General features: G+C 70.9%; 105 protein-coding genes, 12 tRNA genes and 1 other RNA gene (2 of these 118 cut by a window edge). 58 read left to right on the top strand and 60 right to left on the bottom strand.

The features are described 5' to 3' along the window. The 11 genes from OG302_RS22265 to OG302_RS22215 all read left to right on the top strand — a co-directional run. Positions 1–1,799, top strand: the 3' portion of a protein-coding gene (locus OG302_RS22265; RefSeq protein ID WP_371528371.1) for a carbohydrate binding domain-containing protein. 931 nt of this gene lie to the left of the window's left edge; 1,799 of the gene's 2,730 nt are visible here — the last part of the coding sequence; its start codon lies beyond the left edge, outside the window; its stop codon occupies positions 1,797–1,799. A gap of 8 nt (positions 1,800–1,807) precedes the next feature. Then, positions 1,808–2,242 carry a hypothetical protein gene (locus tag OG302_RS22260; protein WP_371528370.1) on the top strand — a complete coding sequence of 145 codons (435 nt, stop codon included), beginning with the start codon at positions 1,808–1,810 and terminating at the stop codon, positions 2,240–2,242. Beyond that, entirely contained in the window at positions 2,239–2,757 is a 519-nt protein-coding gene (locus OG302_RS22255; RefSeq protein ID WP_371528369.1) for a hypothetical protein, read from the top strand. The genes OG302_RS22260 and OG302_RS22255 overlap by 4 nt, the downstream gene beginning before the upstream one ends. Before the next feature lie 9 nt (positions 2,758–2,766). Beyond that, complete coding sequence (locus OG302_RS22250; RefSeq protein WP_371528368.1) at positions 2,767–3,240, top strand: hypothetical protein; 474 nt, start codon at positions 2,767–2,769, stop codon at positions 3,238–3,240. A gap of 85 nt (positions 3,241–3,325) precedes the next feature. Continuing rightward, on the top strand, positions 3,326–4,090 hold the full coding sequence (locus tag OG302_RS22245) for an N-acetylmuramoyl-L-alanine amidase (RefSeq protein ID WP_371528367.1): 765 nt from the start codon (positions 3,326–3,328) through the stop codon (positions 4,088–4,090). 7 nt (positions 4,091–4,097) lie between these two features. Further along, entirely contained in the window at positions 4,098–4,334 is a 237-nt protein-coding gene (locus OG302_RS22240) for a hypothetical protein (protein WP_371528366.1), read from the top strand. Beyond that, positions 4,331–4,537: a hypothetical protein gene (locus OG302_RS22235; protein WP_371528365.1), complete on the top strand. Its 207-nt coding sequence runs from the start codon at positions 4,331–4,333 to the stop codon at positions 4,535–4,537. The genes OG302_RS22240 and OG302_RS22235 overlap by 4 nt, the downstream gene beginning before the upstream one ends. 9 nt (positions 4,538–4,546) lie before the next feature. Further along, positions 4,547–4,813, top strand: a complete 267-nt coding sequence (locus tag OG302_RS22230) for a hypothetical protein (RefSeq protein ID WP_371528364.1) — start codon at positions 4,547–4,549, stop codon at positions 4,811–4,813. A gap of 752 nt (positions 4,814–5,565) precedes the next feature. Continuing rightward, complete coding sequence (locus tag OG302_RS22225; protein WP_371528363.1) at positions 5,566–6,771, top strand: helix-turn-helix domain-containing protein; 1,206 nt, start codon at positions 5,566–5,568, stop codon at positions 6,769–6,771. Between the two features lie 166 nt (positions 6,772–6,937). Next, positions 6,938–7,267 carry a hypothetical protein gene (locus tag OG302_RS22220; protein ID WP_371528362.1) on the top strand — a complete coding sequence of 110 codons (330 nt, stop codon included), beginning with the start codon at positions 6,938–6,940 and terminating at the stop codon, positions 7,265–7,267. Then, positions 7,264–7,425, top strand: coding sequence for a hypothetical protein (locus OG302_RS22215; protein ID WP_371528361.1), 162 nt, complete (start codon positions 7,264–7,266; stop codon positions 7,423–7,425). The genes OG302_RS22220 and OG302_RS22215 overlap by 4 nt, the downstream gene beginning before the upstream one ends. A gap of 366 nt (positions 7,426–7,791) precedes the next feature. On the opposite strand, the gene OG302_RS22210 is transcribed toward OG302_RS22215, so the two are convergent. The 6 genes from OG302_RS22210 to OG302_RS22185 all read right to left on the bottom strand — a co-directional run bounded on the left by OG302_RS22210 (position 7,792) and on the right by OG302_RS22185 (position 13,625). Continuing rightward, a tRNA-Lys gene (locus OG302_RS22210) sits at positions 7,792–7,864 on the bottom strand. A 110-nt stretch (positions 7,865–7,974) separates the two neighbouring features. Then, complete coding sequence (locus tag OG302_RS22205; protein ID WP_371528360.1) at positions 7,975–9,534, bottom strand: amino acid permease; 1,560 nt, start codon at positions 9,532–9,534, stop codon at positions 7,975–7,977. 58 nt (positions 9,535–9,592) lie between these two features. Beyond that, entirely contained in the window at positions 9,593–9,829 is a 237-nt protein-coding gene (locus OG302_RS22200) for a hypothetical protein (protein WP_371528359.1), read from the bottom strand. A gap of 142 nt (positions 9,830–9,971) precedes the next feature. Next, positions 9,972–12,308, bottom strand: a complete 2,337-nt coding sequence (locus tag OG302_RS22195; RefSeq protein WP_371528358.1) for a DEAD/DEAH box helicase — start codon at positions 12,306–12,308, stop codon at positions 9,972–9,974. A gap of 292 nt (positions 12,309–12,600) precedes the next feature. After that, positions 12,601–13,176 carry a hypothetical protein gene (locus OG302_RS22190; protein ID WP_371528357.1) on the bottom strand — a complete coding sequence of 192 codons (576 nt, stop codon included), beginning with the start codon at positions 13,174–13,176 and terminating at the stop codon, positions 12,601–12,603. Between the two features lie 98 nt (positions 13,177–13,274). Next, entirely contained in the window at positions 13,275–13,625 is a 351-nt protein-coding gene (locus tag OG302_RS22185) for a metallopeptidase family protein (protein WP_361828642.1), read from the bottom strand. A gap of 59 nt (positions 13,626–13,684) precedes the next feature. On the opposite strand from OG302_RS22185, the gene OG302_RS22180 reads away from it, so the two are divergent. From OG302_RS22180 to OG302_RS22165, 4 genes are all read left to right on the top strand, one after another. Then, entirely contained in the window at positions 13,685–15,235 is a 1,551-nt protein-coding gene (locus OG302_RS22180) for a metallophosphoesterase (RefSeq protein ID WP_371528356.1), read from the top strand. A gap of 79 nt (positions 15,236–15,314) precedes the next feature. After that, positions 15,315–15,387: transfer RNA gene (locus tag OG302_RS22175), tRNA-Glu, on the top strand. Between the two features lie 39 nt (positions 15,388–15,426). Next, a tRNA-Asp gene (locus OG302_RS22170) sits at positions 15,427–15,501 on the top strand. A 24-nt stretch (positions 15,502–15,525) separates the two neighbouring features. Further along, a tRNA-Phe gene (locus OG302_RS22165) sits at positions 15,526–15,599 on the top strand. Between the two features lie 68 nt (positions 15,600–15,667). Here the strand turns inward: OG302_RS22165 and OG302_RS22160 are convergent. The 4 genes from OG302_RS22160 to OG302_RS22145 form a co-directional block, all read right to left on the bottom strand. Next, a complete protein-coding gene (locus tag OG302_RS22160) occupies positions 15,668–16,762 on the bottom strand; it encodes an ABC transporter permease (RefSeq protein ID WP_371528355.1) in 1,095 nt (364 codons plus the stop codon). Positions 16,763–16,840: 78 nt separating this feature from the next. Continuing rightward, positions 16,841–17,689, bottom strand: coding sequence for a cytochrome c biogenesis CcdA family protein (locus OG302_RS22155; RefSeq protein ID WP_371528354.1), 849 nt, complete (start codon positions 17,687–17,689; stop codon positions 16,841–16,843). After that, a complete protein-coding gene (locus tag OG302_RS22150; protein ID WP_371528353.1) occupies positions 17,686–18,456 on the bottom strand; it encodes a DsbA family protein in 771 nt (256 codons plus the stop codon). Before OG302_RS22150 ends, OG302_RS22155 begins: the two co-directional genes overlap by 4 nt. Positions 18,457–18,512: 56 nt before the next feature. After that, positions 18,513–18,767: a hypothetical protein gene (locus OG302_RS22145; protein WP_371528352.1), complete on the bottom strand. Its 255-nt coding sequence runs from the start codon at positions 18,765–18,767 to the stop codon at positions 18,513–18,515. A 230-nt stretch (positions 18,768–18,997) separates the two neighbouring features. Between OG302_RS22145 and hrpA the strand changes: the two genes are divergently transcribed. From hrpA to OG302_RS22130, 3 genes are all read left to right on the top strand, one after another. Beyond that, the gene (hrpA, locus tag OG302_RS22140; RefSeq protein ID WP_371528351.1) at positions 18,998–22,975 is read left to right on the top strand and encodes an ATP-dependent RNA helicase HrpA; all 3,978 of its coding nucleotides are present in this window, start codon (positions 18,998–19,000) and stop codon (positions 22,973–22,975) included. 95 nt (positions 22,976–23,070) lie between these two features. After that, positions 23,071–23,145, top strand: a tRNA-Asp gene (locus OG302_RS22135). A 606-nt stretch (positions 23,146–23,751) separates the two neighbouring features. Beyond that, positions 23,752–23,973, top strand: coding sequence for a DUF6274 family protein (locus OG302_RS22130; RefSeq protein ID WP_371528350.1), 222 nt, complete (start codon positions 23,752–23,754; stop codon positions 23,971–23,973). 540 nt (positions 23,974–24,513) lie between these two features. On the opposite strand, the gene bldC is transcribed toward OG302_RS22130, so the two are convergent. Beyond that, positions 24,514–24,720 (bottom strand): developmental transcriptional regulator BldC, encoded by a 207-nt coding sequence (bldC, locus tag OG302_RS22125; RefSeq protein WP_003949541.1) that lies wholly within the window; start codon positions 24,718–24,720, stop codon positions 24,514–24,516. 534 nt (positions 24,721–25,254) lie between these two features. Then, the gene (locus OG302_RS22120; RefSeq protein WP_371528349.1) at positions 25,255–26,157 is read right to left on the bottom strand and encodes a hypothetical protein; all 903 of its coding nucleotides are present in this window, start codon (positions 26,155–26,157) and stop codon (positions 25,255–25,257) included. A gap of 209 nt (positions 26,158–26,366) precedes the next feature. On the opposite strand from OG302_RS22120, the gene OG302_RS22115 reads away from it, so the two are divergent. Beyond that, positions 26,367–27,449 carry a Glu/Leu/Phe/Val dehydrogenase dimerization domain-containing protein gene (locus OG302_RS22115; protein ID WP_361828655.1) on the top strand — a complete coding sequence of 361 codons (1,083 nt, stop codon included), beginning with the start codon at positions 26,367–26,369 and terminating at the stop codon, positions 27,447–27,449. Positions 27,450–27,739: 290 nt separating this feature from the next. Next, positions 27,740–27,997, top strand: coding sequence for a DUF3073 domain-containing protein (locus tag OG302_RS22110; protein ID WP_361828657.1), 258 nt, complete (start codon positions 27,740–27,742; stop codon positions 27,995–27,997). 134 nt (positions 27,998–28,131) lie between these two features. On the opposite strand, the gene purM is transcribed toward OG302_RS22110, so the two are convergent. Continuing rightward, positions 28,132–29,199, bottom strand: coding sequence for a phosphoribosylformylglycinamidine cyclo-ligase (purM, locus tag OG302_RS22105; RefSeq protein WP_371528348.1), 1,068 nt, complete (start codon positions 29,197–29,199; stop codon positions 28,132–28,134). A 37-nt stretch (positions 29,200–29,236) separates the two neighbouring features. After that, positions 29,237–30,763: an amidophosphoribosyltransferase gene (gene purF / locus OG302_RS22100; RefSeq protein ID WP_371528347.1), complete on the bottom strand. Its 1,527-nt coding sequence runs from the start codon at positions 30,761–30,763 to the stop codon at positions 29,237–29,239. A 174-nt stretch (positions 30,764–30,937) separates the two neighbouring features. Here purF and OG302_RS22095 point away from each other — a divergent pair, with 174 nt between their 5' ends. From OG302_RS22095 to OG302_RS22085, 3 genes are all read left to right on the top strand, one after another. Next, positions 30,938–31,039, top strand: a complete 102-nt coding sequence (locus OG302_RS22095; RefSeq protein WP_361193438.1) for a putative leader peptide — start codon at positions 30,938–30,940, stop codon at positions 31,037–31,039. A gap of 76 nt (positions 31,040–31,115) precedes the next feature. After that, positions 31,116–32,534: a sulfatase gene (locus tag OG302_RS22090; protein ID WP_371528346.1), complete on the top strand. Its 1,419-nt coding sequence runs from the start codon at positions 31,116–31,118 to the stop codon at positions 32,532–32,534. A gap of 159 nt (positions 32,535–32,693) precedes the next feature. Continuing rightward, on the top strand, positions 32,694–34,022 hold the full coding sequence (locus OG302_RS22085; protein ID WP_371528345.1) for a hypothetical protein: 1,329 nt from the start codon (positions 32,694–32,696) through the stop codon (positions 34,020–34,022). Here OG302_RS22085 and OG302_RS22080 read toward each other — a convergent pair. The 8 genes from OG302_RS22080 to purS all read right to left on the bottom strand — a co-directional run bounded on the left by OG302_RS22080 (position 33,988) and on the right by purS (position 41,013). Further along, on the bottom strand, positions 33,988–34,803 hold the full coding sequence (locus OG302_RS22080; RefSeq protein ID WP_371528344.1) for an META domain-containing protein: 816 nt from the start codon (positions 34,801–34,803) through the stop codon (positions 33,988–33,990). The genes OG302_RS22085 and OG302_RS22080 overlap by 35 nt on opposite strands. Positions 34,804–34,911: 108 nt before the next feature. After that, positions 34,912–35,706, bottom strand: coding sequence for a sterol carrier family protein (locus OG302_RS22075; protein WP_371528343.1), 795 nt, complete (start codon positions 35,704–35,706; stop codon positions 34,912–34,914). A 9-nt stretch (positions 35,707–35,715) separates the two neighbouring features. Then, on the bottom strand, positions 35,716–36,354 hold the full coding sequence (locus OG302_RS22070; RefSeq protein ID WP_371528342.1) for a TetR/AcrR family transcriptional regulator: 639 nt from the start codon (positions 36,352–36,354) through the stop codon (positions 35,716–35,718). Between the two features lie 5 nt (positions 36,355–36,359). After that, on the bottom strand, positions 36,360–37,199 hold the full coding sequence (locus tag OG302_RS22065; protein ID WP_371528341.1) for a M23 family metallopeptidase: 840 nt from the start codon (positions 37,197–37,199) through the stop codon (positions 36,360–36,362). Between the two features lie 24 nt (positions 37,200–37,223). Continuing rightward, a complete protein-coding gene (locus OG302_RS22060; protein WP_361828673.1) occupies positions 37,224–37,730 on the bottom strand; it encodes a helix-turn-helix domain-containing protein in 507 nt (168 codons plus the stop codon). A 105-nt stretch (positions 37,731–37,835) separates the two neighbouring features. Then, positions 37,836–40,085 (bottom strand): phosphoribosylformylglycinamidine synthase subunit PurL, encoded by a 2,250-nt coding sequence (gene purL, locus OG302_RS22055; protein ID WP_371528340.1) that lies wholly within the window; start codon positions 40,083–40,085, stop codon positions 37,836–37,838. Beyond that, complete coding sequence (purQ, locus tag OG302_RS22050) at positions 40,085–40,765, bottom strand: phosphoribosylformylglycinamidine synthase subunit PurQ (protein WP_371528339.1); 681 nt, start codon at positions 40,763–40,765, stop codon at positions 40,085–40,087. Before purQ ends, purL begins: the two co-directional genes overlap by 1 nt. Then, positions 40,762–41,013 (bottom strand): phosphoribosylformylglycinamidine synthase subunit PurS, encoded by a 252-nt coding sequence (gene purS / locus OG302_RS22045; RefSeq protein ID WP_135332092.1) that lies wholly within the window; start codon positions 41,011–41,013, stop codon positions 40,762–40,764. The genes purQ and purS overlap by 4 nt, the downstream gene beginning before the upstream one ends. A gap of 344 nt (positions 41,014–41,357) precedes the next feature. Between purS and OG302_RS22040 the strand changes: the two genes are divergently transcribed. The 8 genes from OG302_RS22040 (at position 41,358) to OG302_RS22005 (ending at position 45,968) form a co-directional block, all read left to right on the top strand. Continuing rightward, a complete protein-coding gene (locus OG302_RS22040; RefSeq protein ID WP_344522189.1) occupies positions 41,358–41,675 on the top strand; it encodes an Lsr2 family protein in 318 nt (105 codons plus the stop codon). 124 nt (positions 41,676–41,799) lie between these two features. Beyond that, positions 41,800–41,871, top strand: a tRNA-Gly gene (locus OG302_RS22035). 79 nt (positions 41,872–41,950) lie between these two features. Then, positions 41,951–42,026, top strand: a tRNA-Gly gene (locus OG302_RS22030). A 133-nt stretch (positions 42,027–42,159) separates the two neighbouring features. Further along, complete coding sequence (locus OG302_RS22025; protein ID WP_371528338.1) at positions 42,160–43,113, top strand: ABC transporter ATP-binding protein; 954 nt, start codon at positions 42,160–42,162, stop codon at positions 43,111–43,113. Continuing rightward, entirely contained in the window at positions 43,110–43,904 is a 795-nt protein-coding gene (locus OG302_RS22020; protein ID WP_371528337.1) for an ABC transporter permease, read from the top strand. Before OG302_RS22025 ends, OG302_RS22020 begins: the two co-directional genes overlap by 4 nt. A gap of 58 nt (positions 43,905–43,962) precedes the next feature. Beyond that, on the top strand, positions 43,963–45,264 hold the full coding sequence (locus OG302_RS22015; protein ID WP_371528336.1) for a sensor histidine kinase: 1,302 nt from the start codon (positions 43,963–43,965) through the stop codon (positions 45,262–45,264). Further along, a complete protein-coding gene (locus tag OG302_RS22010) occupies positions 45,261–45,869 on the top strand; it encodes a response regulator (protein ID WP_371528335.1) in 609 nt (202 codons plus the stop codon). Before OG302_RS22015 ends, OG302_RS22010 begins: the two co-directional genes overlap by 4 nt. A gap of 23 nt (positions 45,870–45,892) precedes the next feature. Beyond that, a tRNA-Gly gene (locus OG302_RS22005) sits at positions 45,893–45,968 on the top strand. Between the two features lie 50 nt (positions 45,969–46,018). Here OG302_RS22005 and OG302_RS22000 read toward each other — a convergent pair. The 6 genes from OG302_RS22000 to ffs form a co-directional block, all read right to left on the bottom strand. Continuing rightward, on the bottom strand, positions 46,019–46,915 hold the full coding sequence (locus tag OG302_RS22000; protein WP_371528334.1) for a phosphoribosylaminoimidazolesuccinocarboxamide synthase: 897 nt from the start codon (positions 46,913–46,915) through the stop codon (positions 46,019–46,021). An 85-nt stretch (positions 46,916–47,000) separates the two neighbouring features. Then, positions 47,001–48,494 (bottom strand): N,N-dimethylformamidase beta subunit family domain-containing protein, encoded by a 1,494-nt coding sequence (locus OG302_RS21995; protein WP_371528333.1) that lies wholly within the window; start codon positions 48,492–48,494, stop codon positions 47,001–47,003. A gap of 356 nt (positions 48,495–48,850) precedes the next feature. Beyond that, the gene (locus OG302_RS21990) at positions 48,851–50,722 is read right to left on the bottom strand and encodes a hypothetical protein (RefSeq protein ID WP_371528332.1); all 1,872 of its coding nucleotides are present in this window, start codon (positions 50,720–50,722) and stop codon (positions 48,851–48,853) included. A gap of 438 nt (positions 50,723–51,160) precedes the next feature. After that, complete coding sequence (purD, locus tag OG302_RS21985; RefSeq protein WP_371750194.1) at positions 51,161–52,414, bottom strand: phosphoribosylamine--glycine ligase; 1,254 nt, start codon at positions 52,412–52,414, stop codon at positions 51,161–51,163. A 1,251-nt stretch (positions 52,415–53,665) separates the two neighbouring features. Then, positions 53,666–55,987, bottom strand: a complete 2,322-nt coding sequence (locus OG302_RS21980; RefSeq protein ID WP_371528331.1) for a DNA polymerase III subunit gamma and tau — start codon at positions 55,985–55,987, stop codon at positions 53,666–53,668. Positions 55,988–56,029: 42 nt separating this feature from the next. Further along, positions 56,030–56,128, bottom strand: an RNA gene (ffs, locus tag OG302_RS21975) — signal recognition particle sRNA small type. 153 nt (positions 56,129–56,281) lie between these two features. Here ffs and OG302_RS21970 point away from each other — a divergent pair. Next, positions 56,282–56,369, top strand: a tRNA-Ser gene (locus OG302_RS21970). A gap of 101 nt (positions 56,370–56,470) precedes the next feature. Here OG302_RS21970 and OG302_RS21965 read toward each other — a convergent pair. The 4 genes from OG302_RS21965 to OG302_RS21950 form a co-directional block, all read right to left on the bottom strand. Continuing rightward, positions 56,471–56,758, bottom strand: a complete 288-nt coding sequence (locus OG302_RS21965) for a hypothetical protein (protein ID WP_371528330.1) — start codon at positions 56,756–56,758, stop codon at positions 56,471–56,473. Positions 56,759–56,822: 64 nt separating this feature from the next. After that, positions 56,823–57,641, bottom strand: a complete 819-nt coding sequence (locus OG302_RS21960) for an alpha/beta fold hydrolase (protein ID WP_371528329.1) — start codon at positions 57,639–57,641, stop codon at positions 56,823–56,825. 22 nt (positions 57,642–57,663) lie between these two features. After that, entirely contained in the window at positions 57,664–59,061 is a 1,398-nt protein-coding gene (locus OG302_RS21955) for an FAD-binding oxidoreductase (RefSeq protein WP_371528328.1), read from the bottom strand. Between the two features lie 235 nt (positions 59,062–59,296). Continuing rightward, a complete protein-coding gene (locus OG302_RS21950) occupies positions 59,297–59,782 on the bottom strand; it encodes a cupin domain-containing protein (RefSeq protein ID WP_371528327.1) in 486 nt (161 codons plus the stop codon). Positions 59,783–59,922: 140 nt separating this feature from the next. Between OG302_RS21950 and OG302_RS21945 the strand changes: the two genes are divergently transcribed. Continuing rightward, positions 59,923–60,852, top strand: coding sequence for a LysR family transcriptional regulator (locus OG302_RS21945; RefSeq protein ID WP_371528326.1), 930 nt, complete (start codon positions 59,923–59,925; stop codon positions 60,850–60,852). Here the strand turns inward: OG302_RS21945 and OG302_RS21940 are convergent. Beyond that, positions 60,810–61,385 carry a GNAT family N-acetyltransferase gene (locus OG302_RS21940; protein WP_371528325.1) on the bottom strand — a complete coding sequence of 192 codons (576 nt, stop codon included), beginning with the start codon at positions 61,383–61,385 and terminating at the stop codon, positions 60,810–60,812. The genes OG302_RS21945 and OG302_RS21940 overlap by 43 nt on opposite strands. A gap of 155 nt (positions 61,386–61,540) precedes the next feature. Between OG302_RS21940 and OG302_RS21935 the strand changes: the two genes are divergently transcribed. Continuing rightward, positions 61,541–61,795 (top strand): hypothetical protein, encoded by a 255-nt coding sequence (locus OG302_RS21935; RefSeq protein WP_361828701.1) that lies wholly within the window; start codon positions 61,541–61,543, stop codon positions 61,793–61,795. A gap of 11 nt (positions 61,796–61,806) precedes the next feature. Next, complete coding sequence (locus OG302_RS21930; RefSeq protein ID WP_371528324.1) at positions 61,807–63,027, top strand: flotillin family protein; 1,221 nt, start codon at positions 61,807–61,809, stop codon at positions 63,025–63,027. Positions 63,028–63,072: 45 nt separating this feature from the next. Here OG302_RS21930 and OG302_RS21925 read toward each other — a convergent pair whose 3' ends face one another. Beyond that, positions 63,073–64,095 carry a PrsW family intramembrane metalloprotease gene (locus OG302_RS21925; protein ID WP_371528323.1) on the bottom strand — a complete coding sequence of 341 codons (1,023 nt, stop codon included), beginning with the start codon at positions 64,093–64,095 and terminating at the stop codon, positions 63,073–63,075. Positions 64,096–64,204: 109 nt separating this feature from the next. Between OG302_RS21925 and OG302_RS21920 the strand changes: the two genes are divergently transcribed. Continuing rightward, entirely contained in the window at positions 64,205–65,407 is a 1,203-nt protein-coding gene (locus OG302_RS21920) for a cation:proton antiporter (RefSeq protein ID WP_371528322.1), read from the top strand. Positions 65,408–65,429: 22 nt separating this feature from the next. On the opposite strand, the gene OG302_RS21915 is transcribed toward OG302_RS21920, so the two are convergent. Continuing rightward, positions 65,430–67,031 (bottom strand): ABC-F family ATP-binding cassette domain-containing protein, encoded by a 1,602-nt coding sequence (locus OG302_RS21915; protein WP_371528321.1) that lies wholly within the window; start codon positions 67,029–67,031, stop codon positions 65,430–65,432. Between the two features lie 200 nt (positions 67,032–67,231). Between OG302_RS21915 and OG302_RS21910 the strand changes: the two genes are divergently transcribed. The 3 genes from OG302_RS21910 to OG302_RS21900 all read left to right on the top strand — a co-directional run bounded on the left by OG302_RS21910 (position 67,232) and on the right by OG302_RS21900 (position 68,546). Continuing rightward, positions 67,232–67,816, top strand: a complete 585-nt coding sequence (locus OG302_RS21910) for an HhH-GPD-type base excision DNA repair protein (RefSeq protein ID WP_371528320.1) — start codon at positions 67,232–67,234, stop codon at positions 67,814–67,816. A gap of 199 nt (positions 67,817–68,015) precedes the next feature. Then, positions 68,016–68,330 carry a hypothetical protein gene (locus tag OG302_RS21905; protein WP_371528319.1) on the top strand — a complete coding sequence of 105 codons (315 nt, stop codon included), beginning with the start codon at positions 68,016–68,018 and terminating at the stop codon, positions 68,328–68,330. Between the two features lie 57 nt (positions 68,331–68,387). Next, a complete protein-coding gene (locus OG302_RS21900; protein WP_371528318.1) occupies positions 68,388–68,546 on the top strand; it encodes a hypothetical protein in 159 nt (52 codons plus the stop codon). A 40-nt stretch (positions 68,547–68,586) separates the two neighbouring features. Here the strand turns inward: OG302_RS21900 and OG302_RS21895 are convergent, their stop codons facing one another. Next, a complete protein-coding gene (locus tag OG302_RS21895; protein WP_371528317.1) occupies positions 68,587–70,119 on the bottom strand; it encodes a helicase HerA-like domain-containing protein in 1,533 nt (510 codons plus the stop codon). A gap of 273 nt (positions 70,120–70,392) precedes the next feature. Here OG302_RS21895 and OG302_RS21890 point away from each other — a divergent pair, with 273 nt between their 5' ends. After that, positions 70,393–70,689: a type II toxin-antitoxin system VapB family antitoxin gene (locus tag OG302_RS21890; RefSeq protein ID WP_003955420.1), complete on the top strand. Its 297-nt coding sequence runs from the start codon at positions 70,393–70,395 to the stop codon at positions 70,687–70,689. 113 nt (positions 70,690–70,802) lie between these two features. Next, complete coding sequence (locus tag OG302_RS21885; RefSeq protein ID WP_371528316.1) at positions 70,803–71,450, top strand: LytR C-terminal domain-containing protein; 648 nt, start codon at positions 70,803–70,805, stop codon at positions 71,448–71,450. Positions 71,451–71,478: 28 nt separating this feature from the next. Here OG302_RS21885 and upp read toward each other — a convergent pair whose 3' ends face one another. Then, on the bottom strand, positions 71,479–72,114 hold the full coding sequence (gene upp, locus OG302_RS21880; RefSeq protein ID WP_135331553.1) for a uracil phosphoribosyltransferase: 636 nt from the start codon (positions 72,112–72,114) through the stop codon (positions 71,479–71,481). Between the two features lie 138 nt (positions 72,115–72,252). Between upp and OG302_RS21875 the strand changes: the two genes are divergently transcribed. The 9 genes from OG302_RS21875 (at position 72,253) to OG302_RS21835 (ending at position 78,085) form a co-directional block, all read left to right on the top strand. Next, positions 72,253–72,438 (top strand): hypothetical protein, encoded by a 186-nt coding sequence (locus OG302_RS21875; RefSeq protein ID WP_367043588.1) that lies wholly within the window; start codon positions 72,253–72,255, stop codon positions 72,436–72,438. Positions 72,439–72,643: 205 nt separating this feature from the next. Beyond that, positions 72,644–73,216 carry a hypothetical protein gene (locus OG302_RS21870; protein ID WP_371750193.1) on the top strand — a complete coding sequence of 191 codons (573 nt, stop codon included), beginning with the start codon at positions 72,644–72,646 and terminating at the stop codon, positions 73,214–73,216. Positions 73,217–73,324: 108 nt separating this feature from the next. Next, a complete protein-coding gene (gene tadA, locus OG302_RS21865) occupies positions 73,325–73,756 on the top strand; it encodes a tRNA adenosine(34) deaminase TadA (RefSeq protein WP_371750192.1) in 432 nt (143 codons plus the stop codon). A gap of 80 nt (positions 73,757–73,836) precedes the next feature. Beyond that, a tRNA-Ser gene (locus OG302_RS21860) sits at positions 73,837–73,921 on the top strand. 454 nt (positions 73,922–74,375) lie between these two features. Beyond that, a complete protein-coding gene (locus tag OG302_RS21855; protein WP_160505981.1) occupies positions 74,376–74,555 on the top strand; it encodes a hypothetical protein in 180 nt (59 codons plus the stop codon). Between the two features lie 52 nt (positions 74,556–74,607). Beyond that, positions 74,608–74,901: a Dabb family protein gene (locus OG302_RS21850; RefSeq protein WP_160505982.1), complete on the top strand. Its 294-nt coding sequence runs from the start codon at positions 74,608–74,610 to the stop codon at positions 74,899–74,901. A gap of 348 nt (positions 74,902–75,249) precedes the next feature. After that, a complete protein-coding gene (locus OG302_RS21845) occupies positions 75,250–76,059 on the top strand; it encodes an RNA polymerase sigma factor SigF (protein ID WP_371750191.1) in 810 nt (269 codons plus the stop codon). 244 nt (positions 76,060–76,303) lie between these two features. Then, on the top strand, positions 76,304–77,164 hold the full coding sequence (locus OG302_RS21840) for an RNA polymerase sigma factor SigF (protein WP_371528315.1): 861 nt from the start codon (positions 76,304–76,306) through the stop codon (positions 77,162–77,164). Between the two features lie 90 nt (positions 77,165–77,254). Beyond that, entirely contained in the window at positions 77,255–78,085 is an 831-nt protein-coding gene (locus OG302_RS21835) for a hypothetical protein (protein WP_371528314.1), read from the top strand. 81 nt (positions 78,086–78,166) lie between these two features. Here the strand turns inward: OG302_RS21835 and OG302_RS21830 are convergent, their stop codons facing one another. Continuing rightward, positions 78,167–78,367: a hypothetical protein gene (locus tag OG302_RS21830; protein ID WP_361828718.1), complete on the bottom strand. Its 201-nt coding sequence runs from the start codon at positions 78,365–78,367 to the stop codon at positions 78,167–78,169. A gap of 172 nt (positions 78,368–78,539) precedes the next feature. Between OG302_RS21830 and OG302_RS21825 the strand changes: the two genes are divergently transcribed. From OG302_RS21825 to OG302_RS21810, 4 genes are all read left to right on the top strand, one after another. After that, positions 78,540–79,019 carry a MarR family transcriptional regulator gene (locus OG302_RS21825; protein WP_361828720.1) on the top strand — a complete coding sequence of 160 codons (480 nt, stop codon included), beginning with the start codon at positions 78,540–78,542 and terminating at the stop codon, positions 79,017–79,019. Between the two features lie 14 nt (positions 79,020–79,033). Then, positions 79,034–81,553: an MFS transporter gene (locus tag OG302_RS21820; protein ID WP_371528313.1), complete on the top strand. Its 2,520-nt coding sequence runs from the start codon at positions 79,034–79,036 to the stop codon at positions 81,551–81,553. Positions 81,554–81,709: 156 nt separating this feature from the next. Continuing rightward, the gene (locus OG302_RS21815) at positions 81,710–82,528 is read left to right on the top strand and encodes a YceI family protein (RefSeq protein WP_371528312.1); all 819 of its coding nucleotides are present in this window, start codon (positions 81,710–81,712) and stop codon (positions 82,526–82,528) included. A gap of 315 nt (positions 82,529–82,843) precedes the next feature. Further along, the gene (locus OG302_RS21810) at positions 82,844–83,305 is read left to right on the top strand and encodes a PPOX class F420-dependent oxidoreductase (RefSeq protein WP_371528311.1); all 462 of its coding nucleotides are present in this window, start codon (positions 82,844–82,846) and stop codon (positions 83,303–83,305) included. Positions 83,306–83,312: 7 nt separating this feature from the next. Here the strand turns inward: OG302_RS21810 and OG302_RS21805 are convergent, their stop codons facing one another. The 13 genes from OG302_RS21805 to OG302_RS21745 all read right to left on the bottom strand — a co-directional run bounded on the left by OG302_RS21805 (position 83,313) and on the right by OG302_RS21745 (position 97,541). Beyond that, positions 83,313–84,083: a TetR/AcrR family transcriptional regulator gene (locus tag OG302_RS21805; protein WP_371528310.1), complete on the bottom strand. Its 771-nt coding sequence runs from the start codon at positions 84,081–84,083 to the stop codon at positions 83,313–83,315. 96 nt (positions 84,084–84,179) lie between these two features. Then, positions 84,180–85,697 (bottom strand): MFS transporter, encoded by a 1,518-nt coding sequence (locus OG302_RS21800; RefSeq protein ID WP_371528309.1) that lies wholly within the window; start codon positions 85,695–85,697, stop codon positions 84,180–84,182. 151 nt (positions 85,698–85,848) lie between these two features. Next, complete coding sequence (locus OG302_RS21795) at positions 85,849–88,044, bottom strand: ArnT family glycosyltransferase (protein WP_371528308.1); 2,196 nt, start codon at positions 88,042–88,044, stop codon at positions 85,849–85,851. After that, positions 88,041–89,363: a glycosyltransferase gene (locus OG302_RS21790; protein ID WP_371528307.1), complete on the bottom strand. Its 1,323-nt coding sequence runs from the start codon at positions 89,361–89,363 to the stop codon at positions 88,041–88,043. The genes OG302_RS21795 and OG302_RS21790 overlap by 4 nt, the downstream gene beginning before the upstream one ends. A 26-nt stretch (positions 89,364–89,389) precedes the next feature. Next, complete coding sequence (locus OG302_RS21785) at positions 89,390–90,982, bottom strand: sensor histidine kinase (protein WP_371528306.1); 1,593 nt, start codon at positions 90,980–90,982, stop codon at positions 89,390–89,392. Next, positions 90,979–91,740, bottom strand: a complete 762-nt coding sequence (locus OG302_RS21780) for a response regulator transcription factor (protein WP_371528305.1) — start codon at positions 91,738–91,740, stop codon at positions 90,979–90,981. The genes OG302_RS21785 and OG302_RS21780 overlap by 4 nt, the downstream gene beginning before the upstream one ends. A gap of 110 nt (positions 91,741–91,850) precedes the next feature. Further along, positions 91,851–92,780, bottom strand: a complete 930-nt coding sequence (locus tag OG302_RS21775) for an amidohydrolase family protein (protein WP_371528304.1) — start codon at positions 92,778–92,780, stop codon at positions 91,851–91,853. Next, positions 92,767–93,183 carry an antibiotic biosynthesis monooxygenase gene (locus tag OG302_RS21770; protein ID WP_371528303.1) on the bottom strand — a complete coding sequence of 139 codons (417 nt, stop codon included), beginning with the start codon at positions 93,181–93,183 and terminating at the stop codon, positions 92,767–92,769. The genes OG302_RS21775 and OG302_RS21770 overlap by 14 nt, the downstream gene beginning before the upstream one ends. A gap of 141 nt (positions 93,184–93,324) precedes the next feature. Then, complete coding sequence (locus OG302_RS21765; protein ID WP_371528302.1) at positions 93,325–94,236, bottom strand: DUF2797 domain-containing protein; 912 nt, start codon at positions 94,234–94,236, stop codon at positions 93,325–93,327. 44 nt (positions 94,237–94,280) lie between these two features. After that, a complete protein-coding gene (locus OG302_RS21760) occupies positions 94,281–94,895 on the bottom strand; it encodes a hypothetical protein (RefSeq protein ID WP_371528301.1) in 615 nt (204 codons plus the stop codon). Between the two features lie 62 nt (positions 94,896–94,957). After that, complete coding sequence (locus tag OG302_RS21755) at positions 94,958–96,259, bottom strand: hypothetical protein (RefSeq protein ID WP_371528300.1); 1,302 nt, start codon at positions 96,257–96,259, stop codon at positions 94,958–94,960. Further along, complete coding sequence (locus OG302_RS21750) at positions 96,259–97,086, bottom strand: ATP-binding cassette domain-containing protein (protein WP_371528299.1); 828 nt, start codon at positions 97,084–97,086, stop codon at positions 96,259–96,261. Before OG302_RS21750 ends, OG302_RS21755 begins: the two co-directional genes overlap by 1 nt. A gap of 32 nt (positions 97,087–97,118) precedes the next feature. Beyond that, a complete protein-coding gene (locus OG302_RS21745; protein ID WP_361828745.1) occupies positions 97,119–97,541 on the bottom strand; it encodes a hypothetical protein in 423 nt (140 codons plus the stop codon). A gap of 237 nt (positions 97,542–97,778) precedes the next feature. Here OG302_RS21745 and sigJ point away from each other — a divergent pair, with 237 nt between their 5' ends. Further along, positions 97,779–98,729, top strand: coding sequence for an RNA polymerase sigma factor SigJ (gene sigJ, locus OG302_RS21740; RefSeq protein ID WP_371528298.1), 951 nt, complete (start codon positions 97,779–97,781; stop codon positions 98,727–98,729). Positions 98,730–98,860: 131 nt separating this feature from the next. Further along, complete coding sequence (locus OG302_RS21735) at positions 98,861–100,084, top strand: NAD(P)/FAD-dependent oxidoreductase (protein WP_371528297.1); 1,224 nt, start codon at positions 98,861–98,863, stop codon at positions 100,082–100,084. Between the two features lie 49 nt (positions 100,085–100,133). Here OG302_RS21735 and OG302_RS21730 read toward each other — a convergent pair. Then, positions 100,134–100,206, bottom strand: a tRNA-Arg gene (locus tag OG302_RS21730). A 189-nt stretch (positions 100,207–100,395) separates the two neighbouring features. Further along, positions 100,396–100,486, bottom strand: a tRNA-Ser gene (locus tag OG302_RS21725). 172 nt (positions 100,487–100,658) lie between these two features. On the opposite strand from OG302_RS21725, the gene OG302_RS21720 reads away from it, so the two are divergent. Together OG302_RS21720 and OG302_RS21715 are read left to right on the top strand one after the other, a co-directional pair. Then, positions 100,659–101,144, top strand: coding sequence for an SSI family serine proteinase inhibitor (locus OG302_RS21720; protein WP_371528296.1), 486 nt, complete (start codon positions 100,659–100,661; stop codon positions 101,142–101,144). Between the two features lie 260 nt (positions 101,145–101,404). Next, on the top strand, positions 101,405–105,847 hold the full coding sequence (locus OG302_RS21715; RefSeq protein ID WP_371528295.1) for a PAS domain-containing protein: 4,443 nt from the start codon (positions 101,405–101,407) through the stop codon (positions 105,845–105,847). A 120-nt stretch (positions 105,848–105,967) separates the two neighbouring features. Here OG302_RS21715 and OG302_RS21710 read toward each other — a convergent pair whose 3' ends face one another. From OG302_RS21710 to OG302_RS21680, 7 genes are all read right to left on the bottom strand, one after another. Then, positions 105,968–107,617, bottom strand: a complete 1,650-nt coding sequence (locus OG302_RS21710; protein ID WP_371528294.1) for a long-chain fatty acid--CoA ligase — start codon at positions 107,615–107,617, stop codon at positions 105,968–105,970. A 155-nt stretch (positions 107,618–107,772) separates the two neighbouring features. Continuing rightward, entirely contained in the window at positions 107,773–108,336 is a 564-nt protein-coding gene (locus OG302_RS21705; protein ID WP_371528292.1) for a SigE family RNA polymerase sigma factor, read from the bottom strand. Between the two features lie 161 nt (positions 108,337–108,497). After that, complete coding sequence (locus OG302_RS21700; RefSeq protein ID WP_371528291.1) at positions 108,498–109,361, bottom strand: DUF1906 domain-containing protein; 864 nt, start codon at positions 109,359–109,361, stop codon at positions 108,498–108,500. A 52-nt stretch (positions 109,362–109,413) separates the two neighbouring features. After that, positions 109,414–110,580, bottom strand: coding sequence for a lipid-transfer protein (locus OG302_RS21695; RefSeq protein ID WP_371528290.1), 1,167 nt, complete (start codon positions 110,578–110,580; stop codon positions 109,414–109,416). Further along, on the bottom strand, positions 110,577–110,984 hold the full coding sequence (locus tag OG302_RS21690; protein ID WP_371750190.1) for a MaoC family dehydratase: 408 nt from the start codon (positions 110,982–110,984) through the stop codon (positions 110,577–110,579). The genes OG302_RS21695 and OG302_RS21690 overlap by 4 nt, the downstream gene beginning before the upstream one ends. A 38-nt stretch (positions 110,985–111,022) precedes the next feature. After that, positions 111,023–112,273 carry an acyl-CoA dehydrogenase family protein gene (locus tag OG302_RS21685; RefSeq protein WP_371528289.1) on the bottom strand — a complete coding sequence of 417 codons (1,251 nt, stop codon included), beginning with the start codon at positions 112,271–112,273 and terminating at the stop codon, positions 111,023–111,025. A gap of 1 nt (position 112,274) precedes the next feature. Continuing rightward, positions 112,275–112,880, bottom strand: partial view of a bifunctional MaoC family dehydratase N-terminal/OB-fold nucleic acid binding domain-containing protein gene (locus tag OG302_RS21680; protein ID WP_371528288.1) — the 3' portion only. Its footprint extends 303 nt past the window's final position; the window shows 606 of its 909 coding nt (coding positions 304–909); its start codon lies beyond the right edge, outside the window; it ends in the stop codon at positions 112,275–112,277.

Genomic DNA, 112,880 nt, shown 5'->3' with positions numbered 1-112,880 from the left:
CGGTCCGCCTCACGGTGGCCGGCGGAAACCTCGGCCCGCCCTCGACTCTGGTCGATCAGTGGGAGCGCATCTCCATCACGTGGACGGCGACCGCGACCAGCCACCAGGTCCGCATCCGCCACAGCACCATCCCGTCCGCTGGGCACATGTCCTGGATGGACGCCGCGCAGGTCGAGGAGGGATCCACGCCGACGACGTACAGTCCGCTCGAGGGCGCGCAGCTGCACGCGCGGTTCTTCGGGATGGTCAACGACTGGCCGACCAAGTGGAAGGGCCTCTACTCGACGGCCTCCATCGTGTGCACCGACACCTTCAAGACCCTCGCCCGCCAGGAGTCCTTGCAGCCGATGCTCGTCGAGGAGGTGCTCCTCGACCGGCCCGCCGTCTACTACCCGCTCGGCGAGGCCGCCGAGTCGACGACCGCGGGGGACCTGTCCGGCTCCCCCGAGGTGGGCACTCTGTCGATCGTGCAGGCGGGCAGCGGCGGCACCCTCACCTTCGGCGACGGCCAAGGCCCCGCCGGTGCGGGCGACATGCCCACGCCCACCTTCACGCCGTCCGGCATCTCGGCGGGCAAGTACCTGACGGCCAACCTGGGACAGGGATTCCAGGACGCCAACGTGCTCTTCCGCGCCCGCACCGAATGCTGGTTCTCCACCAGCCAGGACGGCCGGGTGCTTATGGCGCTGACCTCGCTGTCCCACGATGTGCGGCTGATCATCTCGCTGGAGTCGGGCACCGGCAAGGCCAAGATCGAGCACATGGCGGACGGCATCGCGTCGCCCGCCATCGTCATCGCCACCCCGAACCTCGCCGACGGCCAGCTGCACCACATCCACTACCACGAGCTGAATCAGCAGCTCTACGTCGACGGCGTCCTCTACAGCGCTGTCACATCCACCGCGGTAGACCTGCGCCTGCTGTACGTCGGCGGCTACGCGGGCACCCGCCTGTGGTCCGGGACGATCTCGCACCTCGCTGTGTACCTGCGGGCCATCACCTCGGCCGAGATCATCCCGCACTACACGACCGGCAGTACCCAGCACATCGGGGAGAGCGCGGCCGTGCGGCTGGCCCGCATCGCGTCCTACGTGCCGGTGCCCGTCACGACCCAGGGCAGCATCTTCGACGGGATGGCCGCGCAGTCCGCGCTCGGCAACTCGCCGCTCTCGCACCTGAAAGAGATCGAGACCACGGAGTCCGGCAAGCTGCTCGCCGACCGCGGTACGGCCGGGCTGATCTACCAGGCCCGCGACGTCCGCTACAACCAAGTCAGCGCCGTCAGCCTGGCGTTCGCGGACCTGGAGACCACCGACCTCGAGGTGGCGGACGACGACCAGAAGATGGTCAACACCATCACCGCGTCCCGGCCGGGCGGGGCTACGCAGCGCGTCGTCGACCAGGCGGCGCGCGACACCTACGGCCCCTACGAGAAGCCGCTGGACCTGCTCAAGTCCTCAGACCTGAAAGTCCTGGACGCGGCGAACTGGCTGATCTCCCGCTACGCGGATCCGCCCACCGAGATCCGGCAGGTGCCCGTCGACGGGTACACGCTGCCGCTGGCCACCTACAGGGCGCTGCTCGCCGCCGACGTGTCCACCGCGCTGACCCTGACCGGGCTGCCCGAGCAGGCGCCGGCACCGACCGCCTCACTCACCGCCGAGGGCTACACCGAGACGATCACCCGCGGCAGGCACCTGCTCGACTTCCACACCTCGCGCGCGCAGACCGACACCGTCTGGGTCCTCGACGACCCCGTCTATTCGGTGCTCGGTTCCACCACCCGCCTCGCTTACTAGGAGAGCCCGTGCCCATTCCCGTACAGCGGGCGGAAACGTTCTACCTTCCCCCGCCCCACCTCCCGGCCGACGCGTGGGCGGGCGTGCCCGCGGCTGAGCTGGTGTTCCGCTGGTACGAGGTACGCGTGCAGCGCCGCGTGCCCCCGCCCGAGGGGTTCGTGATCGGGCAGCAGGTGTACGCGCGGATCAACCACAACCGGTGGGTCGCCGACTGCCTGTGTGGCTCAGCTCAGGTCGTCAGCCCCACCGACCCGCGCACCGCCTGCACCGAATGCGGGCTCGGCTGGATCGTCGTCGTCTTCCCCGAGGACCCGGCCGCCATCGAGGAGAGCCTCGCCGAGCTGCTACCGGACCAGCGGAATTGGACCCACCCCGAAGACCCGGGCTCCGCCCCGCCCGCCGCGAGCCCTGACCCGACGCCGGCACCGGAGGCCACCGGATGACCACGACACCCCGGACGTGGGTGGTGGGCGAAGTCGTCTCCGCCGCCCTGCTCAACGCCGAGATCCGCGACCAGTTCAACTCGTTCTTCGGCGCCTGGACTTCATGGACTCCCGGTTGGCTCGCCGAGGGCGGCGCCGCCCCGACCATCGGAAACGGCACCCTCACGGGTCGGTACCTGAAGATCGGCCGCACGGTCGACTGGGTGCTGCAACTGAGCTGGGGCTCGACCACCGCGGCGGGTGGTGGTGGCGGATCCGAGAACTGGATGTTCGTCCTCCCCTCCGTGCCCGCCACCGGATTCAGCCAGCGCATCGCCAGCTTCGACGCCTTCGACAACTCCGCGTCCCTGCACTACTCCGGGCGCGGCGTCTACAACACGGGTTCGGGCGGCGTCGTCAAGACCATCGTTTCCGACCGCGGCGACAACACCGGCATCTGGGATTCCCAACTGCCGTTCGTGTACGCCGCCGGCGACATCCTCTACGGATCCGGCCGCTACGAAGCAGCAGCCTAGGAGGCACCGGTGACCGTTCAGATCTGCTCACTGAAGACGGAGACCCCGCAGGCCATCACCCCGGGCAGCTACCAGGTCGTGCGCTTCCCCTACGCGGATGAGTCCATCGACGTGCACGGCATGCACAACCAGGTCGACCCCCTCAACTACGAGACCCGCGACTGGCAGCGCTCCGACCGGTCCGGGCTGATCTGGCCGAGCATGGACGGCTGGGGCTGCCTCACCTCCCTCATCTACTGGGAGGCCGGCGACTACGACGAGCTGCGCGACCGCTACGTCCGTGACCCGCTCGACCTGTCCACCGGCGCGGACTCGACGGCGACCGAGCACAGGCCGCCCTCTCCTGGTCAGCAGTTCTTCCACAAGAGCCACGAAATGTTCGTGCGGGTGGGAACCCCGATCGCGCTGCTCGTCGCCCAGGACGCACCCCGCACGACGCGCCTCACCCTGGCGGAGTTCAAGCTCGCCATCCACCCCGCCTGACCCGAGAACTGTGGCCCACTGGGCCACACTTTCCCGCTCGCCCCGCGCCATCTGGCCGGGGCTTTCCTCATGTCTGGAGTTCACCATGGCCCCACCGCTGGCCCCCGCCACGTTCCTCGCCGTCCTCCGCGACGAGGGTGTGACCGTCGTCGAGGTCGGCGACTGGCGGGACCACAACCGCAACCACATGGGCAAGTGGGGTCCCGTCCACGGCGTGATGATCCACCACACCGTGACGAGCGGCAGCGCGAGAACCGTGGCCATCTGCCGCGACGGGCACCCCTCCCTGCCCGGCCCGCTGTGCCACGGCGTCATCACCAAGGACGGCCGCGTCCACCTCGTCGGCTACGGCCGCGCCAACCACGCGGGCCTCGGCGACGACGACGTGCTGCAGGCGGTCATCGCCGAGCGGAAGCTGCCGCCGGACAACGAGGCGAACACCGACGGCAACCGGCACTTCTACGGCTTCGAGTGCGAGAACCTCGGCGACGGCAAGGACCCGTGGCCCGAGAAGCAGCTGCTCGCCATCGAGCTGGTGGCCACCGCGCTGTGCCGCAAGCACGGGTGGACGGCCGCCTCTGTGATCCGCCACCTCGACTGGCAGCCCGGCAAGGTCGACCCGCGCGGCGTCGACTGGACGGCGATGCAGGCCCGCATCACCAAGCGCCTCAAGTCCAAGCCGGGCACCGGCACCAGCACGTACGAGGTGCGCAAGGGCGACACCCTCTCAACGATCGCCAAGGCCAAGCTCGGCGACGCCAAGCGCTGGTCCGAGATCGCCAAGCTCAACGGCATCCCTGCCCCCTATGTCATCCGCGTCGACCAGCGGCTCAAGCTACCCAAGAAGTGAGGCATCGATGACTGACTACAGCCAGCGTCATCCTGGCACCCAGCACCTGATGCGGTTCTTCGAGTACCAGCACCTGCCTCCCCATCTTCAGGCCGTCAGCTTCGACCTCTGCAATCTCGCGTACAAGCTGGTCGAGAAGCTGCCCGACGGGCCCGAGCTGACCGCCGGGCTGCGCAAGTTGCTGGAGGCCAAGGACTGTTTCGTCCGCGCCGCTCTCGATCTCCCGAAGGAGTCCGACCGATGAAGCTCGCCAAGTACTGGAAGGCCGTCGTCGCCGCGGTGGTTGCGGGCGCCGGCGCCCTGTCCACCGCGCTTGCTGACGACACCGTCACCGCGGCCGAAGGCTGGGCCGCTGGCCTGGCCGTCCTCGCCGCGCTCGGGTTTACGTGGGCAGTCCCCAATCGACAGCCCCCTGTCGTGCTGCCTGCCGTTCGGCACGACCTGTAGGGAGCTGCCTTGGACGCCACCACCATCGGCAGCCTGCTCGTAGGCGTGGGCGCGGTTGTCGGCGGCGTGGTGGCGTACCTCGGCAAGCGGGGCGAGAACGCGACCACCCGCTGGAACACGGAGCTTGACCAGATCCAGGAGGAGCGCAACGGTCTGCGCGAGCAGCTCACTGCCCGCGACCAGAAGATCGAGCAGCTGCTGGAGCAGCGCGTCACCGATCAGGTGGAGATTGCCCGCCTCCGCGTCAGAGTCGTAGAGATGGGAGGCGATCCGTGACCCGTGCAGAGCGCGCCCTCGCCGGGCATTGGCGCTGGCTCGCCGTCTTCTGCTGGCTGGTGGCCCTATCGGGCGCAGTGGTCATCGGCTGGTCCTGGTACGGGCAGTTGGCAGATGAGACCGACCGGCGAGGCAGTGCAGTCTCCACCCTCGCTGGGGACGTGCGGGTCCTGCGTGCACAGGTCCAAGCTGCGGGCGAGACACCCAAGGCACCCGACCCAAGCAAGGCCATCGAGGATCTCGACGACCGCGCCCGCGTACCCGTCCCGATCCCCGGACCGCGCGGGCTCACAGGCGAGCCTGGCGAGACGGGTACGGAGGGGCCGTCCGGTCCGGCAGGCGAGGACGGGCAGAGCGGGAGCGACGGCACCGATGGAACGGGGGAGACGGGCCCGCCCGGATCCTCGGGCGCCGACGGAGTAGCCGGGCCGCCAGGCCCCCAGGGCGAACCCGGACCGGCCGGCCCCGAAGGACCCTCAGGGAAGGACGGCGCCGACGGCCGCGACGGACAGACGTGCCCGGACGGGTACTCGCTGCAGGCGCCAGCCGACGACCCGGACGCCCTGATCTGTAGGCGCGACAGTGCGCCGGACCCCGAGCCCGAACCCAGCCCGCAAGCCGCAGCGTTGGATCCCACCCGCCGCGAGTACTGATAGAGCCCCCACCGCCTTCGGGCGGTGGGGGCCTTTCGTCATGCCCAGAACCCTCCGTCAGGAGTAGCGTGGACAGAACACCTTCTGGCGGGGGTCTACATGAACAAGAGCATTGGCGACCGCATCCGTGTCTTCCGGGAGTTCCGGGACGTCACTCAAGAACAGCTCGCGGCGCGCTCCGGCGTATCGGTGGACACGATCCGCAAACTGGAGCAGGGAATCAGGCAGTCCGCACGCATCACGACTCTGCGCGCCCTCGCGAGAGCTCTGGATGTCCAGCTTGAGCGCCTGCTAGGACAGCCAACTGTGACTCACCAACTCACCGAAGATGGCGGCCTGATCGCTCTACGGGACGCTATTCAGGACATCGACGCCCTGCCCGGCGTACCCCTCGACGGCGACCCCGAGGCGCCGCCGACCGCCGACGCGTGGGTGTCCAGCATCCGCCACGCTACCGGCCAGTACTGGTCAGGGGACTACTCCGAGCTGTCCAGCACCTTGCCCATGCTTCTGCGTGATGGCCGAGCCGTCGCCCGCGAGACACCCACTGAGCGCGTCTGGCAACAGCTCGCCCTCGCCTACCAGATCGCCGCGTCTCTGGCGACGCAGGCCGGGCATCCCGACTGGGCATTCGGCGCCGTCGAGAAGCAGCTCACCGCCGCGCAGCGGGCCTCCGACCCGCTCGCCGAGGGCATGGGCGTCTCCACGCTGTCGTGGGTCCTGCTACGGCAGGGCAGATGGGAGCAGGCGCAGGCCGTCGCCGAGAAGAAAGCCGACGATCTGGAACCGTCGTTCCGTCGCGGCTCTGCTGAGCATCTGGCGGTCTACGGCAACCTGTTGGTGGCCGCGGCCACGCCGGCCGCGCGACGCGACCAGCACGACGAGGCGCTGCACCTACTGACTACCGCCGAGTCTGCGGCCATCCGATCGGGGAGCGTCCGCGCCTACGGCAGCGCCTTCTCCGTCGCCGATGTCCGCACCCAGAAGGTCAACATTGCTTTGGCCGGGACGGAGAGCCATCCCGAGAAGGCCCTCCGCATGGCCCGAGAGGTCGACCTCGACAGCATCAGCCGCCCGGTCCACTCCGCCTCGCATCGCGTCGACGTTGCCCAGGCCAAGTATCAGACAGGCGACCATGAGGGCGCCCTCTCCACCCTGCTGGAGGTGGAGGAGGACCAGCCAGAGTGGATCAAGTTCCAGACGCTGGCCGCCGCCACCGTCGCCGAGATGCTGGAAGCAGAGCGGCGCCGCAACGCTCGCTTGCGCGGCCTCGCTTCACGGCTCGGCGTCGACCCGACGCTGTAGGACAGCACGTCCTAGTTACGGGATACTCGGCTCTCGGACTGGTGCTCTTTGTCACTGGGACGTGGTCACGCGACTTCATAGCGTGATCCGTATGACGCGGCGTCGGCTCACCCCCGCCAGGCGAAAGCCGACGCCGCGACCATGCGGACGCGACCCGGAGACGCCGATGACCAAGACCCCAACGCAGCACCAGCACCCCGTGCCCCTGCCCGACGTCAGCACCCTCTCCGAGACTCAGGTGCGAGGCAGGGCCTGCGTATGGTGCGCCGTCGCCCTCAACAACTCCACAGCCATTGACCTTGGCGTGCGGGCGATCGAGGCGCACGGCGGCTCGTCTGCCCACTGGTTCCCGCGAAGCTGCCGCCACTGCTCGATCGCCCACGCCTACCGTGCGCTCCTCGACCACACGGAGGCCTGCGAGGAGTGCAACTCCACTCCGTCGCGATGCACTGAGGGCGCCGCGCTGCAGCTCAGCCTTCGGATGTTGCGGCGATGAACGAGGGCACCAGGTTCTGCCACCACTGCGACAAGCCGATCACCGCGGGGCAGGCGTTCCAGACCTTCGCGAAGGTCTCCATCTCGGCCGGCGGCATCACGATCCGCCTGCACGAGAAGTGCGCGAAGCGCGCCCAGTACGTCCGGCGCCACCCCTAGAACCCCCTTGCCGTGGCAGTCGGACAGCCCACGGCAAGGGAGAGCGGCCCGCCCGATGGTGTGAGCTCATGGGGGCGGGCCGCTCGTCACACCCCCGCGGCTGGTGCGCTTGCTCATCACACAGCGCGTACCGGTTGCGGGTGCCCGGCCCGGTCGCATGCTTCCCAGGCGCTGGCGGCCGGGCCGGTGCGCGCTGTGTGGGGCGTGTACGCGTGTCCGCGCCCCACACGTGCGCGTGAGCCGACACGGCCACCGCCCATGATCGACAGCATCTCGTCCGAGCATAGGCCGAGCTATCGATCTCTCCACCCCCAGAAACTACTGAAGGCCCCAGCTCAGATGGTCTCTGAGCTGGGGCCTTCTAGGTAGACCGTGTGGGACTCGAACCCACAACCAATGGATTAAAAGTCCACTGCTCTGCCAATTGAGCTAACGGTCCGTGCGGATGCACCCCACGAGCATAGCGGGAACGCGCAAGCCGTCCGATCGGGTATCGCCTCCCGGGCCCGTCGCGCGGTCCGCGACGGGCCCGGGACAGTCACCGCGTGCTCAGGGATCGGCCGGTTCGGGCGCCCCGCGCCGGGCCGCCTCGCGGGCCGCCGTGCGCTCGTGGTCCGGGTTCAGGAACCAGTGCCTGGCCGAAGCGAACCACCAGGTCGCGGCGGAGCCCAACACGGCAAGAACGGCGATCGGGGCGTAGTTGAAGGTCTCCCAGGTGACCGGCGAGACCTGCGGCAGCATGAAGAGGACGGTGATCACGCCGACCCAGGCCACCGCGACGATGCCGATCGGACGCGACCAGCGGCCCAAGTGCCAGGGCCCGCGCTCGAATGCGGCGCCCTTGCGCAGCCGCAGGAAGGTCGGGATGACGTACGCGATGTAGAGCCCGATGACGGCGATGGACGTCACCGCCGCGTACGCCGTGACATTGATCAGATAGGGCAGACCCAGGACGAGCGCGCCGAGCGCCGCGAGCCAGACGGCCGCGACGGGTGTGCGCGTACGCGGGTTGACCGTGTGCCAGATGTGCGAGAACGGCAGCGCTCCGTCGCGCGAGAAGGCGTAGATCATGCGGGAGTTGGCGGTCACGGAGGCCATGCCGCAGAAGAGCTGGGCTCCGATGACGACGAGCAGGAGGAGCTTGCCGGTGGTCGCGCCGAGGGCGTCCAGCAGGATCTGGGCAGGGGGCGCGCCCGTGGCCGACTCCCGGGCCCCGTCGTACGACTGGATGGCGAACGTGAAGCCGAGCAGCAGCACGAATCCGGCGATCCAGGACGTCCAGATGGACCGGACGATGCCCTTGGGCCCGGCGGTCGACGCGTCGTGGGTCTCCTCGGTCATGTGGGCGGAGGCGTCGTACCCGGTGAAGGTGTACTGGGCCATCAGCAACCCGATGAGCACCACGTACAGCCCGCTCCCCCACCCCGTGTTGTTGACGAACTCGGTGAAGACGAAGGACGCCGACTGATGCGAGTCGGGCGAGAAGGCGAGCGCGCCGACGATGACGGCGACCCCGAACACGTGCCACCAGACGCTGACGCTGTTCAGCAGCCCGACGATGCGCACCCCGAAGGTGTTGAGCAGCCCGTGGAGCACGAGGATCGCGGCGAAGAGCAGGATCGTCCGCCCCTCGGTGACCTGGAAGTCGAACTGCAGATTCAGATACGCGCCGAGGAACGAGGCCGCGCCGAAGTCGATCCCGGCGGTGACGGCGACCTGCCCCAGCACGTTGAACCACCCCGTGAACCACGCCCAGGCCGCGGCCGTACGGGTGGGCGCGAGCCGGTGCGCCCAGAAGTAGAGGCCGGCGGAGGTCGGATAGGCGGAACAGATCTCCGCCATGGCAAGACCCACGAACAGCGTCATCAGTCCGACCCCGACCCACCCCCAGGTGATCAGGGCGGGGCCGCCGGTGTTCATGCCGAACAGGTACATGGTCAGGCAGCCGGACAGGACCGAGATGATCGTGAACGAGACCGCGTAGTTGGAGAACGCGGACATGCGCCGCGCGAGGACCTGGGTGTAACCGAGCTGAGCGAGGCGCGCCTCGTCGGACCCGGCGGCGGGTACGGGTGCTGCTGACTCCTGCCGCTCTCTGTCACTTGTCATGCCCCCAGCGATTCCCTCACCGGGGGCACGACATGCGTCAGCGCTGGCCAAAAAGCGCTCAACTCAGCGGCTGGTAAAGGACCTTGTAGCCGCTCCAGCCAGTCGCGATCTTCGTCCGCGCGGTGAAGGAGCCGGTCCCCTTGCCGTCGTTGCGGCAGAGGTTCCCGGACGTGTCGCGCACGACCAGAGCCGACGGCAGCAGCGGGCCGAAACCCGCCACCACGACGGCGGAGACGGCTACGGCGATGCCGACGCGTCTCGCTCGATGATCACGTACGAAAGCATGACGAACCACGGGGTCCCCTCCCTTGCGGTCCGGCTCCCCACCGGACCGTCCTCCCGATCAAGCCGAAAGGTAACAGCGGGCACCGACACGGATACGCCGAAGGGCCCACCCCTTGTGGGGTGGGCCCTTCGTCTCAACTGTTCAGCAGGCGTCAGCCGTTGCGCTTCCAGCGCGGCTTGTCGTCGCGGCGGCCGAACGAGCCGGTGCCCGTGCCGGTGCCGGACGTGCCCGAGTTGCGGTTGTACGACGGGCGGTCGTGGCCGCCGGAGCGGAAGCCGCCCGAGCCGCTCGACGGGCGGTCGTCACGACGGTCGCGGTTGAACGGGCGGTCGCTGCCGCGGTGGCCGCCGGAGGGGCGGTCGTCGCGGCGGAAGCCGGAGCCGCCGCGGTCGTTGCGGTCACGGTTGAAGCCACCGCCACCCTCACGGCGGTCGCCGCCCGAGGGACGGAAGCCGGAGCCGCCGCGCTCGTTGCGGTCGCGGTTGAAGCCGCCGCCACCCTCGCGACGGTCGCCGCCGCGGAAGCCGCCACGGTCGCCGCCCGACGGACGGTCGTCACGGCGGAAGCCGGAGCCACCACGGTCGTTGCGGTCACGGTTGAAGCCACCGCCACCCTCACGGCGGTCGCCGCCACGGGGGGCGGAGCCACCGCGGTCGTCACGGCGGAAGCCGGAGCCACCACGGTCGTTGCGGTCACGGTTGAAGCCGCCACCGCCCTCACGACGGTCGCCGCCGCGGAAGCCGGAGCCACCGCCACGGTTGTCGTCACGACGCTCGAAGGAACGGCCACCGCGGTCGTCACGGCGCTCACGCTCGTAGTTGCCACGGTCGTCGCGCTGCGGACGGCTGTACGAGGAACGCTCCTCGCGGGCCGGCGCGGCGGGCTGCTGCTCCGGGACGGAGACAGCGGCCTCGACGACGGCCTCGGCGGCGGCGGTGGCCTCGGCGACCGCGGTCTCCGGGTCGTCGCCACGCTCACGGGCGGCACGCGCGGTGAGACGCGAGGCCTCCTCGCGCAGCTCCGTCGCGCGTCGGGTGGCGCGCTCCAGCTCCTTGGTGAGGTCCTTGACCTCACGCTCGGCCTGGGTCGCGGCGTTGCCCGCGGAGTCCGCCTGCACCTCGGTCATCGAACGGGCGCCGGTGATCTCGGCGACCTCCGGGTCGAAGGTGCCGCCGCCGTTGATGATGTGACGCGTGGCGTCGACGCCCGCGTCCTCCATCAGACGGAAGATCTGGCGGCGCTGGTGCGGCAGGGAGAGCGAGACGACCGTGCCGGAGCGGCCCGCGCGAGCGGTACGGCCGGAGCGGTGCAGGTAGTCCTTGTGGTCGCCGGCCGGGTCCACGTTCAGGACCAGGTCGATGCCGTCGACGTGGATGCCTCGGGCGGCGACGTCGGTCGCGACGAGCGCGTTGACGTAGCCCTTCTTGAAGTCCTCAAGAACGCGCGTACGAGCGCCCTGCGTCATGCCGCCGTGCAGCGCGTCGGCCTTCACACCGGACTCGCAGAGCTGCTCGGCGATGCGGTCGGCGCCCAGCTGGGTGCGGACGAAGATGATCGTGCGGCCCTTGCGCGAGGCGATGGCGGCCGTGACGGGCGCCTTGTCGCGGGGCTTCACGATCAGGATGTGGTGCGTCATGGTCGTGACGTTGCCCTGGGCGCTGTCGACCTCGTGCGTGACCGGGTTGGTCAGGTAGCGCTTGACCAGCGTGGAGATCTCGTTCTCCATCGTGGCCGAGAAGAGCATGCGCTGGCCGCCGGACGGGACCTGGTCGAGCAGCTCGGTGACCTCGGGCAGGAAGCCCAGGTCGGACATCTGGTCGGCCTCGTCGAGCACCGCGATCTGGGTGTCCTCGAGCGAGCAGGCGCCGCGGCTGATGATGTCGCGCAGACGGCCCGGGGTGGCGACGAGGACGTCGACGCCGCGCTCGAGCGCGTAGATCTGGTTGCCCATGGACGTACCGCCGCAGACGACCTTCATCTTCAGGCCGAGCACGTCGCCGTACGGCTGGAGCGCGTCCGCGACCTGCATCGCGAGCTCACGCGTCGGCGTGAGGATGATGCCGCGGGGCTTCTTCTTCTCGGTGCGGCCGCCGGCCAGCGTGGCCAGGAGGGGCAGACCGAAGGAGAGGGTCTTGCCGGAGCCGGTGCGGCCACGGCCGAGGATGTCCTTGCCGGCCAGGGCGTCCGGGATGGTCGCGGCCTGGATCGGGAAGGGGGCGGTCACGCCGTTCTGGGCGAGCTTGCGGACGATGCCCTCGGGCAGACCGAGGTCACTGAAGGTGGGGCCGGTCTCGGCGTCTTCGTCGACCTCGTCGGCGGCCTCAGCGGCGGCCTCGGTCTCCACGACGACCTGCTCGGCGGCCTCGACGACATCAGCGATGTCGATGGCCTCTACGGTCTCGACGACCTCTGCGACGGCCTCGACCGTCAGCTCGTCGGTCGTCTCGTTCTCGGGCAGGACGGCGTGGTCAGAATGAGAAATGGACATGCGAAATGCGAAACCTTCCGGAGTCTCGGCACGCGCCCGTCAACTCCGTGATTTCGCAATGGACCGCCTCTATGCGGTCAGCCACGGCAAGGGAGAGTACGCGCCACGCGGCGCTCTTCTTTTTCGGCGCCGGGCAAATGGGATCAAACGATCTACCACCATACGCACCCGACCCCCCATAAGGCAAACCGCACCCTCCGAGCACCTTGGATTCCGCCCCCCACAGCTCGTCTCACCTGCGACGAAGCGGGTTTCGGACAGGGGCAAAAACGGCTCGCGCCACCCCCTGGATCTAGGCAGGCCCCGCCTCCGGTGACGGTTCGCGCGACCTGAGCCCCTCCGACCGCTCCCCGAGCTGCGCCGCCTGCCCGCCCTCGTGCGCCGACGACGAGGGCTCCGGAGTCGGCTCGGGGGTCGGCGTGGGGGTCGGCTTCGGAGGATCGGGCGTCGGCGTGGGGCGCGGCGCGTCGGGCTTGGTCCGCGTGGGCGTCGGGCGCCCGTCCTTCGTGGGCGGGGCGGGTTCGCCGGCCCCGCCGGTCGCGGTCGCCGAGGCCTGGGCGGCGTCCGTACCGGAGTCGCCATGTTTGCCCGAGCCCCCCTTGCCCCTGCTCTTCCCCTTGCCCTTGCCTTTGCCCTTGCCGTGCTTGCCGCCCTTCGCGTCGGCGCGGCCCGCCTTGCCGCCGCCGGCCGAACCGGCATCGGTCCCGGCACTTCCGCCGTCCGGGGCGGCCGCCGCGCTGCGCTCGCCCGCGGACCGCTTGGGGCCGGGGTCACCGCCCCCGTCGTCGCCGATGCTCATGCAGCCCGCGGTCGCCATGACGGCCACCGCCGCCGCGGCCAACCGGACAGGAACGTACAACTGGCGCACGGCCGAGCACCTCCGAGGCGCTGAGAAGCGGGGACGCCCTACCCAACTCCCTTGCCCCGCAAGAGGACACGGAACGGGAGACGGCCGTGCCGCCGACGTCAGCCGTACCCCAGGGCGTGCAGGCGCTCGTCGTCGATCCCGAAGTGATGTGCGACCTCGTGCACCACGGTGATCTCGGTCTCCGCGACCACTTCCTCCCGCGACGCGCACATGCGCAGGGTCGGCCCGCGGTAGATGGTGATCCGGTCGGGCAGCACTCCCGCGTACCACTCGCCCCGGTCGGTCAGCGGCGTCCCCTCGTAGAGCCCAAGGAGCTCGGGATCCTCGGCGGGCGGTTCGTCCTCCACGAACACCGCCACGTTGTCCATCAACCGCGTCAACTCGGGAGGAATCCGGTCAAGCGCCTCGGCGACCAGTTCCTCGAACTCTTCCCGCGTCATCTCCAGCACACCCCCATTGTCGGCCACCGCCCCGCATAGCCGCCCGTCCCCATGGGCATACGGGCCCAATGGCCCGCGACTTCCGTGCGCTAGCCGCCCTCGTACGCCACTACCGATCCCGCCACCCTCGTCCGGTCGGCGAACTCATCAGCCCTCCGCATCCCTACGGCCGTGCCCTGGGCATGGTCGCGGTCGTCCTCTTCGGCGCCTGGCTCGGCCTGCTGATCGTCGGCAGCGTGCACGCGCCGGTGGGCCCGATGGACACCCGGATGACGCTGCGCCCCTCGCTCAGCGGCGGCACGAAGATCGACGTCTCCCCGTTGGGCGCCCTCGAACTGCGCTCGCACGTCGCGCCCATCCGCCTGGACGTGGACGTGAACCGCCTGGACCCGGTCCGCTCCCAGGCCCTCGTCGACCATCCCGAGCGGATCGCGGGCCTCCAGGACGAGGTGGCGCAGGACGTCGGGCACGGCACGCTCGACCTGGCCGTACGCTCCTGCGCGGCCGTCGTCGCGGGCGCCACCGCACTGGGTCTCGCGGTCTACCGGCGCCCGCGCCGGGCCCTGGCGGCGGGCGGCCTCGCCCTGGCCCTGCTCGCCGCGTCGGGCGCGGTCGCGTACGCGACGTGGAACCCGAAGTCGGTCCTGGAACCCAAGTTCTCCGGCCTCCTCAGCAGCGCGCCGTCGGTGGTCGGCAACGCCCGCAACATCGTCAGCGAATTCGACGTCTACCAGCAGGAGTTGGCACGTCTTGTCACGAACGTGACGAAGCTGTACGACGTGACGTCGACGCTCCCCGCGTACCAGCCGGACCCGTCCACGATCCGGGTCCTGCACGTCTCGGACATCCACCTCAACCCGGCGAGCTGGAAGATCATCGCCTCACTGGTCGAGCAGTACGACATCAACGTCATCGTCGATTCCGGCGACACCATGGACCACGGAAGCGCCGCCGAGAACGCCTTCCTGGACCCGATCGAGGACCTGGGTGCCCCGTACGTGTGGGTCAGGGGCAACCACGACTCCCACACCACCCAACGCTACCTCCAGCGCATGAAGAACGTCCGCGTCCTGGACGAGGGCAAGGCGGTGTCGGTCGCGGGTCTGCGGTTCGCGGGGACGGGCGACCCGCAGTACACCCCGGACCGCTCGGTCGCCGCGGAGGGCAAGCCCGTCGAGGAGATGGCGGGCATCCGGCTCGCCTCCGCCCTGCGCGACCAGCAGACCGCGGGCACTCCCGTGGACATCGCCGTCGCGCACAACCCCGACGCCGCGCGCGAGACGGACGGCGAGGTGCCGCTCGTCCTCGCCGGCCACGTCCATCACCAGGAGATGGAGGTCATGGAGCGCGGGACGCGGCTGCGCATCGAGGGCTCCACCGGCGGGAGCGGGCTGCGGGCGGTGGAGGGCAAGTACCCCGACCCCGTCGAGGCGTCGGTCCTCTACCTGGACCGGGACAGCCGGCGCCTCCAGGCCTGGGACGAGATCAAACTGGGCGGCCTCGGCCTCACGAAGGCGGAGGTCAGCCGCCATCTCCCCAAGGAGAACCAGCCCGGGGCGACCCCTTCGCCGCCCCCTCCGGGCCGCTCCCCGGGCAGCGGTTCCCCGACCCCCCGATAACCGTTTTGGCGATAGCTCCCCGCATCCCATATGCTTCTCACGTCCCCGACGCGCTGCACAGCGCCCAGGTGGGCCCTTAGCCCTCATCGTCTAGTGGCCCAGGACGCCGCCCTTTCAAGGCGGTAGCACGGGTTCGAATCCCGTTGGGGGCACGCAACACCTTGTGCGAGACTAGTGCTCGCACAAAGCTTGGTCCTGTGGAGCAGTTTGGAGTGCTCGCCACCCTGTCAAGGTGGAGGCCGCGGGTTCAAATCCCGTCAGGACCGCTTGCGATTCCACGCGGATCGCGTGGCTGGGTAGCTCAGTTGGTACGAGCGATCGCCTGAAAAGCGATAGGTCGCCGGTTCGATCCCGGCCCCAGCCACCTCTTCGAAGGCCCCGTCCACTGGACGGGGCCTTCGCCGTTCCCCGAGGCGGAGCCACCCCGTACCGCTACCCCGCAGCCGGAACCCCCGCATGGGCCGGTGCCTTCTCCCGGCCCCCCGGGTGCCGGTGGCGCCAGAGCCAGAACACCGTTGAGGCCAGTACCGCCCACCCCGCGAGCACCAGGAACGGGAACGCGTGCTGATGGGCGCCGAAGTACACCGCGGTGTGCTGCGCGTTCACCGAAGCTCCCGGCGGCAGCCACCGTCCGATGTGGCCCAGTGCCGAGGGGAGCAGCGGCCAGGAGACCGCTCCGCCCGAGGACGGGTTGCCGAGCAGCACCATCAGGCCCCACGTCGGCAGCATCGCCCAGCGCCCGAACATCGTGTTGAACATCGTGAAGACCATCCCCGACGCGAACATCGTCAGCGCCAGGATCAGCCACGACTCGACGAACGGCAGATCCACCGCCCCGAGCCACCAGTCCACCACCGCCGCGATCACGAAACCGCCGAGCAGCGCGTAGAGAATCGTGAACGCGATCCGCTCGGCCGGGTTGAGACCCCGCGCGTGCACGCTCAGCTGGATCGCCCCGACGAAGCCGATGATCACTGCGGCCAGCGAGATGTAGAAGATCGCCAGGCCTCGCGGGTCGCCCTCCTGGAGGGGCTTGATGTCCTTCACGGTGACCGGCACCCCCACCTTCTCCCCCACCTTCGGCGCCGTCTCCGCGAGTACCTGGGCGACCGACGCCCCGGACGCACCCGAGACGTCGAACGTCACCTTGTCGCCGCCCCCCGGAGCCGCCGCCAGGATCGCGAAGACCTTCTGTTCCTCGACCGCGTCCCGCGCGGCGGCGACGTCGTCGTACCGGTGGACCTCCAGGGACGCGTTCAGCGCCTTCTCCATGCCGTCGAGGAACGCCTTGCCCCGGGTGGCCTCCTGGGCGCCGACCACCGCCGTGGGGATGCGGTGCGGGGTCGGGTTCGCCATGGAGTACGTGTATGACCCCGCGAAGAGCCCCGCGGCGGCGGCCAGGATGAACACCAGCACGATCGCGGGCAGGAACGGCGACTCCTTGAACGCCGACCACCGCTCGGCCCGCGTAGGAGTCCTCCCATGGGCGCCGTGCGGAGAATGATCATGCTCAGGGTGTTCAGACATACGAATACGCTAAACCACCCAAAGCGGACTTACCTCACTCGGCCCCCACCCGGCCCCCACCCTGCCCGCACCCCGCCCTCACTCAGCCTCGACCGGCCCCCGAGCCCGCCCCCGCTTCCGCCACCCCCGTACCGCGAACCCCGCCCCCACCAGCGCCACGACGACGATGAGCAGCACGGAGTCCGGCACCGCACGGCCCACGTCCCCGGCCCACTGCTCCACGGCGAACGAGTCGTCCACGTCGAGCAGCCCCGGCAGCGCGGTGGTCCCGTCGTACGCGAGGAAGAGCGCGCCCAGGGCCACGAAGAAGAGGCCCGACAGGAGCGAGGTCGTGTGCAGTTCGAAGCGGCCGATCCGGAAGGAACGCCCCCGCAGCCACCGCCGCCGCCCCAGATCGAACCGCTCCCAGAGCAGCGCGAGCACGAACAGCGGCACCGCCATCCCCAGGGCGTAGACCGCGAGCAGCAGCCCTCCGTAGACGGGGCTTCCGCTCACCGCCGCCACGGTCAGCACACTCCCGAGGATCGGCCCCGCGCAGAAACCGGCGAGTCCGTACACCGCACCGAGCGCGTACACGGAGACCGCCGTCGTCGGCCGGATGCGGCCCGAGAGCTCGGCCATTTTCCGCGAGGCGAAGCCCATGCCCACCACCTGGAGCACGCCCAGAGCGATGATCAGCCACCCCGCGAAGAGCACCAACTGGTCCCGGTGGCCGAAGAAGAACCGCCCGGCGACCGAGCCCGCCGCGCCCAGCGGCACCAGCGTCGTCGCGAGACCGGCGTAGAAGATGCCGGTCCGGGCGAGCAGCCGCGAGGTCGAGTCGATCGAGTACGCGAAGAAGGCGGGCAGGAGCAGCGCGCTGCACGGGCTGATCAAGGCGAGGAGACCGCCGAGGAACGCCGCGAAGTACCCGACATCAGCGGTCACTTGTCCCCGCCCTTGCCCGAGGCTCCCTTGCCCTCGGCCGCAGCGGCCTGCTCGATCGCCTGGTCGAAGACCTCGTCCGGCTGCGCCCCGGAGATGGGCCGCCCGTTGACCAGGAAGGACGGGGTCGACGTGGCCCCCAGGCCGTACGCCTCCTCCTGATCCTTCTTCACCGCCGCCTTGGCCGCGGCGCTGCCCGCGTCGTCCGAGAAGCGGCCGATGTCCTTGACCCCGGCCTGCTTGGCGAGCTCCTTCAGGCGGTCGCCCCCGAATCCCTTCTCCTTGGAGCCGTCGGCGTACGCGGCCTCATGGAACTGCCAGAACTTCCCCTGCTGCCCGGCCGCCCACGCCCCGCGCGCGGCCGACTCGGAGTCCGCGCCGAAGATCGGGAAGTTGCGCCACTCGATGCGCAGGGTGCCTTCGTCCACGTACTTCTTCACGAGGCCGGGCTCGGTGTCGCGGGCGAACTTGCCGCAGTAGCCGCACTTGAAGTCGGCGTACTCGATGAGCACGACCGGCGCGTCCTTGCGCCCCTGGGCAAGGGGGTCCTTGGCGTCGCGCCGGGCGAGCTTGGCCAGCTCCGGGTAGACCCCGGCCTGCGGGTCGGCGGATACATCGGCGGGGGAGTCGGAGGACCCCTCCTTCGCGGTGACGGAGGAGGGCTCGTCGGGCTTGGTGGCGGAGTACGAGGCGGCGCCGAGCAGCAGCGCGGCGGCGGCCACTCCGGCCCCGATGGCGATGTTCTTCTTTTTGTTGTTGTTCTTGGGCATCAGGGAGTTCTCTCTGTTCCTGTACGTCGTTGTGGGGCCCCGGAGAAAGGGGCCTCCTACACGCGCAGGACCGAGAGATCGACCGGAGAGGGCGGTGTGAGCGGCGGCGGCCCGCGCTCCGGCGTCAGGGCCGGCACGGTCTGGCCGACGCCCCACGCACCGGACGCGGCATGCGCCTGATGCAGGGCGGGCAGCAGCTCGTACGCGGAAGTGGAGCGCGGCGGCGCGGCCGGAGCCTGACCGGCGTCCTGCTGCCCGCCCTTGCCGCAGCCGGGCACCCCGGCGGCCTCCTCGGCCTCCTCTGCCTGCACGGAAACCGACACTGGCACCGGTACCGACACCGCAGGCTTCGCCACAGGCTCCCGCTCCACGGCCATCGCAGGCGCGCAGAACGCCCCGAGCACCACGAGCAGTACCCCCAGCAAGGGGCACCACGACGCACGCGCACGGGACAACATGCCCGGAATCGTACGTGCCCGGGCGCCCCGCCGGATAAATCGGTTCGCCACCTCCGAGCGGCGGGTGAGATCCTGGACGCCGTATGTCTACGCAGCCTGCCCTCACCCTCGACACCCTCGCCCCGCGTCTTTCCGAGCTGTCGCTGCGCGACGAGCACCGGATCGGACGCCGGCTGGAGGGTGCGCGCCGGATCCGCAAGCCCGAGGCCCGAGCCGCCGTCCTCGCCGAAATCGAGGCGGACGTCGACAAGGCCGCGGCGCGGATGGCCGAGCGGGGCAGCCGTCTGCCCAAGATCACGTATCCCGAACAGCTCCCGGTCAGCCAGAAGAAGGACGACATCGCCGAGGCGATCCGCGACCACCAGGTCGTGATCGTCGCGGGCGAGACGGGCTCCGGAAAGACGACGCAGATCCCCAAGATCTGCATGGAGCTCGGCCGTGGCGTCCGCGGCATGATCGGACACACCCAGCCCCGCCGTATCGCGGCCCGCACGGTCGCCGAGCGCGTGGCCGACGAGCTGAACACCCCGCTCGGCGAGGCCGTCGGCTGGAAGGTCCGCTTCACCGACCAGGTGGGCGCCGACACGTACGTGAAGCTGATGACGGACGGCATCCTGCTGGCCGAGATCCAGACGGACCGCGAGCTGCGCGCGTACGACACGATCATCATCGACGAGGCCCACGAGCGGTCCCTGAACATCGATTTCCTGCTGGGCTATCTCGCCCAGCTGCTGCCCAGGCGCCCGGACCTGAAGGTCGTCATCACCTCGGCGACCATCGATCCGCAGCGCTTCTCCCGGCACTTCGGTGACGCCCCGATCGTCGAGGTCAGCGGCCGTACGTATCCCGTCGAGGTCCGCTACCGCCCGCTCCTCGAAGAGGACTCCGAGGACAGCGACCGCGACCAGATCACCGCGATCACCGACGCCGTCGAGGAGCTCCAGGGCGAGGGCAAGGGCGACATCCTCGTCTTCCTCTCCGGGGAGCGCGAGATCCGCGACACGGCGGACGCGCTGAACAAGAAGAACTACAAGTTCACCGAAGTCCTCCCCCTCTACGCACGCCTCTCGCATGCCGAGCAGCACCGTGTATTCCAGCAGCACACAGGCAGACGCATCGTCCTCGCGACGAACGTCGCCGAGACCTCCCTGACCGTCCCGGGCATCAAGTACGTCATCGACCCGGGCACGGCCCGCATCTCCCGCTACAGCCACCGCACGAAGGTGCAGCGGCTGCCCATCGAGGCGATCAGCCAGGCCAGCGCCAACCAGCGCAAGGGCCGCTGCGGCCGTACGTCGGACGGCATCTGCATCCGCCTGTACTCGGAGGAGGACTTCGTCGCCCGCGACGAGTTCACCGACGCGGAGATCCTCCGTACGAACCTGGCGAGCGTCATCCTGCAGATGACCGCCGCCGGTCTCGGCGACATCGAGAAGTTCCCCTTCATCGACCCGCCGGACCACCGCAACATCCGCGACGGCGTACAGCTCCTCCAGGAGCTCGGCGCGCTCGACCCCACGCAGAAGGACCCGAAGAAGCGCCTCACCCAGGAAGGCCGCAAGCTGGCCCAGCTGCCGGTCGACCCGCGCCTGGCCCGCATGGTCCTGGAGGCCGACAAGAACGGCTGCGTACGCGAGGTCATGGTGATCGCCGCCGCGCTCTCCATCCAGGACCCGCGCGAGCGCCCCGCCGAGAAGCAGACGCAGGCGGACCAGCAGCACGCGCGCTTCAAGGACGAGACCTCCGACTTCCTGGCCTTCCTCAACCTGTGGCGGTACATCCGCGAGCAGCAGAAGGAGCGCGGCTCGTCCTCGTTCCGCCGGATGTGCAAGTCGGAGTACCTGAACTTCCTGCGGATCCGCGAGTGGCAGGACATCTACACGCAGCTGCGCACGGTCGCCAAGCAGATGGGCATCCATCTCAACGAGGACGACGCCCCCGAACAGCAGGTGCACATCTCGCTCCTGGCCGGCCTCCTCTCCCACATCGGGATGAAGGACGTGAAGGAGTCCAAGGACAGCGACCCCAAGCAGCGCGGCGGGCGGGGCGAGTACCTGGGCGCGCGCAACGCCAAGTTCGCGGTCTTCCCGGGCTCCGCGCTCTTCAAGAAGCCCCCGCGCTTCATCATGTCGGCCGAGCTCGTCGAGACCTCCCGCCTGTGGGCCCGGGTCAACGCGCGCATCGAGCCGGAGTGGGTCGAGCCGCTCGCCCAGCACCTCCTGAAGCGCACGTACAGCGAGCCGCACTGGGAGAAGGACCAGGCCGCGGTGATGGCGGTCGAGAAGGTCACGCTGTACGGCATCCCGCTCGTCACCGACCGCAAGGTGAACTACGGCCGCATCGACCCCGAGGTCTCCCGCGACCTGTTCATCCGCAACGCGCTCGTCGAGGGCGACTGGCGCACGCACCACAAGTTCTTCGCCGCCAACCGCCGCCTCCTCACCGAGGTGGAGGAGCTGGAGCACCGGGCCAGGCGCCGCGACATCCTCGTCGACGACGAGACGCTCTTCGACTTCTACGACCAGCGGGTGCCCGAGGACGTCGTGTCCGGCGCGCACTTCGACTCCTGGTGGAAGAAGAAACAGCGCGAGGAGCCGGAGCTGCTCGACTTCGAGCGCTCGATGCTGATCAACGAACGCGCCGGTGACGTCTCGAAGGACGACTACCCCGACTCGTGGCGGCAGGGGCCGCTCAAGTTCAAGGTGACGTACCAGTTCGAGCCGGGCGCGGACGCGGACGGCGTCACGGTCCACATCCCGCTCCAGGTCCTGAACCAGGTCACGGCGGACGGCTTCGACTGGCAGATCCCGGGCCTGCGCGAGGAGGTCGTGATCGAGCTGATCCGCTCCCTGCCCAAGCCGATCCGCCGGCACTACGTCCCCGCCCCGAACTACGCGAAGGCGTTCCTGGAGCGGGCCGTGCCCCTCCAGGAGCCGCTGCACGTGACGCTCGCGCGCGAGCTCCAGCGGATGGTCGGCGTCCCCGTCTCACCGGACGACTTCGACCTCACGCGCGTACCGGACCACCTGAAGATCACCTTCCGGATCATCGACGAGCGGCGCAGGAACCTCGCCGAGGACAAGGACCTGGAGGCGCTGAAGCTCCAGCTCCGCCCGAAGGCCCGCAAGGCCCTCTCCCAGGCGGCGGCCGCGACCGCGGAGAAGACGGGCGGCTCGGCGGTCGAGCGCTCCGGCCTCACCGACTGGTCCATCGGCTCCCTCAGCCGCGTCTTCGAGACGCGTCGCGCGGGCCAGCCGGTGAAGGCGTACCCGGCGCTCGTGGACGACGGCTCCGCGGCGAACACAGTCTCCGTACGCCTCTTCGACACCGAGGCCGAGCAGCAGCAGGCGATGTGGAAGGGAACGCGCCGCCTGATTCTGCGCAACATCCCGGTGAATCCGGCCAAGTTCGCCTCGGACAAGCTGACCAACGCCCAGAAGATCGCCCTGTCCGCGAATCCGCACGGCTCCATCCAGGCGCTCTTCGCGGACTGCGCGATGGCGGCGGCGGACAAGCTGATCGGCGATTTCGGCGGTCCCGCCTGGGACGAGGAGTCGTACCGCAAGCTGTACGAGAAGGTGCGCGCGGAGATCGTCGACACCACCGTCCGCACGGTGAGCCAGGTCCAGCAGGTCCTCGCCGCCTGGCAGGCCTGTGAGCGCCGCCTGAAGTCGACGAAGAGCCCGACCCTCCTGGCCAACCTCGCCGACGTCCGGGCGCAGTTGGACGCCCTCGTCGGCCCCGGCTTCGTCACGGCCACCGGCATCCGCCGCCTCGCGGACCTGATGCGCTACATGACGGCCGCCGACCGGCGCCTCCAGCAGATGCCGACGAACGTCCAGCGGGACACCTCGCGCATGGAGAAGGTCCACGAGATGCAGGACGAGTACGCCTGGCTCCTGGAGCAGCTCCCGCAGGGGCGGCCCGTGCCGCGGGAGGTCCTGGACATCCGCTGGATGCTGGAGGAGCTGCGCGTCAGCTACTTCGCGCACGCGCTGGGCACGGCGTACCCCGTCTCGGACAAGCGGATCGTGAAGGCGATCGACGCGGCAGCGCCGTAACGGAACCTTCACGCAGAGCGAGTTCGACCGGCGGGCCAGGGCTGCTGTACAGTTTCGTCTCGCAGCGCAACGCAGCAATCAGCGCCGCAAAGCAAGGTCCTGTGGAGCAGTTTGGAGTGCTCGCCACCCTGTCAAGGTGGAGGCCGCGGGTTCAAATCCCGTCAGGACCGCAGTAAAAGAAGGGCCGCACCCGCTCGCCGGTTGCGGCCCTTCTTCGCATCCCGCCCCACGCGCCCGCTCGCCACCCTGTCGAGGCGGAGGCCGCGCCCGCGGCGCAGCCGCAATCAGACACAGCAAATCCCGTCAGGACCGCCGAACAAGCAGGGCCGCACCCGCTCGCCGGACGCGGCCCTTCTTCGCATCCCGCCCCACGCGCCCGCTCGCCACCCTGTCGAGGCGGAGGCCGCGCCCGCGGCGCAGCCGCAATCAGACACAGCAAATCCCGTCAGGACCGCCGAACAAGCAGAGCCGCACCCGCTCGCCGGACGCGGCCCTTCTTCACATCCCGCCCCACGCGCCCGCTCGCCACCCTGTCGAGGCGGAGGCCGCGCCCGCGGCGCAGCCGCAATCAGACACAGCAAATCCCGTCAGGACCGCCGAACAAGCACGGCCGCATCCGCTCGCCGGACGCGGCCCTGCTTGCGTACGCCGACACGGGCCGTATCCCCCTGGGACGCGGCCCGTTCGTGTGCCCCGCGTCTTGACTGCGTCACATTCCGCCGGTACCTAGACAGCAGGGAGCGGGGCGGGACCGGCTCCTCATCTGGAGGTGGCGTATGACGGCTTCAGCGGCGTCCGCACGACACGAGACCCGCGCTCTCCTGCGCGCCCACCTCTCCGCGGCGACGAGCTATCGCCATCTGACCCGGCACTGCCCGATCTGCCACCGGCTGGAGCGGCTCGCCCTGGAGACCTCCTCCGCCGCCTCTCCGGGCGCCCAGAGCGGCTGTGAGGGCGGCTGCGAGCCGAGCGAGGACGAAAGTCCCCCGAACGCGTGACCAAAGCCGTCCCGCGGCCCACCCCGGCGGTGGGAGGGTGAGGGGTAGGCAACTCCCCTGCGCCCTGCGGGATCCCCTCTAGCCCAGAGGTGTCGCGGGCAACAAGGGACACGGCATGTGACGGGTGTCACCGAAGTGGTTTTGAAAAACCCGGAACTTACACCCGTCCTACAACCGGTCAATTTAATATGTGCAATTGCACCACCCGGCACGGTGTCCGCCGATCGTCCGCCCGGACGGCACAAGGCCGGCGGAAGGGCGCCACCACAGCCTCCCCAAAGGACGGCCCCAGCACTCCTCAGAGACCAACAAGCCCGCTCACGGCGGCGCTCACCAGGGCCTCCTGGGTGCACAAAAAAAGATCGCGCTGGACCCGGCGGAGTCCAGCGCGATCGAAACGACTCACCCATGAGGCTCAGGCGTGGGGCCCGTTGGGGCGGGACCCGCGTCGCGTGTAGCTGTTGGTCGGACGGTGCGGACGGGTTGGGGGACCCGACAGCGGACGTACTTTTCGTCCGGGTACTGCGGTAATGCGGTAAATCAGGCCTCGCTGCGCTGCTGCGGGATACCCGCGAGCAGTGCGCGGACCTCGGCCTCGCGGTAACGGCGATGCCCGCCGAGCGTGCGAATCGACGTGAGCTTGCCAGCCTTGGCCCATCGCGTCACCGTCTTAGGGTCGACGCGGAACATCGTGGCAACCTCAGCCGGGGTCAGCAGCGGCTCGGCATCAGGGGTGCGAGCGGTCATGAGCGGCCTCCTCGGAGAACCGAACCTTCTCGGTTCATTCCTCTAAATTCTGCACCTTGACCCGCGTTGCCCGAAATGGCGGACGCGAGTCGAGTCGGTTATAGGACGAACGGCTTGTCCTCGGCACTACAACTACACCATCCGTCCAGCCACGTCGGCCAAACCGATGGAATTGCCCTCCCAGGTGTCTATCAGCGACGGAAGCCGATGGACCATGCCATAGCGGACAGTCACGCCACAGTGACGATCAGTCACAGAGCGATCAGGAGTCGACAGACCCCCCATAGCGTGCAATGTCGAGCATTCCGCCCGAACATGGACGGAAGGAGCCCTCCCCGGACTCCTTGTCCTATTTTGGCACGAGGGGGGGCGATGGGCGCAAGAGCCCAGTAAGTGCGGTCCGTCACGCTTGACACAAAAGCCCGGATCGGGACCTACGTCCCGTGTAGGCGACACGTAGGGATGGCCCACGCGCGCCTGGATGACGTTCAGTTCGAGAACAGACCGACGCTCAGTTCGAGGACCGGCCGACGTTCAGTTCGAGAACTGGCGGTCCCGGACCGCCCTCCATCGCTCCATGAGCCTCGCATACGCCTCGCCGGCCCCCGCGCCGTCGCCGTTGCGCAGCGCCTCGATTCCCTCCGCCACGTCCGCCGCCGAGTGGTCGTCGGCGAGCTGCTCCTCGGACAGGGCGTGCACGAGCCCGCCGTAGTCGAGCTCCACCAGGGAGCGCGGATGGAACTCCTCCAGCCACCGGCCCACGTCCGTCAGCCCCTCGACGAGCGGTCCGTCGTCGAGGGTGTCCCGCAGCGTCCTGAGCCCGCGGGCCACCCTGCGCCGGGCCTGCACCATCGGTGTGCGGTAGCGGAGGACGGGCGCGCAGGGCACCGCCGCCTCCTCCCCCTCGGTGGCCTCGGACCCCGCGTCGTCCCCGTCGCCCCTCTTCTCGTAACCCTTCTCGAACTGACGCTCCTTGTCCGAGACGAGCACGAACCAGTTCAGCGGCACCTGCCACGTCGACGTACGGATCCAGGGGCGCGCGTCAGGGTTCCGGGCGAGCCACTGTTCGTAGTCCGCGGCCGTCTGGCGGCGCACCACCGGCGGCAGGACCGCGTCGAGGACCGGCGTCGGCAGCTGCCCCGACAGCTCCCCCAGGGCCTGCCAGCCGCGCAGCCGGGTGCGCCAGGGGCAGACGCACACCACTCCGTCGGCCTCCACCACGAACGCGTCGCTGCTCTCGTGCACCGGCACGGGAACCGGCGGGGTGGGCAGCAAGTCGGCCAGCGAGCGGCGGAGTTCGTCCTGGTACGAGGGGCGGTCGGTACGTCGCGCGTAGCGGGCCCAATGGCCGCGCTCGGGCTCCGGGAAAGCGGCGAGGGGCTCATAGACGCGCAAGTAGGACGCGTATGGAACGACCAACGAAGAGACCTTGGGCACGGCTGCTCCCTCCCCCGCGTACCGGCTGGAAAACACTGCAAATCGTGCCATGGCCGAACTCCGCCGTACCGGTCGCTGCGCCGGTAGAGGGTGATCCTCGGCACTGCGCGGCCACCGGGTTCTTCCAGGCTCTAGTCTCATGCCCAACGGGCCCCGCCACCCGCACGGGCGTCCGCCCAACCGCCGCCACTTGACCGGGAGTCACCACAGTGACCGAAGCAGACAACGGCGTCCTGCACACCCTGTTCCACTCGGACCAGGGGGGCCATGAGCAAGTAGTGCTCTGCCAGGACCGTGCCAGCGGCCTCAAGGCCGTCATCGCCATCCACTCCACCGCCCTGGGCCCGGCCCTCGGCGGCACCCGCTTCTATCCGTACGCGAGCGAGGAAGCGGCCGTCGCGGACGCGCTGAACCTCGCGCGCGGGATGTCGTACAAGAACGCCATGGCCGGTCTCGACCACGGCGGCGGCAAGGCCGTGATCATCGGCGACCCGGAGCAGATCAAGAGCGAGGAGCTGCTCCTCGCCTACGGCCGCTTCGTGGCCTCGCTCGGCGGCCGCTACGTCACGGCGTGCGACGTCGGCACCTACGTCGCGGACATGGACGTCGTCGCGCGCGAGTGCCGCTGGACGACCGGCCGCTCCCCCGAGAACGGCGGCGCTGGCGACTCCTCCGTGCTCACCGCGTTCGGTGTCTTCCAGGGCATGCGGGCCAGCGCCCAGCACCTGTGGGGCGACCCGTCGCTGCGCGGCCGCAAGGTCGGCGTCGCGGGCGTCGGCAAGGTCGGCCACCACCTCGTCGAGCACCTCCTGGAGGACGGCGCCGAGGTCGTGATCACCGATGTCCGCGAGGAGTCCGTCACCCGGGTCACCCACAAGCACCCCTCCGTGACGGCCGTCGCCGACACCGAGGCGCTGATCCGGGTCGAGGGCCTCGACGTGTACGCCCCCTGCGCGCTGGGCGGCGCCCTGAACGACCAGTCCGTGCCGGTGCTCACCGCCAAGGTGGTCTGCGGCGCCGCCAACAACCAGCTGGAGCACCCCGGTGTGGAGAAGGACCTCGCCGACCGCGGGATCCTCTACGCGCCCGACTACGTGGTGAACGCCGGCGGCGTGATCCAGGTCGCCGACGAACTGCACGGCTTCGACTTCGACCGGTGCAAGGCGAAGGCGTCGAAGATCTTCGACACCACTCTTGCCATATTCGCTCGTGCGAAGGAAGACGGTATTCCGCCGGCCGCGGCGGCCGACAGGATCGCCGAGCAGCGGATGGCGGAGGCCCGCCTCCGCTGACCCCGCAGGTGCCGTGAAAGGGCCCCGCCGACGTGCGCGAGAGACAAGACTCACCCCCGTCGGCGGGTCGCCCGACAAGAAGAGGTTAAAATCGCAGTTGACCAGCGAGGACAGGGCTCCTCGCCGGTTCTGCGCTTAGGCGCGTCCTGCGGGCGACGTACCGTATGGCCGCAGGAGCAGGTACCGTGGAAGCCCTACGGACCGGCCTCTCCACGGAGAGCCCGTTCCTGATCATGAACGCGTGTCAAGACTCTGGGGTCACCAAGCCCCATATCCGAGGGGGTCGAGCCATGGGGCGCGGCCGGGCAAAGGCCAAGCAGACGAAGGTCGCCCGCCAGCTGAAGTACAGCAGCGGCGGGACTGACCTCTCGCGCCTGGCCAATGAGCTGGGCGCTTCGACTTCGCAACAGCCGCCGAATGGCGAGCCGTTCGAGGACGACGACGAGGAAGACGACCCGTACGCCCAGTACGCGGACGTGTACAACGACGACGATGACGAGGACTCCGCCGACGAGTCCGGGCCTTCGTCGCAGCGCCGCGGCGCTTGACCTCGTTGCATTCGCAGCACCTGCAGTATTCGCAGTTCTCGTAGCAACTGCACCTCACCCGGTCCGGGGTGGTCACCACACCGGACCGGGTTTTGTGCTGCCCTGAGGACTGCCCCGCAGGCTGCCGCACGGGCCTACTTCGCGTAGTCACCGATGAGCTCTGCGCCCGTCGCGTGGTCGCCGCGCTCGGTGATCTCACCGGCGATCCAGGCGTCCACACCGCGGTCCGCGAGGGTCGTGAGGGCCGCGTCGGCGGACTCCTCGGGGACGATCGCCATCATGCCGACGCCCATGTTCAGCGTCTTCTCCAGCTCCAGGCGCTCGACCTGACCGGCCTTGCCGACCACGTCGAAGACCGCGCCGGGCGTCCACGTCCCACGGTCGACGATCGCGTGCAGACCGTCCGGGATGACCCGGCCCAGGTTCGCCGCGAGACCGCCGCCCGTGATGTGGCTGAAGGCGTGGACGTCCGTGGTGCGGGTGAGCGCCAGGCAGTCCAGGGAGTAGATCTTGGTGGGCTCCAGGAGCTCCTCGCCGAGCGTGCGGCCGAACTCCTCGACCTGGCGGTCCAGGGACCAGCCCGCGCGGTCGAAGACCACGTGCCGGACGAGCGAGTACCCGTTCGAGTGAAGGCCGGAGGCCGCCATGGCGATCACCGCGTCACCCTTACGGATGCGATCCGGGCCGAGCACGCGGTCGGCCTCGACCGCGCCCGTACCGGCGCCCGCGACGTCGAAGTCGTCGGGGCCGAGGAGACCCGGGTGCTCGGCGGTCTCGCCGCCGATGAGGGCGCAGCCGGCGAGGACGCAGCCCTCGGCGATGCCCTTCACGATGGCCGCGACACGCTCGGGGTGGACCTTGCCGACGCAGATGTAGTCGGTCATGAAGAGCGGCTCGGCGCCGCACACCACGATGTCGTCCATGACCATCGCGACCAGGTCGTGCCCGATGGTGTCGTACACGCCGAGCTGGCGGGCCACGTCGACCTTCGTGCCGACGCCGTCGGTGGCGGAGGCGAGCAGGGGGCGCTCGAAGCGCTTGAGGGCGGAGGCGTCGAAGAGTCCGGCGAAGCCGCCGATGCCGCCGAGGACCTCGGGGCGCTTCGTCTTCTTCACCCACTCCTTCATCAGCTCGACGGCGCGGTCGCCCGCTTCAATGTCGACGCCTGCGGAGGCGTAGCTGGCACCGGTGGTCTCAGGCATGGGGGATGAGAGCTTTCGTGTCGTTACTACGGGTGGCTTACGGGCGACGGATCGCGTCGGCCGCTGCCGTGGACGCCGGACCGGCGGCCAGCTCCGTCTCCAGGAGCTGCTTGCCGAGCAGCTCGGGGTCGGGGAGGTCCATCGGGTACACGCCGTCGAAGCAGGCGCGGCACAGGTTCGGCTTGTCGATGGTCGTGGCCTCGATCATGCCGTCGATGGAGATGTACGAGAGGGAGTCGGCGCCCATGGACTTGGCGATCTCGTCGATCGTCATGCCGTTGGCGATGAGCTCCGCGCGGGTCGCGAAGTCGATGCCGAAGAAGCAGGGCCACTTCACGGGCGGGGACGAGATCCGGATGTGGATCTCGGCGGCCCCGGCCTCGCGGAGCATCTTGACCAGGGCGCGCTGGGTGTTGCCGCGCACGATCGAGTCGTCGACGACGACAAGACGCTTGCCCTTGATGACTTCCTTGAGGGGGTTCAGCTTGAGACGGATGCCGAGCTGGCGGATCGTCTGCGAGGGCTGGATGAAGGTCCGGCCCACGTAGGCGTTCTTCACCAGGCCGACGCCGAAGGGGATGCCGGAGGCTTCCGCGTAACCGACCGCGGCGGGCGTTCCGGACTCCGGGGTCGCTATGACGAGGTCGGCCTCGGCGGGAGCTTCCTCGGCGAGTTTCCGGCCCATCTCGACGCGCGAGAGGTAGACGTTCCGGCCGGCGATGTCCGTGTCGGGACGCGCCAGATAGACGTATTCGAAGACACAGCCCTTGGGCTTCGCTTCAGCGAATCGGGACGTTCGCAGTCCGTTCTCGTCGACCGCGATGAACTCGCCGGGCTCGACCTCGCGGACGAAGCTGGCGCCGCAGATGTCGAGAGCGGCGGACTCCGAGGCGACGACCCAGCCGCGCTCCAGGCGGCCGAGGACCAGCGGGCGGATGCCCTGCGGGTCGCGGGCCGCGTACAGCGTGTGCTCGTTCATGAAGACGAGGGAGAAGGCGCCCCGGACCTCCGGGAGGACCTTGGTGGCCGCTTCCTCGATGGTGAGGGGCTTGCCGTCGTCGTCCACCTGGCCGGCGAGGAGAGCCGTCACCAGGTCGGTGTCGTTGGTCGCCGCGACCTGGGTCGCGCGGCCGTTCTCCTTGGGCAGGGCGGCGACCAGCTCGGCGAGCTGGGCCGTGTTGACGAGATTTCCGTTGTGCCCGAGCGCGATCGAGCCGTGCGCGGTGGCACGGAACGTCGGCTGGGCGTTCTCCCAGACGGAGGCTCCGGTGGTCGAGTAGCGGGCGTGACCGACCGCGATATGACCCTGGAGCGAGCTGAGGGAAGTCTCGTCGAAGACCTGGGAGACGAGCCCCATGTCCTTGAAGACAAGGATCTGGGAGCCGTTGCTGACCGCGATTCCCGCGGACTCCTGGCCTCGATGCTGGAGGGCGTACAGCCCGAAGTAAGTGAGCTTGGCGACCTCTTCACCCGGAGCCCAGACACCGAAGACGCCGCAAGCGTCCTGGGGGCCTTTCTCGCCGGGGAGCAGATCATGATTGAGTCGACCGTCACCACGTGGCACGACATCGAGTGTAGGCGAGATCGACCACTGGTCCGAATTGGGGATACGGACCCCGCACGGAGCGTGAGCGCGGCCCCGGTGGACTCCCCGTGCGTACGCGGAGTACGAAGCCCTTGTGAACAGGTGAGCACGAGCGTTGACAGGGGCGGGCGGGGCCCATGAAGCTCCTGGTCCATGCCCCTGCAACCCCTCGGTGACCCTTCGGTCACCCTTGTGGAGCGCCGCCACGTCGACCTGGTCCGTGTCGCGAGCGCCATCTGTCGCAGCGCTGCCTGAACTCACTCTCCGTCTCACTTTTCCCGACTCCGGGTACGAGCCGCTGCCGCGCCGTGCCCCGTTCAGGAGCGCCGCCATGCCCTCGTCCTCGCCCTCGTCCTCGTACGAAAAGTCCGCTCTGTCCCGACGTGCCTTCACCGGTGCCGTGGGTGCCGGTGCCGCCGCCGCGGTGGGTCTGCCCGCTGCCGCCGAGGCCCGGGAGCGGCCCTTCCGCGCCGCCCCGGGCCGGAGCGCCAAGCGGCCGAACATCCTCTTCATCCTCGGCGACGACCTGGGCTGGGCGGACCTCTCCTCCTACGGGTCGCCGCACATCAAGACCCCGAACCTGGACCGCCTCGCGCGCCAGGGCGTGCGGTTCACCGACGCCTACTCCGGGTCCGCGACCTGCTCGCCGACCCGCTTCAGCCTCTACACGGGGCGCTTCCCCGGGCGTACGAAGGGCGGGCTCGCGGAGCCGATCGCGGACAAGTCCGTCGGCCTCGAACCGACGCATCCGACGCTGGCCTCGCTGCTGCGGGACGCCGGGTACGCGACCGCGCTCATCGGCAAGTGGCACTGCGGTTACCTGCCGGACTACTCGCCGACCCGATCGGGCTGGGACGAGTTCTTCGGGAACTTCGGCGGCGCCCTGGAGTACTACTCCAAGCTCGGGCTCGGCGGTGAGTACGACCTCTACGAGGGCGACGCCGAGTACAAGGACCTGCGCTACTACACGCGCATCCTGACCGAGCGGGCGAGCGAGTACGTCCAGCGGGACCACGGCGACAAGCCGTGGCTGCTCAACCTGAACTTCACCACCCCGCACTGGCCCTGGATAGCGGACGGCGACAAGGAGGAGAGCGCCGAGATCGTACGGCGGATCAAGGCGGGCGAGAAGGGTGCGCTCTGGCATCAGGACGGCGGCTCCGTCGAGAAGTACACGGAGATGGTGCAGGACCTGGACCGGTCGGTCGGTGAGGTTCTGAAGGCCCTGAAGAAGTCCGGGCAGGAGCGGGACACCCTCGTCTTCTTCGCCTCGGACAACGGCGGTGAGCGCTTCTCGTACAACTGGCCCCTGTCGGGCAACAAGGCCTCGCTCCAGGAGGGCGGCATCCGTGTGCCGACCATCGTGCGCTGGCCCGCGCGGCTCGACGGCGGGCAGGTCAGCCACGAGCCCGTGTTCACCCCGGACTGGACGGCGACGCTCCTGGAGATCGGCGGTGCGAGGCCGAACCCCGCGTACGAGCTGGACGGGACCAGCCTCGCGCCCTACCTCCTCAAGGGCGAGGAGCTCGCCGAGCGGGAGCTGTTCTGGCGGGTGCGCGGGGAGCGGGCGCTGCGGCGCGGGCAGTGGAAGTACTACCGGGGCAAGGGCGGCAAGGACCAGCTCTTCAACCTCGCGGCGGATCAGCGCGAGCAGGCCGACCGGGCGCCGGACGAGCCGAAGCTGCTCGCCGAGCTGAAGGCGGCCTGGGAGAAGACGGACAAGGGGCTGCTGCCGTACCCGGGCGCGTGACCTGGGCTTCGCGGGGACCCGGCTGCCTGAACTGAGCCTTAAGCGCGGCCTAAGAAGCCTTCCCAGGGGTTCGCGCGGGCCGAAGTGATCGCTAGCGTGCCTGGCGCGCACCCGAGTTGATCATCAGGCCCGCGCGCACTCCCACCCGGAAGGTCCCCCATGAAACCGTCCCCGCGCCTCTGCCTCGTACCGGCCGCGGTGGCCGCCGCAGCCGCCGCCCTGACCGCCGTTTCCGCCGCGCCCGCGCCCGCCGCCGACGAGCCGGAGCGGCGCGTACAGGTCGCCATGGTGAACTTCACGGACAGCCGGATCCCGGACGCGGGCACGCTCGAAACGGCCCTGAAGGACAACTACTTCGGCGGCAGCGGCTCCCTCACCTCGTACTACAACGAGGTCACCGGAGGCGCGACCACCTTCAAGGCCGCCGAGGGCGACGGCGTCACCGGGCCCGTGGACATCGATCTCGCGGCCACCGGCTGCGACACCGGCAAGATCAACGACCTGACGCGGAAGGCGCTCGCCGCGGAGGGCGTCCCCGAGGACAGCTACGACCACCTGTCGCTCGTCTTCCCCTCGGAGAGGGCGGGCTGCGACTGGCTCGCGCTCGGCACCGTCGGCGGCGGCACCACCTGGATGCCCGTCGGCGCCGACGGCAAGATGTCGATGACGGCCCTGGTCCACGAGTTCGGCCACAACTTCGGCTACAGCCACCACATGCGGCTGCGTTGCCCTGACGGCGACCTCGGCGAGGGCTGCGAGGAGGACGGCACCAGCCACAAGACCCCGATGGGCGGCGGCGGTTGGGAGGCCGGCCTCACCTCGCCCGAGCTGCTGCACAACAAGTGGCTCACGGGCGGCGAGGTCGCGAAGGTCGGCACATCCGGCACGTACGACCTGCGTCCGCTGTACGGGAGCGGCGGCGGGGTCCGTGCGCTCGACATCCCGCTGGGCGACGACCGCCTGGTCGTGGAGCTGCGGCACGAGTCCGGCACCGTCGACGGCGGGATCCAGGGCGTGCACGCCTACCGGGTGCCGGGCAAGGACTACGCGAAGTCGGCGTTCATCGACCCGACGCCGGACGCCGACGGGGACGACAGCGACGCACCGGCCGACGTGGACGCCCTCAAGGCGGGCACGACGCTCACGGACGAGGCACGGAAGGTCGAGGTCAAGGTCGTGAAGGCCGGGGCCGACGCGGCGACGGTGCGGGTGAGCCTGGACGGGGTGGCGGCGCCCTCCAAGGCGGCCGAGCCCGCGAAGGACACGCAAGGCGCGACCACCGAGGACGAACCCGAGGAAGCCCCCAACGCGGCGCGCCCCGCCGGTGGTTCCACCGAACTGGCCGAGACCGGCGGCGACTCGGACACCACGCTCGCCTACTCGGTCGGCGGCGGCCTGCTGCTCGCCTTCGGCGGCGCGTTCCTGCTGAAGTCCCGCACCCGCCGCGTCGCCCCTACTTCCCCTTCGGGTCGGCGGCGTTCGCGCTGACGACCGTGCCGTCGGCGGCGGTGAGCGAGAGCCCGCCGTGGCTCAGCTCGTAGCTCACCTTGCCGTCGAACAGCTTGAGCAGCTTCTTCTCGGTGTCGCCCGCGGCTCCCTCGCACATCATCCGGGTGCTCCGCGGGGCGCCCAGGGTGATGGTCCCGTCCTTCACCTCGGCCTTGGCCGTGACGTTGTTGCAGCCGAGGTTGCCGCGGACCGTGCCGTCCTTGCCGAAGGTCAGATGGGCCTTGCCCTCGACCTCCTTCGGCAGGGACGCCGAGACCTTGCCGTCGCCGACGGCGTTCACGTTCCACTTGGTGCCCGTCAGCGGGGCGTCCGGCTCCGAGGTGAGGGCCACGCTGTCTCCCTTGCCCGTGGTGAGCGTCAGCTTGTCGCCGTCCACCGCGGCCTTCAGGTCGCCGTTGCCGAGGGCCTGCTTGAAGGTGTTCTCGAAGTCCTGTGCGTCCCGCTTCGCGCAGGCCCTCTTGGTGGAGACGGCGTTCTCGAAGCCGACGGTGTCGCCGTCCACCGACGCGTCGGCCGTGAAGCCGTTGCATCCGTAGTTGCCCTCGGCCTTGCCCTTGTCGTTGATCTCGACGTGGGCGTCGGCCGGGGCCTGCTGTTTCTTGCCGTTCACCGTGAGGCTCTCGACGCTCCAGTGGACGCCGGTGATGGCCGGTCGGGACCCGACGGACCCGCTGCCCGAGCCGGTCTCGGTGCCGCACGCGGTGAGCATGCCCGCGGCGGCCAGGGCCATGACGGTCGGAGTCAGTCGTTGCGTCTGCATGGCGGTGTGACGGAGGAAGTGGCGGATCTGGTTCCCTTCCCCCGGCCGAAACGGCCCTCCGGCCCGCCGAGACGGACCCCGCGAGACGGGGCCGCCGAGATCGACCGGCTAGCTCATCACCGGCAGCAGCTCCGCCAGGTCGGCCCGCTCCCCGCTCGCACTGACCCTCGCCGCGTCGAGCGCCGTCTTCCAGTCCGTGCGCCCGGTCGCGAGGCGGATCCAGGTCAGCGGGTCGGTCTCGACGACGTTCGGCGGGGTGCCTCGGGTGTGCCGGGGGCCCTGCACGCACTGGACCACGGCGAACGGCGGGATCCTGACCTCGACGGCGCCGCCGGGCGCCTTCACCGCGAGGGCGTCGGCGAGCAGCCGGGTGCAGGCGGCCAGGGCCTGACGGTCGTACGGGATGCCCAGATCAGGCACCGCGTCGTTCAGGTCGTCGGTGTGGACGATGAGTTCGACGGTGCGGGTGACCAGGAAGTCGTCGAGGGTCATCGCGCCGAACCGGGTCGGCATCAGCCGCCCCTGCGTGATGTCGGGCAGCGCTGCCTCGAAGCCGGCGAGCGTCTGTGTGTACAGCGCGTCCAGGTCCTCCTGCGCGGCGGACGCCCGCGCCGCCTCGTCGACCTGCGCCGCGGCCGACGCGGTGGCGAACGGCCATTCCAGCAGGGCCACTTCGCGTGCCGGGGGCTCCGGCATGGCCAGGAACCGGGTGGCGCCGCCGAGCGCCGTCATGAGGTGTGCGGCCAGCTCGCGGACGGTCCAGCCGCCGAGCCGGGTCGGCAGGTCGAGCTGCGCGGGCTCCAGGGCGGCGACCGCTTCCCGTACGTTCCCGAACTGGGCGAGCACGGCGGTGCGGATCTTGGCGGGGTCGTACGCACGCGTGCGCTTCTTGGCCGGAGGCATGGGCCGAGCCTAATTCTTCCCGGGGTACCCCTGGAGACCCTTTTCCACCTGGCCGAAGACCCGCTCGGTGGCCTCCGCGCAGTCCTTGGCGATCTCGTCGAGCGGGTCGCCGAGGAGGGTGCGCTGGTGGTTGTCGACGATGAGCGCGTTCCGGGCGCCGATCAGCTGGGAGGCGGCGACCCGCGCGAGGAGCATGTCGCCCGTCTCCTCGGCGAGGGCGTCCGCGAGGAGCTGGACGCTGCGCATGTGGAAGATCACCATGCGGTGCGCGAGGGTCGGGGTCTCGCTGATGAGCTGGCGCACCTTGAGGGCACGCGGGTCGCCGCTGAGGCCGATCGACGGATCGCGCCCGGCGATCTGCGCCAGGAACTGCCCGCGCATCGCGGCGACCGCGGACTCGCCGGGCCGCCGCTCGCGCACCGCGCGGGCCGGGTCGCCGACGTGCTCCTCCATGGGGCTGACGATCGCGCCTTCCTTGGTGCCGAAGTAGTTGAAGACGGTCATCTTCGACACCTCGGCCGCCTCGGCGATCTCCGCCACGGAGACATGATCGAAGCCCCGCTCGGAGCAGAGGTCCACCGCGACCCGCCAGATCCGCGACGCGGTCTGCTTCTTCTTGCGCGCGCGCAGCCCCAGCTCCTCAGTCATGCAGGTCACGGTACCGGGGTGGCCTCTTCCCGCACCGTGAACGTCTCACCGTTGGCGGGCACCCCGATGCCCCGCCAGCGGAACGCCACACCGCGCGCGGTGTCCAGGTCGGGGCCGTCCATGAGCTGGAAGTGCACGTGGGGTTCGGTGGAGTTGCCGGAGTTGCCGCAGCGGGCGAGGATCTGCCCGTCCGCCACCTTGTCCCCCGTGCGGACGGCGAGCGAGCCGCGCTGGACGTGCGCGTACATGGCGTACGTCCCCTCACCGAGGTCGAGGACGATGTGGTTGCCGACGACGCGGCGGGTTCCGCCGATGGTCCGGCCGACGCCCTCGATCAGCCAGAAGTACAGGACCCCGGCCAGGGAGCTGCGGCTGAGGTGGTCGCGCTGGCCGTCCTCGGCGTGCACGACGGTGGCGTCGGCCACCGCGTGCAGCGGCGCCCCGAAGGCGGGGTAGGCCTGGTTGCGGTGGGCGACGGGCCAGAACCACACCGGGGCCGGGCGCTTCGGCCCTTCCTCCGGCTCGGCCGCGATGTCGATGGCGTAGGTCTGCCCGAGGTGGTGCGTGCCGTGGCTCGGCACCTTGTCGGCGGGGCTGTTGATGGCGGACCAGCGGCCGGCGACCGGCGCCGCGACCTCGACCGGGGCCGGGGGCTGCGCCGCTATCGCGTGCCGGGCGGAGCGGGAGGCCACCAGGCTGATGGCGATCGCGCCGAGCGCGGGCAGCCAGCTCAGCCAGTAGTTGTAGGGCAGGTCCACGAAGAACCCGACGGTGACCTGGACGAAGAAGACCACCCACAGCCCATGCTGGACGAGCGCGACAGCCTTGCGTCGGTCTACGGACATGACTTCCCCCTGGTACATAGCAGTTCAGGTCACGGGGCGCGCGGCCGTGAGCACCACGAGCAGCGGCACCACCCGTCCGGCAGGAACCTCGTACCGGCCGCGCTCCGTGGTGTGCAGCCAGCCCGCGCCGGTCAGTTGGCGCAGGTGGTGGTAGATCTGGCCCGTCGTGCCGACGTCGTCGAGCGCGGCGAGATCGGCGGCGGTGCGCAGACCGCCGAGGATCTCCCGCAGCAGCCGCAGCCGCACGGGATGGCCGAGCGCGGCGAACGACTCCGCCGTCTCCGCCCAGTCGCCCTCGAACACCGTCTCGGTGAGCAGCCCGTACTGCCACTCGTAGCGATGCCCCGTCGGCACGCGCACCGAGCCGGTGAACATGACGGCGCCGTCCGCGTCGTCGGACACCGGGTGCCGTGCCTTCAGCGCGTCGAGGGCCCAGAAGTCACCCTCTCCCACGGCGGGCGCGGCCGGGCCCGCGCTCTCCAGCTCCGCCATGCGCCGTTCGAGCTCGGCGACGCGCTCTTCCAGATCCATGAGTGGGAGATTACGTAATTACGTAATCTCGTGCAAGTCGGTGGCCGGAAACGCCGAAGCCCCCGCCCGGACCTGGTCCGGGCGGGGGCTGTCGGAGGGGGTCGATCAGGCGAAGAGCCCCGGCAGGGTCCCCTCGTGCGCCTCGCGGATCTCGGCCAGCGTCAGCGTGAACTCGCCCTGGAGCTCCACGGCGTCACCGTCGACCACACCGATCCGCGTCGCGGGAAGCCCGCGCGCCCCGCACATGTCGGTGAAGCGCAGCTCCTCGGAGCGGGGAACGGACACGACCGCGCGCCCCGCCGACTCGCTGAACAGGAGGGTGAACGCGTCGAGTCCGTCCGGGACGACCAGGCGCGCGCCCTTCCCGCCGCGGAGGCAGGACTCGGCGACGGCCTGCGCGAGGCCGCCGTCCGAGAGGTCGTGCGCGGCGTCGATCATGCCGTCGCGCGAGCCCGAGATCAGGATCTCGGCGAGCAGCCGCTCGCGCTCCAGGTCCACCTTCGGGGGAAGCCCGCCGAGGTGGTCGTGGACGACCTGCGACCAGGCCGAGCCGCCGAACTCCTCGGTGGTGTCACCGAGGAGGTAGAGGAGCTGGCCCTCTTCGGCGAACGCCATCGGCGTGCGGCGCGCGACGTCGTCGATCACACCGAGGACGGAGACGACGGGCGTCGGGTGGATCGCCGCCTCACCCGTCTGGTTGTAGAGCGAGACGTTGCCGCCGGTCACCGGGGTGCCCAGGATCTGGCAGGCGTCGGCGAGACCGCGGGTGGTCTCGGCGAACTGCCACATCACGTCCGGGTCCTCGGGCGAACCGAAGTTCAGGCAGTCCGAGACGGCGAGCGGCCGGGCGCCGGTCGCGGCGACGTTGCGGTACGCCTCCGACAGGGCCAGCTGCGCGCCCGCGTACGGGTCGAGCTTCGAGTAGCGGCCGTTGCCGTCGTTGGCGAGGGCGACACCGAGGCCGGTCTCCTCGTCGATGCGGACCATGCCGGAGTCCTCGGGCTGCGCGAGCACCGTGTTGCCCTGCACGAAACGGTCGTACTGATCCGTCACCCACGCCTTGGAGGCCTGGTTCGGCGACGCGACGACCGCGAGCACCTGGTCGCGCAGTTCCTTCGGACTCGCCGGACGCGCAAGCTTGTTGGCGTCGTCCGCCTGGAGGGCGTCCTGCCACTTCGGCCGGGCGTAGGGGCGCTCGTAGACCGGGCCGTCGTGGGCGACGGTGCGCGGGTCGAGGTCGACGATCTTCTCGCCGTGCCAGAAGATCTCAAGCCGGTCGCCGTCCGTCACTTCACCGACGACGGTGGCGATGACGTCCCACTTCTCGCAGATCGCGAGGAAGCGCTCGACCTTCTCGGGCTCGACGACCGCGCACATGCGCTCCTGCGACTCACTCATGAGGATTTCCTCGGGAGTGAGCGTGGAGTCGCGCAGCGGTACGTCGTCGAGCTCGACGCGCATGCCGCCGGAGCCGTTGGACGCCAGCTCGGAGGTCGCGCAGGAGAGGCCGGCCGCGCCCAGGTCCTGGATGCCGACGACCAGCTTCTCGGCGAAGGCCTCCAGGGTGCACTCGATGAGGAGCTTCTCCTGGAAGGGGTCACCGACCTGGACCGCCGGACGCTTCGACGGCTTCGTGTCGTCGAAGGTCTCACTCGCCAGGATCGACGCGCCGCCGATGCCGTCACCGCCGGTACGGGCCCCGTAGAGGATGACCTTGTTGCCGGGGCCGGAGGCCTTGGCGAGGTGGATGTCCTCGTGCCGCATGACGCCGATGGCACCGGCGTTGACCAGCGGGTTGCCCTGGTAGCAGGCGTCGAAGACGAGCTCGCCGCCGACGTTCGGCAGGCCAAGGCAGTTGCCGTAGCCGCCGATGCCCGCGACGACACCCGGAAGGACACGCTTCGTGTCGGGGTGGTCGGCGGCGCCCATCCGCAGCGGGTCCACGACCGCGACCGGGCGCGCGCCCATCGCGATGATGTCGCGGACGATGCCGCCGACACCGGTGGCCGCGCCCTGGTAGGGCTCGACGTACGAGGGGTGGTTGTGCGACTCGACCTTGAAGGTGACCGCGTAGCCGTTGCCGACGTCGACGACACCGGCGTTCTCACCGATGCCGACGAGCATCGCGTCGTTCTCGGGGGCCTTCTCGCCGAACTGGCGCAGGTGGACCTTGCTGCTCTTGTACGAGCAGTGCTCGGACCACATGACGGAGTACATGGCGAGCTCGGCGCCGGTCGGACGGCGGCCCAGGATCTCGCGTACGCGCGCGTACTCGTCTTCCTTCAGGCCCAGTTCGGCCCAGGGCAGCTTGACGTCGGGCGTCTCCGCCGCGTGCTTGACGGTGTCCAGAGTCATCAGGCGTTGACCAGCTTCTTCAGGATCGAGGTGAAGAATCCGAGGCCGTCGGTGCGGCCGGTCCCGACCAGCGGCTCCACGGCGTGCTCGGGGTGCGGCATGAGGCCGACGACATTGCCCGCCTCGTTGGTGATGCCGGCGATGTCACGGAGCGAGCCGTTGGGGTTGCCCTCCAGATACCGGAAGGCGACGCGGCCCTCGGCCTCCAGCATGTCCAGGGTCCGCTCGTCGGCCGTGTACTGGCCGTCGATGTTCTTGAGCGGGATCCGGATCTCCTGGCCCGCCGTGTAGTCGGCGGTCCAGGCGGTCCGGTCCGTCTCCACCCGCAGCTTCTGCTCGCGGCAGATGAAGTGCAGGTGGTTGTTGCGCAGCATCGCGCCGGGCAGCAGGTGCGACTCGGTGAGCACCTGGAAGCCGTTGCAGATGCCGAGGACCGGCATGCCCGCCTTCGCCTGCTCGATGACCGACTCCATGACGGGCGAAAACCGCGAAATGGCCCCGGCCCGCAGATAGTCGCCGTACGAGAATCCGCCGGGCAGCACCACGGCGTCGACCTGCTTCAGGTCCTTGTCCCGGTGCCAGAGCGGCACGGCTTCGGCGCCTGCGACGCGGACGGCACGCTGGGTGTCGCGGTCGTCGAGGGTTCCGGGGAAAGTGACGACTCCGATTCGGGCAGTCACTTCTCTTCCTCCACCTTTACGAAGAAGTCCTCGATCACGGTGTTGGCGAGGAAGGTTTCCGCCATCTCGTGGATACGGGCGAGGGCCGCGTCATCGACGGGCCCGTCCACCTCGAGTTCGAAGCGCTTTCCCTGACGTACGTCGGCGATCCCCTTGAATCCGAGGCGCGGCAGTGCACGCTGCACCGCCTGGCCCTGGGGGTCGAGGATCTCCGGCTTGAGCATGACGTCGACTACGACGCGTGCCACTGGCACTCCCGGTGTGTGGTGCTGGCTGAGCGGTCCCTTCAGACTACCCGCACAAAAATTCTACTCGCGTAGATTCGTAGAAACCTACGTGAGGACGGTCACGTTCCGACTCATACTCGTGTATCGAACGGGGCACCTTCGCGAAAAATCCAGGAAAAGATCACGCATCGCCATTGCGTCCGGACACGCGGGCGGATTTAGTCGGGCTTCACAATGCATTGCCGGGCACTGTACAAAGGAAATGGCATTAGCCGATGCTTTGCACATAACAGTGCCCATAACAGCCGGACAGTCGGCATCACCGCACGTCAACGCGGTAGAGCCGCACGAAGGGACCGATATTCGTGGCGCAGCGTGTCGTGGTCACTCTCTCTGACGACATCGACGGCGGGGATGCGGCGGAGACGATCGCCTTCGGTCTTGACGGCAAGTCGTACGAGATCGACCTCAATCAAACCAATGCCAAGAAACTGCGCAAGGCACTTGCCCCGTACCTGGACGCGGCCCGCAAGCAGTCGAAGTCCGGCAAGGCCTTCAAGCACACGACGGTGGCGGCGAACCCCGCGGCCGTCCGCGCCTGGGCCCGCTCGCACCAGATGGACGTGCCACCCCGCGGCCGCATCCCCAAGAAGGTCTACGAGGCCTTCGAGGCAGCCAACTGACCTGGGCGGACGGCCCGCCAGGAGGGCCCCTCGGCAACCGACTTGACCTGCACCCCCGCCGGTCGGCTAGAGTTTGGACCACGCCGAGGGGCAAGGCCGAAAGGCCCGAACCTCACGGAGTCTTGCGGGTGTAGTTCAGTAGTAGAACATCCCCCTTCCAGGGGGAAGGCGCAGTGTGCAATTCCTGTCACCCGCTCTGCAGCGCTTACCGACCACTCTTTCGAGTGCGGTAGGCTGGTGCTCGCGCCGATCAGTGAGAGCTGGTCGGAGGCAATGCGAACGTAGCTCAGTTGGTAGAGCGCAACCTTGCCAAGGTTGAGGTCGCGAGTTCGAACCTCGTCGTTCGCTCCATCTGAGAAGGCCCCGGTCATCGCGACCGGGGCCTTCTTCGTGTGTCACCCCGCCGTCCCCTTCTGACATTTGTCATGCGAGCCGGTGACAGCGCGCACTGCTCCGGCGCTCGCGGCCGGGGGACGCTTTTCCCATGACTGACCAAGTGATCGACGTGACCGATCTGCGGCGCGTGTACGGGGGCGGTTTCGAGGCGGTCCGGGGAGTCTCGTTCTCCGTCGGACGAGGTGAGCTCTTCGCGCTGCTCGGGACCAACGGCGCCGGAAAGACCTCCACCGTCGAACTCCTCGAAGGGCTCGCCGCACCCGCCGGGGGGCGGGTGCGGGTGCTCGGGCACGATCCGTACGCCGAGCGGGGCGCCGTGCGCCACCGGATCGGGGTGATGCTCCAGGAAGGCGGCTTCCCCTCCGAGCTGACGGTCGCCGAGACCATCCGGATGTGGGCCGCCTGCACCAGCGGCGCCCGCCCCGCCGCCGAAGCCCTGGACATGGTGGGCCTCGGCAAACGGGCCGGCGTACGCGTGAAGATGCTCTCCGGCGGCGAGAAGCGGCGGCTCGACCTCGCCACCGCCCTCATCGGGCAGCCCGAGGTGCTCTTCCTCGACGAACCGACGACCGGGCTCGACGCCGAAGGGCGCCGCGAGACCTGGGAGTTGGTGCGGGCCCTGCGCGACAACGGCACGACAGTGCTGCTCACCACGCACTACCTCGAAGAGGCCGAGAACCTCGCCGACCGGCTCGCGATCCTGCACGAGGGCCGGATCGCGGCCGAAGGACGGGTCGCCGACGTGGTGGCCGAGCAGCCCTCGCAGGTCTCCTTCGAACTCCCGGCCGGGTACTTCGTCGGGGACCTGCCGCCGCTCAACGAGCTCGGGGTGAGCGACCACGAGATCGTCGGCGGACGGGTCCGGCTGCGTACGCACGAGTTGCAGCGGGCGGCAACGGGACTGCTGCTGTGGGCGCGGGACACGAACGTCGAGCTCGGCAGGCTCGACGTACGGGCCGCATCGCTGGAGGAGGCGTTCCTGCGTATCGCGCGGGACGCCGAGAGCGCGGCCGGCGCCGCGGAGAAGGAGACGGTGGCATGAGCGCGCTGACAGCGACCACGGAAGCGGTGTCGACTCCCGCCCGGCGGATGGCCGCGCTGGCGCGGGCCGAGCTGACGCTGCTCGGGCGCAGCAAGGGCACGCTGTTCGCGGCCCTGTTCGTGCCGGTCGTGATGCCGTTCAGCCTGCGCCAGGTCGCGGACGGCATGGACCTCAAGGGCGCCGGCCTCTCGGTCGGAGCCGTGGTGGTGCCCGGCGCCATCGGCTTCTCCCTGCTCTTCGCCGTCTACTCGGCACTGACCGCCGTCTACGCCGCCCGCCGCGAGGAGCTGGTGCTCAAGCGGCTGCGCACCGGTGAGCTGCGGGACCCGGAGATCCTCGCCGGGGCCGCCCTGCCGTCGGTCGCCATCGGAGTGGTCCAGGCCGTCGTCCTGGCGATCGGCTGTACCGTCCTGCTCGACGCGGGGGCGCCGAACGCGCCGCAGCTCGCCGTCATCGGAGTGCTGCTCGGCCTGGTGATGTTCAGCGCCCTCGGGGCGGTGACCGCGAGCCTCAGCAGGTCCGTGGAGTCGGCGCAGGTCATGGCCATGCCGCTGGCGTTCGGCTCGATGTTCGGGTCCGGTCTCTTCATCCCCTTCGAGGTCATGCCCGACAAGCTGGCCTCGGTCTGCGAACTCCTCCCGCTGAGTCCGGTGATCACGCTGGTGCGCGGCGGCTGGACCGGCGAGCTCTCCGGCGCCGACACCCTGGCCGCCCTGGCCACCGCGGTGGCCTGGACCGTGGTCTCGGTGTTTGCTGTACGCCGGTGGTTCCGCTGGGAGCCGCGGCGCTGAGGAAGTGGCATAAGCCGCGGAAGTGCGGAATCCGAGAACCCGAGAAGGGGGTCATGACGTGGTCGGCCGAATCCAGGGGCTGAAGCGCGGCTGGCACGAGCGGAGCAAGATCGAGAAGGTCGAGTTCCAGTCCATGGCCATGTGGCACGCCATGCCCTGGGTCTTCCTCGTCAGCTGGGGCTCGGTGCCCCTGCTCGTGGCCGTGCGGCACGGGCCCCTCCCGCTGGCCCTCGGCTGCTCGCTGCTCCTGACGGCCGTCCTGCAGTGCGTCCACGTCAACCGCACGATGCGCCGCTCGCTCGACCACTTCCTGAAGCGCGCGCAGCCTCCGCGCCGCGACCTCGCCGTGTCACTCGCGCTGATGGTCACGACGCTGGGCCTCGTCGTCGCCCTGCAGGCCGTGCGCGGGGTCGAGGCCGAGATGCTCACCCTCGCCACGATGTTCGCGGTGATGCCCTACGGACAGTCGCTGGCTTTCGCCGTACCGATCCGTACGTTCTTCATCCGGTTCGCCGTGATCGGGGCCGCCACCGTGGCGGCGTTCGCCGCGATCGGCGTGCACGACGGGCGGCTCGTGGGCACGGCCGTGGTGATCACCCTCGGCACACTGGTCTCCCTGCTCTCGTCGCGCTGCGGCGCCTGGACGCTCGCCGTGATGTGGGAGGCAGACCGGGCCCGCGAGGTCGAGGCGCGGCTCGCGGTGGCCGAGGAGCGGCTGCGGTTCGGGCGGGACCTGCACGACGTGATGGGGCGCAACCTCGCGGTCATCGCCCTGAAGAGCGAGCTGGCCGTGCAGCTGGCCAGGCGGGGGCGGCCCGAAGCCGTCGACCAGATGGTCGAGGTGCAGCGGATCGCCCAGGAGTCGCAGCGGGAGGTGCGGGAAGTGGTGCGGGGCTACCGGGAGGCCGACCTCGCGGTCGAACTCGCCGGTGCGCAGGGAGTTCTGGAGGCGGCCGGGATCGACTGCCGGGTCACCGGGTCGTCCGCGGGGCTCTCCGTCCCGGTGCAGTCCGCGTTGGGCTGGGTGGTGCGCGAGGCGACCACCAATGTGCTGCGGCACGGGGACGCGCGGCGGTGCGACATCACCCTGACGATCACCGATGAACGTACGTCCCTGGCCGTCGAGAACGACGGGGTGCCCGAGGCCGCGCCGGAGGGCAGGAAGGGTTCCGGCCTCGCCGGGCTCAGGGAGCGGCTCGCCGCGGTGGACGGGACGCTGGACCTCACCTCCGGCGAGGGGCGGTTCCGCCTCGTCGCGGAGGTGCCGCTGGCCCGCCCCCGGCAGGACGAGCGTGACCCGAACGAGAGTCGCCAGGGCGACCGTCACCACCAGGAAGAAGCCGAAAGGGTCACGCGATGAGCCTGCGTGTGCTGCTCGCCGACGACGAGCACCTCATCCGTGGCGCCCTCGCCGCGCTCCTCGCGCTGGAGGACGACCTCGTCGTGGTCGCCGAGGCCGCCACCGGACCCGAGGCCCTCGCCATGGCGCGGGCGCACCGGCCCGATGTGGCCGTGCTCGACCTGGAGATGCCGGGCGCCGACGGTGTGACGGTGGCCACATCTCTGCGTGATGAACTCCCGGACTGCCGCACCATGATCGTGACGAGTCATGGCAGACCGGGTCATCTCAAGCGGGCGCTCGCGGTGGGGGTACGGGGCTTCGTCCCGAAGACCGTGAGCGCGCAGCGCCTCGCCGAGATCATCCGCACCGTTCATGCCGGTAACCGCTATGTGGACCCGGAGTTGGCCGCCGACGCGATCTCCGCCGGGGACTCCCCGCTGACCGTCCGCGAGGCCGAGGTGCTCGAACTCGCCGCCGACGGTGCGCCCGTCGCGGAGATCGCCGAGCGGGCCGCGCTGTCCCAGGGAACGGTCCGGAACTACCTCTCGTCCGCCGCCACCAAGATCGGGGCCGAGAACCGGCATGCCGCGGTGCGTCTCGCACGCGAGCGAGGTTGGGTATAGTTGGGCTCGCGCTTCGGCGCAGCGCGGACGTAGCTCAGTTGGTAGAGCGCAACCTTGCCAAGGTTGAGGTCGCCAGTTCGAACCTGGTCGTCCGCTCCACGAAAAGAACCCCCGGTGCCTCTCGGCGCCGGGGGTTTCTTCGTGTTCCGCTACCAGGGAGTGCCGGTCAGGCGCTCGTACGCCTCGATGTACTTGGCGCGCGTGGCGTCCACCACGTCCTGCGGGAGCGGGGGCGGCGGCTGCTCGCTCTCGCGGTCCCAGCCGGAGGCCGGCGAGGTCAGCCAGTCGCGGACGAACTGCTTGTCGAACGACGGCTGGGCGCGGCCCCGCTGCCAGCTGTCGGCGGGCCAGAAGCGGGACGAGTCCGGGGTCAGCACCTCGTCGGCAATGACCAGCGTCTCCCCCTCGAAGCCGAACTCGAACTTCGTGTCGGCGAGGATCACGCCGCGCTCGCGGGCGATGTCACGGGCCCGGCCGTAGACCGCGAGGGTCGCCTGGCGGAGCTGGGCCGCCGTCTCGGCACCCACCTGACGGGCCACTTCCTCGTAACTCACGTTCTCGTCGTGCTCGCCGACCGCCGCCTTCGTGGCGGGCGTGAAGATCGGCGCGGGCAGCTCCGAGCCGTCGCTCAGGCCGTCGGGCAGCGCGAGGCCGCAGACGGTGCGCGAGTCGTTGTACTCGACCAGGCCGGAGCCCGTGAGATAGCCGCGGGCGACGCACTCGACCGGGACCATCTCCAGGGACTTGCAGACCGTGGTGCGGCCCTCCCACTCGGCGGGGGCGCCGGGCGGGACGTCGGTGGAGATGACGTGGTTCGGTACGAGATCGGCGAGCTGGTCGAACCACCACAGGGAGAGCTGCGTGAGGACCCTGCCCTTGTCAGGGATCTCCGTGGGCAGCACCCAGTCGTAGGCGGACATGCGGTCGCTCGCGACCATCACGAGGTCGCCCGCCTCGTTCTGGTACAGGTCGCGCACCTTGCCGGTGTGCACGTGCACCAGGCCCGGCACCTGAAGCGGCTCGGGCTTTTCTACGAATCCGGACACGGTTCCTCCCCGTGGTTATGACTGAATGCTGCTGATTCTCCCGCATGGGGAGGCGGCTCTCGGCCAGGGGGATGCCGGTGGGCACTCAGTCCCGTTTGCAGATGCGGTCCAGGAGGTTGGCCGTGGCCCGCTGGACCCGGGTGTCCACATGGCCGGGGCGGTCGAGCGCCGGGGACCAGGCGAAGGTGCCCGAGGCGAAGACCAGGGCGCCGGACGGGGCGCGGTAGAGGGATGACTCCTGGTGGCGTGTGACGCCGTCGGAGTCCTCGTACGGAGAGTGGGCGAGAAGGATGCGGCCCTGGTGCTCCGGCAGCGCGGTGCGCGGGAAATACCGGTCGGCCTCGCCCGCGACCAGGCCCGCGATCTCGTCCCCCTCGTGCGCGCCGGTCGCCTCCCACAACCAGTGGTCGGCGTTGCGCACGACGAGCGGGGCGGGCTCGGGGACCCGGCCCGCGTACTGGATGCCGAGGAGCTGCTGTTCGGCCTTGTCCTGCTCCCGCCAGAGGGCCGGTTTGCCGGGGCCGTGACGCTTGCGGCAGGTCAGCAGACGGTCCTCCACGCCGGACGGGGAAGGGCCCAACTCCACCTGCCAGTACATGGTGTTGGCGGAGAGGAAGACGAGGGACGTGCCGTGCGCGCGGGCCCGCTCCGTGGTACGGCGCATGTTCGACGACCAGTACTCGTCGTGGCCCGGGAAGACCAGGCCCCGGTAGCGGGTCGGATCGATGCGGCCGGCGTGCAGGTCGCGGGTGTCGGCGTACGCGAGGTCGTAGCCGTACCGCTCGGCCCAGCGGATGAAGTCGTAGGCGTGGCCGACGTGCAGGGGCAGGCCCGCGCCCGCGTACGGACGGTCGAAGGAGACCGTGTGGGCGGCCTCGCTCTCGCCCAGGAGGCGGCCCTTCTCGTCCCACGCGTGGTAGAGGCTCGCGCCCGTGCGGCCGTCCTCGGGATAGAGGTTGTACGCCTGCCAGGTGATGTCCGGCAGGAGGAGGAGCAAGTCGGCCCGGTGGTCGTCGCGGACCGTGAACGGGACGTGCGAGCGGTAGCCGTCGACCGTGGTGAGGACCGCCACGTACGCCCCGACGCTCCAGTAACTCGGGATCTGCAGCCGCCAGGAGAGCCACCAGTGGTGGCAGGAGACCGTGCGGTCGGCGGCGAGCGGGGGCGGCTGGACGATGCCGGAGAGACGCGGGCTCGTGCTGATCTTGCTGGCGCCGTCCCCGCCGTAGTGACCGATGCGGTAGATGTCGACGCTGAACTGCTGGGGCGGGTCCACCGTCACGTGGAAGTCGATCGCCTCGCCGGGTGCGGCGGCGCCGGTGGACGCGAAGCCCTTGATCTGGCCGTGCACGTCGTCGGCGGTGCGGGGGCCGTTCGTACGGGGGCGGTCGCGGGGCGCGGGGATGTTCCGTGCGCCGGGGGACGGGGCGTGGTCGATGTACCAGGGGACGACCTGGCCCGTGTCGTCGAAGTAGTGCTCGGGGCCTCGGAGCCAGGGCAGGGGCCCTTGCCCGAAGGGGTCGGTCACGGCATGCGCCAGGGCGCCCGATTCCCACCTGCGGATCTGCTCCGTCCCCATGTGTGTACCCCTCCCTGGCTGCTCCCCCGAGATTGCCCTGCGCTGTGCGGTGCGAGTCGCTGTGCGGTGCGGGTTGCTGTGTGTTGCGGGTTGTCGTGCTGTGCGGGTTGCTGCTGCTGGCATGTCCGGATCGACGGTCGATCCCAGCACATCACATTACGCACGCACTCCGTCACCGTTCGTCGCTAATCGACGAGAACGGAAGGAAGCGTTCCGGGGAGCGGGGCGTGGGGAGTGGAGTGAGGGCCTGGACGGGCGCGGGTTGTGCCGTGAGCCGTGCCGTGCCGTGAGCTGTGCCGTGCGCCGTGCGCCGTACGGCGGCCCGTGCCGTGCGCCGTGCCGCCGACGGCCTCGGCTCAGACCAGGCGGACCGGCTTCTCCGGGCGGACACCCAGGCGGGCGAGCCAGCCGCGCAGCGGGATGGGGTCGCCGTCCTCCACGAGGCTCAGGACGTGCGGCGTGAGGTCCGCCGCGCGCTCGCCGTCGACCAAGAGGGACGGGCCGTCCAGCCAGTCGAGACCGGGGGCGGCGCCCGCCGTGTCCACGGCCGCGCAGCAGACCAGTGCCGTGACGTGATCGGCCAGCAACTCCCGTCCCGTACGCGGCGGCTGGAGCGGGAACAGCGGCAGCATCCCGTCGTCCCAGAGCGCGTCGTCCGGGCCCTGTCCCGTGGGCGCGGGGCGGGGCGGGGCGGCGGCTTCCTCGCGGGCCATCTCCGCGGTGAGGCCTGCGGCCAGGAGACCGCCGGGGCCGTCGGTGGACTCCTCGCCGTCCATGGGGTCTTCGGCTTCGGTGAGGGCTTGGGCTTGGGCTTCGGTGAGGGCGGACGCGTCGATGCCCGTGGCTTCATCGGTGGCGGGGGTGGGGTGGGGGACCGGAGCAGGGCCGAGTCCATCGGCCCCATCGGCCCCATCGGCCCCATCGGCCCCATCGGCCGCCTCCGCCGCCTCCGCCGTGAGGTGGTCCAGTACGCGGCCCAGCGTCGGCCCCTTGGAACCGGCGGCCGTCGCGTCCGCGGAGTCGCTGACGCCCAGGGAGTCCAGGACGCGGTGGAGCCGGGCCGCGTCCATGCGCCACTTGCGGTCGACGACCTCGTCCGGATACTCCTGCCACGCCACCGGCGCCCAGTCCGGGCTCTGCTCGGCGGGCCCGCCGTGGAAGAGGCGGGCGGCGAGCAGCGAAGCCGCCTCGTCCACCGAGCCCGGCTCCTCCAGGAGGTCACAGGCGGGGCGCTCGCCCAGGCGGGACGTGAAGCCCTCGGCCAGGCGGTCCCTGCGGGAGAGCTCGGTGAGGGCGGAGACGACACCCGCGTCCAGGCGGGACGGCCAGCGGCCCATCCGCCAGGCGGGCAGCGCGACCTTGGTCAGGAGCCGGTCCCACCCGGCATACGCCAGGCCCACCTGCTCCTGGGCGACGATCCGCACCCCGTAGTCCACGGCCTGGGCGCGCTCGGCGGCGGCTGCCGCCACCCCGCGCTCCATCTCGCCCGCGTGCCCCCGGCAGCTCCGCAGGAGCAGCCGCGTCACCCAGCCGACACCGCCGAGGACCGCACGCACGAGCGGACCGCGTCCCGGGGCGGACGTGACCGCGACCGCGGCGTCGAGCCCGCGGATGAAGCGCCGGGCCGCGGCTATGTCGGGGTGCGCCGACGGTCCCGTGCCGGCCACGACCGGGGCGAGCACCGCGCGCAGCTCGCCGACCCGCATCCACCACAGGAACGGGGAGCCGATGACGAGCACCGGAGCGACCGGTGCCTGACGGCGCGGGGCGGGACGCCCGTCCCGTACGCCATTGCCCTCGTCCTTCGCCGACGGCCGACCGGAGGCCTCCGCGGGCGGGCCGTGCGCGGGGTGTGTGCGGTCCTCGAGCCAGCTGTCGCAGTCCGGGGTGAGCGCTATCGCCGAGGGCGCGGGCACGTCGAGCCGGTCCGCGAGGTCGCGCACCAGGCGATACAGATCGGGGGCCGAGCCCTCGGCGATCGGGACGGTCGGGCTGACGGCGGGCCTGGACCGCGCGACCACGAGCGCGACGCCAGCGGCGGCGAGCAGGACGAGGGCGGCGAAAGCCGTCACGACACCGCGCGCGACGTCCCAACTCCCGCCGGTCATATGGCCCGTGACTCCGCCCGCGATCAGCACGACGGCGACGGCCGCGGGCAGCAGTGCGACGGCCAGCGCCCTGCTGCGGATCCGCAGCACGGCGAGCGCCTGGGAACGTGCGGACTGCACGCCCACCTCCACACCCGAACCTGCCGTACCTGACACGACCGATGTCACCCCCTGCTGCCTGCGCCGCCTGCTGCCCGGCCGGGGGCCGGGACTACGGGCGGACGGCAGCCGCCGATGGATTTACTCACTCCCCCACTGTGGCACCCGCCACCGACATCGCAATGCCGGTGGTCTGTTTGGCTCTGGGCACCTGAACCGCTTGCGCCGCACCCTAGTTGGGGTGCCGGGCATCGTCAGCCGGATGGGCCAGCGGTCACTCGATGGAATGGCTTTGGGCAGAGGTGGATGACGATCAGGCCCCGGATCCAGTGTCGGATCCGGGGCCTGAAGGCGTCTTGCGGGCGTCGCGCGGGCGCCTGGCGGTCGTCTTGCGGGCGCCTGGCAGTGGGGTGCGCGGGTGACCTGCTCAGGTACCCCTGACGGTCTCGGTGACCTCGGTTACGCCTCCGAGGCCGCCTTCGCAGCGATGTCCGTACGGTGCTGGGAACCGTCGAGGCGGATGCGGGACAGCGCCTTGTAGGCGCGCTCGCGGGCCTCGGTCAGGTCCCTGCCGGTGGCCGTCACGGAGAGCACACGGCCGCCCGCGCTGACCACAGCGTCGCCGTCGCGCTTCGTCCCCGCGTGCAGGACGTACGCGTCCGGGGCATCCTGTGCCGCGACATCGCCCAGGCCCTCGATGGGGTCACCGGTGCGCGGGGTCTCCGGATAGTTGTGCGAGGCGATGACCACGGTGACCGCGGCGTCGTCGCTCCAGCGCAGCGGGGGCAGGTCGACGAGGGTGCCGTTCGCGGCGGCAAGCAGGACTCCGGCGAGCGGGGTCCTCAGGCGGGCGAGGACGACCTGCGTCTCGGGGTCGCCGAAGCGGGCGTTGAACTCGATGACGCGTACGCCGCGGCTGGTCATCGCCAGGCCCGCGTAGAGCAGCCCCGAGAACGGGGTACCCCGGCGGCGCAGCTCGTCGACCGTCGGCTGGAGCACACTCTGCATGACCTCGTCGACCAGCTTCGGGTCGGCCCAGGGCAGGGGCGAGTACGCGCCCATGCCGCCGGTGTTCGGCCCTTCGTCCCCGTCGAGCGCGCGCTTGAAGTCCTGCGCGGGCTGCAGCGGGACGACGGTGATGCCGTCCGTGATGGCGAAGAGGGAGACCTCGGGGCCGTCGAGGAACTCCTCGATGACGACGCGGTCGCAGGCCAGGGCGTGCGCGCGGGCGGCCTCGACGTCGTCGGTCACGACGACGCCCTTGCCGGCGGCGAGGCCGTCGTCCTTGACCACGTACGGAGCGCCGAAGGCGGCGAGGGCCTCGTCGATCTCTTCGGCGGCCGTGCAGACGTAGGACCGGGCGGTGGGCACCTGGGCGCCCGCCATCACGTCCTTGGCGAAGGCCTTGGAACCCTCCAGCTGGGCGGCCTCCCGGGAGGGCCCGAAGCAGGGGATCCCGGCGTCGCGCACGGCATCGGCGACTCCGGCGACGAGGGGCGCCTCCGGGCCCACGATCACCAGATCGGCGCCGAGGGTGGTGGCGAGGGCGGCCACCGCGCTGCCGTCGAGGGCGTCGACCTGGTGCAGCTCGGCCACGTCCGCGATGCCGGCGTTGCCGGGGGCGCAGTACAGGGCGGAGACGTCGGGGTCGAGGGACAGAGAGCGGCACAGGGCGTGTTCGCGGGCACCACTGCCGATGACAAGGACCTTCACGCCCGCCAGCCTAGCGGCCACGGCCCACACCTTCGTACGGCCACCCCACCGGTGCCCTTGCTCTGAGTTGTACGTTCCTCCAGCTAGGGGGGCTTCGCTGGCGCGGCTGCGGGGCGGGGCGGGGCGCTGGCTCGCTGCGGGGGGGGGCGGCTGCGGGGCCTGGCGCTGGCTCGCTGCGGCTGCGGGGGCGCGCCCTCGGCTTGCGGGCGCTGCGCCTTGGGCTGCGGGCCGTGCCCGGACCAGGCCGCCGCTTCGCGGCGAATCTCTCCCACCCACCCACCCGATTGCCCGGCGGTGCCGACCTGGGCGTAGGAGCTGGGGCGGGGCAGGGCCCGGCGGCCGCAGTGGCCCCCGCGTCAGGGTGCGGGCAAGTGCCCACCCGCCCGATTGCCCGGCGATGCCGACCTGGGCGTAGGAGCTGGGGCGGGGCAGAACCCGACGGCCGCAGTACCCCCCGCGTCAGGGTGCGGGCAGGCGCCCACCCACCCGATTGCCCGGCGATGCCGACCTGGGCGTAGGAGCTGGGGCGGGGCAGAACCCGACGGCCGCAGTACCCCCCGCGTCAGGGTGCGGGCAGGCGCCCACCCACCCGATTGCCCGGCGATGCCGACCCGGGCGTAGGAGCTGGGGCAGGGCCCGGCGGCCGCAGTGGCCCCCGCGTCAGGGTGCGGGCAAGTGCCCACCCGCCCGATTGCCCGGCGATGCCGACCTGGGCGTAGGAGCTGGGGCAGGGCCCGGCGGCCGCCGTGCCCCCCGCGTCAGGGTGCGGGCAGGCGCCCACCCACCCGATTGCCCGGCGATGCCGACCTGGGCGTAGGAGCTGGGGCAGGGCCCGGCGGCCGCAGTACCCCCCGCGTCAGGGTGCGGGCAGGCGCCCACCCACCCGATTGCCCGGCGATGCCGACCTGGGCGTAGGAGCTGGGGCAGGGCCCGGCGGCCGCAGTACCCCCCGCGTCAGGGTGCGGGCAGGCGCCCACCCACCCGATTGCCCGGCGATGCCGACCTGGGCGTAGGAGCTGGGGCGGGGCAGGGCCCGGCGGACGTGGTGGCCCCTACGTCAGGGCGGGGCTGCGGGGTAATCGGGTGGGCGGGCGGGAAAAATCCGCCGCGGAGCGGCGACACGACAGGCGCGGCGCCGAGCCCGGCGGACGCACCAGCCCCCACGGCCGGGGGACGCTGCCAGGTAATCGGGCGCGCGGGCCCAGGCCCGAGTGGATCACTCGCCCCAGGGCAGCGCAGCGCAGCGCCGCCTCAGGGTTCGTTGTTGAATTCCTCGACGATCGTTGCGCCCAGTTCGCGGACGATCAGATCGTGGCCCGACAGGGCCGACTCGACCAGGTCGGGGTCGTCGTCCGCCCAGGTGTCGTCCTCCGGGGAGACATGGTCCGGGACGCGCCGTTCCGAAGCCGGGGCCGGGGCCGGCGCGGGAGCCGGGGCCGGCGCGGGAGCAGCCGCAGCCCGGCTCGCAGTGGAGGGCGTCGGCGGAGGCGACTGCTGATGCTGCTGCGGAGCCGGCCGCGCAGGCGGAGGCGTCGCGCCGCCCCCGAAGTTGCCCGCCGCGGGCGGCGGTGCCGAGCCCCCCGAGGGGTCGACGATCGCCTCGACCTTCCACTGCACCCCGAACTGCTCGGACAGCGCCTGCCGCAGCACCTCCTCGCTGCCGCTGCTGGCGAAGTTGTCCCGCGCCCCCGCGTTCACGAAGCCGATCTGCAGTGTCGTCCCGTCGAAGCCCGCCACCTGGGCGTTCTGGCTCAGCAGGATCCAGGTGAAGCGGCGGCGCCCCTTCACCGCCTCGAGGATGTTGGGCCACAGGGTCCGCGGATCGGGCCCGCCGACCGGTGCCGCCGCCATGGCAGGGGCGGCCGCCGGAGCAGGGGCCGCCGGAGCGGGAGCCGCCGGAGCCGACTGCTGCGGAGCCTGAGGCGCAGCCGGAGCACCGCCGCCCGCCGCCGCAGCCGTGGGCCAGCCACCCGGACGCGGGGCCTCCGCAGGAGCGGAAGCTGAAGCAGAAGCGGCGGGCTCGGCCTGCTTCGGGCCGCTGCCCGGAGCCGAAGCCGTGGGCCATCCACCGGGGCGCCGCTCACCGGACGACGCGGGGGCAGCCGGAGCCTCAGGTGCCGAAGCAGGAGCAGGAGCAACCGGAGCAGCCTGCACAGGCGCAGCAACCGCCGGAGCAGGAGTCTCAGGCACCGGAGCACCAGAACCCTGCCCCCCGCCGCCACCCCGAACAGCCGCCCGAGCCGCCGCGGCCCCGCCCCCCGGCGGAACCTGAGCATCAACGGGACCCGGCTGCTGCATCCCCCCCTGCATACCCACATGAGCGTCAGGCCCAGGGACGTACCCCATCGCGGGACCGGGACCGGGACCAGGACCGGAACCAGGACCGCCCCCCACCTGCGCCCCCGCCGCAAAGTTGCCGCCACGCTCCAGCCGGTCGAGGCGGGCCATGAGCGAGCGCTCGTCGTCGTACGCCGCCGGAAGCAGCACGCGGGCGCAGATCAGCTCAAGCTGCAGCCGGGGCGATGTCGCACCCCGCATCTCCGTGAGGCCTTCGTTCACGATGTCGGCCGCGCGGCTGAGCTCCGCGCCGCCGAAGACGCCCGCCTGGGCCTGCATCCGCTCCACGACGTCCGACGGGGCGTCGATGAGCCCCTTCTCCGCCGCGTCCGGAACCGCCGCGAGGATCACCAGGTCCCTCAGCCGCTCCAGCAGATCGGCGACGAAGCGCCGCGGGTCGTTGCCGCCCTCGATGACGTGGTCGACGATCTCGAAGGCCGCCGCGCCGTCCCCCGAGGCGAAGGCCTCCACCACGGAGTCGAGCAACGACCCGTCCGTGTAACCGAGAAGGGACGTCGCCATGGCATACGTCACACCGTCCGTCGCCGCGGACGCCAGGAGCTGGTCCATGACGGACATCGAGTCACGCACGGACCCGGCACCGGCCCGCACGACCAGCGGGAAGACACCCTCCTCGACGGCCATCTGCTCCCGGCCGCACACCTCGGCCAGGTACTCCCGGAGCGTGCCGGGCGGGACGAGCCGGAACGGATAGTGATGCGTACGCGAGCGGATCGTCCCGATGACCTTCTCGGGCTCCGTCGTCGCGAAGATGAACTTCAGATGCTCCGGCGGCTCCTCGACGACCTTCAGGAGGGCGTTGAAGCCCGCCGAAGTGACCATGTGGGCCTCGTCGATGATGTAGATCTTGTAGCGACTGCTCGCCGGCCCGAAGAAGGCCTTCTCGCGCAGATCACGCGCATCGTCCACACCGCCGTGCGAAGCGGCGTCGATCTCGATGACGTCGATCGAACCCGGGCCGTTCCTCGCCAGGTCCTTGCAGGACTGGCACTCGCCGCAGGGCGTCGGGGTGGGACCTTGCTCACAGTTCAGACAGCGGGCCAGGATGCGCGCGCTCGTCGTCTTGCCGCAGCCGCGCGGACCACTGAACAGGTAGGCGTGATTGACCCGGTTGTTGCGCAGCGCCTGCTGCAACGGGTCGGTTACATGCTCCTGCCCGATGACCTCGGCGAACGACTCCGGGCGATAGCGGCGGTACAACGCGAGAGACGACACACATACGAGGTTATAGGCGCCCACTGACAACACATACCGCGAACGCAAAGCGCCCCCCACGCACCCGCCAGAGCCAACCTACCCTTGCTGCCTTCCGGCCCTGGGGGAGTTCAGTCAGATAGCGCCACGTGAGGGGCTGGCACCCACCCTAGCGGATCCCCCGGGCCGGAAGCGACGCCGGTCCCGCCCCGGCATCCCCCTCGGGACGATCCCGTGAGCGATCTTCGGATCGATCTCGGGCCGGAGGCCGATCTGGTTCGCGAGCACTCCTCAACGTCTTGTATTGTTTGCGGCGGAGGATTCGCCTAGTGGCCTAGGGCGCACGCTTGGAAAGCGTGTTGGGGGCAACCCCTCACGAGTTCGAATCTCGTATCCTCCGCCAGTGCCTCACCGGGCACTAACGTTGAAGGGCCCCACTGTTCGCAGTGGGGCCCTTCGACGTTGTGGGGCCGTTGCTCTGTGCTCGGTCTCTGTGCTCGGCCGTCAGGCTCCCGGGAACCAGTAGTTGTGGACGGTGGTCGTTTCCGGCTGTTGGCCTCCGCTGGTCGGCCAGCCGAGCGAGGCCGCTACGGGCATCATTTTCTCGGCGAAGGCGCTCATGTGCCGCTCGGACTCCCAGACGTCGTAGATGTCCAGGCCGTCGCTGCTCGGCACGCACACGTGGGCGATGCAGCCGTCGAAGATCTCGGGCGTCTCCTGAAGCTTCGCGTTGAGCGCGTCGTACTGGTCGGTGGTGATGCCCGGGATTGCTGCGTGCATGAAGATCGCCATGGTTGCTGCTCCTTGTTCTGCGAGGGGTGGGTGAGGGATGGGTGTTGGCTGTTGTTGGTGGGCCTCAGGCCGTGGTGTTGGCGACTTCGGTTATGTCCCGTGCCACGCGCTCCGGGGTTTCCCAGTGCACGACGTGTCCCACCCCCTCGTAGACGATCAGGCGGGAGCCGAGGACCGAGTCGAGGACGGTCTGTTGTTCCTCCCGCGTCACGAAAGGGTCCTGGTCGCCCCAGAGGGCCAGCGTGGGGACGAGGATCCCGGAGAGCGTCGCCCGCAGGTCGGTTTCCAGCAGACCGCGCAGCGTCTCCCGCCATACGCGGGCGGGCGCCTTCAGGCTCTCCTCCACGACCGTCTCCAGGAAGCCGCGCCCTACGGAACCGGCGGCGGATCCGGCGATGAGGCCCAGCGCGAAGCGTTCCGCGAACGAGCGGTCCAGCGGGTCCTCCAGCTGCCGCACGACCTCCCACATCTCTACTGCGGCCGGCTTGTCGGAGAGGGTGACCGGGGTGCCCAGGAGGACCAGCCCGGCCACCCTGTCGGGATAGCGGCCCGCGACGATGCGTGCCTGTACCCCTCCGCTGGAGCCGCCGACGAGCACGGCACGCTCGATCCCCACGGCGTCCATGAAGGCGACGAGGTCGGTGGCGAAGTCCTCGGGGAGATAGCCGTCCGGGGGCTTCTCGGCGTCCCCGTGGCCTCGCTGCGTGGGCGCGTAGACATGCAGCGAGGAGGGCAGGCACCGCAGCAGCGGCTCGAACGTCCACCAGGAGTCCACGTAGCCGTGGACCAGGACGACGGGTGTGCCCGCGGGATCGCCCGCCTCGGCGTACGGGAGGACCGGCCCCTCGCGCAGGGGGACCGTGTGCACGGCGACGGCGGGCATGGCGGCTCTCCCCGTCCTCAGGTCATGGCGTGGGCGTCGGCGCGGGCGTCGGCTCGATGTTCTGGTTGGCGTGGAAGAAGTTGCCCGGGTCGTAGGCGTTCTTGACGCGGGTGAGCCGGGCGTAGTGGTCGCGGTAGGTGGCCCGCACGCGGCTGTGGCTCTCGTCCTCGCCGATGAAGTTCACGTAGGCACCGCCCATGGAGTGCGGGTGCAGCTCCTCCCAGTAGTCGACGCACCACTGTCTGATCGCCCCCGCGTTGGCCGGGTCGGGGTCGATGCCGCCGATGACGCCGGACCAGACGGCGTCGCGGTAGCCCCACGCGGTGTCCTCGTGGTCGACGCGGGCCGCGGCCCCGTCGACGGGGTAGAGGTGCATGGTCGACAGGTCGGTGGGGAGGTTCTCGGCGTACTTCGCGTGCACGTCGATCGCGTCGTCCGTGATCCGGTCGAAGAAGTCGCCGCGCCAGTACCACTGAAGGCCGGTGGGGATCAGCTCGTCGAACATGCTCTGCAGTGCCGGGTACGGCATCGGCGCGGTGAAGTGGAAGGCGGGCGGGCCCGGTTCGCGCACGGCGGCCAAGGCCTTCTCGGCGTCGTCCGGGTCGCCGGTCCAGCACCACACGACGCCGCACATCTTCTGCCCGTGGATCTCCTCCGGGAACGGCGGGCCCGGCGGGACGGTGAGCGCGGCGAAGAAGCCGTTCAGGTCGTCGGGTGCCTGCGGCAGGAAATCGCGGTACCAGCGCAGCACGTCGCGGGTCAGGTCGACCGGCCACACGGTGGCCCCGGCGACCACGTCACGCACCGGGTGCAGCCGGAAGCGGAACGAGGTGACGACGCCGAAGTTGCCGCCTCCGCCGCGCAGCGCCCAGAACAGGTCCGGGTGCTGGGACTCGCTCGCGGTGACGAAGCTGCCGTCGGCGAGCACGACGTCCGCGGCGACGAGGTTGTCGATCGTCAGGCCGTACTTGCGGGTGAGGTGGCCGTGGCCGCCGCCGAGCGTGAGGCCGCCGACGCCCGTCGTCGACATGATTCCGGCGGGGGTGGCGAGACCGAAGGCGTGGGCCGCGTGGTCCAGGTCGCCGAGCTGACTGCCGCCGCCGACCCGGGCCGTCCGCGCCACGGGGTCGACGCGGGCCCAGCGCATGGGCGACAGGTCGACGGTGACGGCGTCGTCGACCTCGCAGAGCCCGGCGCCGCTGTGGCCGCCGCCCCGGACGGCGAGCTCCAGGCCCCGTTCGCGGGCGAAGTCGACGGCGGCCATGACGTCCGCCGCGTCCGCGCACCGCACGAGGGCGGCCGGACGCCTGTCGATCATCGCGTTGTAGATCGCGCGGGCCCGGTCGTACTCGGGGTCAGCCGGGCCGATGACCGGGCCGCGCAGCGCGGCTCTCATGTCTTCGAGGGTGGTGCCGTCCATGACGGGCTCCTTGCCGAGACGCTGACCGCTGCACGCAACCGGGCTCCCCCCTGTCGGGGCCGTCGGTGAGCGGATGTACGCCGGCGTCCTGGCACCCCCCATCAGCCACAGAGCTGACCTCTCCAGCGTCCCGCCATCGGGCCGTACCCGCAATTCACGACGCCGCCGGTCCCGGCCGGCAGGAGGACCCGACAGGACCCGACAGCCGTCCCACGGGCTCAGGGGTCAGGGGTCCTCAGCGCTCGACGAAGAAGCTGTCGTGCTTGACGAGGAACTCGCCGAACTCCTTGCCGCCCTTCTGGGCCATCTCCGCCACCTGCTCGAAGTACTCCTCGCGCGGGGCGCCCGGTGCGAAGAGCAGGAGCATGGAGGCGGGGTCGTCGCCGTCGTTCTTGAAGGCGTGCAGGCCGCCCACCGGGACGTAGAGGAAGTCGCCGGGGCCGCCGGTGATCCAGCGGTCGCCGTCGTAGAGCTGGACCTGGCCGGAGAGGACGAAGAAGGACTCGGAGATCGACTTGTGGAAGTGGGTGCTCGGTCCCGGGGACTTCGGGGCCATGTCCACCCGGTAGAGGCCGAATTCGCCGCCGGTCGAGGCGTGCGTCGCGAGGTAGTGCGTACGGTTGCCGCGCGGGCTGACCAGCTCGGGCTCCTGGTCGGCCGGTCTGAACACCGCGTTGATCTCGCCGCCCTCGCCGAGATAGCGGGGCTCCGGATAGGACATGTTCCGCTCCTTCACAGGTACTTGACCGTGCCGTGCTCGACCGTGGGTGCTTGGCCGTGCGTGCTGACTTTAGCCACCGTCCACCCGCCGCCCCTGTTAGTTCTGCCTGATGATCCCGGGGCGGAGTTAAGCTGGACTGCATGCTTGATACGCGGCGCATGCAAGTCCTCCGGGCAGTGGTCACCAGCGGCTCCGTGACCGCCGCGGCACGCAACCTCGGGTACACGCCCTCCGCGGTCAGCCAGCAGATGGCGGCCCTGGAGAAGGAGGCGGGCATCGCCCTCCTGGAGCGCACCGGCCGCGGGGTGCGGGCGACGGACGCCGGGCGGCTGCTCACCGAGTACGCGGTCGCGATCGGCCGGCAGATCGCCGAGGCGGAGACCGCGCTCGCCGAGCTGCGGGCGGGGCGGACGGGCCGGGTCTCGATGCGGTACTTCACGACGGCGGGCGCGCTGCTCGTCGCCCCGGCGCTTGCCGCGTTGCGGCGGGCGCAGCCGGGTGTGCAGGTCGAGTTGAAGCTGTCGGATCCCGACGATCCGATGCCCGCGGTGCGGGACCGGCAGGCCGACCTCGCCCTGGTGGTCAGACCGGCGGGTCAACTGGGCGTGGACGGCGTCCGGTTCGAGCACCTCCTGGACGACCGCTACCACGCCGTACTCCCCGTGGGGCATCCCCTCGCCGCGAAGCCCCTCCTGGAGATGACGGACCTGGCCGACGAGCCGTGGGTCGCGAGCGAGTCGCCTGGTCCCTGCCTCGACCCCATCCTGGAGGCGTGCGGGGCGGCCGGTTTCAGCCCGGACTTCGTGGTGGAGAGCGGGGACTACGCCACGGCGCAGGGCTTCGTCGCCGCGGGCCTCGGCGTCAGCCTCGTCCCGGAACTCGGCCTGGACACACCCCACTCCGGCGTGGCCGTCCGCGAGGTCCGCAATCCGGTGCCGGTCCGGTCGATCTACGCGGCGGTACGGGGCCCCGCGCCCGACCGCCCGGCGGTGGGGGGTCTTCTGGATGCGCTGCGGGGGGCGGTGGCTCAGCTCGGGGGCGGCGGGACCGCGCCTTCCGGCGCGGCGTAGCACCGTACGGTGACAGTCTGCTGGGGGCTCCAGCGCTGGCGGCCCGTGCCGAGGAACTGCCAGCCCGCGCGTTCGTAGAGGGCGGTCGCCGAAGTGTCGGACTCGACGACGTCCAGGACCGGGTACACCCCCAGTTCCCCGGCCTCGGCCGCCACGCGCGCCAGCAGCCGCGCCCCGATGCCGTGCCCGCGGGCCTCCGGCGCGACGAACAGCCGGCTGACCACGGCGGTCTCTTCGACGGCCACGCCTTCTCGTCCGCTCCACAGCACGGGGGCGACGTCGTCCGCGGTACTGCGGCAGAGCGCGACGTGGCCCACGACGCGGCCTCCGAGCTCGGCGACCCAGGCCCCCGTGAACGAGCTCCCGGCCAACCAGTCGGCGGGCCGGTCGGGCCAGTTGGTGGGATACCCGTCAGCCGCGTGCACCTGAGCGAGGACCTCCACGCAGGTGGGGAGGTCGGGGGCTTGGCGGGGGCGGATGGAGGTAGGAGCGGAGACGCGGGTACGGGTGCGCGGGGCGGGGTCTTGGCTCACTGCGGTATGCAAGCACAGGTCAGGGTTGCCTCGGATCCGCCCCCCAAGGCCCCCGCCCCCGAACAACCCCCCGCCCATACATGGGCGCCCCGCGCCCCCCGCGCTAAGGTCGGGGATCAGACAGAGCCTGCATGACACGGGGGAGGCGGCCGCGGATGGCGCCGGATGAGGCTGTGATCGGCTGTACCGGTGAACTCGTCATCGGTACGCGCGGATCCGCGGGACCGGGCGAGGTCCTGGTGCGGATCCGAGGAGGTTCCGAGACGTTTCTCGCCTGGTCCGACGAACCGCTGCCGCACGGCGCCGCCGTACTCGTCATCGAGTCGCGCGGCAGCCGCCAGGTCGATGTCATCAAGTGGGCGGATCCGTTGGACGCGTTGACCGGCGACGGCGCCGGCGACGCCGGTTGAGGAGTCGATCGATGTTCGGTTACCGCGTTCCCGCCCCCGACGAGGCGATGCTGATCTCCGGCGGGAGGCGAGGACTTGGCGGCGCCCCCTTCCGGGTGGTGACGGGGCACGGCAAGTTCGTGCTGCCCATCTTCCGCAAGACCCGCTTCCTCACGCTGTCCATGTGCGAGGCGGAAGTCGTCGAGCACTGCGTGACCCGGCAGGGCATCGCCCTGAAGGTACGGGCCGTGATCGCCTTCAAGGTCGGCAACGACACGGAGAGCATCGTCAACGCGGGCCAGCGCTTCCTCTCCGACCAGGGCCAGATGTCCGTCCTGACCGGCCGTATCTTCGCCGGTCATCTGCGTTCCATCATCGGCTCGATGACCGTCGAGGAGATCGTCACCGAGCGGCAGAAGCTCGCCACCGAGGTCCTCGACACCTCGAAGTCCGAGATGGCGAAGATCGGCCTGCACGTGGACTCGCTGCAGATCCAGTCGATCGACGACGGCGACACCGGCTACATCGACGCCATGTCCGCACCGCACAAGGCCGCCATCCAGCGCCAGGCCCAGATCGCCCAGGCGCAGGCGACCCAGGCGTCGGCCGAGGCCGAGCAGGAGGCGGCGCGGAACCAGGCCGAGTACGCGCGCCAGACCGCCATCGTGCAGGCCCAGTACTCCGCCGAGGTCGAGCAGGCACAGGCCAAGGCCTCCCAGGCGGGCCCGCTCGCGGAGGCGCACGCGCAGCAGGAGGTGCTGCGCGCCCGTACGGAACTCGCCGAGCGCGCCGCCCAGTTGCGGCAGCAGCAGCTGGTAGCCGAGGTGGTCAAGCCCGCGGAGGCCGACGCCGAGCGCATCCGGGTCCTTGCCCTCGCCGAGGCCGAGCGGATGAAGATCCAGGCGGAAGCGGCGGCGTCGTACGACCGGGTCGCGCTCGACCGGATGCTGATCGACCAGTTGCCGCTGATCGTGAAGGAGGCGGCGACCGGCCTCTCCGGCGCCAATGTGAACGTCCTGAACGGCGCGGACGGGCTGGGCGAGATCGCGGCCGGTCTGGTCGGGCAGGGCCTGACGATCCTGGACTCGGTGCGCAACAACCTCGCCACGCCCGCCTCCCAGGGGCAGGGCCAGGGACGTGGGCAGGGGCAGGGTGAGCGCGAACCCGTCGACATCAAGCGGTACCTGGGTGCTCCCGCCCCCCGCGGCCAGGCGGACAGCGGCAAGGGCGACGGCCCCGTGGAGATCCAGTAGCCCCGGCGCACGGCGGCCCACCACCGGAGCGGCCTCGCGGCGGCGTCATCCCGGTGGCGGGCCACTCGCGTACGTAGGACGACGCCCCCTGCCCCGCGCACCACCGCCACCACCACCCCGCACCGCACGCGAGAGCGAGAGCAGCCAGCCGATCCCGGCGAGCGAGACGAGGACGAGCCCGCCGTCGGAGAAGAGCGTGAACAGGTGCTTCTGCTGCTCGGTGGGGGTGGGGATGTAGCCCTGCGCGAAGAGCGCGGGGTCGAGCCCGGTGCTGGTGATCCTCGCGACGAGCCAGATGGCGATGCCGTGCATCGAGTCCCACAGCGCGTGCAGCAGCGAGACACCGAGATACGTGGCGATGACCGGCCCCGTGAAGCGGAACCGCCCGCCCGGCTCACGGAACTTGAGGAGCACCCCGCCCGCGATCGCGGTCCACAGGCCGTGCCCGAAGGGGGCGAGGAGCCCGCGCAGGATCTCGGTCTCCAGGAGCGAACGCAGGTCGAGGCCGCGCATCGTGACGGCGGCGTTGAAGGCGTACCCGGAACTCTCGAAGGCCGCGAAGCCGAACCCGACGGCGGCGCCGAGCACCAGACCGGCGCGCAGGCCGCGGATCTGCCGGAAGCGGCGCAGGACCAGCATCAGCGCGACCAGCTTGACGGCCTCCTCGATCAGACCGACGCCCAGGAAGATCCACAGGGAGGGGTGCAGGAGGTAGTACTCCATGACGGACGCGCCGAGCACCCCGAGCACACCGCCGACGATGAAGCAGTTGAGCAGCACGCCGAGGCCGAGGTCGCGTCCGTCCCGCTCGTAGGCCCAGAGCACGAAGACGGCCGGGACGAGGAAGCTGCCCAGGAGGATGAGGGTGGGCAGGAGGTTGGTGTTCTTCGTGGCGTAGGTGATGACGGCCGTGAGCAGCCAGAGGGCGAGGCCGCCCCAGAGGCAGCGCTTCCAGAGGCCGGGCCGCATCTGCGGGGCGGGGCCGTTGCCGTCCGGGCCGTTGCTGTCCGGGCCGTTGCCGTCCGGGCCCGGGGGCCGACTCGCCGGCGTGTCCAACCTCTGGCTCATCAGACGGGATCCCCCTTCGAAGCATTCGGATCACGCACCGTCGCCCGCTATCCGCTATCCGCTTGCCGCCCACTGTCCGTTTCGCCCGACTCTAGGTTAAATACGTCCTATGCCGCATCCGGGGACGCTCATCCTGATCATGGCCATCGCCGTGCTCGCGCCCCTCCTCACCCACGGCGTCAGCCGCTGGCTCCCCGTCCCCCTGGTCATCTTCGAGATCCTGCTCGGCATCCTCATCGGGCCCGACGTTCTGGGGTGGGCCCACCACGACGAGGTCATCGACGTGCTCTCGGACCTCGGCCTCTCGATGCTGATCTTTCTCGCGGGGTACGAGATCCAGTTCGACGCCGTCCGCGGGGACACCCTGCGCCGTTCGGTGTGGGCGTGGGTGGTCTCGCTGGCGCTCGGACTCGGCGTCGCGTTCGCGCTGTCCGGGGGCGCCGTCACCAAGAGCTTCGTCATCGGCACGGCGCTGACCAGCACCGCGCTCGGCACGGTGCTTCCGATCCTGCGCGACTCCGGGGACCTGCGGGGCCGCTTCGGGACGGTGATGATGGCATTCGGCGCGGTCGGTGAGTTCGGCCCGATCATCGCGATGTCCCTGCTCCTGAGCGGCCGCTCGCCCGGCACGGCGACCGCGGTGCTCGCCGCCTTCGCCGCCGTCACGGCCGCCGCGGTCTTCTGGGCGCTGCGGCCGAGGCCTCCCTGGTTCTCGCAGGTCATCGCCAAGACCCTGCACAGCAGCGGCCAGTTCGCGGTGCGCTTCGTGATGCTGCTGCTCGCCGCGATGCTGGGCCTCTCGTACGCCTTCGGCCTCGACACGCTCCTGGGCGCGTTCGCGGCGGGCCTGGTCACCCGGCTCGTGCTGCAGGGCGCGGCGCCGGAGAGCAGCGAGGTGGTCCTCGGGAAGATCGAGGCGATGGGCTTCGGCTTCCTGGTGCCGGTGTTCTTCATCGTCACCGGCATCGATTTCGACCTGGACGCGCTGCTCGGCGGCGGCCGTCCCCTCATCCTGCTCCCCGCCTTCCTCCTCCTCTTCCTCGTCGTACGCGGCCTGCCCGTGTACTTCCTCGCCCCGCGTGACCTGGACGTACGCGACCGGCGGGCCCTCACGCTCTACTCCGCCACGGCCCTGCCGCTCGTCGTCGCGATCACCACCATCGGCCTGGCCGACAAGGCACTGACGGCGGGTGAGGCCGCGGCGCTCGTCGGCGCGGCGATGGTGTCGGTGCTCGTCTTCCCGCTGGTGGCGCTGAGGCTGCGGGCATGCTCGCCACGCGACCTCAACACCACAGGGGCGGGCCCCGGCTAGGGAACCGGCCAAGGTCTCGGCCTTAGGCGAGCGCGACGAGCTCCCGGTAGTCCGGGCTCCAGAGGTCCTCGGTCCCGTCCGGCAGGAGCAGCACGCGGTCGGGCCGCAGCGCGTCGATGGCCCCTTCGTCGTGCGTCACCATCACGATCGCGCCCGGATACGTGCCCACCGCGCCGAGCACCTCGTCGCGCGACGCCGGGTCGAGGTTGTTGGTCGGCTCGTCGAGGAGCAGGACGTTCGCCCCCGAGTGCACGAGCCCCGCGAGCGCGAGCCGGGTCTTCTCGCCACCCGACAGCACGGCGGCGGGCTTGTCGGCGTCGTCCCCGCGGAACAGGAAGGACCCGAGCACGCCCCGCACCTCACCGTCCGTCAGACCGGGCGCGACGGCGGCAAGGTTTTCCCGCACCGTCATCCCGCCGTCGAGGGTGTCGTGCTCCTGCGCGAAGTAGCCGAGCCGGGCCCCGTGACCGTGCACCACCCGCCCGCTGTCCGGGAGTTCGGCCCCGGCGAGGAGGCGCAGGAGGGTGGTCTTCCCGGCGCCGTTGAACCCCAGGACGACCAGCCGGCTGCCCCGGTCGACGGCCAGATCGACGCCGCCGAGCACCCGATGGCCCCCGTACGCCTTCACCAGGCTGACCGCGCCGAGCGGCGTACGACCGCAGGGCGCGGGCTCGGGCAGCCGGATCCGCGCGACCCGCTCGCCGCGCCGCACCGGCTCGGTGGCGGCGAGCATCCGGTCGGCGCGGCGGGCCATGTTCTTCGCGGCGGTGGCGGTGGCGACGTGCGAGCGCATCTTCTCCGCCTGGCTGCGCAGGGAGGCGGCCTTCCGCTCCGCGTTGGCCCGCTCACGGCCGCGCCGCCGCTCGTCCGCCGCCCGCTGGGCGAGGTAGGTGTGCCAGCCGGTGTTGTGTACGTCGACGGCAGCGCGGCCCGGGTCGAGCGCGAAGACGCGGTTGACGGTGTCCGCGAGCAGCCCGGTGTCATGGCTGATGAGGACGAGCCCGCCGGGATAGGTCCCCAGATACCCCCGCAGCCAGCCGACCGAATCGGCGTCCAGGTGGTTGGTCGGCTCGTCGAGGAGGAGGGTGTCGTGGCGCGAGAAGAGGATGCGGGCCAGCTCCACGCGGCGCCGCTGGCCGCCGGAGAGGTGACCCACCGGCGCGTCCATCGCGCGCTCGGGGAGCCCGAGCCCCGCGGCCACGCGAGCGGCCTCCGCCTCGGCGGCGTACCCGCCCCGCGCCTGGAACGCGTCGTCCGCGCGGGCGTAGGCGGCCATGGCCCGCTGCTGCTCCGCGCCGCTCCCGGCCGCGGCCATGGCGCTCTCGGCGCCGCGCAGGGCCTGCACCGCCTGGTCGAGGCCGCGGGCGGAGAGGATGCGGGCCGTGACGGTGCTGTGCGGGTCGGCAGCGGCGGGGTCCTGGGCGAGGTATCCCAGGGAGCCGGTGCGGGTGAGAGTCCCGGCGGCCGGGGCGGCCTGCCCCGCGAGGGTCTTGAGCAGGGTGGTCTTGCCGGCGCCGTTACGGCCCACGAGGCCGATGCGGTCGCCGGGGGCGATGTGGAAGGAGGCGCCGGCCAGCAGTAGCCGGGCGCCGCCGCGGACGTCGATGCGTCGGGCGGTGATCATGAGGTAACGCTCCGCAGTAGCGAATGGACACACGGGTGACGTGGAGACCGGTGTCCTGGCTAGGAGATGCGGGGCGTAGACATGCGACGAGGTTAATGGGCCGGTTCCGGTGACCGCACTCCCATTTCCTCCCAGACGCCCTTCCCGCCCTCGTGCTGGTGCTGGTGCGAAGAAAACCCCCACACGGGATGATCGACTCCATGGACGTCACCCTGCACCTGGCCCAGGAACCGGAAGCCGACGAGCTCCTCGGCCGCAGTCCGCTGGCCGCGCTCGTCGGGATGCTGCTCGACCAGCAGGTTCCGATGGAGTGGGCGTTCGCGGGCCCGCATACGATCGCGCGGCGGTTGAACGCGGACGATCTCGACGCGCACGAGATCGCGGCGTACGACCCCGATGAGTTCGCGGCGCTTCTCTCCACGAAACCGGCCGTGCATCGCTATCCGGGATCGATGGCGAAGCGGATCCAGCAGCTCTGCGGCTATCTGGTGGAGCACTACGAGGGTGACCCCACCGCCCTGTGGGAGAACGCCGCTTCCGGCAAGGAGCTCCTGCAGCGCCTCAACGACCTCCCCGGCTTCGGCAAGCAGAAGTCCCAGATCTTCCTGGCCCTGCTCGGCAAGCAGCTGGGCGTACGTCCTGAGGGCTGGCGGGAGGCGGCGGGGGCGTACGGGGAGCCGGACGCGTACCGCTCGGTGGCGGACATCACGGGCCCCGAGTCCCTCCAAAGGGTCCGCACCCACAAACAACAACTAAAGGCCGCAGCCAAGTCCTCCGGCAAGTAACCCTCGGGACCCCGCATCCACCCGCCCGGAGCACGGTTTCCGGCGTTCCGGAGTCGGAGTAGCCCCGCGGCCACCGCGGCATACCGGCGCGGCACCGCGCCCCCACACGCGTCAGCCCCGTGCCGTGTTCGTAGCCCATGAGGGGGGATCTCGGCGTCAGGGAACAGCAAGCGGCGTTCCGTGGGGGACATGACCCCTCATGAGCCGTGCCGCGTCGCCCCGCCCCGCGTGGCTTCGCAGTGCCCTCATCCTGCTGGTCCTCCTCGGCACGGTCCTCGCCCCCGCCGAAGCCACCCCCACCCCCACCCCCGCCCCACCCGCGGCCGTATCCACCGAGCCCACCGGCGAGGCCCATCAGGACACCGCCGACAGCGCACTCCGCGTCACCACGAGGCGCCCCGCCCTCGGCACCACCCCGCTCGCACACCCCCGCGCGCCCCGCCGAAGCCGCCCCCTCCCCACCCGCGGCCTCAGCCACCTCCCCGCGCCACGCTCCGTCGTCCTCCGCTGCTGACAGGTCCCGCCCTCCACGACCACCAGCAACAGCGAACCGAGGACAGGACAGACACCCATGCCCATCGACCCTTACGCGGCCCTGCACGCCCTCCTCCGCGCCGAAGCCGTACGCAACTCACCCAACACCACCCCCAACCCGGATACCGCCAGCCAGGCCCAGGGCGAAGAAGAGGATCAGGGCGCGGAGCAGAAGACCGGGCAGCACGACCGCTGACGGCCTCCACCCCCGACCGGCGCAGGCGCCCCCGCCAGCCTCAGCGTCTGCGCCGAGCCGTCCCGAACACCGACCGCGAGATCTCCCGCCCGATCTGCGTCCCCAACGACCGCGCGAGCGACTTGAAGATCCCGCTCCCCACCACCTGGTCCACCACATTCCCGGAGCCGCCCCCCTTGGCGCCCTTCGCAGCCCCCTTCTCCGCCTCCGCCGCCGCGGCGACCGCCGCAGCCGCCTCCTCCGCCTCCGCCTGACGCGCAGTCAACTTCTCGTACGCCGACTCCCGGTCCACCGCCTCCGCATACCGCCCGTACAGCAGAGACCCCTTCACCGCCCCCTCCAGCGCCCCCGCCTCCACCGGCCCCATCAACGACTCCGGCGCCCGCAACCGCGTCACGGCCACCGGCGTGGGCGCGCCCCTCTCGCTCAGTACGGTGATCACCGCCTCGCCCGTGCCGATCGCGGTCAGCGTCTCCTCCAGGTCGTACGCCGAGTCCGGGAACGTCCGGACCGTCGCCTTCAACGCCTTCTGGTCGTCCGGCGTGAACGCCCGCAACGCGTGCTGGACCCGGTTGCCCAGTTGGGCGAGGACATCGCCGGGCACGTCCTTCGGCGTCTGCGTCACGAAGAAGACGCCGACCCCCTTCGACCGGATCAGCCGCACGGTCTGGGTGATCGCCTCCAGGAACGCCTTCGACGCCCCGTTGAAGAGCAGGTGCGCCTCGTCGAAGAAGAAGACGAGCTTCGGCTTCTCCACGTCGCCCACCTCGGGCAGGTCGTTGTAGAGATCCGCCAGCAGCCACATCAGGAACGTCGAGAAGAGCTGCGGCTTGTCCTGCACGGCGGGCAGTTCGAGCACCGATACGAGGCCCCGCCCGTCCGGCGCGGCCCGCATGAACTCGCTCGTGTCGAACTCCGGCTCCCCGAAGAAGTCCCCCATGCCCTGTGCCTCGAAGGCGGTCAGCGCCCGCAGGATGACGCCCGCGGTGACCGTGGAGAGACCGCCGATCCCCTTGAGCTCGGGCTTGCCCTCGTCCGACGTCAGGAACGTCACCACGGCCCGCAGGTCCTTTAGATCGACCAGTTCAAGCCCTTTTTGATCGGCGTAATGGAAGATCAGGCCGAGTGACTGCTCCTGGGTCTGATTCAGCTGGAGCACCTTCGAGAGCAGCACGGGGCCGAAGCTCGTGATCGTGGCCCGCACGGGGATACCGGTGCCGATGCCGCCCAGTGCGTAGAACTCGCTGGGGAAGCCCGTCGCCTCCCACGTCTGACCGACCTCCCGCGCCCGCTCGGCGACCTTCTCGCCGCTCTCCCCCGGCACCGAGATCCCGGAGACGTCCCCCTTGATGTCCGCGAGGAACACCGGCACGCCCTGCGCGGCCAGCTGCTCGGCGATGAGCTGGAGGGTCTTCGTCTTGCCCGTACCGGTCGCCCCCGCGACGAGCCCGTGCCGGTTGAGCATGGCCAGCGGAATGCGGATCTGGGCGTCGGGCAGACACTGCCCGTCCCACAGGAGCGCCCCGAGGTCCAGCGCGGGCCCGGCGAAGGCGTACCCGGAGACGATCTCCATCGCCTCCTGAGGCAGCGCCCCCTGAAGCAGCGCCCCCTGAGACGACGCCTCACCGGAACCTTTGCCTCCGGTCGTCACCCCCGCGACCGGCGAAGACTCGTTAGAGGGTTTCGCGCCCTCCGTCGTGGACGGCATCGGCTGGCTGTCGCTCACTTCTGCCCCTGTTCCCGGCGTGGCCGTACCCGGTTTGCCCCGCTTTACGGCGTCATTTCCCAGAGTCGCACTCCGTCTCCATGGCTGCGCCCGGAGAGCCTTGCCCGGTAGGCTTTCCGTGTGATCTTCAAGCGCATCGGAAACGGCCGGCCGTACCCCGACCACGGCCGGGAAAGCACCCGGCAGTGGGCGGACGTCGCGCCGCGCCCGGTCCGCCTCGATCAGCTCGTGACGACCAAGGGCCAGCTGGACCTAGAGACGCTCCTCGCGGAGGACTCGACGTTCTACGGCGACCTCTTCGCGCACGTGGTGAAGTGGCAGGGCGACCTCTACCTGGAAGACGGACTGCACCGCGCGGTCCGTGCCGCGCTCCAGCAGCGCCAGGTGCTGCACGCCCGCGTCCTCGAACTGGGCTGACAGCCGCCATCGCCCTCATTGACCCTTCAGCCATTGACCCTTTCGGGTTGGACTGAGCCCAAGTCAATGATCATTTAGTAGGCATCACGGCGTCGTCGCACTACGCTGCGCCCATGAGCATGCTCACTCCCCCCGGCATGGGCGGCAAGTACCGCATCACGGGGGCCAAATATCCGCGTATGCGCCGGAACCGTGGCCGCCGCAGGATCGTGCTCGCGGTGGTCGCGTCCGTCGTGGCGGCCGGCCTGATCGGCTGGGGAACACTGCAGCTCATCGACGTCTTCACGGGCGGCGACAAGGCAACGGCGGCAAGCGCCCGCAGCGACTGCAAGCCCAAGCAGCGCCCCTCGGCCGAGCCGCCCGCCCCCAAGGCGCTCCCCAAGCCGGGCCAGATCAAGGTCAACGTCTACAACGCCACGCCCCGCTCCGGCCTCGCCAAGGACGTCGCGGGCGAGCTGAAGAAGCGCGGATTCACCATCGGCAAGGTGGACAACGCTCCGAAGGAGTACGACAAAAAGGTCAAGGGAACCGGCATGCTGCTCGGCGCCAAGTCCGCCAAGGACACCGCCCTGCCGGTCCTCGGCACGCAGCTCGCGGGCGCCGAGAGCCGGACGGACGCCCGTAAGGGCGGCGAGGTGGACCTCATCCTGGGCGCGAAGTTCAAGGATCTGGCAAAGAAAGAGGACGCCGACAAGGCTCTGGCGGTACTCGCCAAACCCAAGCCGACGTCCTCGACGTCCAACGGCCAGAGGGACTGCTGAGCGCGGTCCCTGGAAGGACTGCTGAGCGCTACTCCGCGGTCCCGTACATCCGGTCACCGGCGTCGCCGAGGCCCGGCACGATGTAGCCGTTCTCGTTCAACCGCTCGTCGACCGAAGCCGTCACGACCGTCACCGGCGTGCCCGCCAGCTCGCGCTCCATGACCTCGACGCCCTCGGGCGCGGCCAGGAGCACCACGGCGGTGACGTCGTCCGCGCCGCGCTTGATCAGTTCCTGGATGGCCGCGACGAGCGTGCCGCCGGTGGCCAGCATCGGGTCGAGGACGTACACCTGGCGCCCGGAGAGGTCCTCCGGCATGCGGGTCGCGTACGTCGACGCCTGCAGGGTCTCCTCGTCGCGGATCATCCCGAGGAAGCCCACCTCGGCGGTCGGCAGGAGCCGCACCATGCCGTCCAGCATGCCGAGCCCGGCGCGCAGGATCGGCACGACCAGGGGGCGCGGGTAGGACAGCTTGACGCCGGTCGTCGGGGTGACCGGGGTCTCGATGTCGACCTGCTCGGTGCGCACGTCCCGGGTGGCCTCGTACGCGAGCAGGGTGACCAGCTCGTCGGCGAGGCGCCGGAAGGTCGGAGAGTCGGTGCGCTTGTCGCGCAGCGTGGTGAGTTTGTGCGCCACCAGCGGGTGGTCGACGACGTGGATACGCATGCTTCAACGGTAACCGCGCCCGGGACCACCCGGTCTCCCCCGTTACGGCCACCTCCGCCGCCTCCCCGAAACTTCCGCGCTGGCATCAAACCCGCCGTACGGGGGAAAGTGGACGTACGACCTGGGGTGGTGTTGCCCATGCCGGACAGAGAGCCCGGCGGCCGAGAGCCGGACCGCGAGACCGAAGCCGAGCGCCGGCGCCGCCGCGCCCAGTTCCTGCACGAACGCGCCGAGGCCCTGGAGCTCCGGGACCGTGTGAAGCCGCGCCGCGCCCGGGCGGCACGCATGCGTCAGCAGATGCGTATGCGCACGTTCCGCTGGTAGCGGCCACCTCTCACGCAGGCATCCGGGAGCCGTCCGGGAAACGCGACGCGGACACAGCGGGCGGAAGACCTCTCCTCGGGCCGCGGTTTCTGCCACGATTCCGAGTGGGCGGGGCTTGGAACAGCAACTCCCCCGCTCCCCGAACTCGCCGGGGGGACACCCAAACCGTCAACCGGCACTGTCTATGACCAGTGGGAGAGTCACGGTGTACTTCGCCGCACTGCTCGCGCGCACCGAAGACGGGTGGGAAGCGAGCGACACGGAGCTCGACAATGTGGAGACCCTGTCGGATCTGGCCGACCTGGCCCGAGAGGCCACGGCCGGCAGCGCTGAGGACGACACCGTCCTCGTCTTCATCGAACAGGAGGGCGCCTGGTTCGGCGTCGTCCGCGTCGACGGTGAGGAGGACCCTCGTATCTACGTCTCGGACGCGGCCGCGGCCGCCCGGAGTTCGTACGGCGAGATCCTGCTCACCGACGAGATGCTCGGCCGTGAGCCGGGCACCGACGATCCGGGTGTCGATCTGGACGCCCTCGACCTGGATGGCACGGAGGACGGCGAACCCGCCGGCTCCGACGCCGTCCCCGATACGGCCGACGACGAGGAGACGGGGGAAGCCTCGGGCGAAGCGTTGCCCGCGGGGCCCCTCGGCGACTCGGAGCTCATGATCGACCTCGGCGTGCCCGAGAAGGAGCTGCTCGGCCTTGAGCCCGGTGACGCGCTCAGTGACATCGCCGAGATCCTCGGGGCGGCGGAGGTGCTAGAGGCCGTCCGCTAGGTTCCCGGTGTGAGCGACCGGAGCGACGACCACCACCACCTCAACGAACCAGCACCAGCACCAGCACCAGCACAACCCGATCCCGTACGCGACCGCTGGCGGGCCGCCATGCGGCTCGCCCTGGCCGAGGCCGAACTGGCCGTCCAGGTCGGCGACGTGCCCGTCGGCGCCGTCGTGCTGTCCCCGGACGGCACGACGGTGCTCGCGGCGGGCCACAACGAACGCGAGGCGACCGGCGACCCGACGGCGCACGCGGAGGTGCTCGCCCTGCGGCGGGCCGCGGCCGTGCTCGGGGAGTGGCGGCTGACCGGCTGCACGCTGGTGGTGACCCTGGAGCCCTGCACGATGTGCGCGGGCGCGCTCGTCCAGTCCCGGGTCGACCGGGTCGTCTACGGAGCGCGGGACGAGAAGGCGGGGGCCACGGGCTCCGTATGGGACGTCGTGCGCGACAGAAGGCTCAACCACCGCCCCGAAGTCATCGGGGGCGTCCTCGCGGAGGAGACCGCCGGACTGCTCACCCGCTTCTTCCGCGGGCGCTGAGAAGCCCTCCGAAGGCCCTCCGAAGACCTTCCGAGGAACGGATTTCTGACCACGGCCTTCTTTGGGCTAGAGTTCCTCTCGGTAGCGTGTCCGAGCGGCCGAAGGAGCTCGCCTCGAAAGCGAGTGTGGGGAAACTCACCGTGGGTTCAAATCCCACCGCTACCGCTCTTGATACGAAGGCCCCGTCCGCGAGGACGGGGCCTTCGTCGTTCCCGGGCCGGGCCGAAAGGGCCGTGCAGGCGAGTGCACACGAGCGCACGCGAGAGAGCCCCGGCGCCGTGAAGGCACCGGGGCTCCGTCCCGCTTGGACGGGGGGAACGGCATCGGGGGGACAAGCCGCTCCCCCCGATGAGGACCGGAACCCCCGGCCCGCGCCGTCATACGGGGGGAAGCCGACGGCGCGTGACCCCGCAGTGGGGGCCAGTCCCTTGCCCGCGGATTCCTGCCAGATCCGCTGGGGCACATCACCAATCCTGCGGCTCGCGCCACTCGGAACGGCGCGGCAAAGGGCCTCTGCTGCCGGGCCGTTGGTCCTTAAAGACCTTGTGAGCACCGGCCGGGTTAGACTCACCGCCGTCACAGGGGCCACAGGCGCAGCGGGTAAGGGGAGGCCGAGAGCATGGCGGTGCAGTGGAAAAAGATCGGGCTCTTCGCGCTCGTGGTCTTCATGCTCTACGTGATCATCACTGACCCCGCCAAGGCCGCGGACTACGTCCAGATAGGCTTCGAGGCGGTTTCCGACGCCGCTCAGAGCATCGGCGACTTCATGACGTGGGTCGCCAACGGGGGCAAGGACTGAGCGGCCCGGCCCGCCGTCCTCACCCTCCTCTCCCCGCTTCACAGGAGTGCGCATGATCCGCCATCTGGTCCTCTTCAAGCTCAACGACGGTGTGGAGCGCGACGAGCCGCGCGTCGTCGAGGGCGTCAAGGCCTTCCGCGCGCTCGGCGAGCAGATCCCGGAGCTCACGTTCTGGGAGTGCGACTGGAACATCACCGACCGGCCCATCGCGTACGACTTCGCCATCAACTCGGCGGTCGAGGACACCGATGCGCTGAAGCGGTACATCGAGCACCCCGCCCACCAGGCGGGCGTCGCCCTGTGGCGGGAGTTCGCCACGTGGGTGATCGCCGACTACGAGTTCTGAGCCACCCGGCTCAGCCGCCGACCGCCCCGCGCCAAGCGGCCCCTCACCGGAACGGTGAGGGGCTTTTCTGCGTCTTATGGCCCAACTTGCCCCTCAACACGTAGTTATCGGGTGCTTGCACACAGTGCACATGTCTTGTGATGCTATGACCGCTTTTGACGGATGAGTTGACCAAGGTCGGCTGATCTTGACTGAGCTCGACAGGACTTGACTGGGCTTGACCGAGAAGGGGTGGCGTTGACCGTGCCGGCCAGTACTGCGCCCGAAGCACCACCCGTGACCCCACAGGCGAGCAACCCCGGCCCACCCAGCGCGCCGGGCCTCCTGGACACACACGACACCCGCGACCTGCAGGACACCCACCCCGCCCCGCGCGGCCCCAGCACCCCCAGCAGCAGGGGCGCCGACACCCGGGCCCTGACGCAGGTGCTCTTCGGCGAGCTCAAGGAGCTCGAACCGGGCAGCCCCGAGCACGGCCGCGTCCGCGGTGCGCTCATCGAGGCCAACCTGCCGCTGGTGCGGTACGCCGCCGCCCGTTTCCGCAGCCGCAACGAACCGATGGAGGACGTCGTCCAGGTCGGCACGATCGGCCTGATCAACGCCATCGACCGCTTCGACCCCGAGCGCGGCGTGCAGTTCCCGACCTTCGCGATGCCCACCGTGGTCGGCGAGATCAAGCGGTACTTCCGCGACAACGTACGAACGGTCCATGTGCCGCGCCGCCTTCACGAGCTCTGGGTGCAGGTGACCGGGGCGACCGAGGACCTCACCACGACGCACGGGCGCTCGCCCACGACCGCGGAGATCGCCGAACGGCTGCGGATCACCGAGGAGGAGGTCCTGGCCTGCATCGAGGCCGGACGTTCGTACCACGCAACGTCGTTGGAGGCGGCCCAGGAGGGCGACGGGCTGCCCGGCCTGCTCGACCGGCTCGGCTATGAGGACCCGGCACTCGACGGCGTCGAGCACCGCGATCTCGTCCGCCATCTCCTCGTGCAACTGCCCGAGCGCGAACAGCGGATCCTGCTGCTGCGCTATTACAGCAATCTGACGCAGTCACAGATCAGCGCCGAATTGGGCGTTTCTCAGATGCATGTGTCAAGACTGCTGGCCAGAAGCTTCGCGCGACTTCGATCCGCAAATCGTATCGAGGCGTAACCGTATCGAGTGGACTGCCCTGACGGCGGTTCCCGACGATCTCGCGGGCAGAAATGCCTCAGACCCCCTCTTTCCTGCATCGATGTCACCCTTCTTTGTCGACATGTAACTACAGCGTGTTGCCGACATGTGACATTCTGCTGGAACCGCGTTTGCCGCAGCCTTGCGTCCGGTATTCAGGTGGAGGCTGCGTTCCTCCGACGGGAGCGTCCGCCGTGACCGTCCGCGACCTCAAGGGGGTGGCATGTCCGCAGACCAGGGCAGCTCGAAGGTGCTCACGCTCACGAAGAGCGAATCAGCGCCCGACGCGCTTGTGAGTCCAGTAGTTTCCGGGGCTTCCGGAGCCATCGACACCCGCACCCTGTCCCGCTCCCTGTTCCTGCGGCTCGCCGCACTCGACCAGGACAGCCCGGAGCGTGTCTATGTGAGAGACACGCTGATCGAGCTCAACCTCCCCCTCGTCCGGTACGCGGCGGCGCGCTTCCGCAGCCGCAACGAACCGATGGAGGACATCGTCCAGGTCGGCACGATCGGCCTGATCAAGGCGATCGACCGCTTCGACTGCGAACGGGGCGTGGAATTCCCGACGTTCGCGATGCCGACGGTCGTCGGTGAGATCAAGCGCTTCTTCCGCGACACGAGTTGGTCGGTGCGCGTCCCGCGCCGCCTCCAGGAGCTGCGGCTCGCGCTGACGAAGACGAGCGACGAGCTGGCGCAGAAGCTGGACCGCTCGCCGACCGTCCCCGAACTCGCCAAGGCGCTCGGGGTGTCCGAGGAGGACGTGGTCGACGGCCTGGCCGTCGGGAACGCGTACACCGCCTCGTCGCTGGACTCGCCGGCCCCCGAGGACGACGGCGGCGAGGGCTCCCTCGCGGACCGCCTGGGGTACGAGGACAGCGCCCTCGAAGGCGTCGAATACCGCGAGTCCCTCAAGCCGCTGCTCGCCAAGCTGCCGCCGCGCGAGCGCCGCATCATCATGCTGCGCTTCTTCGCCAACATGACGCAGTCGCAGATCGGCGAGGAGGTCGGCATCTCGCAGATGCACGTCTCGCGCCTGCTGACGCGGACGCTCTCGCAGCTGCGCGAGGGGCTCATCGCCGACTGATCCGGGCACTGCCCGGCTTCAACAGGGCGCGGAGTGACCGGTGTTGCTGACGGTGTTCCTAATTGACGACCCGTCAGCCACACTGGCGCGATGCGACGTGGCATGCGAAACGTACTGGGCGCCTCCACGGCCGTCCTGTGTCTGGGCGGCCTGCTGGCCGCGTGCGGCAGCGAGGACGGCGACGGCTATGTGGCCACCGGCCCGGCCGCCGCGAGCCCTGAGCGGGCGCCCGGCAAGGGAGTTGCACCCACCGGCGACGTGGAGCTCGTACCACTGGACGGGAGCGGGAAGCCGGCCGACGGCAAGGGTGACGGCGACGGCAAGGGCGGCGGCTCCGATTCCGCGGATCCCGGCTCCGTCGACGCCGACGGCGACGGCGACGGCAAGTCCTCGGACGGTAAGGCCGGTTCGGGTTCCCGGGACACCCCGCTCGGCGGCGATCCCTCGACCGACGCCGCCAAGCCCGGCCGTACGGAGGGAAGTTCCTCGGGCTCCGGCGGTTCGGGAGGCAGTTCGGGCGGCAGCTCCGGAGGCGGCTCCACAGGGCCCTCCGATGGCGGGGCGAGCGACACCCCCTCCGCGCCCGGCGGCGGCACGAGCACGCAGCCGAGCGGTCCCGCGAAGCTCGGCGTCGGCGAACCGCAGCGCAAGCCCGCGGCCGACCGCTGGTGCGAGAAAGTGACCGTCTCCTTCCGCAACACCGGTGGATCACCGGTGCGCTCGGGCACGGTCACCTTCGGCACGCACGTGATCGGCGCCCTCGGCGTGGACTGGGCGACGATCGAGTCCACCCGGAAGCTGCCCGCCCCCATCGACGCGGGGAAGACCGTGAAGAGGACCTGGACCGTGTGCGTCGAGGCGTGGCGGGTGCCGCTGGGGATGCATGTGGAGACGCGGGACGTCTCCGTGAAGTGGAAGTAGGAGTTCTCTGCCGCGCCCGCGCCAGGGATTCCCTGACGCGTCCGTGTCCGCGTCCGCGTCCGCGACGCGGCGGCCTGGAGGCTACTTGAACGCCAGCCAGGCCACCCCCGCCACCACCACGATGGCGAGTACGACGCCGATGATCAGGCCGATGCGCGGGCCCGCGGGCGCCGCCGCCGGCTGCTGGGCTCGGCCCTGCGGGGACTCGTCGACGAACGCGCGGAACATCTGCGTGCTGCCTGCGGGGTCGGGGTTCTGGGGGCCCTGGGGGTTGTGTGCCATAGCGCAGGACCCTAGCGAACCAATCGGGGTCGGCCCAACCCCCGCCGACCACGGACTTTACGAGCAGGGTCCCAGGACTTTGCCGACTCTTTAGGGCGTTGGTCCAGTTTTAGTTTGCCTGCGGCAACCAACTGTCTCTATCGTTGCCCTAAGCAACAACATAGGAGGTGCCGTGGCCGCGCAGCGTCATTACGAGGAGCTGGCCCGACAGCTCAGCGCCATCGGTGCCGTGAAGCGTGGCCTCGGCAGAGGTCTGCCGCACGACTGCCCGGCAGGGTCGGCCGCCGTACTCATCCTGCTCGACCGGCACGGAGAGATGCGGATGAGCAGGCTCGCCGAGCTGCTCGCCGTGGACATGTCGGTGACAAGTCGCCACGTGGCCCATGTCGCCGAGAGGGAGTGGATCCAGCGGGATCCCGACCCCGCCGACAAGCGCTCCCGGATCCTGCGCCTCACCCCCGGGGGCAAGGCCAAGGTCAACGAGCTGTCCGACCTGTCCATCAGGACCCTCACCCACTACTTGCATGACTGGTCAGACGACGAGGTCGTCCAGCTCAGCACGCTGCTCGCGCGACTGCGCGACAGCTTCGGGGACTGCCGTGCGGCTTCGGCCCGGCTCCCCGTAGAAGAGACCACCCGTACACCCGCGTAACGAAGAGGAAGCCCATGGCAACAACCACACCATCCGGTGTGCGGGGCAGCCACGCCAAGCACGGAGCGTCGCACGACGAGAACGCCCCGATGACGCACCGGCAGATCATGGAGGCCCTTTCCGGCCTGCTGCTCGGCATGTTCGTCGCGATCCTGTCGTCGACGATCGTCTCCAACGCCCTGCCCGAAATCATCGGCGACCTGGGCGGCGGACAGTCCGCCTACACCTGGGTCGTCACCGCCTCGCTCCTGGCGATGACGGCGACCACGCCCCTGTGGGGCAAGCTGTCGGACCTCTTCAGCAAGAAGGCCCTGGTCCAGATAGCCCTGATCATCTACGTCGGCGGTTCGATCGTCGCCGGTCTCTCGCAGAGCGCCGAGATGCTGATCGCCTGCCGTGTCGTGCAGGGCATCGGCGTGGGCGGTCTCTCCGCCCTCGCGCAGATCGTGATGGCCGCGATGATCTCCCCGCGCGAGCGCGGCCGCTACTCCGGCTACCTCGGCGCGACCTTCGCCGTCGCCACCGTCGGCGGCCCGCTGCTCGGCGGTGTCATCACCGACACGTCGTGGCTCGGCTGGCGCTGGTGCTTCTACGTCGGCGTGCCCTTCGCGATCATCGCCCTGATCGTCCTGCAGAAGACCCTGAAGCTCCCCGTCGTGAAGCGGGACGTCAAGGTCGACTGGGGCGGCGCCTTCTTCATCACGGCGGCCGTCTGCCTGCTCCTGGTCTGGGTGACCTTCGCGGGCGACAAGTACGACTGGATGTCCTGGCAGACCGGCGCCATGGTCGGCGGTTCGATCGTCCTCGGCCTGCTCTTCCTGCTCGTCGAGTCCAAGGCGAGCGAGCCGATCATCCCGCTGCGGCTCTTCCGCAACCGCACCATCACCCTCGCCTCCCTCGCCTCGCTCTTCGTGGGTGTCGGCATGTTCGCGGGCACGGTGTTCTTCAGCCAGTACTTCCAGCTGGCGCGCGACAAGTCGCCGACGATGTCCGGTGTCATGACGATCCCGATGATCGGTGGCCTGTTCATCTCCTCGACGGTATCGGGCCAGGTCATCACCAAGACCGGCAAGTGGAAGGTCTGGCTGGTCGCCGGCGGTGCGCTCCTGACCGCGGGTCTCGGCCTGCTCGGCACGATGCGCTACGACACCGAGTACTGGCACATCGCGATCTTCATGGCCCTGATGGGTCTCGGCATCGGCATGATGATGCAGAACCTCGTGCTCGCCACGCAGAACCAGGTCGCTCCCGAGGACCTCGGCTCCGCGAGCTCGGTCGTCACCTTCTTCCGTTCCCTCGGTGGCGCCATCGGCGTCTCGGCGCTCGGCGCCGTGATGGCGACCCGCATCACCGACTACGTGAAGGACGGCCTGGCCGACCTCGGCCCGAAGGCCGCGCAGGCGGGTCACGGCGGCACGGGTGGCGGCGCCATCCCGGACCTGGACAAGCTCCCGGCCCCGTTCCGCACGGTCATGGAGAGCGCCTACGGGCACGGCATCGCCGACGTCTTCCTGATCGCGGCGCCGCTGGCCTTCCTCGCCTTCCTGATCACGATCTTCATCAAGGAGGTCCCGTTGCGTACGTCCGGTGCGCTGGCCCAGGCCGCCGAGTCCTCGGACTCCCCTGTGGCCGCCCCCTCGAACACCGCGGCCACCGAGGAGCAGCCGGTCCTCGCCTCCGTCGGCGCGCACACCGAAGCGGGTCCCGACGGCACGCAGAAGCTCGCCGCGCTGGCCTCATCGGCCACCGGTGACGCCCCGCCGCAGATCACCGGCGGCACTCCGGTCCACGGCTTCGTCCGCGGCGCCGAGAGCACTCCGGTCCCGCGGGCCGCGGTCACGCTGATCTCCCTCGGGGGACGCCAGCTCGGCCGTGCGGTCGCGCAGGCCGACGGTTCCTACGCGGTCGACGCCCCCGGTGCCGGCTCGTACGTGCTGATCGCTTCGGCCGACGGTTTCCAGCCCCAGGCCTCCACGGTCGTCGTCTCCGACGAGGCGCTCACGTACGACATCCTGCTGAGCGGCACGAGCGGCCTCAGCGGTGTGGTGCGGGCCTCCGACGGCAAGCTGCCGGTCTCCGGCGCGATGGTCATCGTGACCGACGTGCGCGGCGACGTCCTGGCCACCGGGATCACCGGCGAGCAGGGCGAGTTCACCTTCGCCGAGCTGGTGCCCGGCCAGGTCACCATCGCGGTGAACGCCGCGGGGCACCGCCCGATGGCGCTGCCCGTCGAGGTCGGCGCGGTCGGCGTCACCCGGGTCGAGGTCGAGCTGAACGCCGGTTCGCAGGTGCTCGGCACCGTGCGCGCCAAGGGCGGTCCGCTGAACGACGCCCGCGTCACCCTGGTGGACGCGGCGGGCAACGTCGTGGCCTCCGCCACCACCGGGTCGGACGGCGCGTACGCCTTCACCGACCTGGACAGCGGCGAGTACACGGTCATCGCGACCGGTTACCCGCCGGTGGCGACGGGTCTGACCGTCTCCGGTGAAGGTGTCGGCGACCACGACATCGAACTCGCCCACCCGGGCGAGTAGTTGACCCCGGCCCGTGCGCGCGCTCTGAGCGGATGCGTGCTCGCGGGCCGGTGTGGAAAGGGCCCCCGGGTTGGTGGTGACGTACACGGCAGGGGACGGCCGTGTCACCGCCGCCGGGGGCCGCACTCTTTTTGAGCTTGGCAAGGAGAAAACGGGATGGGACTCAGCGCTCGGATCCGCACACGTGACGGGTGGGCGGTATCGCACGCGGTCGTCACCCTCACCGACATGACCGGTACGCAGGTGCTGCGGGCCGCGGCGGACGGCGAGGGAGCCGTGCGCGACGCGACGGAACTGCCTCCGGGCCCGTACACCGTGATCGTCACCGCGGTCGGCTACGCCCCCGTGGCCTCGACCGCGCTCGTCACGGCGAGCGGCCGCGCCGAGGTCGGCAACATCGTCCTGGCCCGGCAGGGCGGCACGGAGCTGCCGCCGCCCGGGCCGTGGACCATCGACCCGGCGCACTCGACCGTGGGCGCGACCGCGCAGCACCTGGGGATCACCAGCGTGCACGGCCGGTTCACCGAGTTCGGCGGGCGCGTGGAGATCGCCGAGGACGTGGAGAAGTCGCGCGTCGAGGCGGTCATCAGGTCGGCGTCCATCGACACCGGCAACGGCATGCGGGACGGCCACCTGAAGTCGCCCGACTTCCTGGACGTCGACCAGTACCCGGAGCTCACCTTCCGCTCCACCGGCCTCACGCCCGCCGGTCCCGACCGCTGGACGGTGCACGGCGAGCTGGGCATGCACGGTGTCGTACGCCCGGTCGACCTGGACCTGAGCTACCTCGGCACCGGCGCGGACCCCTGGGGCGGCACCCGGGCGGCGTTCCGCGCCACGGCGGAACTGCGCCGCGAGGACTTCGCCATGAACTACAACCAGGTGGTGCAGGCGGGCATCTCGGCCATCGGCACGACGCTCAGGGTGGAACTGGACATCCAGACGGTCCAGGGGGATGCGCTGCCGCAGGTCTAGGGGGGCGGGGCGGGGGCCGGGTGCCGGGGCCGGGTGCGGTGCTGGTCCGTCTGTGGGTGCGGGGCCGCGCCGGTATGTCCGTCCTCGCCATCGTCCGGTGGCCGCCGGGGTGCTTCGGCTCCGGAGCGCCGCGAACCGTGCTCCGGGCAGACATACCGGCACGTCCCCTCGCGTCTCGCTGCCGACTGCGGGCAATCGGGCGGGTGGGTGAGAGCGGGAAGGCTCGTTCGTCGGCGTGGTGCTGCGGGGCAATCAGGCAGGGGGGGGCGGGAGAGGCGCGTTCCCTCGCGCCGCCCCCGGCGTAGGGTGCGAGCCATGGCACCGAACATCGCGACCAACACCACCGTGTCCCTCGATGAGTTGCTGGACTTCGTTCGCCCGCGCCACCGCGCGATCCTGCTCACCGCCCGTGGCGACGGAACCCCGCAGGGATCCCCCCTGACGTGCGGGGTCGACGACTCCGGGCGGATCGTGGTGTCCACCTACCCGGAGCGGGCCAAGACGCGGAACGCCAAGCGGAATCCGAAGGTCAGCATCATGGTGCTGAGCGACGAGTGGAACGGGCCCTGGGTGCAGATCGACGGGACGGCGGAGGTCATCGACTCCCCGGAGTCGGTGGAGCCCCTCGTCGAGTACTTCCGGAACATCTCCGGCGAGCACCCCGACTGGGACGAGTACCGCGAGGCGATGGTGAAGCAGGGCAAGTCCATCATCCGGATCACCCCGGAGCGGTGGGGCCCGGTGGCCACGGGCGGTTTCCCCGCGGCGAAGGCGTAGCCGCCCGCTAGAGCATCGCCTCGATGCCCGCGACGAGGAGGTCGAGCGCGACCTTGAAGTCCAGCTCCCACATCTCCTCGACCGTGGCCCCGCCCCGCGCCTCCATCATGTCGGAGGCGCTGTGCAGGGTCTTCTCCACGTCCGGGTGGTCGTGGACCGCGCCCATGGCCTCCTTGAAGTACTCCCCGGGAGTGAGCCCCGCCGCGGCACACCGCGCGATGTAGTGGCCCTGCACGGTGCCGAACCCGTAGACGAACTGGAAGACGGCGGCGATGGCCCCGGCCTGCTTCTCCGCCGGCAGGCCGGTCCTGCGCACCACCTCCTGCACGGTCAGGGCGAACTTGAGCCAGTTCGGGCCGATGTTGAGGAAGTTGCCGACCAGCGGTGACACCCAGGCGTGCCGGACCAGCAGCCCCCGGTACTCCTCGGCCAGTTCGCGCAGCACCTCACGCCACCGTTCGGCCGTGACCGCGTCGGAATCCGGCAGGACCATCTCCCCGGCGGCCGCGTCCAGGGCCAGTTCGAGGAGGTCGTCCTTGGTGTCGACGTACCAGTACACGGACATCGCCGTGACGTTCAGGTCCGCGGCGAGGCGGCGCATGGAGAACTTGGCGAGGCCCTCCTCGTCCAGGAGGCGGACCGTGGCCTCGGTGATGCGCTCACGGTCCAGGCCCGACGGCTGATCGCTCCTGCGGCCCGCGCCGTTCCGGGGGGCCTTGCCCTCCAGCCAGACGCTGGTCCGCGCGGGGCGCTTCGCGCGATCGGCTGCCTTCGCCATGGCGCACCTTTCTGGTCCTGAGCTCTTGTACCGATACCGGTCGTCCGGGGCGGGCGACAGACCGGAATTGGCCAGTCCGCCACCCACCCGCCGATGCTATGCGGACGCCGCGGCCGGGTCCGCCTTGGCAGAGTCTGCCCTCTCCGCGCGCTTCAGCAACGCGGCCGCCAGCATGCCCCCGAGGAGCACGGCCACCGCGCCCACCAGCTGACTGGTCTCCAGACCCGAGGAGAACGCGTCGGAGATCTCCGTGCGTTCGGCGTCCGACCCCGCCGCGGCGAGCGCGGCGGGCAGGGAGACCGCGGAGACGGTGACGAGCGAGGCGAAGCGTGAGTTCAGGACAGCGCCGAGGACGGCGACGCCCAGACCGTTGCCGAACTCCGCGAGCGTGCCGTTGACGCCCGCTCCCACGCCCGCCTTCTCCGGCGGGATGGCGCTCATGATCGCGTTGGCCATGGCGGGCATGGCGAGCGCGATGCCCGCGCCCATCACGATGAGACCGGCCAGCATCCCGGCGTAGTTGTCGCCGCCGAGCACGGCGATCGCGGCGAGGCCCGCGGAGAGCAGACTCATGCCGATGGCGATCGTCGCGGGGGTGCTCGTCCTCTTCAGGAGGCGTGCGCCCAGGCCGGTGAGGTTGAGCGCGACGACGGTGACCGCGAGCGGCGCCGTCCGCAGGCCCGCCTCCAACGGCTCGTAACCGAGCACGAACTGGAGGTGCTGGGTCAGCAGGAACAGCGAGCCGCCCATGCCGAAGGCGACCAGGATGGCGCCCGCGACGGCGCCGATGAACTTCTGGTTGCGGAAGAAGTGCATGTCCAGCATCGGATACGGGATGCGCAGCTCCCAGACGACGAAGACGCCGAGGACGACCACGCCCACCGCCGCAGCGACGAGCACCTGCGTCGACGTCCAGCCGTGCTCGGGCCCGGAGATGATCGCGTACACGACCGAGGCCATGCCGATGGTGGAGAGCAGCGCGCCGAGCAGGTCGGGGCGGTCCCCCTGCGGGTTCTTGGACTCGGGGACGAGCTTGACCACGGCGGCGAGCGCGACGATCACGACGGGGATGTTGATGAGGAAGATCGCGCCCCACCAGAAGTGGTTGAGCATGACGCCGCCCATCAGCGGGCCCACGGCGAAGCCGAGGGAGTTGACGGTCGACCAGAGGCCGATCGCCTTCATCCGCTCGGTGTCGTCGAAGATCTGCACGATCACGGCGAGCGTGGTGGTGATCAGGAGCGCGCCGCCGATGCCCATCCCGGCCCGCGCGGCGATGAGCTGCGCCGAGGACTGGGCGAGGCCCGCGACCAGCGAGCCGATGCCGAAGAGGGCGAGGCCCGCGGTGAGCATCTTCTTGCGGCCGTAGCGGTCGGACGCGCTGCCCGCGGTGAGCAGCAGGCCGGACTGTACGAGCGAGTAGGCGTTGATCATCCACTGGATGTCGGCCGTGGACGCGTCCAGTTCCTTGGTGAGGGAGGGGATGGCGACGTTCAGGACGGTGTTGTCCAGGAGGACGGTGAGCTGGGCGAGGCAGATGACGCCGAGGATCAGCCAGCGCTGGGGGTGCCCTTGCTGGGCGGTGGGGGTCTCGGCAGTCGTCGTTGCCGTCATACCCTCTCCTTACTACTGCTTATACGGTGTACGAGTGGTCAGCGATGTACACCGTAGAGCATCTCCCGTACGCCGTACAAGACGATTTTCGGCAGGCATGCGTGAGGGGCCGGCCGCGGGGTGCGGCCGGCCCCTCGTACGACGGGGTGCGTCAGCTCTTCGGCTGGGTCAGGTCGTAGAAGGTCGCGCTGCCGACCGTGACCTTCTTGAAGGTGTCCTGCACCCAGGAACTGATCTTGGAGCCGGTGCCGCTGTCGCCGCCCATGCCGCCTCCCATGCCACCGCCCATGCCACCGCCCGAGATGAAGTAGTGGATCTTTCCGTCCTCGACGTACTGCTTGAACTGCGCGAGGGTCGGGGACGGGTCGCTGCCGTTGAAGCCGCCGATGGCCATCACCGGGTCGCCGGTGGCGAGTTGGTAGCTCGCGGCGTTCTGCGAGCCGATGGCCGCCGCCGACCAGGTGTAGTCCCCGGCGTCCGTCTCCAGGAGCCTTTTCGCCTTGGCGCTGACCTGGGCGCCGTCGAGGAGGCCGCCCATGCCGCCGCGCTCACCGGTGGCCCGGCCGCCGGGCATGGCACCCTGCTGCTGGCCCTGCTTCCCCTGCTGCGACTGGCCGTTCTGGCCCGGAGGCTGCCCCATGCCGCCGCCGTTCTGCCCGCCGGTCGGGGGCCGCATGGCGTTGCCGCCCTGCTTGCCGTTCTGGCCGGCCTGGCCGGCCTGGCCGTTCTGGCCGTTCTGGCCCGGGGGCTGGCCCATGCCGCCGCCTCCGCCACCGCCGGGACCGCCGCGCCCGCCGGGACCGCCGCCCATCCGCCCCGCCGAAGCCGGGCCCGCGGTCACGATCGATCCGGTGTGCGCGCTGTTCACGGTGGAGAAGGTGTACGCGACCGGCCCCGCCACGGAGGCGGCGAAGCTCAGGCCCACCGCCACGAGCGCCAGTTGCCGCCCGAGACGGGCCGCAAGCAGCAGCCCCATTGCGCCCGCGAGGCCGCCGACCAGCACCGTCCAGCGCAGCCACGGCAGGTAGTCGGGGGTCCGGCCTAGCAGGACGTACCCCCACCACGCCGTGCCCGCGACGGCCACGCCCAGCAGCGCGCCCGCCCACCCCTTGGCCCGCTCCTCCCACAGGACCGTGGCGCCCATGCCGATCAGCGCCGCGATGTAGGGGGCCAGGGCGATCGTGTAGTACTGGTGGAAGATCCCCGCCATGAAGCTGAAGACGGCCGCCGTCATCAGGAGCGCGCTGCCCCACGCCACGAACGCCGCACGCACGGTGTCCGTCCTGCGGGCCTTCCAGGTGAGGACGATGCCGCCGACGAGCAGGATCAGGGCGGCCGGGATCAGCCAGGAGATCTGGCTGCCCACCTCGGAGTTGAACATCCGCCCGAGCCCGGTCTCACCCCACTGGCTGCCCCCTCCGCCGCCACCGGGACCGCCGCCCCCTCCCACGCTGCCGGTCTCCTCGCCGTTGATGCGGCCGAGGCCGTTGTAGCCGAAGGTCAGCTCAAGGAAGGAGTTGTTCTGCGAGCCGCCGATGTACGGACGTGACGACGCGGGCCACAGCTCCACGATCGCGACCCACCAGCCGCCCGCGACGACCATCGCGAGCCCGGAGAGGGCGAGCTGGCCGAAGCGCTTGCGCAGCCGCACCGGTGCGCACACCGCGTACAGGACCGCGAGCGGCGGCAGGATCAGGAACGCCTGCAGCGTCTTGGCCAGGAAGGCGAGACCGACCGCGACGCCCGCCCAGACAAGCCACTTGGTGCGGCCGTGCTCCAGGGCGCGCAGGACGCAGTACACGGTGACGGTCATCAGGAGCGCGAGCAGCGCGTCCGGGTTGTTGAACCGGAACATCAGCGCGGCGACGGGCGTCAGCGCGAGCACCGCGCCCGCGATGAGCCCGGCCGCCGGGCTGAAGCGGCGGCGCACGGCGGCGTACAGGACACCGACCGTCGCGACGCCCATGAGCACCTGCGGGACGAGCACCGCCCACGAGTTGAGCCCGAAGACGTGTACGGACAGGGCCATCGGCCAGAGCGCGGCCGGGGGCTTGTCGACGGTGATCGCGTTGCCCGCGTCGAGCGAGCCGAAGAACATCGCCTTCCAGCTCTGGCTGCCCGCCTGGACGGCCGCGGAGTAGAAGGAGTTGGCGTAGCCGGAGGCGCTGAGGTTCCAGAGGTAGAGGACCGCGGTCGCGAGCAGCAGGCCCAGGAAGGCGGGGCGCGCCCAGCGCGGGTCGTCGGGACGGCCGCGCCACAGCCGCGCGGCCGTTGTGCGCGTGGCCCGGTGGGCTCGCTCACCCTGTGCCGCGTGCGGCGGCGTGGGCGCGTGGGAGGTCGTGGTCATCGTGCGTCCCTCGGATCGTGTGCGTAGGTGAGCTCGTGCGAGGCTTCGGGCGCCGCCGCGGCGTACCGCCCCTCCGCAAAGACCCAGGCCCGAAGCAACAGGAACCGCAGCACCGTCGCCGCGAGGTTGGCGGCTATCAGGACGGCGAGTTCCGTGGAGTGCGCCGGGTCGCCCGAGGCGGCACCGAGCGCGGCCAGTGAGCCGCTGGTCAGGGCGAGGCCGATGCCGAACACCACGAGGCCCTGTGCCTGGTGGCGCATCGCGCGGTCCCGGCCGCGCACCCCGAAGGTCAGGCGCCGGTTGGCGGCCGTGTTGGCCACCGCCGAGACGAGCAGGGCGAGCGCGTTGGCCACCTGCGAGCCCGCGAACGTACGGAAGCCGGAGTACAGCAGCAGGTAGAAGAGCGTGGAGAGCGCGCCGACCACGCAGAAGCCGACCAGCTGGCGGGCGAGGCCGCCCGGTACGCCGGTCAGCTGCCGGTCGCGCGGGTCGTCCCCGAAGGGGCGCGCGAGGCGGTCGAGCGGGAGCGCGCCGACCGCGAGGGCGCGCCCGACCCGCCATACCCCCTTGAGGTCGTCCGTGGCCGTCCTGACCAGGTGGACCGTGGAGTCGGGGTCGTCGACCCAGTCGACCGGCACCTCGTGGATGCGCAGGCCCGCGCGCTCCGCCAGCACCAGCATCTCGGTGTCGAAGAACCACCCCGTGTCCTCGACCAGCGGGAGCAGCACCCCCGCCACGTCACCCCTGATCGCCTTGAACCCGCACTGGGCGTCGGAGAAGCGGGCCTGGAGGGAGCCGCGCAGGATGAGGTTGTAGCCGCGCGAGATGAACTCCCGCTTGGGGCCGCGCACCACCCGCGAGCTGCGGGAGAGCCGGGAGCCGATCGCCAGGTCCGAGTGACCGGAGATCAGCGGCGCCACCAGCGGGAGCAGCGCGTTGAGGTCGGTGGACAGGTCCACGTCCATATAGGCGAGGACCGGGGCGTCCGAGGCGGACCACACGGCGCGCAGGGCCCGCCCGCGCCCCTTCTGCTCAAGGCGCGTGTAGCGGACCTCTTCGCTCGCCACGGCGAGCTGCGCCGCCACCTCGGGGGTGCGGTCCGTGGACGCGTTGTCCGCGATGGTGATGCGGAAGGGATAGGGGAAGGTGCGTACGAGATGGTCGTGCAGGCGCCGCACACACGGCTGAAGGTCCTTCTCCTCGTTGTAGACGGGGATCACGATGTCCAGGACGGGCACATCGCGCCGTCCGGCGGGGAGGTGGGCCCGCGCCGGCAGAGGGACCGAGCAAGCGCCGCCCGGGAAAGAGTCGGTTTGCATGACGCCGACATTCGCCAAATGGTCTGTCAGGGCTGTGTGGTGAGCCTGTGGCCCGCCTGTGAGCCGTTCACGACATCGCTTCCGGCGCCGCTGACCTGGCCCGGCACATCGTGGGACACGGCGGGCAGTGTCACGGTGAACACGGTCCGGCCCGGCACGCTGTCCACCGTCACACCGCCGCCGTGCGCCGCGACGATGGCCTGTACGAGGGCGAGTCCGAGCCCCGTGGACCCGGCGTTGCGGGAGCGCGACGCGTCGCCACGGGCGAAGCGCTCGAAGACGTGGGGGAGGAGGGCGGGGGCGATGCCGGGGCCGTTGTCCTCGACCTCCAGGCAGACGCCGGTACCGTCCAGCCGCACGCGGGCGGTGACCTTCGTGCCCGGTGGTGTGTGCGTACGCGCGTTGGCGAGGAGGTTGACGACGACCTGCTGGAGGCGGGGCGCGTCGGCGCTGACGAGCGCGGGCTCGTCCGGCAGTTCCAGGGCCCAGTGGTGCTCCGGTCCTGCGGCCCGCGCGTCGCTCACGGTGTCCACGACCAGCGGTGAGAGATCAGTGCTCCGATACGAGAGCGGCAGTCCGGCTCCGGCGCGGGGGCTGTCGCGCCCCTCGTCCAGACGGGCGAGCAGCAGCAGGTCCTCCACGAGCCCGGTCATCCGCTGTGCCTCGGACTCGATCCGGCCGAGGGCATGGCGCGTATCAGGGCCGGTCGACTCCCGCCCCCGGCGGGTCAGTTCGGCATAGCCGCGGATCGACGCCAGTGGCGTACGCAGCTCATGGCTGGCGTCCGCGACGAACTGGCGTACCCGCGTCTCGCTCTCCTGGCGCGCGTGCAGCGCGGAGTGCACATGGTCGAGCATCCGGTTGAGCGCGGCGCCCACCTGCCCGACCTCCGTGTTCGGCGCCGTGTCGGGGACTCGTTCGTACAGCGTCACCTCGCCGCTGTGCAGCGGGAGTTCGGAGACCCGGGTCGCGGTCGCCGCCACCCGGCGCAGCGGGCGCAGCGCGACGCCGACCATGGCCGCACCGGCGAGCGAGGCGGCGACCAGGCCCGCGGCGGTGACGCTGACCTCGACGATGATCAACGTACTGAGGGTGTTCCGCACCTTGGCCGTGGGGATGCCGACGAGGAAGTCGCCGTGGGGCCCTGTCGCGTACTCCACGCGGTACTCGCCGCGGCCGGGGATGTCGACGTTGTGCGGGTGCCCGTCACGCGGCACGGAGGCGAGCGAGGCGGACTGCGCCGCGTCGAGCCGGTCGGTCTTCGGCTCGAAGGTCCCGCTTTCGGGCTCGTTGCTGACCAGGGCCTGTCCGACCGAGCCGTCGTCCTCGACGACGGCCCCGATGGTGCCGACCTCCTGCGGCCCCTTGGAGACGAACCGCAGCGGGTCGCCCGCATCATCGGCGATGCCGCCGGGGACGTCCTCACCCGGCTTGGGCAGCGGCCCCCCTTTCGCCCGCATCGCCACCGCGCCGAGCGTGCCGTCCAGCTGTTGGTACAGGTGCGAGCTCAGCGCGATGGTCGTCACCGTGCCGATCACCGCGCAGACGACGGCGATCAGCGCCACCGCCGAGACGACGAGCCGCGTCCGCAGCGACCGCGGCTGCCGTCTCCGCTTCATGAGGCGGCGGCCACCTCGGTCGAGGGCGCGGCCTTGATCAGATAACCGGCGCCGCGCCGGGTGTGGATCATCGGCTCACGTCCCGCGTCGATCTTCCTGCGGAGGTACGAGATGTAGAGCTCGACGACGTTGGCCTGGCCCCCGAAGTCGTAGTTCCACACGCGGTCCAGGATCTGCGCCTTGCTGAGCACGCGCCGCGGGTTGCGCATCAGGAAGCGCAGGAGCTCGAACTCGGTGGCGGTGAGGTGGATGGAGTCCCCGCCGCGCGTCACCTCGTGGCTGTCCTCGTCCAGGGTGAGGTCCCCGACCGCGAGCACGGATTCGCTGCGCCGGCCGGAGGCGCCCGCCCGGCGGATGAGCCCGCGAAGGCGTGCGACGACTTCCTCCAGGCTGAAGGGCTTGGTCACGTAGTCGTCGCCCCCGGCGGTGAGCCCGGCGATCCGGTCCTCGACGGCGTCCTTGGCCGTCAGGAACAGCACCGGCACGTCGGGCAGCTCGCGGCGCAGCCGTCCGAGCACGGCGAGGCCGTCCATGTCGGGCAGCATCATGTCGAGCACCACGGCGTCGGGCCGGAAGGCACGGGCGGCGCGCACCGCACCGGCGCCGTCCCCCGCGCTGCGGATCTGCCAGCCCTCGTAGCGCAGGGCCATGGAGAGCAGCTCCGTGAGCGACACCTCGTCGTCGACGACGAGCACGCGGACGGGGCCACCGTCCGCCCTGAGCAGTTCGGTACGCCCCTGGGGCGAGGTCGTAGTCATGACGGACAGCGTGCTCCGCGGCCCTGAGAGGGCTCTTGCCGGAACCTGTGAATTCCCTGAGAAACACCGTCCGGGTCGCTGGCCGTCCAGGCGTCCAGCCGTCGAGTGGGCTAAAGGCGGCCGGCCGGCAGCCCGAAGAGCCCGGCCGCGTTCCCGTGGCAGACCGCGCGCAGCCAGTCGTCCCCCAGACCGAGCCGCTCCAGGGCGTGCAGCTGATGGACGTACGCGTACGGGATGTTGGGGAAGTCCGACCCCAGCAGGATCCGGCCCCCCAGATCGGCGAGCCGCGGCAGCTCGGCGCGCGGGAACGGCGCGAGCCCCTCGGAGAAGTCGGTGAACATCAGGGTCGTGTCCAGCCTGACCTCGCCGTACCGCTCGGCGATGTCGAGGAAGTCGGCGTACTCCGGCATCCCCATGTGCGCCACGACGAGCCGCAGCCGGGGGTGGCGCGCGAGCAGCCGCCCGATGGGCTCGGGCCCGGTGTGCTTGCCCGGCGCTGGCCCGGACCCGCAGTGCACCACGATCGGGATGCCGGCCTCGGCGAGAAGCCCCCAGACGGCCGTGAGCGCGGGGTCGTTCGGGTCGTAACCACCCACCTGGACATGGGACTTGAAGATCCGGGCCCCGGCATCGACGGCGTCGCGCACATACGCCTCGACTCCCGGCTCGGGAAAGAAGGTCGCCGTGTGCAGGCAGCCGTCCGTCCGGCGGGCGAAGTCGACGGCCCAGCCGTTGAGCCACTCCGCCATGCCCGGCTTGTGCGGATAGATCATCGAGGTGAAGGCGAGGACGCCGAACCCCCGCAGCAGCGCGAGCCGTTGCTCCTCCTCGTGCCGGTAGGCGATGGGCCACTTCACGCCGGTCAGCGGTCCGGCGGAGTCGAAGTAGTCCCACACCTTGGCGAGGACGCGCTCGGGCATGAAGTGCGTGTGCACGTCGATGAGTCCGGGCAGCCCGAGCCGCTCCCAGAAGTCGCGGACGGCCCTGGCCTCGCCTTCCCCGACACCGCCTCCGGCCGCCTCGGCGTCACCCCCGCACATGGTCGTCCCTCCGCTCGAAGCCGTGGCTCCGCTCCACCTTGGCCACATGGACGACGTACTTCTCGTACCACTCGCCGCGCCCGCGCTTCTGGGCCGTGCGGTGCTCGGCGTTGCCGCGCCACTGCTCGATCGCGTCCTCGTCCCGGAAGTACCCGACGGTGATGCCGAGACCGCCGGGCGTCCGCGCGGAGTCCATCCCCAGGAAGCCGGGCACGGAGGCGACGAGCTCGTCCATACGGGCTCCGGTCGCGTCGTAGCCGTCGGCGTCTTGGGCTTGGGCTTCGCCTTCGTCTCCGGCTTCGGCTTCGGCTTCGACTTCGGCCTCGGTCCTCAGTGAGGTGAACACGACGGCGTAGTAAGGAGGTTCGAACGGGGGGACAGGTGTGACGGGCTGATCACTCATGTCCTCAGACTCAGTCGTGCCCCGCCCGCCTGTCCACCTTCTCCCCGCCTTCATTGCCGTACGGGCAGCCAGTCTTGACCCTCCGGTCAGCTTCGGCGCCACGAGGCGCCACGAGGCGTCTCGGAGCCCGCGGGCCGGATTTCAGAAGAGCCCGCCCTGAACAACTGGCACCTCCCGCACAGGAACGGTCGTACGCGCCGCTTCCCGCGCCCCTTCGAGCCGCCAGCCCCGCAGCAGCCGGCTGTCCAGGACGATCAGGCGCCCGCCGTCGTCGAGGCAGACGTCGGGTCCGGCCACGGCGACGAGATCCCCCAGCACCTCCCCGCCTTCGACGAGCTCGGTCACGGCGAACCCGCCGACACCCGCGAGCCGCTCCACCCCGAAGACCTCACCGTGGTCCACGACACCGTGGTCCACGGCTCCGTGGTCCAAGGCTCCGTGGTCCCCCACACCGTGCTCCCCCGGCGCGACCCGCTCCAGCGATTCCGGCCACCCCTCCAACGCGAGGGCGAAGCCATGCATCCGCTCCAGCTCATGCCGCCGCTCGTCCGCGCCCGGCAGGGCGGCCCGCACGGCCCGCTTCCTGGCGTACGAGATCCGGTCCGGCACCCCGAGTGCGACCCGCAGCAGCTCCTCGGCCCGCCGCGCGGCCATCAAGGGTCCACGGCCCAGCCAGACGAAGGCCACCGCCCCCTGTTCGAGGAGCCGGGCCGGGCCGCGCTCCTCGCGGGTGATCCCGACCTTCACCATCCCGATGCCGAACCACGCGAGGTAGACGCGGTAGGTCCGCGGATCGTCGGCGATGGTGTCGGCGGCCACCGAGTGCGCCCGGTCGAGCCGCGCGCACTCCGCACACCGGGCCTGCGTCGCCCGCCCCGGCACGGCGGCGCCGACCGGACAGGGGTTCCCCCGCGCCCCCACGCACTCCCGCCGGCCGACGGCCCGGAACCCCACGCGCCGCCCCACGACCAGCGGACTGACGTCCCCCCGCTCCCACACGAGCACCGGCCGTTCACTGTCCGCCCAGCTCAGCCCCGCACTACGCCACTCCATGGGACCAGTCTCGCGCAGCCACCCCACCCCGGCCGCCGGTCCGCCTACTGCTCGGCCCGCTCCGTCTGCCGGGGCCGCCCCGTGGCGGCGGCGACCGCGCCGGTCAGCCAAAGCAGGACGGCCACGACGACGGCCGACGTGCTGGACGACGCGTGCAGCGACCAGGCCCACGGCTCCGGGGTGTTGTCGCTGTCCACGCCGAGCAGCAGCGTGGGGCCGAACATGCCGAGCGGCAGCAGCCAGGCGAGCCCGCTGCCGAAGAGGCGGGCGCTGAGCATGCCGAGGCCGAGATAGCCCACGACGTTGCGGGCCGCCGAGCCGAATACCTCCGTGGTGGCTCCGGAGAGCAGCGGCAGCGCGCTGAGGCCGAGCGCCAGGGCGAGCAGCACCAGCAGATAGCCGCCCCGCAGACGGCTCATCGGCTGGGCCGCGGTCTGCTCCAGGTCGGCCATCGGCGAGAACAGCGTGGTGGCGAGGACCACGGCGTGGGCCAGCGGCACGACCTCGGCGACCGGCACGCTGAAGTCGACGAGATAGCGGAACTCGGGCACCGCGACGCGCTGGCCCGCGAACGCGGTCGCCGCCAGGGCGATAAGCAGCGCGACACCGGTGGCCCGGGGCAGCCCACGGCAGCGTACGAAGGCGATGGCGGCGCCCACGTGGGGATTCCTGGCCGCTTGGAAGCCCCACACACGGCCCCTGGCACGGCCCTTCACAGGGCTCACCGCGGCGGCTCCGGAACGGGGCGGCAGGCGCGGATGTCCTCGGCCGCCGCCTCGATCCACGCGTCCTGCTTCTCGGCCGGGGCGCCGGTGACCCGGCCGAGGACGCGGCCGAACTTCTCGCCGTAGTACTCGCTGGGCGCTCCGGCGCGGGCGCGGATGACGGCTTCGAAGAGGAACGTGTCGGGGTAGCCGCCGGTCTCCTTGAGCAAGTGGGGCGCGCAGTCAGGGGACTTGGGCTGGGGCAGGGCCGCCGCGAACAGCGCGTCGGTCAGGTCGGCCTCGGTCTCCGCGGGAGTCATCAGGGACAGCTCGGCGCTGCGGCCCGCGGGCCGGTCGAGGCCGCTCGCGTAGAAGGAGCGGTTGAGTCCCTTCAGGTCGCCGAGCCGCTCGTCGACGGTCTGCACGGCGGCGCGGGCCTTGGGCAGCAGATGCCGGTCCTCCGGCCAGAGGCACACCTTCGTACGGCCGCTTGAGGCGCAGAGCTGCCGCGCGGGCTGGGCCTTGCGCACCGCCCAGTACGAGTCGGGCGTCGGCGTGCGGAAGGCGACCAGCGTGCCGCCCGCGACGACGGCGGCCACGGCCAGCGCCCCGAGGGCGAGGGGCCGCGGGGCGAGCGCCGCACGGCGCCGCAGCGCGGGCAGTGCGGTCAGGAGCAGGCCGAAGGCCAGGCACCAGGCGACGGCGATCAGCATGCGCGTCGTGTTGGGCGCGAACTCCGAGCTCCAGAACTCGTCTATCGCCGGGAACAGCTTGTCCAGCGGGGTGTCGGGGACGAACGCGACGAAGACGAAGAGCCCGTACCAGAAGATCCCGGCGAAGGGCGCGACCACGCGGGACGGCAGCGCCGAACCGATCGCGACCCCCACGGCGATCTCCAGGCCCATCATCCCGGCCCCGAGCAGCAGCGGCGTCCACGCGGGCTCGCTGACGTCGCTGACCCCCGCGGTCCGCGAGAACGCGACGGCCACCAGGACGGCGTACGCGAGCAGGGCCCACAGCCACACCGCGAGCCACAGGAGCAGCGACTGCGACCAGCCGCCCCGGGCCGCGGTGTCCGCCCAGACCCTGGTCCTGTGCCGGAAGGCGCGGCCCGCTCCCCAGGCGGCAGCGGCGCTCATCACCGAGCCCATCACGATCACCGAGTAGAGCTGGACCTGCAGGCTGGTCTGCGTCCACCAGCCGATCCAGTCGCTCTCGTCCGGGCTCTCGGCGGTGAAGTAGTACACGCCGATCGCGCCCATGAGCGCGGCGGCCCACTTGGCCTCGCCGCGCCGCATCTCGGTCAGCAGCACGCGCATCAGGTGGCCACCGCTTCCGTCCCCGCCAGATGCAGATACCCGGCTTCCACGGCTCCCCCGTCGATCTCCTTGCCGTTCTCGCCGTCCGCGCCCGGCGCGCCCCCGCCCGGCAGCGCGCACAGCTCGGCGACCGTCCCCGTGAAGCGGACCGACCCTTCGAGGAGTACGGCGACCCGGTCGCACACGTGGGCGACGTCCTCGGCGAGGTGGGTGCTCATCACCACGGCCGCCCGCTCGCCCAACTCCTGGATCAGACCGCGGAATCCGACGCGCTGGGCCGGGTCGAGGCCGACGGTCGGTTCGTCGAGGAGAACCAGGGACGGTTCGTTGACCATGGCCTGGGCGATCCCGACGCGGCGCAGCATGCCGCCGGACAGCGCGCCCATCCTGCGGTCGGCGTGCTTCTCCATCTGTACGAGGCGCAGCGCGTCGCGGGCCCGCTCGCGCCGCTGAGCGGCGGGCACCTTGCGCAGCCAGGCCGCGTACTCGGTGAACTCCAGGACGGTGAAACGGGGATAGAACCCGAAGGACTGCGGGAGCACCCCGATCCGCTGCCGGATCCGCTGCACCCGCGCCCGGCCGGGCGCTTCGTCGCCGAGGAGGGTGACCGACCCGGACTTGGGTCTGCGTGCCGTGCTCAGGAGGGACAACAGGGTGCTCTTCCCCGCCCCGTTGGGGCCGAGCAGCCCGGTGACCCCGGAGGGAAACTCTAGGGATACGTCGTCGAGGGCGACCGTGGAGCCGTACTTGACGGTCACGGCGGTCACGGCCGCGACCGCCGCGACCGGCTGGGAGCCGGCCGCGGCGGTGCTGTTGCTGGTGGTCACGTGATTCCTGATCAGTTCTGGGCGTTCACGAATCAGTTCTGGGCGTTCACGTAACCGTAGGCCCGGCTCCCGGGAATCCCGGCCCAGGTGGCCTTGGTGTAGTACTTGCCACCCGTGCTGGTGCCCTTGTACGCACCGCAGCCGTACGCCTGCTTGTAGCTGCGGGACGTGCTGGTGATCTTCGGGTCGGGGCGGAAGCTCTTGTCCTGGTAGATGTACGCGCTGAACGTCCTGGTGTCGTTCACCGGCACATCGCCGCAGACCTTGGCGTGACCGCTGCTCTTGCCCTTCCAGCGGTCACCGTCTTCCTTGCTGCCCGCGGTGGCTATGGAGAACGGAAGCCTGCTTCCACTGATCTCCCCCGCGACCGCGCCCACGGTGGGCACGCCGATGGCAATCGCCGTCAGCGCCCCCACGACCGCGAGCTTGCGCTTCCCCGTATACAACTTGCGCATCAATCCTCCAATAAAGCAGGACTTACTTGGTCGTTGATCACGCTATGTGTGGAATATGTGACTCCGCTGGCCAATGCTTCAGTTGTGCCGACGATCACATCGCCGACCGGGACAGGGCGGGCGCGGGGGCCGCCGCGGGGGCCGACGCGGGGTGCCCGGCCGGGGCGAACTGCCTCCGCCCTCCCGCCCGATGAGCGGACCGGGCCCGCGCGCGGTGCGCGAGCTAGGATCCGGGGCATGTCTCTGACCGTGCAGGACGTCGACCGTTTCGAGGCGGCCATGCCCCGCCTTGAGGCCATCGCCTACCGCCTCCTCGGCTCGGCGAGCGACGCGGAGGACGCCGTGCAGGACACCTTCCTGCGCTGGCAGGCCGCCGACGTCGACCACATCGAGGTACCCGAGGCCTGGCTGACGAAGGTCCTCACCAACCTGTGCCTCAACCAGCTCACCTCGGCCCGCGCCCGCCGCGAGACCTACGTGGGCCAGTGGCTCCCCGAGCCGCTGCTCGCCGGGGACCCGATGCTCGGCCCCGCGGACACCGCCGAGCAGCGCGAATCACTGTCGTACGCGGTCCTCAGGCTCATGGAGAGTCTCTCGCCCGACGAGCGCGTGGTGTACGTGCTGCGGGAGGCCTTCGGCTACCGGCACCGGGAGATCGCCGAGATTCTCGACATCACCGAGTCCGCGGGTCAGCAGCTTTTCCACCGCGCCAAGAAGCGCGTCGCGGAGGGCAAGACCCGTACCACCGAGATCGACGAGGCCACGGCCATGCGGATCGTCGAGGAGTTCCTCGCGGCCGCCACCAGCGGCCGGACCGAGCCGCTGGTGCGGCTGCTCACCGCGGACGCCGTCGCGATCGGCGACGGCGGCGGGAAGATCCCGGCCCGCGCCAAGGCGTTCGAGGGCGCCGTCGCGGTCGCGAAGTTCATGCGGGGCCTGTTCAAGCCGAGCGAGGCCAAGCGCGCCTACGTCGGCGGCTCCCCCGAGGCCCACATCACGACCGCCAACGGCGCCCCCGCCATCGTGGCGGTCATCGGCGGCCGGGTCGTCGGCATCATGTGCCTGGAGATCACCGCCGACGGCATCGCGGCGTTCCACAACCAGGTCAACCCCGACAAGCTCGAACGCGCGACCCGGCGGTGGGCGGAAGCCGACCACGGTGAGCCCGCGCTGCGCGAGGCCTTCTGACCACGGGTGACACCCGCGCGATGCGGATGTGACGTGGCTCACTTCGCGTTCCTGTCAGGAAACGGCGGGCTGCCCGGTTCAAGGGGCGCAACCCGCTGAAGAGCCGATGAAGAGCTGACAGGAGCCAGACCATGCAGCAGCACCAGACCTCGCGGCAGCACCGGATCATCGTCATCGGAGCCGGATACACCGGAGCCATCGCCGCCGGACGCCTCGCCAAGCGGCTGCGCCGCGAGGACGTGGCCATCACCCTCGTCAACGCCGAGCCCGACTTCGTCGAGCGCGTCCGCATGCACCAGCTGGCGGTCGGCCAGGACCTGGCGCCGCGCCCCTTCAGCGAGATGTTCGCGGGCACCGGCGTCGAGCTGAAGCTCGCCAAGGTCACCGCCGTCGACGTGGACGGCAAGACGGTCACGTTCACGAGCGGCGAGGCGACCGAGGAACTTCCGTACGACACCCTGGTCTACGCCCTCGGCAGCGGCTGGAACGCGCAGGGCGTCCCCGGCACCGCCGAGCACGCCCACGAGATCGCGGGCCGCCCCGGGGCGCTCCGGCTGCGCGAGCGCCTGGCCGGCCTGGACGCCGGGGAGAGCGTGGTCGTCGTCGGCGGCGGCCTCACCGGCCTGGAGGCCGCGACCGAGATCGCCGAGGCCCGCCCCGACCTCGACGTCGCCCTCGCCGCCCGCGGCGAACTCGGCGACTGGCTCTCGCCCAAGGGCCGCGGCCACGTCCGGAAGGTCTTCGCCGGGCTCGGCATCACCGCACACGAGCAGGCCGCCGTCACCGGCGTCCGGGCGGACCACGTCACCACCGCCGACGGCGGGACCATCCCGGCCGCGGTCACCGTATGGACCACCGGCTTCGCGGTGCACCCGATCGCGCGGGCCACCACCCTGGAGGTCACCGACAGCGGCCAGATCGTGGTGGACCGGACCATGCGCTCGGTCTCGCACCCGGACGTGTACGCGGTCGGCGACGCCGCCATGGCGATGGGCCCCGGCGACAAGCCGCTGCGGATGTCGTGCGCCACGGGCACCCCCATGGCCTGGCAGGCCGCCGACGCCATCGCGGCCCGCCTGACCGGCGGAAAGATCCCGAAGACGCCGATCCGCTACTTCAACCAGTGCATCTCGCTGGGCCGCAGGAACGGACTGATCCAGTACGTCACCGCCGACGACCGCTCGGTCAAGGCCGCCCTGACGGGCAGGCTCGCCGCCCTCTACAAGGAACTGATCTGCAAGGGCGCGGCCTGGGCCGTCGCCCACCCGATGACAGGAATGCCGACCCGCCCCCGCCCGGTCATCACCCCCCGGCCCCAGCCCCACGCGACCACCCCGGCCAAGGCCACGGCCTGACCCGGCAACGCAAAAGGCCCCCGGATGATCCGGGGGCCTTTCGACACTGTGCACTCGGCAGGATTCGAACCTGCAACCTTCTGATCCGTAGTCAGATGCTCTATCCGTTAAGCTACGAGTGCTTGATTTTTCTTTTTTCTGTCTTCGCTCCCCGGCCTTTCGGCCCGCTCGCGGCGACAGGAAGAACATTACATGACCGCCGCCGCCATGTGAAATCCATTAGCCACACCGCTTGCGACCTGCGGAAACGTGCCTCCGGAGGGGGAACGCCGAAGCCCCGGTCCAGGGGACCGGGGCTTCGGGTCTTGCAGCGGAGGCGGAGGGATTTGAACCCTCGATGGGATGTAAGTCCCAAACCGCATTAGCAGTGCGGCGCCATAGACCGGACTAGGCGACGCCTCCAGCTTGCACACCTGCGCGAGCGCGGGTGGTGCGTGCAGATGATGACACAGCCGGGCGGCGTGTCACCAATCGCGGCTTCCACGGTACTAGTCGGGCGGCCCGCAGAGCAAAGCGTCTTTCCGCGCCCGCAACGTCACGGCGTCAACGGCGTTAGACGCGGTAGAGCCCGTACGTGTTCGCGTACCCGGTATCCCGCACCCAGTGGAGCCCCGTCATGCTGCGCCGCCTCGTCCTCACCGCCGCCGCGTCCGTCGCCGCGCTGTCCGCCGCCCCCGTCGTCGCCCACGCCGACATGGGGCCCCTGCCCCTGCCGACGCCGGTCACCGGGCCGAGCCCCGACCGGCTCACGGTGACGGTCACCGATGCCGGGGACGGACGTGACGGAACGTTCGAGCTGGAATGCCACCCGACGGGCGGCACCCACCCGCAGGCGGAGGACGCGTGCGCGAGGCTCGACGAGGGCACCTGGGGCACTGACATCTTCGCGCCCGCGCCGGCCGGCGCGAACTGCACCATGCAGTACGGCGGCCCCGCCACCGCGCGCATCACCGGAACCTGGCACGGGCGGCCCGTCGACGCGACGTACAACCGCAGCAACGGATGCGAGATCTCCCGGTGGAACAAGCTCGTCCCGGTGCTGCCCGACGCGAACGCGTGACGTCAGCGCCTGGCACCGGCCGATCTGTTTTTGGCCACCCTTTGGTCCGGTTTCGGCCACGGACGAATCCGTCCCGCCGCCACCTCCTCGTGACCAGGCGGTACGGAAGCCTCACATCTTCTGCGTGCGACCTCCCTCTCATCCGGCGTCGCGCGCACAACCGCTCCCCGTAGACTCCCTCCCGTGACACGCCGCGGGTCGCGGGGCAAGATGGCCCGAGCGAGTCGGCAAGCAGCAGTAACCAGGGAGGAAGCGTCGTCGTGAGCAGCAGGCCATCCCGAGGCGCTGCTCGCCTCGCAGCCATACTCGACGCGCTCCCGGACGCGCTGGTCCTCGTGAACGCGAACGGGACCGTCGTGAACGCGAACGCCATCGCGCTGGAGGCGTTCGAGACGCCCGGCACCGCACTCGTGGGCCGCGGGCTCCTCGATCTGTTGCCGGAGTTCGACTCCCGGCTCATTCCCGGATCGATGCGCAGGCCCGAGGCCGTCGACGAGCGCGGGCGGACCAAGCCGACGCGGATGACCGCGCGGCGCACGGACGGCAGCGAGTTCCCCGTCGAGGTCACCAGCTCGAACCTCGAGGACATCCGGGACGCGTACGACAATTACGGCTACACCGGCGACGAGTTGCTCATGCTCGTCGTACGCGACCTTTCGGGCGCCGTGGACACCGAGGCCGAACTCGCGCGTTCCCAGCGGCAGACCGAGATGATCCTGCGCGCCGCCGCCGAAGGCGTCGTCGGCACGGACACCGACGGACGCGTCGTCCTCGTCAATCCGGCCGCCGCGCAGATACTGGGCTTCCGGGCCAGCGACCTGGGCGGCCAGGAACTGCACCATCTGGTGCTCCACTCCCGCGCCGACGGCGAGCCCTTCCCCTACGAGGAGTCCCCGCTCGCCGACACGCTCCGTTCGGGGCGCAAGCACCGGGTGCGCGGGCAGGTCCTGTGGTCCAAGAGCGGCGACCGGGTCGCGGTCGACCTGACGACGGCCCCTGTGCGGGACGGCGATCAGCTCGTCGGCGCGGTCATGACGTTCACCGACCGGCGCCCCTACGACGCGCTGGCCGAGGAGCACGAGGCCGCGATCGCGCAGCACGCGGCGGAGATGCAGGCCGCGACCGAGCGGCGCACGGAGGAGCTGCGGGCCGCGACCGAGCGGCATGCCGCCGAACTGGCCGCCGCCGCCGAGCAGCGCGCGGAGGAGATCGCCGCCGAGCAGGAACGGTACGCGGCGCTCGCCGAGCGCGAGAAGGACCGGTTCGAGGAGCTCGCAGAGCGCGAGAAGGCGCGGTACGACGCGCTGGCCGCGCGGCACGAGCAGCTGCTTGCCGTGCTCGGTTCGTCGTTGCGGGGTCCGCTCGACGAGCTGCGGCGCGAGCTGTCGGCCCTCGCGGCCGATGACGCCGGGCAGTTGTGGCCCGAGGCGAACCAGGTCCTTCACCATCTTTCCGCCGGGTACGCGCGCATCACCACGCTTGTCGACAATGTGCTGGGTTTCCAGTTGCTCGACTCGGGCACGGAGCAGCTCTCCCGCGTGAAGGTCATGCTCGACGCGGTCGTCGCGAGCGGCGTGGAGGGCGCGGTCGAGCTGATCGGGCCCGGACGCGCGCAGTTCGCGGTGCACGCGCCGCCGATCGAGGTCGAGGTGGACCCGGGGCGGCTCGCCACGGCGCTCGCCCACCTGGTCGCCGACGTGGCCGGGATCGACGCCACGGGCAACGCGCGTGCCGGTGCGGCCCCTTCGGCCGTGGCCGCCGGTGGGTACGTGGACTCGACCGTGGTCGTCGCCGCTGCTCAGCGCGGTGAGGTCGTACGCATCGAGGTGCGGGGGCCGTACGCCGGGGGAGACCCGGTGCACGAACCGATCGTCCGGGGCATCGTGCGGGCGCACGGCGGTGTGCTGCAGACGCATGAGGTGCCGGGGATGAGCGGCACTGCGTACGTTCTTGAGGTGCCGATCGGTGCGGGGGGCGGCACGGTCTCTGTTGCCGCCGCGGGTGCTGGTTCTGGTGCCGAGGTGACGGACGGGTCTGTCGGGTCTTCGGTCGTGGTGCCGGCGCAGGCGTCGCCCGCCACGGGTGGCGGTCGGCGCCGGGCCCGGCGGGCTGCCGGTCCCTCGGTCGACTCGTTCCTGGAGAGTTCGGGCTCCGAGGGTGCTACTTCGGGGGGCGGAACTTCTGGAGGCGGGACCGCGGCGGGTGCTGCCGGGGCTTCGCCCAGCGGGACCGGGCGGCGGCGTGGGCGGCGTGCGGCGGAGGCCGACGCGGCGGAGGCCGCGGCGGCTCAGGTCGCCGAGGCCGCGGCGTCGGTTGCTCCGGATGCACCCGTGCGGGGCGAGGGTGCGCAGCCCTCCGCCGTGCCTTCCGGTGCGCCTGCGGGTGTGCCTTCCGGTGGTACTGGGCGACGGCGTGGGCGGCCCAGCGCCGCCGAGGATGCCGCGGGGGCCGCTGGGTCTGCTGGGTCCGTCGGCTCCGTGGTGACCGCGGCCGAGCATGCCGCCGGGTCCGCGGCTCTGGGGCAAGCGGTTCCGCCGCAGGGCGTGCCGGTTCCCGCCGGTGGGGTGGCTCCTGCCGCTTCCGGCCAGCGGGCGCGACGGAACGACGAGCAGTTGGCGTTGCCGCCCGCTCTGCCTTCGGGTGGTGGCGGGCAGGAGGGTGTTGCCGCCGGGGGTTCCGGGGTCGGAGGTTCCGGGGTCGGAGGTTCCGGGGTCGGGACGGCTGTGGCTGTCGCCGGGCCGGGTGGCTCCGCCGGTGATGCGGGCGAGGCCTCGCCCCGTCCGACGGGGCGGCGTCGCCGTGCGCTGGCCGCGGCCAAGGAGCGGGCCGCTGCCGAGGAGGCTCCCAGCGGGCGCGTCTTCGCGCTGCCGCCCGCCTCCGCCGACCAGGACGACACGGGGCAGCACGAAGCGGCCCTGCACCACCCGGCCGACGACCACACCCCGCCGCAGCCGCACCCCGCGGAGGCGCCGACGGGCCGCCGCCGGTCGCGTCCGGCCCAGGGGCAGGTGCCGGGGCAGGTTGCGGAGCAGGGGCAGGTTCCGGGGCAGGTTGCTGAGCAGGGGCAGGTTCCCGGACCGGGGCAGGTACCCGGGCAGGGGCAGGTTCCCGGGCAAGGGCCGACGCCGGTGCCCGCAGCCGCCGGGCCTGCGGGGGACGCGCAGGGCACCCCGCCCGCCGGTGTTCCCTCGCGGCCCACCACGTACGCCGAAGGCACTCCGGCGCGGGGCGTCCACACGCCCGGCAGGGGTGTCGCGCTGCCGCCCGAGCGCGGGACCCAGGGTGGGCGGGCCGCGCAGCCGCTGCCCGCCGAGGCCGCGCCCGGTGACCCCAACTCGACGCAGGGGCGCGCGATCAGCGTGCGCACGCTCGGGCAGGGCGTGCCGTTCGGCCAGCAGATCGCCGAGCAGCAGCAGCGCCGTCTCGGGCTGCAGCAGGGCCAGGCTCCGGCCGCCCCGGGGGCAGCACCTCAGGCACCGCAGCCTCCGCTGCCCCCGCAGGCGCCCCCGGCTCAGCAGGCTCCTCAGCAGCCGCAGCCCCAGGGACCGGCCCAGGCCCAGCCCTCCGCTCCCGCCTCCGACGCCGCGCAGCAGCCCACCGCTGGCCCGCTCCCGGAGCAGGCGCCCGCGCAGCCCGCGGCTCAGGGGCAGGCGCAGGGGCAGGGGCAGGGGCAGGGGCAGGGGCAGGGGCAGGCGCAGTCCACCCTCGGCGGTTCCGTCGGCGGCTCGGGACGGCGCCGTAGGCTCTCCACTCCCCCCGCCCCGGCGGGCGACGACCGCTCCGAGGCCGCGGCCCGCCCGCACCCCCAGGCGCAGGCCCACCCGCAGTCCCGGATCGCGTCCTCCTCGGAGGGCACAGGACGCTCGTACGCGATCGGCGCACCGGACGAGGACGCCGACGAGGGCCCGGAGCCGCTGGACGGCCCCGGCGGTGCGGTCGAGGTCGCCAACCGGCCCCAGCCGCAGCCCATGGACGACGAACTGCCGCCCGAGCCGCTGGACAACCCGCGCCGCCTCCTCGTCTGGCCCGCGCCCGACGTCACCACGCAGCAGGCGCTGAGCGACCGCGGCTACCGTCCCGTCATCGTGAACTCCCGCGAAGAGGTCGACGCCCAGATCGCGGCCTTCCCCGCGGCCCTGTTCGTGGACCCGCTGACCGGACCGATCACGCGTACGGCCCTGCAGTCGCTGCGCACCGCCGCCGTGGCCGCCGAGGTTCCCGTGCTCGTCACGGCGGGACTCGGCCAGGCGACGCGCGAGGCCGCGTACGGCGCCGACCCCGCCGTACTCCTGAAGGCCCTCGCGCCCCGCGACAGCGAGCAGCACCCGCCGCGCGTCCTGCTCATCGAGGAGCACGAGGAGATCGCGCTCGCCCTGACCGCGACGCTCGAACGGCGTGGCATGCAGGTCGCGCGGGCCGAGAGCGACGCGGACGCGGTGACGCTCGCGGCGCAGATGCGGCCGAACCTGGTGGTGATGGACCTGATGCAGGTGCGTCGCCGCAGGGCCGGGATCATCGACTGGCTGCGCGCGAACGGCCAGTTGAACCGCACCCCGCTCGTCGTCTACACCGCCGCCGTCGACCAGACGGAGCTGCCCCGGCTCGCGGCGGGGGAGACGGTGCTGTTCCTCGCGGAGCGGTCGACGAGCACCGAGGTGCAGGGCCGCATCGTGGATCTGCTCGCGAAGATCGGCACGAACTAGGCTTCAGGCCTTTGAGCTTGAGTACGGCGATGCGCCGCTCCCTCGCGGGGGAGCGGCGCATCGCCGTACCGGTGACCGTGGGCGTCCGAGCTCGGTTCAGACCTCGGTTCGGAGCTCGGTTCAGAGCTTGGTGACGTCCAGATCCCCGTCCGCGTACTGCCTGCGCAGCACCTTCTTGTCGAACTTGCCGACGCTCGTCTTGGGCACGGCGGGCACGATCGCCCAGCGCTCGGGCAGCTGCCACTTGGCGATACTGCCCGCGAGGAAGTCGCGCAGGGCGGCGTACTCCAAACTCGCGCCCTCCTTCAGCACGACGGTGGCGAGCGGGCGTTCGCCCCACTTCTCGTCGGGCACGGCGACGACCGCGGCCTCCGCGACATCCGGGTGGGCCATGATCGCGTTCTCCAGCTCGACACTGGAGATCCACTCGCCGCCCGACTTGATGACGTCCTTCGCACGGTCGGTGAGCGTCAGGAAGCCGTCGGAGCTGATCACGCCGACGTCCCCGGTCTTCAGCCAGCCGTCCGCGCTGAACTTGTCCTCGGGCTTGAGCTCCTCGCCGCCCGCGCCGCCGTAGTACGCGCCCGCGATCCACGGCCCGCGCACCTCGAGCTCGCCCGCGGACTCGCCGTCCCACGGCAGGTGCTCGCCGCCGGGGCCTACCAGGCGGGCCTCGACGCCGGTCGGGAAACGGCCCTGGGTGAGGCGGTAGGCGAACTCGTCCTCGGTGCCGAGGGACTTGGCCGGCGGGCGGGCGACCGTGCCGAGCGGGGAGGTCTCCGTCATGCCCCAGGCGTGACAGACCCGCATGCCGAGCTTGTCGAACGCCTCCATCAGCGAGGGCGGGCAGGCCGAGCCGCCGATGGTGACCTGGCCGAGCGAGCTGACGTCGCGCGGCTTCGCGCTGAGTTCGGCGAGCAGACCCTGCCAGATGGTGGGGACGGCGGCCGCATGCGTGGGCCGCTCCGTCTCGATCATCTCGGCGAGCGGGGCGGGCTGCAGGAAACGGTCCGGCATCAGCATGTTCACGCCGGTCATCAGGGTCGCGTGCGGCAGGCCCCAGGCGTTGACGTGGAACTGCGGGACGACGACGAGGGAGGTGTCCGCGTCCGTCAGGCCCATGGACTCGCTCATGTTGACCTGCATGGAGTGCAGGTAGATGGAACGGTGGGAGTACACGACACCCTTGGGGTCGCCGGTCGTCCCGGAGGTGTAGCACATGGCGGCGGCCGTACGCTCGTCCAGCTCGGGCCAGTCGTACGCCGTGGGCTTGGCGGCGATCAGGTCCTCGTACTCGTGTACCCGCGCCTGGATTCCGGCCAGCGGCGAACGGTCGCCGGGCCCCGAGACCACGAGGTGCTCGACGGTCGGCAGCCGCGGCAGCAGGGGCGCGAGCAGCGGGATGAGGGAGCCGTTGACGATGATGATGCGGTCGGCCGCGTGGTTCACGATCCAGGTCAGCTGGTCGGCGGGCAGCCGGAGATTGAGGGTGTGCAGGACGGCGCCCATACAGGGGACCGCGAAGTAGGCCTCGACGTGCTCGGCGTTGTTCCACATGAAGGTCGCGACACGTTCGTCGCCGTCGACCCCGAGGTCCTCGCGCAGCGCGTGCGCCAGCTGGGCCGCGCGTTCACCGATCTCGCGGAAGCTGCGGCGCTGTGGCGTGGACTCGCCGGTCCACGTGGTGACCTGCGACGACCCGTGCACGGTCGTCCCGTGCCGGAGGATGCGGGTGACGGTCAGTGGTACGTCCTGCATCGTGCTCAGCACGGCGTCCTCCCGGTGGGCGCGCGGCATTCATCCGGGGCGGCTCCCGAATGACCTACCTGGCAGTAGGGCTCGCCAGATTCTTGCCGCATACCGCACGGTATGTCACTAGTCCGGGAGAAGAAAGGTGCGGCAGAGCTGCGGAGATCACCGGACCTTCACCGGACCGGCGTGAGCTCCGGGTCCTCGCGCAGCTTGCCGAGCGCACGCGACACCGCGCTCTTGACGGTGCCGATGGACACCCCGAGCACCTCGGCCGTCTGGGCCTCGCTGAGGTCCTCGTAGTACCGCAGGACGACCATCGCCCGCTGCCGCGCGGGCAGCTTCATGATCGCGCGCCACATCGCGTCCCTGAGCACCTGCTGCTCGGCCGGGTCCGCGACCGGCGTCACGTCGGGCTCGGGCAGCTCGTCGCAGGCGAACTCGTCGACCTTGCGCTTGCGCCACTGCGAGGTCCGGGTGTTCAGCAGGGCCCGGCGCACATAGCCGTCGAGCGCCCGGTGGTCCTCGATCCGGTCCCACGCGACATAGGTCTTGGTGAGGGCGGTCTGCAGCAGATCCTCGGCATCGCTCGGATTCGCGGTCAGCGAGCGCGCGGTGCGCAGCAACACGGGCTGACGTGCCCGTACGTACGACGCGAACGACGGATACGCCGAAGGACTCGCTGTCCGCGTCGCGGCCTTCGATGCGCTGGTGCACATGGGCACCATGGATACGGTCATGGCTCCACGCTAGAAGCGCCCCCTACTTCAGCGGATCGGCCGCAGGTCCCGAAGCGGTGTCCGCCTCAGGTTGTACGTGGGGTGGTAGCCCCACCTCCTGAAGGTGGAGGAGGCGGAGCACACCACTGAGGGTTCACCCCGGAGAGGGCCGCGCTCCCGGACTAGCCGATCCGGGCCACCGGCGCGTCCACGAGGTTCCGGTCGATCACGAGCCTGCGCCCGCCGTGCCGCTCCTTCACGTTCCCCGCGTACTGATGAATGCGCCGCTCAGGGCTCCACGCGTCGCGTCGCAGCACCGGCTCACGGTACAGATGCGGCCGCGTGTGCCAGCGCGCGAACCACATCACCGCCGGCAGATCCCGCACCCCTGCCCGCCGTGCCGTCTCCATGTGCCGTACGCCGGAATTCGCGCTGCTGTAGAACCCCGGGACGTACCCGAACCTGCGCACCTCGCGGTCCCAGGCCCGCACGAAGGACAGGGTGGTGGCGGCGCACTTCTTCTTCCGGTAGCTGTACGCCTCCATGTCCAGGTAGAGCGGGCTGAGCCGCCGCATCCCCAGCGCCTTCGCCTTGCTCACCGCGTGACGTCCCTCCTTCGTCCCCTGCCTCCAGGGGTGTCGTCCCATACGTACGTCCTTCTTGTGCTTGGCGATGACACAGGGCGACTGCGAACCGACGTACACCGGCAGCACCTTCCACCCCTGCCCCCGCACCGCGCGCATCCAGCGGCGGGTCAGCTCCGGCTGGCGCGGGCACGCACGGCCGCGGCCCGCGTAATAGACGCCCACCGCCTGGTAGTCGGATGCCTTCCAGCGGCGCATCGTCTCGACGGACGGGGCGAGGCAGGTGTCGAACGCCCAGCCCCGGAAGACCGAGACGGCGGCCGCCCACCCGGCCGCGGGGCTCCCCGCCCGGGAACCCTCGTCCCCGGGTCTGCTCACGGCGCCGGTCGGTGGCGCGCCCACGGCCAGAGTGGTCAGGGCGACGGCGAGGACAAGTCCCATCATCAGCTTTCGGCAGCGCATATGCCGAGTGAAGGGCCCGGGGCGCCCGCCATGCCCGGGACACGCGCCGCGTTCAGCCGTCCGCCGCCAGAATCAACCCTGATGTGGGCACTCCGGTCCCCGCGGTCACCAGCGTGCGCCCCGCGCCCGGTATCTGGTTCACGGATGTGCCGCGCACCTGCCGGACCGCCTCCGCTATGCCGTTCATCCCGTGCAGATACGCCTCCCCGAGCTGCCCTCCGTGCGTGTTCAGCGGCAGCCTCTCCTCGGCCACGAAGTCCGCCGCCTCCCCCAGCCCGCAGAAACCGAACTCCTCCAGCTGCATCAGCACGAACGGAGTGAAGTGGTCGTAGAGGATCCCCACGTCGATGTCGCCGGGTGCGAGACCGGAGCCGCGCCACAACTGCTTCGCCACCACGCTCATTTCCGGCAGCCCGCTCAGGTCGTCGCGGTAGAAGCTGGTCATCTGCTCCTGCGCCCGGCCCGCCCCCTGGGCCGCCGCCGTGATCACCGCCGGTGGCTGCGGCAGGTCGCGGGCCCGCTCCACGCTCGTCACGACGATCGCCTGCCCGCCGTCGGTCTCCTGGCAGCAGTCCAGGAGCCGCAGCGGCTCGACGATCCAGCGCGAGGCGGCATGCTCGGCGAGCGTGATCGGCTTGCCGTGGAAATACGCCGCCGGATTGGTCGCCGCGTACTTCCGGTCGGTGACCGCCACATGGCCGAACGCATCGGGGGTGAGGCCGTAGGTGTGGAGATAGCGCTGGGCCGCCATCGCCACCCAGGAGGCCGGGGTCAGCAACCCGAACGGCAGGGACCAGCCCAGCGCCGCGCCCTCCGCCGACGGCTCCCGGTGCTGCACGCCCGAACCGAAACGCCGACCCGACCGCTCGTTGAACGCGCGGTAGCAGACGACGACTTCGGCCACCCCGCTCGCCACCGCGAGCGCCGCCTGCTGGACGGTCGCACAGGCCGCGCCCCCGCCGTAGTGGACGCGCGAGAAGAACGACAGCTCCCCCATCCCGGCCGCCTGCGCGACGGTGATCTCCGGGTTCGTGTCCATGGTGAACGTGACCATGCCGTCGACGTCCTCGGGGCCGAGCCCGGCATCGTCGAGTGCGAGACCCACCGCCTCCACGGCGAGCCTGAGCTCACTGCGCCCCGAGTCCTTGGAGAACTCGGTGGCCCCGATCCCGACCACGGCGGCCTTTCCGCCGAGGAGGTCGCGTGTACGTACGCTCATGCCGCGCCCCCCGCCGGTGCCCCGCCGGGGACGGTGACGGTGACCGTGCCGGTGACGTGCCTGCCGATGCCGTTCGCCCCGACCACCTTGACCGTGGCCGTGTCACCGTCGACCTTCTCCACGGAACCGGTCAGCACCATGGTGTCCCCCGGGTAATTGGGGGCTCCCAGCCGGATCGCCACCTTGCGGAGGACCGCCTCGGAGCCGAAGTGGTCCGTGATGTACCGGCCGACCAGACCGTTCGTGGTCAGGATGTTCATGAAGATGTCGGGGGAGCCCTTCTCCTGTGCCGCCGTCGCGTCGTGGTGCACGTCCTGGTAGTCCCGCGAGGCGATCGCACCGGAGACGATCAGCGTCCGGGTCACCGGGATGGTGAGCTCAGGCAACTCGTCACCGACCCGCACACCGTCTCCGTCTCCTCCTCCGGCATACCGTCCCCCCGTCATGCCGCTCCCTCCTGTTGCTCCGGCTGTTGCTCCGGCTGTTGCTCCTGCTGCTGTTGCCGTTGCTCCGGCTGGCGCTCCGGCTCCTCTGTGCTTCCGGCGATCAAGTCGCCCATTTCCTGCAGGACTTCACTCCCGCACCCCAGGTACGCGTCCAGCTGCCGACCCCACAGGAAGTGCCGGTGAACGGGGTGATCGAGGTCGGCCCCCATGCCGCCGTGCAGATGCTGACCGGCGTGCACGACGCGCATTCCGCCCTCCGACGCCCACCACGCGGCGGTCAGCGCATGCGTGCCGTACTCCAGGCCCGCGTCGTGCCGCCAGGCCGCCTCGTACGCCGTGACCCGTATCGCCTCGGTGTCCATATGGGCGTCCGCCGCCCGCAGTTGAACCCCCTGCTTGGCCGCGAGTGGCCGACCGAACTGCTCCCGCTCGTTCGTGTACGCCACCGCGCGGGCCAACGATCCCGCGCACACCCCGGCCTGCAGTCCCGCGAAGGCGGTACGTGCGCTCGCCAGGACGTCCTCGTACGCCCCGTCCCCTCCGATCCGCTCCCCGGGGGTTCCGTCCAGGACCAGCCGCCCCGCCGCCCAGGGCGCGGTCAGCTCCACGGGCTCGGTCTCCGCGTCGGCCACCCGCACTCTCCACAGGCTGTGGCCGGCCCGCGGCGCCGGTTCGCGCACCGCCACCAGGACCTCCGTGGCATCCCGCAGCCACGGCACCCACGGCACCACCCCGGTCAGCCTGCCCGCCGTAGGCACTCCTGCCGCTGCACCACGCATCGTTCCGGTCCGCGCCCCCGCCGCTGCACCGGGCACCGCCCCCGCCTGTGCCCCGGGCACCGCTCCGGTCGATTCACCGCCCTGCGCCCCGTCCGTGAAGGCCACCACGCCACCCCGCGCCGGGAAAGCCCCCGTCGCGATCGCCGTCCCGTCCCGCAGCCCCGGCAGCAGCCTCTCCCGCTGCTCCTCCGTGCCATGCGCCGCCACCGCCAGCAGCCCGTAGACACAGCTCGCCGCGAACGGCACCTGTGCCGTCACTCTCCCCTGCTCCTCAAGCAGCAGCACGAGGCCGAGCAGCCCCACCTCCTCCACCGCGCCCGGCAGCCCCGCAGCGCACAACGCCTTCCACAGCTCGGCATCCGAGCCTGTCCCCGCCGCCGCGAGCCGCTCGGGCGTGGCCAGGTCCCCGAAGATCTCTCCGGCGAGATCGCGTGCGGCGGCCTGCTCCTCCGCAGGTGTGAAGTCCATGTCAGAGTCCGCCCCCTGCCATGCTCTCGACGGCCCGGAACACCGGAAGCTCCAACTCCGCGTCCACTTGCCGGAATTCGAGCCGCACCGGCTGCCCGATCCGCACCTTGTCGCTGGGCACCCCCACCACGTTGCTGACCATGCGCACGCCCTCCGCCAGCTCGATGAGCCCGACCGCGTACGGGGGATCGAAGGCGGGGAAGGGCGGATGGTGCATGACGACGTACGAATAGACCGTGCCCTCCCCGCTCGCCTCGACCGTGTCCCATGCGAGCGATCCGCAGGCGTTGCAGCCGGGCAGCCACGGGAAGCGCAGGGCCTGGCAGCCACCGCAGCGCTGGATCAGGAGCTGGTGCCGGGCCACTCCTTCCCAGAACCCCGCGTTGTCCCGGTTGATCACCGGGCGGGGTCGCTTGCCCTGGGTTTTCCGCTGCGCGGGTGCGTACTTCAGGATCCGGAAGCGGTGGGTCCCCGCCAGCTCGCCGCCCGCTCTGACGTCCATCCGGGTCGTGACGAAATGGCCCGTGCCCAGCTTGGTCGTCTTGCGCTCCGACACCGACTCGATGACCGCGTCGAAGGTGATCTCGTCCCCCGGCCGCAGCGCCCG

The sequence above is a fragment of the Streptomyces sp. NBC_01283 genome, from assembly GCF_041435335.1.
Lineage (GTDB): Bacteria > Actinomycetota > Actinomycetes > Streptomycetales > Streptomycetaceae > Streptomyces.
The sequence above is the reverse complement of the archived record's forward strand: the minus strand, read 5'-3'. Positions and strand labels throughout refer to the sequence as shown.

Excerpts from the sequence above, each read along its gene's own strand:
- OG302_RS22255 (WP_371528369.1), top strand. The coding sequence starts at position 2,239 with ATGACCACGACACCCCGGACGTGGGTGGTGGGCGAAGTCGTCTCCGCC.
- OG302_RS22245 (WP_371528367.1), top strand. The coding sequence starts at position 3,326 with ATGGCCCCACCGCTGGCCCCCGCCACGTTCCTCGCCGTCCTCCGCGAC.
- OG302_RS22240 (WP_371528366.1), top strand. The coding sequence starts at position 4,098 with ATGACTGACTACAGCCAGCGTCATCCTGGCACCCAGCACCTGATGCGG.
- OG302_RS22235 (WP_371528365.1), top strand. The coding sequence starts at position 4,331 with ATGAAGCTCGCCAAGTACTGGAAGGCCGTCGTCGCCGCGGTGGTTGCG.
- OG302_RS22225 (WP_371528363.1), top strand. The coding sequence starts at position 5,566 with ATGAACAAGAGCATTGGCGACCGCATCCGTGTCTTCCGGGAGTTCCGG.
- OG302_RS22220 (WP_371528362.1), top strand. The coding sequence starts at position 6,938 with ATGACCAAGACCCCAACGCAGCACCAGCACCCCGTGCCCCTGCCCGAC.
- OG302_RS22215 (WP_371528361.1), top strand. The coding sequence starts at position 7,264 with ATGAACGAGGGCACCAGGTTCTGCCACCACTGCGACAAGCCGATCACC.
- OG302_RS22205 (WP_371528360.1), bottom strand. The coding sequence starts at position 9,534 with ATGACAAGTGACAGAGAGCGGCAGGAGTCAGCAGCACCCGTACCCGCC.
- OG302_RS22195 (WP_371528358.1), bottom strand. The coding sequence starts at position 12,308 with ATGTCCATTTCTCATTCTGACCACGCCGTCCTGCCCGAGAACGAGACG.
- OG302_RS22180 (WP_371528356.1), top strand. The coding sequence starts at position 13,685 with ATGGCCCGCGACTTCCGTGCGCTAGCCGCCCTCGTACGCCACTACCGA.
- OG302_RS22160 (WP_371528355.1), bottom strand. The coding sequence starts at position 16,762 with ATGTCTGAACACCCTGAGCATGATCATTCTCCGCACGGCGCCCATGGG.
- OG302_RS22150 (WP_371528353.1), bottom strand. The coding sequence starts at position 18,456 with ATGCCCAAGAACAACAACAAAAAGAAGAACATCGCCATCGGGGCCGGA.
- hrpA (WP_371528351.1), top strand. The coding sequence starts at position 18,998 with ATGTCTACGCAGCCTGCCCTCACCCTCGACACCCTCGCCCCGCGTCTT.
- OG302_RS22130 (WP_371528350.1), top strand. The coding sequence starts at position 23,752 with ATGACGGCTTCAGCGGCGTCCGCACGACACGAGACCCGCGCTCTCCTG.
- bldC (WP_003949541.1), bottom strand. The coding sequence starts at position 24,720 with ATGACCGCTCGCACCCCTGATGCCGAGCCGCTGCTGACCCCGGCTGAG.
- OG302_RS22110 (WP_361828657.1), top strand. The coding sequence starts at position 27,740 with ATGGGGCGCGGCCGGGCAAAGGCCAAGCAGACGAAGGTCGCCCGCCAG.
- purM (WP_371528348.1), bottom strand. The coding sequence starts at position 29,199 with ATGCCTGAGACCACCGGTGCCAGCTACGCCTCCGCAGGCGTCGACATT.
- OG302_RS22095 (WP_361193438.1), top strand. The coding sequence starts at position 30,938 with ATGCCCCTGCAACCCCTCGGTGACCCTTCGGTCACCCTTGTGGAGCGC.
- OG302_RS22090 (WP_371528346.1), top strand. The coding sequence starts at position 31,116 with ATGCCCTCGTCCTCGCCCTCGTCCTCGTACGAAAAGTCCGCTCTGTCC.
- OG302_RS22085 (WP_371528345.1), top strand. The coding sequence starts at position 32,694 with ATGAAACCGTCCCCGCGCCTCTGCCTCGTACCGGCCGCGGTGGCCGCC.
- OG302_RS22080 (WP_371528344.1), bottom strand. The coding sequence starts at position 34,803 with ATGCAGACGCAACGACTGACTCCGACCGTCATGGCCCTGGCCGCCGCG.
- OG302_RS22075 (WP_371528343.1), bottom strand. The coding sequence starts at position 35,706 with ATGCCTCCGGCCAAGAAGCGCACGCGTGCGTACGACCCCGCCAAGATC.
- OG302_RS22070 (WP_371528342.1), bottom strand. The coding sequence starts at position 36,354 with ATGACTGAGGAGCTGGGGCTGCGCGCGCGCAAGAAGAAGCAGACCGCG.
- OG302_RS22065 (WP_371528341.1), bottom strand. The coding sequence starts at position 37,199 with ATGTCCGTAGACCGACGCAAGGCTGTCGCGCTCGTCCAGCATGGGCTG.
- OG302_RS22060 (WP_361828673.1), bottom strand. The coding sequence starts at position 37,730 with ATGGATCTGGAAGAGCGCGTCGCCGAGCTCGAACGGCGCATGGCGGAG.
- purL (WP_371528340.1), bottom strand. The coding sequence starts at position 40,085 with ATGACTCTGGACACCGTCAAGCACGCGGCGGAGACGCCCGACGTCAAG.
- OG302_RS22025 (WP_371528338.1), top strand. The coding sequence starts at position 42,160 with ATGACTGACCAAGTGATCGACGTGACCGATCTGCGGCGCGTGTACGGG.
- OG302_RS22020 (WP_371528337.1), top strand. The coding sequence starts at position 43,110 with ATGAGCGCGCTGACAGCGACCACGGAAGCGGTGTCGACTCCCGCCCGG.
- OG302_RS22010 (WP_371528335.1), top strand. The coding sequence starts at position 45,261 with ATGAGCCTGCGTGTGCTGCTCGCCGACGACGAGCACCTCATCCGTGGC.
- OG302_RS21995 (WP_371528333.1), bottom strand. The coding sequence starts at position 48,494 with ATGGGGACGGAGCAGATCCGCAGGTGGGAATCGGGCGCCCTGGCGCAT.
- OG302_RS21965 (WP_371528330.1), bottom strand. The coding sequence starts at position 56,758 with ATGGCGATCTTCATGCACGCAGCAATCCCGGGCATCACCACCGACCAG.
- OG302_RS21960 (WP_371528329.1), bottom strand. The coding sequence starts at position 57,641 with ATGCCCGCCGTCGCCGTGCACACGGTCCCCCTGCGCGAGGGGCCGGTC.
- OG302_RS21955 (WP_371528328.1), bottom strand. The coding sequence starts at position 59,061 with ATGGACGGCACCACCCTCGAAGACATGAGAGCCGCGCTGCGCGGCCCG.
- OG302_RS21950 (WP_371528327.1), bottom strand. The coding sequence starts at position 59,782 with ATGTCCTATCCGGAGCCCCGCTATCTCGGCGAGGGCGGCGAGATCAAC.
- OG302_RS21945 (WP_371528326.1), top strand. The coding sequence starts at position 59,923 with ATGCTTGATACGCGGCGCATGCAAGTCCTCCGGGCAGTGGTCACCAGC.
- OG302_RS21935 (WP_361828701.1), top strand. The coding sequence starts at position 61,541 with ATGGCGCCGGATGAGGCTGTGATCGGCTGTACCGGTGAACTCGTCATC.
- OG302_RS21930 (WP_371528324.1), top strand. The coding sequence starts at position 61,807 with ATGTTCGGTTACCGCGTTCCCGCCCCCGACGAGGCGATGCTGATCTCC.
- OG302_RS21925 (WP_371528323.1), bottom strand. The coding sequence starts at position 64,095 with ATGAGCCAGAGGTTGGACACGCCGGCGAGTCGGCCCCCGGGCCCGGAC.
- OG302_RS21920 (WP_371528322.1), top strand. The coding sequence starts at position 64,205 with ATGCCGCATCCGGGGACGCTCATCCTGATCATGGCCATCGCCGTGCTC.
- OG302_RS21915 (WP_371528321.1), bottom strand. The coding sequence starts at position 67,031 with ATGATCACCGCCCGACGCATCGACGTCCGCGGCGGCGCCCGGCTACTG.
- OG302_RS21910 (WP_371528320.1), top strand. The coding sequence starts at position 67,232 with ATGGACGTCACCCTGCACCTGGCCCAGGAACCGGAAGCCGACGAGCTC.
- OG302_RS21905 (WP_371528319.1), top strand. The coding sequence starts at position 68,016 with ATGAGCCGTGCCGCGTCGCCCCGCCCCGCGTGGCTTCGCAGTGCCCTC.
- OG302_RS21900 (WP_371528318.1), top strand. The coding sequence starts at position 68,388 with ATGCCCATCGACCCTTACGCGGCCCTGCACGCCCTCCTCCGCGCCGAA.
- OG302_RS21895 (WP_371528317.1), bottom strand. The coding sequence starts at position 70,119 with ATGGAGATCGTCTCCGGGTACGCCTTCGCCGGGCCCGCGCTGGACCTC.
- OG302_RS21885 (WP_371528316.1), top strand. The coding sequence starts at position 70,803 with ATGAGCATGCTCACTCCCCCCGGCATGGGCGGCAAGTACCGCATCACG.
- upp (WP_135331553.1), bottom strand. The coding sequence starts at position 72,114 with ATGCGTATCCACGTCGTCGACCACCCGCTGGTGGCGCACAAACTCACC.
- OG302_RS21875 (WP_367043588.1), top strand. The coding sequence starts at position 72,253 with ATGCCGGACAGAGAGCCCGGCGGCCGAGAGCCGGACCGCGAGACCGAA.
- tadA (WP_371750192.1), top strand. The coding sequence starts at position 73,325 with ATGCGGCTCGCCCTGGCCGAGGCCGAACTGGCCGTCCAGGTCGGCGAC.
- OG302_RS21855 (WP_160505981.1), top strand. The coding sequence starts at position 74,376 with ATGGCGGTGCAGTGGAAAAAGATCGGGCTCTTCGCGCTCGTGGTCTTC.
- OG302_RS21850 (WP_160505982.1), top strand. The coding sequence starts at position 74,608 with ATGATCCGCCATCTGGTCCTCTTCAAGCTCAACGACGGTGTGGAGCGC.
- OG302_RS21840 (WP_371528315.1), top strand. The coding sequence starts at position 76,304 with ATGTCCGCAGACCAGGGCAGCTCGAAGGTGCTCACGCTCACGAAGAGC.
- OG302_RS21835 (WP_371528314.1), top strand. The coding sequence starts at position 77,255 with ATGCGACGTGGCATGCGAAACGTACTGGGCGCCTCCACGGCCGTCCTG.
- OG302_RS21830 (WP_361828718.1), bottom strand. The coding sequence starts at position 78,367 with ATGGCACACAACCCCCAGGGCCCCCAGAACCCCGACCCCGCAGGCAGC.
- OG302_RS21820 (WP_371528313.1), top strand. The coding sequence starts at position 79,034 with ATGGCAACAACCACACCATCCGGTGTGCGGGGCAGCCACGCCAAGCAC.
- OG302_RS21815 (WP_371528312.1), top strand. The coding sequence starts at position 81,710 with ATGGGACTCAGCGCTCGGATCCGCACACGTGACGGGTGGGCGGTATCG.
- OG302_RS21810 (WP_371528311.1), top strand. The coding sequence starts at position 82,844 with ATGGCACCGAACATCGCGACCAACACCACCGTGTCCCTCGATGAGTTG.
- OG302_RS21805 (WP_371528310.1), bottom strand. The coding sequence starts at position 84,083 with ATGGCGAAGGCAGCCGATCGCGCGAAGCGCCCCGCGCGGACCAGCGTC.
- OG302_RS21800 (WP_371528309.1), bottom strand. The coding sequence starts at position 85,697 with ATGACGGCAACGACGACTGCCGAGACCCCCACCGCCCAGCAAGGGCAC.
- OG302_RS21795 (WP_371528308.1), bottom strand. The coding sequence starts at position 88,044 with ATGACCACGACCTCCCACGCGCCCACGCCGCCGCACGCGGCACAGGGT.
- OG302_RS21790 (WP_371528307.1), bottom strand. The coding sequence starts at position 89,363 with ATGCAAACCGACTCTTTCCCGGGCGGCGCTTGCTCGGTCCCTCTGCCG.
- OG302_RS21785 (WP_371528306.1), bottom strand. The coding sequence starts at position 90,982 with ATGAAGCGGAGACGGCAGCCGCGGTCGCTGCGGACGCGGCTCGTCGTC.
- OG302_RS21780 (WP_371528305.1), bottom strand. The coding sequence starts at position 91,740 with ATGACTACGACCTCGCCCCAGGGGCGTACCGAACTGCTCAGGGCGGAC.
- OG302_RS21775 (WP_371528304.1), bottom strand. The coding sequence starts at position 92,780 with ATGTGCGGGGGTGACGCCGAGGCGGCCGGAGGCGGTGTCGGGGAAGGC.
- OG302_RS21770 (WP_371528303.1), bottom strand. The coding sequence starts at position 93,183 with ATGAGTGATCAGCCCGTCACACCTGTCCCCCCGTTCGAACCTCCTTAC.
- OG302_RS21765 (WP_371528302.1), bottom strand. The coding sequence starts at position 94,236 with ATGGAGTGGCGTAGTGCGGGGCTGAGCTGGGCGGACAGTGAACGGCCG.
- OG302_RS21755 (WP_371528300.1), bottom strand. The coding sequence starts at position 96,259 with ATGCGCGTGCTGCTGACCGAGATGCGGCGCGGCGAGGCCAAGTGGGCC.
- OG302_RS21745 (WP_361828745.1), bottom strand. The coding sequence starts at position 97,541 with ATGCGCAAGTTGTATACGGGGAAGCGCAAGCTCGCGGTCGTGGGGGCG.
- sigJ (WP_371528298.1), top strand. The coding sequence starts at position 97,779 with ATGTCTCTGACCGTGCAGGACGTCGACCGTTTCGAGGCGGCCATGCCC.
- OG302_RS21735 (WP_371528297.1), top strand. The coding sequence starts at position 98,861 with ATGCAGCAGCACCAGACCTCGCGGCAGCACCGGATCATCGTCATCGGA.
- OG302_RS21705 (WP_371528292.1), bottom strand. The coding sequence starts at position 108,336 with ATGACCGTATCCATGGTGCCCATGTGCACCAGCGCATCGAAGGCCGCG.
- OG302_RS21700 (WP_371528291.1), bottom strand. The coding sequence starts at position 109,361 with ATGCGCTGCCGAAAGCTGATGATGGGACTTGTCCTCGCCGTCGCCCTG.
- OG302_RS21695 (WP_371528290.1), bottom strand. The coding sequence starts at position 110,580 with ATGAGCGTACGTACACGCGACCTCCTCGGCGGAAAGGCCGCCGTGGTC.
- OG302_RS21685 (WP_371528289.1), bottom strand. The coding sequence starts at position 112,273 with ATGGACTTCACACCTGCGGAGGAGCAGGCCGCCGCACGCGATCTCGCC.